Genomic DNA, 112,836 nt, shown 5'->3' on the forward strand with positions numbered 1-112,836 from the left:
AGCCAGATCAGCTCGCGCGGCGTACGGTATGAGCCGTAAATGATGCCACGGAACATATGCAGGTAAACCACGACAAAGAACATGGAAGCACCTGTGGAGTGCATATAACGGATAATGTTGCCGCCAAATACGTCCCGCATAATGTATTCCACCGAGGCAAATGCCAGCTCAGCATCCGGCTTGTAGTTCATGGTCAGGAAGATACCGGTGACGATTTGCAGCACCAGCACTAATAAAGCCAATGAACCGAAGAAATACCAGAAGTTGAAGTTTTTCGGTGCGTAATACTCGGTAAGGTGTCCCTTGATGGTACTGGTCAGCGGGAAACGGGCGTCTACCCAGTCCAGCACACCAGCGGCAATAGTTTTATTATTAGTTGCCATGATATTTAAGCCTCCGCCTTTTTGTCATCACCAATCAGGATGGTGGTTTCTGTCAGATATTGGTGTGGCGGCACGATAAGGTTAGTCGGGGCTGGTGAGCCTTTGAATACCCGGCCAGTCAGGTCGAATTTCGACCCGTGGCATGGACAGACAAAACCACCCGGCCAGTCAGATGTTTGCGCAAAGTTATCATTTGGCGAACAACCCAGGTGTGTGCAGGTGCCCAACATCACCGCAAACTCGGGTTTGATCGCGCGTGCCTTGTTCTTGCAATATTCAGGTTGCTGAGGCACTTCCATATTCGGGTCAGACAGATCGGCATCGTGCTTGTCCAGTATCGCCATCATTTCTGGCGAACGGCGCACTATCCACACTGGCTGACCACGCCATTCGGCCGTCAACTTCTCACCTGGCTTCAGCTTGCTGATATCCACTTCTACCGGTGCACCAGCGGCTTTGGCCCGCTCACTGGGTAACATGCTGCCGACAAATGGCACCGCTACTGCAGCCACTCCGACAGCACCGGTGGCAGCAGTTGCTTTCACCAAAAAATCACGCTTTTGCAAATCCACCTCAGATGGCGCGCAAAACGACAAACTAGGATTGTCGATTTTGTTTTCTGACATTGGCTTCCTTAATCTACCCTTTTAAGGTAACAGTTAGATCAAAACTTGAGTCGCGATTATACATTTTCCGCATGCACAATCCAAATATAATTCAATAAGTTATTGATATTTATCAATTAAATCGGGTTCTCCACTTCTATGTAAATATGCTCTATACCGCGATTTTCTGCCAACCACTGCCCCAGGGCCTGTACGCCATAACGTTCGGTCGCGTGATGACCAGCGGCGATATAGGCGGTTGCGGTTTCCTGCACCGTATGCCAGGTCTGCTCCGAGACTTCGCCACTGACAAATACATCCACCCCGGCCGTCACCGCTTGCTGGATATAAGACTGTGCCGCGCCTGTGCACCAGGCGACGGTGCGCACCTGCTGCTGCGGGTCACCCAGCAGTTGCACCTGGCGGCCCAATCGCAGGCTGATATGTTCGCCCAGTTGCGCCAACGACACCGCTTGCGGCAAGGCCGTCATAGGCAGCATATTTTTGTCATCCAGATAGCGCACCAGCGGCCAGCCCAGCACTTTTGCCAACTGCACGTTATTGCCGACTTCAGTATGCGCGTCTAAAGGCAGGTGATAAGCCAGCAGGCTGATATCGTGAGTGAGTAATTGCTTCAGGCGCTTGCGTTTGATACCGGTGATTTCTGCCGGCTCGCCGCGCCAGAAATAACCGTGATGCACCAGGATGGCATCGGCGTCTGCTTCAATGGCAGCGTCTATCAACGCCTGGCTGGCAGTGACGCCGCTGACTATGCGGCGCACCTCTGGCCTGCCCTCAACCTGCAATCCGTTAGGGCAATAGTCCTGAAATCTGACAACTTGCAAAAAATTAGCCAATTCGCTAACAAGACGATTCAATTCCATCTCTGACTCTCATATACTGATCAATTATTAAAACAATTATTAAACTGCCACCATGCGACAACTCTGGACTATATTCTCACAAGCGGTCACCGTCTGCCTCGGTATTCTGTTTGTGATGAAATTATTTTATCCCAACCTGCTGGTGCAATCTAACGCTCAACCGGTGACGGTCAAACCTTCTACCGTCAGCAACCAGGCCGCGGCTATCGCCAAAAGTGGCTATCGCAGCGCTGTCAGCAAGGCGACGCCTTCGGTGGTCAATATCTTCACCACTGCGCATATCAGCCAGGACCCGCACCGCGCGCTAAAAAATGACCCCTTATTTAGGCATTTTTTTGGCGAAGAGATGGAAGAGGAAGATGAGCAGCCGGAGAATAGCCTGGGCAGTGGCGTCATCGTCAGTGCCGATGGCCTGATACTGACCAATAACCATGTCATCAGCTCGGCAGACCAGATAGAAGTCGCATTGAGTGATGGCAGTAAATCATCAGCCACTGTGGTCGGCACCGACCCCGAAACCGATGTGGCAGTGCTTAAGATAGACCGTAAGGATCTCCCTGCCATCACTTTCAGCAACAGCGAGCAAATGAAGGTCGGCGATGTGGTGCTGGCGATAGGCAACCCGTTCGGTGTCGGCCAGACAGTCACACAAGGCATCATCAGTGCCTTGGGGCGCAACCATCTGGGCATCAATACTTTCGAGAACTTTATCCAGACCGATGCTTCTATCAACCCCGGCAATTCCGGCGGCGCGCTGATAGATACCAATGGCAACCTGATAGGCATCAACAGTGCCATTTATTCGCGCAATGGCGGTAGCATGGGCATAGGCTTTGCCATCCCGGTCAGCATCGCCCAGCAGGTCATGGAGCAGATCACTTCCAGCGGCTCTGTCACGCGCGGCTGGATAGGCATAGAAGCACAGGACATCACGCCAGAACTGGCAGAATCATTCAACTTGAAGAGCATCAACGGCTCGTTGATCGCAGGCGTGTTGCTGGATAGCCCGGCAGACCGCGCCGGTTTGCGCCCCGGCGATATCCTGACCGCCATCAATAAAAAGCCGGTGGTGGACAGCCAGTCCATGCTCAATATCATCGCCTTGCTGAAACCGCGCGAGAAAGCCACTTTGTCTATTTTGCGCACTGGCAAAAAAGTGGATATAGAACTTGTAGTAGGTAAGCGCCCACTACCGAATAAGATACCTAAATAATTGCTATCTTAATTATGCAGAAGTTGCGCTGGCATCGCGTTCCGGCAGCCAGCGCACTACCAGCAGCCCGGCTTCGTACAATATCCATAACGGGATAGCCAACATAAACTGCGACACGATGTCCGGCGGCGTAAAAATCGCCCCCAACACAAACGCACCGACGATCACATAAGCACGCGCTTCTTTCAGTTGCGCCAGCGTCACCCAGCCCATCAGTGCCATCAGCACGACTGCCACCGGCACCTCAAAGGCAAAACCGAACGCCAGGAACATGCCTATCACAAAATCCAGGTACTCAGCGATATCGGTCATCACGGCGACGCCTTGCGGTGCACTACCCACCAGAAAACCGAATACCACAGGAAACACGGCAAAATAAGCGAAGGTCATGCCGATAAAAAACAAGATCAGCGACGCCACCAGCAAGGGTAGCAGCATGCGCTTTTCGTGCGTATATAAACCCGGTGCCACGAATGCCCAGCACTGATAAAGTATCCAGGGCAACGCCAGCAGGAAGGCAGCCAGCATGGTGACTTTCATAGGCACAAAAAATGGCGTGGTCACGGCGGTGGCTATCATTTGTGCGCCTTGCGGCAACTTGGCCAGCAGCGGTGCTGCGAGCACGCTGTAGAGCTTGTCGGCAAACGGGAACAAGCCGACGAAGATGAGCAGCAAACCCGCTACCGCGCGTAGCAGGCGGTTGCGCAACTCAACCAGGTGGGTGATGAAATTTTCAGTAGGCGTCATACATTAAAGCGCATTCATTACGCACTTAAGAATGCGGTTCATCAACAAACATATCCGGCGTATCACTGCCCGGCTTGGGTTTAGGCTTGCGCGGCCGCTTGCTGGCGGGGGCTGCAGCCTCTGTCTCTGGCGTAGTTTGCGCTATGCCAGCTGCGCTAGTGTCTGGTTTGGCGGCCACTTTTTTTGCTGCCACCTTCGCGCGGCTTTTAGCTGTAGGAGCTGGGTTTTCTGCAGTATCTTGCTGCGTATCCGACTGCGCTTTTGCCTGGCGTGGCTTACGCGGCTTTTTAGCGGCGGTCTCAGGCGGCTGTTCCAGCACTTGTGAGTCAGTTATCTGAGCTTCAGTTATCTGCGCTTCTGTCACCTGCGAGTCGGCCGGCAGTATGCTACGCTCTATATCCACATAACTCTGTTGCAGGCTGGAATGCACTTCGTCCTGCAACTTCTGCAACTCGGCAAAGCGTGATTCACGGTTGACTTCATCCTTGACCTGGGCGACAAAGCGCTGCAAACGGCCAAAAAAAGCGCCCGCAGTGCGGGCGACTTTTGGCAATTTTTCCGGGCCGATCACTACCAATGCAACGATGGCGATGACCAGCAGTTCAGAAAAAGAGATATCAAACACAGTTCAGGCAGTGATTATTTTTTATCAGACAACTCGTCCGGCTTGGACTCGCCCTTGCCTTCATTGACGGCTTTTTTAAACTCATTGACCGCCCCGCCGACATCACTACCGATATTACGCAGTTTTTTGGTGCCGAACACCAGTACCACGATCAGTAACACTATCAACCAATGCCATACACTGAAGCTTCCCATCACGATCTCCTTAAACTTGGGTAGTGGTTGCGCTTATGCTGCAGCCCCGCCACCGTAGACATGCAAATGAATATGAAACACTTCTTGCCCGCCTTCGCGGCCCACATTCATCAACGTTTTATAGCCGACCAGGCCTTGCTCCGCCGCCAGTTTAGGCGCCAGCAACAGCATGCCACCAAGCAGATCCTGGTCTTCAGGCTTACAGTCTTTCAATGTCTCTATATGCTTTTTCGGCACGATCAGAAAGTGTACTTTTGCCATGGGGCGGATGTCGTGGAAAGCAATGACATTGTCGTCCTCATAAATGCTTTTAGAGGGGATGCTGCCAGCCGCGATCTTACAAAAAATGCAATCTGCGCTCATTCTGTTCTGCTCGCTTTCTCTGCAATGCCGGACAAACCTTCGCGGCGCGCCAGCTCATTGAGCACATCCTGTGCGCTCAAACCGGCATGGCTTAACAAAACCAAGGTATGGAACCACAGATCAGCGGTTTCATAAATGATCTCTTCGGCATTGCCGCCCTTGGCAGCGATCACAGTTTCTGTGGCTTCTTCGCCTATTTTCTTCAGAATACTGTCCAGGCCTTTGGCATACAGCTTGGCCACGTATGATGAAGCAGGATCAGCAGATTTGCGCTGTTCCATCAGCTCAGACAGTCGATTGAGGACATCACTCATGATAAATCGCTTTCGGGTCTTTGATCACAGGCTCGACAGTGACCCAGTCATCATTCTGCAATTGCTGGAAAAAGCAATTATGGCGCCCGGTATGACAGGCGATACCGCCCTGCTGTTCCACCGTCAGCAACACCACGTCGTTATCACAATCCAGGCGGATATCATGCACAATCTGGGTGTGCCCGGACTCTTCGCCCTTGTGCCATAGTTTGTTGCGTGAACGTGAGTAATACACGGCATGACCGGTCTCGCGCGTCAGCTGCAATGCTTCGCGATTCATCCAGGCAAACATCAGTATCTTGCCTGAGGAATGTTCCTGGGCGATGACCGGCACCAGGCCGTCATTGTTCCAGGCTACCTGATCCAGCCAGGTCATCGTATTTCCAAACCGTGTTGTCGCATATAGTCTTTTGCCTGCTGTACCGTAAATTCACCATAATGGAAGATACTGGCGGCCAGCACTGCATCCGCCCCGCCCAGGGTCACACCATCGACCAGGTGCTGCAGATTACCGACACCGCCGGAAGCGATCAGTGGTACTTCGACCGCATCGCTGATGGCTTTGTTCAGCGGATTATTAAAGCCTATCTTGGTGCCATCGCGGTCCATGCTGGTGACCAGCAGCTCGCCGGCACCCAGGCTGACCATTTTGCGCGCCCACTCGACAGCATCCAGGCCGGTCGCGTTGCGGCCACCATGGGTGAACACTTCCCACTCAAATGGCTGGTTGTCTACTTTTTTGGCATCGATGGCGACCACTATGCATTGTGAACCAAAACGGCTGGCGGCATCTGCCACCACCTGCGGATTCAGCACTGCCGTGGTATTGATGCTGACCTTGTCAGCACCGGCATTCAGCAAGCGCCGCACGTCTTCGACTTTACGCACGCCACCACCTACGGTCAGCGGGATGAATATCTGCTCGGCCACGCGCTCTATGATATGCAGTATCAGGTCTCTATCATCTGAGCTGGCGGTGATATCGAGAAAGGTCAGCTCATCGGCACCCTGATCGTTATAGCGCTGCGCGATCTCTACCGGGTCTCCGGCGTCGCGCAGTTCAAGAAAATTGACACCTTTGACCACGCGACCATTGGTCACATCCAGGCAGGGGATGATGCGTTTAGCACATCCCATTATGCGCTGAGCTCATCTGCCAATGTCTGGGCTGCCGAAAAATCCAGTGTACCTTCATAAATCGCACGCCCGGTGATGGTACCAATGATGCCTTCAGCCTGCACCGCACATAATTGACGCACATCATCCAGGTTGGTGACACCACCACTGGCGATCACCGGTATGGTCAAGGCTTGTGCCAGCGCCACAGTCGCTTCGATATTGACACCGGTCAGCATGCCGTCACGGCCGATATCGGTATAGACTATGCTTTCCACACCATAATCTTCAAATTTTTTCGCCAGGTCTATCACGTCGTGACCGGTCAGCTTGGACCAGCCATCAACCGCGACCTTGCCATCCTTGGCATCCAGACCAACCATGATCTGGCCAGGGAAGGCATAGCAGGCCTCATGCAGAAAGCCGGGGTTCTTTACCGCGGCAGTGCCTATGATGATGTAGCTGATGCCGTCATCAAGATAACGTTCTATGGTATCCAGGTCGCGGATACCGCCACCCAGCTGGATAGGGATATCGCCACCTATAGCCGCAACGATAGACTTGATGGCATTTTCATTGACCGGCTTGCCGGCAAACGCACCATTCAGATCGACCAGGTGCAGGCGTTTGCCACCCTGATCCACCCAGTGTCTGGCCATGGCCGCCGGGTCTTCAGAAAATACGGTGGATTCTTCCATCAGCCCCTGCTTCAAGCGTACACAGTGACCATCTTTTAAATCAATTGCCGGGATAATTAACATGCTGTTTAGTATTGAAATATAACGAGTTTTGACAAAGGTTAGGAAAACACAATCATGGTTTCCAGTTTACAAAATTACGCAAAAGTTGCAAGCCTGATTCTGCACTCTTTTCCGGGTGAAACTGCACGGCAAATACGTTGTCCTGCGCAATCGCACAGGTATAGTCAAACGGATAAGCCGTAGTCGCTGCGGTCAGCGCTGAATCTGTAGGCGCCACATAGTAGCTATGCACATAATAAAAACGGGCCAGGTCAGGGATATCCTGCCATAAAGCGTGTGCCCCGCTTTGCTGGACCTGGCTCCAGCCCATATGCGGCACTTTCAGTTTGCCACCGTGGGCATCCAGCATTTTTTCGGCTGGAAAGCGCTTTACTTCGCCAGGGTAAATTGCCAGGCCAGGCACATCCCCTTCTTCAGAATGCTCAAACAGCATTTGCAGACCGATACAGATACCGAGGAAAGGCTTGTCACGGGTGGCATCTATCACTGCCTGGCGTAAACCGCGTGTATCCAGCTCGCGTATGCAGTCCGGCATCGCCCCCTGGCCAGGAAACACTACGCGCTCAGCTGCGGCGATCTGTTGCGCATCACTGGTGATCTCTATGTGCAGGTCCGGCGCCACCGCTTTCAAGGCATTGGCGACAGATCTTAAATTACCCATGCCGTAATCAATGACGGCGACTTGCAAACGATTCATGTATGGCGATTCATGTATGGCTTATGGGCTTTATAGCGAACCCTTGGTCGATGGCATCATCCCGGCCATGCGCGGGTCTGGTGTAATGGCGACACGCAAGGCACGACCAAATGCCTTGAAGATCGTTTCCGCCTGGTGATGGGCGTTGTGGCCCTTCAGGTTATCGATATGCAGGGTCACCAGCGAGTGATTGATGAAGCCCTGGAAGAACTCATGAAACAAGTCTACATCAAACTCACCTATCATGGCACGTGTGAACTTGCAATCAAACTCCAGGCCTGGGCGGCCGGACAGATCCAGCACCACGCGGCTCAAAGCCTCATCCAGCGGCACATAGCTGTGGCCGTAACGGGTCAACCCTTTTTTGTCACCCAGTGCCTTGGCAAACGCCTGGCCCAGGGTGATGCCTATATCTTCCACCGTATGGTGCGCATCAATGTGCAAATCACCTTTGGCATGCACTTTCAGATCTATCATGCCGTGGCGGGCGATCTGATCCAGCATGTGGTCGAGAAAGCCAATGCCGCTGTGCAGATCAGACACACCGGTGCCATCCAGATTGATAGCAACTGTAATTTGGGTTTCGAGTGTATTGCGCGTGACTTCAGCTTGGCGTGACATAGTGGTAAGAACGGGTGTTCACAGAGATTTAGCAAATAATACAGGCATTTTACCGCAAGTCTTCCCGGCCAGGCAAAATCTGTCACTAAAAACAAAAAAGCAGTCCGTGAGGACTGCTTTTTTAGACTGCTGATTTTCTGCTGTTGACCAGCCCAGGGCGGCCAACAGATCGAATCTGGCAGAGATTAGTTAGCTGGGGCAGCTTCAGCAGCTGGTGCAGCTTCTTCAGTTGCTGCTGGAGCAGCTTCTTCAGTAGCAGCAGGAGCTTCAGCAGCCGGAGCAGCATCAGCAGGTGCAGCTTCTTCAACCACTGGCGCGTCAGAAGCTGGAGCAGCTTCTTCAGATTTTTTGCCCAGCAGTGAGAATACCAATACTGCAGCAACCGCAGCGATGATCCATGGCAGCAACTTGTTGCCACCTTTAGCAGAAGTACCAGCACCGTGAGCGATCTTGGTGATTTCTGAAGCAGCAGCAGCTGGGTCAGCAGCACCGTAGATAGCAGCACCAGCAACAACGATGTCAGCACCAGCGTCAACTACTTGTTTGGTTGTAGCAGCTTTAACACCACCAGCAACAGATACTTTAGCGCCTGTTTTCAAGCCAGATACCAGGCCCAGGTCAGCAAAAGGTGTGTGACCAGCAGCTTGTTGATCCAAGCCAGTGTGTACACCAATGATGTGCGCGCCCAATTTAACTACTTCTAATGTGCGTGCTTTTTTGTCTTTAACGTTGATCAGGTCAACTTGAGCTTCTTTACCGTATTTGTTAGCAGCATCGACCACACCTTTGATGGTGCCGACATCTGCAGTACCCAGCACAGTCACGATATCCGCACCGGCTTTGTAGAATGGCTCAGCTTCGTAGAAGCCTGCATCCATGGTTTTCAGGTCAACCAAAATCTTGTTGTTAGGGAATTTAGAACGCAATGCTTTCAACAGTTCGATACCGTTATGCTTGATACAAGGTGTACCAATTTCCAGGATATCAACGTGTGGCGCCACTTTGGCGGCCAAAGCGATTGTTGCGTCAAAATCCAATGAGTCTAATGCCATCTGGGTTTGTGCCATTTTTCTTCCTCCGAGTTTGCTCTATTTTAAATCCAATGAACTTTTGCGCAGCAATGATGCAAACGCAACCCTCACTGCACATTATGTACAATAGCGTGCATCATAACCGCATTTCAAACAAAATGACAATATTGCGTCATCTTTTTTTACGTCGCCAAAGAATCATTTCAGCGATGTTAGCCGTGCAATTGCTGCACATACTTTGCTTTTAGCGACATCAGGCCCGTAAAAGACCAGTCAGCGCCTGTATCAATGCCTGGTTTTGTGCGTCATTACCTATGGTGATACGCAAAAAGTCGGCGATCCTGACCGGTTTTTTGAAATGCCGGACTATGACTGCCTGTTCACGCAAACCTGCTGCCAGTTGTTCACCAGTGTAGCCAGCATGACGGGCAAAGATGAAATTGGCACCGGATGGCAACACTTCAAAGCCCAGTGCCTGCAAATCGCTGACTAACTGCTCGCGCGCGTTTATCACCTGCTGGCGGGTGTGCTGGAAATAAGCCTCATCCTGCAAGGCAGCGATGGCGCCGGCTTCTGCAAAGCGGTCTATGGGATAAGAGTTAAAACTGTCCTTGACGCGTATCAGCGCTTCGATCAGGCCGGCGTCGCCCACCGCGTAGCCTATACGCAGCCCGGCCAGCGAACGTGATTTGGAATAGGTGTGCGTCACCAGCAAGTTGGGGTAACGGTTAACCAGGGCGACGGCCGACTCGGTGCCAAAATCCACGTATGCTTCATCAATGACGACGACTGAATCTTTATTGGCCTGCAACAGGCGTTCTATCTCGGCTACAGGCAGCGGAATGCCGGTCGGTGCATTGGGGTTAGGAAAGATGATGCCGCCATTCGGGCGCAGATAATCGTCTATGGCGATCTCAAAGCGCGCATTCAGTGGCACCGTTTCATACTCTATACCGTACAAGCCGCAATACACCGGATAAAAACTATAAGTGATATCGGGGAACAACAATGGCAACTCTTGCTTGAGCAAGGCCTGAAAGATATGCGCGAGCACCTCGTCCGAGCCATTGCCTACAAACACCTGGTTGGTGTGCAGGCCGTGATATTCGGCGATGGCTGCTTTCATGCGGCTGGAATCCGGGTCAGGATACAGGCGCAGGCTATCGCCCGCTTCTGCCTGCAAAGCCGCAATCACCCTGGGGCTGGGCCCGTAAGGGTTTTCGTTGGTGTTCAATTTGATCAGGTTTTGGATCTTGGGCTGCTCGCCTGGCACATAAGGTGTCAGGGCATGCACGATCTCGCTCCAGAATTTGCTCATCTGCCTGGCCTATTTCAAACGATATTCGGCGCTGCGTGCGTGCGCCTGCAAGCCTTCGCCATAAGCGAGGGTAGCGGCGATCTTGCCCAGCGTTTGTGCACCGGCACTGGAGACCATGATCAGGCTGGACCGCTTCTGGAAATCATACACACCCAATGGCGAGCTGAAGCGCGCTGTGCGTGATGTCGGTAATACGTGATTTGGCCCGGCACAGTAATCACCCAGGGCTTCGCAGGTATCGCGGCCCATGAAGATGGCACCGGCGTGCTTGATCTTCTTGCTGAAATCCAAGGCGTCATCCATGGATAACTCCAGGTGTTCCGGCGCGATAAAGTTACAGATCTCGGCCGCTTCTTGCAGGTCTTTAACCTGTATCAGTGCGCCACGATTCTGCAAGGAGGTACGTATGATCTCCTGCCTGGGCATGTCGGTGACCTGGCGTTCTATGCTGGCTTGCACCTGGTCGAGAAACTCGGCACTCGGTGACAGCAAGATCGCCTGTGCCAGCTCATCGTGCTCTGCCTGGCTGAACAGGTCCATGGCGGTCCAGTCCGGGTTGCTGTGGCCATCACTGATGACCAGGATCTCGGACGGGCCTGCCACCATATCTATACCTACCACACCGAATACACGGCGTTTGGCAGCAGCGACATAAGCGTTGCCCGGGCCTACGATCTTATCTACCTGTGGCACAGTCTCGGTACCATATGCCAGCGCGCCTACTGCCTGCGCACCGCCGATACAGAATACGCGCGTCACACCGCACACCGCAGCCGCAGCCAGCACCAATGGGTTCTTCTCGCCATTGGGTGTAGGCACCACCATGATCAGCTCTTGCACCCCTGCCACTTTGGCCGGGATAGCATTCATCAGCACAGAGGAAGGATAAGCGGCTTTACCCCCTGGCACATACAACCCTACGCGGTCTAGCGAGGTGACCTGCTGCCCGAGCAAAGTGCCGTCGGCTTCGGTATATTGCCAGGATTGCATGACCTGCTTTTCGTGATAGCTGCGCACCCGGTCAGCCGCCGCCTGCAAGGCCTCGCGCTGGTCTGCCGGCAGGCTGTTTAACGCCGCCTGCAATTCAGCTTGCGGGATCTCCAGCTGTGCCAGGCTGGTGGCACTGGTTTTATCAAAGCGATTGGTATATTCCAGCACTGCAGCGTCACCACGGGCTTTGACGTCCTTGAGGATATTGGCGACCACCTGGTCTATGTTATCGTCCTGCGCGGTCTCAAACGCCAGCAAGGCTTTCAGTTCGCGCTCAAAATCTGCAGCTTGGGTGCTTAAACGTTTAATCTTCATATCTTTATACTGTGATTAGTCTTTCTGTATAGCTTCAGCAAAACTGTCTATGATGGGCTGCAAGGCGGGACGGTTGACCTTGAAGGAGGCCTGGTTCACCACCAGGCGCGAGCTGATGGCACCTATCTCTTCCACGGCCTTGAGCTTATTGGCGCGCAGGGTGCCACCGGTACTGACCAGGTCGACGATCGCATCGGCCAGTCCCACCAACGGGCCCAGCTCCATAGAGCCATATAATTTGATCAGGTCTACGTGCATGCCTTTGGCGGCAAAATGTTCACGCGCGGTTTTCACATATTTGGTGACGACTTTTAAACGTGCGCCCTGGCGTATGCTGGCTTCGTAATCAAAATCTTCGCGCACGGCGACCATCATCTTGCAGCGGGCGATATTCAGATCCAGCGGCTGGTACAGACCTTCGCCACCATGCTCATCCAGCACGTCCTTGCCGGCGATGCCTATATCTGCCGCGCCATACTGCACATAAGTAGGCACATCGGTGGCACGCACTATGATCAGACGCACATCATCACGGTTGGTGGGCAGTATCAGTTTGCGAGAAGATTCGGGGTCTTCCAGCGAGCGTATGCCTGCCGCTGCCAGCAGCGGTGTGGTTTCCTCGAAAATGCGCCCTTTGCTGAGTGCGATAGTAATCATTATTGGTTTAACCTAGGCTTTATTTTAATTTGGGTATTATGTTCATTTGCGTATCGTTCAATTGGACCTGCGTACTTTGGCACCCAATTGATTCAGTTTTTCTTCCAGCCGCTCATAGCCTCTATCCAGATGATAGATACGGTCTATCACGGTTTCGCCTTCGGCCACCAGCCCGGCCAACACCAGTCCGGCTGAAGCACGCAAATCTGTCGCCATGACATTGGCGCCTTCCAGTGCCGGCACACCTTTGACTATAGCGCTATTGCCCTGGATCTCGATATTGGCACCCATGCGCTGCAGTTCCTGCACATGCATAAAGCGGTTCTCAAAAATGGTTTCCACTACCGTAGACACCCCTTCGGCCATGGTATTCATCGCCATGAACTGCGCCTGCATATCAGTAGGAAAAGCCGGGTGCGGGGCGGTGCGGATATTGACCGCCTTTAACTGGCCATTGCTTTTCACCGTAATGCTGTTGCTGTTGCTGTCGGTGCTGATCTCGACACCCGCTTCACGCAGCTTTTCGATCACGGCTTCCAGCAGGTCGGCACGTGCGTTCTTCAACGTCACCTCGCCACCGGTCATGGCGGCAGCCACCATATAGGTACCCGCTTCAATACGGTCACAGACGATATGGTGGTTCGCGCCGCTCAGGCTTTCTACACCTTGAATGGTGATGGCATCAGTGCCGGCACCAGTGATCCTGGCACCCATTTTATTCAGGCATTCAGCCAGGTCTACCACTTCGGGTTCTTTGGCTGCATTCTCCAGCACGGTAGTGCCTTGCGCCAGCGCAGCAGCCATCATCAGGTTTTCAGTGCCGGTCACCGTCACCATATCCATATAATAGGTAGCGCCCTGCAAACGGCGATTCGGCAAATGTAAGGTACTGGCCTGGATATAACCATGCGTGATATGCATGGCAGCCCCCATGGCCTGCAAGCCCTTGATATGCAGATCTACCGGACGTGAACCTATGGCACAGCCACCGGGCAATGACACGCGTGCGGTACCAAAACGCGCCAGCAACGGGCCCAGCACCAGGATAGACGCACGCATGGTCTTCACCATTTCGTAGGTCGCCTCAAATGAAGCCACATCACTGGCGTCCAGGCTGACCTGGTCACCGGTTTTGCTGACTTTCACGCCCATGGTATCCAGCAGTTTAAGGGTGGAAGCCACATCGCGCAGCTCTGGCACCCCGGTCAATACTAGCGGCGTTTCCGCCAGCAGGCCTGCACACAGGATAGGCAAGGCGGCATTCTTGGCGCCGGATACTATCACTTCGCCGTGCAAGGGCACGCCGCCCTCAATAATCAGTTTGTCCAATTTATGCTTCCGACAACAGGGTTTGCAGCTCGCCGCTCTGGTACATGCTGCGCATGATGTCAGCACCACCGATAAACTCACCTTTGACATACAACTGCGGAATGGTCGGCCAGTTGGCGTACTGCTTGATGCCTTCACGGATATCCATATCCTGCAACACATCTACTGCGACAAATTCAGCGCCGCAGGCGTCCAGTATCTGTGTCGCTACATTTGAAAAGCCACATTGCGGAAACTTAGGGCTTCCTTTCATATACAGCACCACTTTGTTGCTGGTGACTGTCTCTTTGATCTTTGCTTGTGCGTCCATGTTTTCTCCAATCGATTCTATTGTCTTGCAGCGGGCAGTGTTTATGCCTGCTGCATCTGTTGCCATTGTGCCGGGGTGTAGGTTTGCATGGCCAGCGCGTGTATCTCGGAGCGCATGCGGTCACCCAGGGCGGCATATACCAGCTGATGCTGCTGCACCATACGTTTACCTTCAAACAAAGGGCTGACCACCACCGCATCAAAATGCGTGCCGTCATCGCCATTCACTTTAATATAGTCGCATTCCAGGCCACTGAGGATATACGACTGCAATTGAGCTGCTGTTAACACAAGACCTCACTTTTATTTCAATATCAGCGCAAAAAGGGCTAGCGGTTTTGCTAGGCCCTGGCCGCACTAACTACGTAATTTATAACCGGATTTTAACATCTTTAGGCATAGCCACGCTAATGCCAGTACAAACACGGCCACCACACTGACACTCAGCCACGGCGAGACATCACTCTGGCCGAAAAATCCATACCTGAAGCCGTCTATCATGTAGAAGAACGGGTTGAGTTGCGACACCGCCTGCCAGAATGGCGGCAGTGAGTGTATGGAGTAAAACACGCCGGATAAAAACGTCAGCGGCATGATGACAAAGTTCTGGAAAGCCGCCATCTGGTCAAACTTGTCGGCCCAGATACCGGCAATCACGCCAAACGTGCCCAGCAGTGCACTGCCCAGCAAGGCAAAGCTAATGATCCACAAGGGATGCACGGTGGGCACATCGACCAGACACAATGCCACCAGGTAGATGCTGAGCCCGACCACCAGGCCGCGTATCATGGATGCGGCCAGGAAAGCCACAAAAAACTCCAGGTAGGTCAGCGGTGTCAGCAGCAAAAAGATGATATTGCCCATCACCTTGGACTGGATCAGGCTGGAAGAACTATTGGCAAACGCATTCTGCAGCAAGGACATCATCATCAGGCCAGGCACCAGAAAAGCGGTATAACTGACCTGCTCGTAGACTTTGACATGCGACTCCAGCACATGCGAAAAAATCAATAAATATAGCAATGCGGTCAGTATAGGCGAGGCTATGGTCTGAAACGCCACCCGCCAGAACCTTAACAACTCCTTTTTAAACAGCGTATACATACCGCGGTAGCGCGGGCTGATATGGTTATCCAGCCAGTAAAAGGGATTCAGCCATTTGAGTAACGATTTCATGATATTTGCCCGCCGTGACTACCGACCAGATTAAGGAACACATCTTCCAGATCCACCTCTTGCAGGCGTATATCCAGCACTGTGACTTCAGCCTGGCGCAATGCTGACAGGATCACTTCAATGCGGCTGATATCAGGCAGGTTAAAAATCACTTCATCCCCCTGTTGCTGTTTGATCAGGGGTTGCAGCTGCGCCGGCACTGTACCTTCCAGGCGCAGGCATAACTGCTTAGCGGCATGGCTGTGCAAAAGCTGCTTGGTGCTATCCAGGGCCACGATACGCCCCTGCTTCATCATGGCGACCCGTTCGCACAGGGTTTCGGCCTCTTCCAGATAATGCGTGGTCAGGATAATGGTATGACCTTGCTGGTTGAGTTTCTGGATAAAGCCCCACAGCATCTGCCGCAACTCGACATCGACGCCGGCGGTAGGCTCATCAAGCACGATCACCGGCGGTTGATGTGCCAGCGCCTGCGCGATCAGCGCACGCCGTTTCATTCCGCCAGACAACTGGCGCATATTGGTATGCGCTTTGTCAGTCAGCCCCAGGCCCTCTATGACTTCATCCACCCAGTCGTCATTTTCCGCGCCACAGCCAAAATAGCCGGCCTGGAAACGCATCATTTCACGCACGTTAAAAAACGGGTCAAATACCAGCTCCTGCGGCACCACGCCTAAAGCCATGCGCGCCTGCTGATAGTCTGACTGCACATCATGCCCCATGATACGGATATGGCCGCTGGTCGGCTGTAACAGACCAGACAACAGATTGATCAATGTCGATTTACCGGCGCCATTGGGGCCTAGCAGGGCAAAGAATTCGCCTGCCTGTATCGTCAGGTCTATGCCCCGCAACGCCTCAAACGCACCAAAATGCTTGGTAATACCCTGAATTTCTACGGCTGCCACCACGGTGTTGCCTTTCACTATCCTAAAAAAACGAAACCCCACCTCTGTGCAGAGCTGGGGTTTTCTGACTTATGTGCCTGCTTAATTCAACAGGAAACTATCCACACCATATAACTGCATCAAACTACGCAGATTGTCAGGCACCCCCACCACCGAGATAGACCCGGCCTGGGCGTGATCATGATGAAATTGCCGCTGTATTTCAAACACCAGGCTCACTGCCACCGTATCCACTTCTTCCACTTTGCTGAAATCCAGTGTCAATGGCGGGTCCAGGCGCATGGTTTGCAACTGGTCCAACACGTTGCTGATATTGTTGAACAGCAGATCGCCACTAAAGCTCAATATATTGTCCTGGTGCGTGATAGTTGCCACGATAGCCCTTAGCGAAATGATTATTTACCGGTTGCGGCTTTGTTTTTTTCAGCCAGCTTTTTATTCAGGCTGTCCAAACCGCTCTGGCGTATCTCTTGTGCAAACTGGCTACGGTAGTTGGTCACCAGGCTGACACTTTCAATGACGATATCGAATACTTTCCAGTCTTCACCTTTTTTGCCCAGCGTGTAGTCAACCGAAATAGGCTCGCCACCTGGTTGTTGTATCGCTGTTTTCACTGTTGCGGTATCGGCACCAGCTTCAAGACGGAAAGGCTTGTACTCTATAGACTGGTTTTTATACTTGGACAAAGCAGTGGCATAAGTGCGCAACAGCAAAGTCTTGAACTCAGCCTGGAAAGCAGCTTGTTGCTCAGGCGTTGCTTTGGTCCAGTTTTTACCGAGGACTAAACGCGATACCTTGTCAAAATCAAAGTTTGGCAGGATCTTTTCTTCAGCCAGGGCAAAGATTTTTTGCTGGTTACCGGCCTGAATATCTTTATCAGACTTGATGACATCAATCACATCATCGGCAGTTTTCTTCACCAGCTGATCCGGTGCCAAACCTGCAAATGCCACATTACTTACCAGCCATATGGCACAAGCCATCCACCATTTTTTCATCGAATTCCCTTTATTAACCGTTTAATTACTTACCAATTTTGTCCAACGGACTGGCATCTAACGCATCAGCACCGGTTTCGGTTGATGCCGCAGCAGTTTTTGCCGGCTTATCATCGCCTTCAGTCGCTTTGCTATATAAAAACTGGCTGATCAATTTCTCGAGCACAACTGCATCTTGTGTCTGCATGATTTTGTCGCCATTTTTCAAACTGGTTTCGTCGCCACCAGCTTCCAGACCCAGATACTGCTCACCTAACAGACCCGCTGTATAGATATTAGCAAAGGTATCTTTAGGAAAGCTGTAACGTTTGTCGATATTCAGACTCACGACCGCCTCATAAGTTTTGGGATCGAATCTAATTGATTCCACCCGGCCTACGACTACGCCCGCGCTTTTAATTGGCGCACGTGGTTTAAGACCACCGATATTCTCAAAGTTCGCGGTGACGGTATAAGTTTCACCGATATTGGTGGTGGTCAGGTTGCCGACCTTCATGGCCAGGCCCAGTAATGCAGCAAAACCTAGCGCCACAAAAATACCTACCCATAAATCAATTGCTGTTCTTTCCATTGCTACTCCCTCGTATATTTTTTATTTAGCCGAGCATAAACGCGGTTAACATAAAATCCAGTGCCAATACTGCCAGTGACGACGTCACTACTGTGCGTGTGGTTGCCCGGCTGACGCCTTCTGCAGTCGGTGGTGCGTCGTAGCCTTCAAACAAGGCGATCATGGTACACGCGATACCGAACACCACACTTTTGAATACGCCATTCAGGATGTCGTATTCCCAATCTACATTGGCCTGCATCTGCGACCAGAACGCCCCGGCATCTACGCCTATCAGGGGCACGGCCACCATATAGCCACCCAGGATACCCATCATGGTGAACAGCGTCGCCAGCACCGGCATGGCGATCACACCGGCCCAGAACCTGGGCGCGATCACGCGCGAGATAGGGCTGACCGCCATCATCTCCATGGCAGAAAGCTGCTCGGTGGCCTTCATCAGGCCGATCTCGGCGGTGATGGCAGTGCCGGCGCGGCCGGCAAACAGCAAGGCAGTCACCACCGGGCCCAGTTCACGCACCAGCGCCAGTGCCACCAGCACGCCTATGGCCTCTGAAGAACCATAGCGCTGCAAGGTATGGTAACCCTGCAAGGCCAGTACCATGCCGACAAAGAATGCCGACACCAGGATAATGATCAGCGACAACACGCCGGTGAAATACACTTCGCGTACGGTCAGCCGAAAGCGGCGGAAACTCTCGCCAGAAGAGATTAGCGTCAGCCCGAACAAGCGGGCACCGGCGCCAAACCGCCACATTTTATTAATAAAACCAGCGCCAAGTTTACTGAGCAGGCGTTCTAGTTTGCGCATCAACGTGCCCCTCTTAACAAACTGGCGTGATACTCGGGCGCCGCATAATGGAAAGGCACCGGACCATCTTTTTCACCATGCACGAACTGGTGCACGAAAGGCAATTCAGAGTTGCGCAAATCATCAGGCGTACCTTCGGCAGCAACTACGCCATTGGCTACAAAATACACATAATCGGCAAACTGGAAGGTTTCTTCCACATCGTGCGTCACAATGATAGAAGTCGCCCCCAGCGCGTCATTCAGGCTGCGGATCAGGTCACAGATCACCGCCATAGAAATAGGGTCCAGCCCGGCAAACGGCTCGTCATACATGATGATGCTAGGGTCCAGCGCAATCGCCCTGGCCAGCGCCACCCGCCGTGCCATACCGCCTGAAAGCTCGGTCGGCTTTAAAGCATGTGCCCCGCGCAAACCAACGGCATTCAGCTTCATCAATACCAGGTCACGTATCATGCTTTCCGGCAGATCGGTATGCTCACGGATAGGGAAAGCGACGTTCTCAAACACGGATAAATCGGTGAACAGGGCGCCGTGTTGAAACAGCATGCCCATTTTTCTGCGCAGGCGGTAAATGCCTTCGCGGTCTTGTTTGTGCACCACTTCGCCACTGACCAGCACCTCACCTTTGGTAGGTTTGAGCTGGCCGCCTATCAGGCGTAACAAGGTGGTTTTACCACTACCGCTACCGCCCATGATCGCCACCACCTTGCCTTTTGGAAAGGTCATATTGATGCCGTGATGCAACAATTTACCTTTGTAGCCAAAGGAAAGCTCTTTAATTTCTACGATTGATTGGGCCATGTGGTTGGTTTCGTTTGCAAGCGGCTCTCATTCTAAATCAGAATGCGTTTAGAATTATGTATGTATAACGCATAAAAGAAAAAGCCCGTAAAACAGGCTTTTTGCGCTCTAGATGTGTTGTATTCTACACTAAAAACTCATGCAAACTAAGTACGGCGTAGCTGGGTCTGGCGTTGCCACGCCAGTCCCCGGTGTGCTGCTGAGCACTATGCGCATCGCGCCGCCATTGCCTGCGCCATCATCGAGCATGGTGTCCAGTTGAGTGGCATATCTGCCTATAATCCCGTCTGAGCACAGGGCATGCGCGCTATTAAAAGTACCGCTGGTCACTGCGCTTAATGCACCTACACTGGTGACCCCCAGCCGGCCACCTTCGCTGTTTCTTGGGGCATATTGCCCACTGTTTATATCGGTAGTGCCGCTGGCCAAACCGGCAGCCCGCAAATGCTGCCACAGCAGAAACGACTCATCGCTTGCACTTTCCGAATTCCAGGCCCCTTGTATCAAACCGTTTTGCTGCTGACCAGCGGTACTGGCAATGTTAGCGTTGCCTAAATGTGCCACAGCGGCGTGATCATCGCCAGGCAGCGCGCGAAAGCGGTCCTGGTAGGCGTAAAAATAAGTGGGGATATTCCTGAAATCGCTGGCCAGGCTTTTCACCTTGGCATTTGCGATCAATTCCTGGCCGCGCATCACGCCGGCCAGCAACAACCCTGCAATCACCAGCACAATCGCTAACTCGATCAAGCTAAACCCTTGTTGCCTGTTCATATCGCATCCTCCTTTATGTTTAAGAAGCACCCTGCCGACCCGAGTAAGATTGGGTCCGGCATCTGCGATATTAACATTTATTAACTAAAGTAAATATCCGTTGGCGATGAGTCTTTCAGCATAGGGAGAGATATAAGCAAATGGGCAGGCGCTATTCACGCCTGCCCATCACAAGATGACTGTATAAGTCAGTTAGCGGGTGTTACAAGGTGCCGTATGAATGCAATCCACTGAGGAACATATTCACACCCAGGAAGGCAAAGGTGGTGACCAGCAGGCCAACCAGCGCCCACCAGGCCAGTATGGTGCCACGCAAACCTTTCATCAGGCGCAGGTGCAACCAGGCGGCATAGTTCAACCAGACGATCAATGCCCAGGTCTCTTTTGGGTCCCATGACCAGTAACCGCCCCACGCCTCTGCCGCCCACATCGCACCCAGAATGGTGGCAATAGTAAAGAAGGCAAAACCGATGGCGATGGCCTTGTACATCAGGTCGTCCAGCACATGCAATGCCGGCAAGCGGCTTGCCAGCACGCCTTTCCTCACCAGCAGGTAAGCGCCGGCGACCATGGCCGCCAGTGAGAAGGCACCGTAGCCGATAAAGTTGGCTGGCACGTGTATCTTCATCCAGTAACTTTGCAATGCCGGCACCAGTGGCTGTATCTCATTGGCATGTCGCACATAGGTATACCAGAGGATAAAGCCTACGGCGGCGTTGATCACTATCAGCACAATGCCGCCTAACTGACGCGTCTTGAACAGTTGCTCGTAGTGCAGGTAAAGCAGCGCGGTGATCAGGCAAAATAAAATAAACACTTCGTACAAGTTGCTGATAGGGATATGGCCTATGTCCGGCGCGATCAGGTACGACTCATACCAGCGCACCATCAGCCCGACAAAGCCGAACAAGGTGGCTGACCAGGTCAGGGCTGAAGCCACTTTTGCCGTAAAGTCTGATTTCTGGAACAGCGCCAGCCAGTAAGTGAGCATGGCCAGTACGAACAGAACATTCATCCACATCACGGCCAACTGGCTGGAAAGGAAGAACTTCAGAAAGAAATTCTTATCGCCATTCGCAAGTTGCCCCTGGTAGAAATAAACGCCCAGCAGGCTCAGTACCGCCACACCGAGCACCAGCCTGGCGATCGCCGGCCAGCGCCAGCCCAGATAACTGAATACGCCCACCGCCCCGAACAGAAAGCTGACTTCGTAGATATCCATATACCCAGCATAACGCTGGTAGGAAAAAATGCCGCCCGCCAGCAGCAGCACTGCATACAACCAGTCATAGGCAGTCAGTGATTGCCAAAAGGACGTGGGTTTGGTCCATGTTGATGATGTACTCATTGAATTTCCCCTCTAGCTATTAACAGGCGCTGATGTCGCCTGTGTTTGCAACAGCCCGGTAAGCTGCTGTTGCATGCGGACAAAGTCCTGATCCAGATCCATGTTTTTGCGGTTAGACGACATCGCCAGCAAAACCTCCTGCTGTGTGGGTTTGAGTAATAACCACACCCGTCGTTCCCTGATATAAAACATGGAAAAAATACCTAATACCAGCATCACCGAACCGAGGTAGACCCAGTTTTGCCCGGGCGAGCGCGTCAGCTGGAAGCCGCTGGCTTGTTTAAGCGTGTAATCCTTCAACTGGAAATAATACGGTGTGCCATAGAAAAACAGGTCATTCATGGCATTCAGGCTATCCTGGATAAAGATGGCAGTCGCCTGGTCTGGCTCGGCTGGTGCCAGATTGCGTTGTGCCCGGCTGATCTGGTAAGCCTGCAACGCAGCGGTGTTCAACAGTTTGAGGTAGGTTTGCGCCGCCTGCTCGCGCTGGTCTTTAGGCACGGCATTTTCAATGATCTTGGAAAGCTCGCTATAGCCGCCACGCTTAAAGGTCAACAATAGCTGTTGCAAGCTTTGCTCAAACTGCGCTTTCAGTTGCGCATTGCCGCTAGGCATCTGCTTGGCTACCTGGCTGGCAATCTCACGCATAGCCGCATCGTCACGCATGGTCTGGCGCAAGGCCATAAAGCCGGTGATCTCCAGCTCGTCATCTGCTGGTATCCGCAAGTATTTGAATTCTTCCTGCACCGTCTCGCGCATGCCGGAGACAAAATAGGCACGGCCATCCAACTGCAATGGCTGCATGTAATTGACATATTCACGTGCCTGGCCGCTGGCATTGCGCAATTTCAGCGTGGTATTCGGCCCTACATTGTGCGGCTTGCCTTTGCCATCTTTGGACAGGTTGAGGATATTGAACTGGCGGAACTCGTTGAACTCCACGCTCAACTTTTGCGCCCCTTCGCCCAGCGCGCCCTTCTGCAGGATCACGCCATCCACATCAAAGCTGTCCAGCTTGGCCGCCGCCAGGTTCCACAACTTGAATTTGAGTTGTGAGCCGCCATCCTGGAAATCAGATTGATAGATGGCGATCCCTTTGTGGATATAGGGGTGATTGACGCGTATGGTAGTTTCTATCGGCTTGGGCAAGTCGGGATCGGTAATGATGATATCGCTCTCGAACGACTTGGGCATACCGGTCGGGTAATGTTCGATACGGAAATCCTTAAGCCCCACCGTGAACGGCAGGTCCTGCACCAGGTAACCATCGCGCACGCGTACAAAAGCCACATTGTCGCGCTCACCTTCCGGCAAGGTCATATTGGCGCGGAAGGAAAGATTATTCACGCCCAGGCGGCTTTCTTCAGGCACTTTGCGCGTGGCGATATCGCGGGTCTCTATCTTTTTCAGGCCCAGCAGCTCTTGCACTTTCAGCGGCAGATTGCCATCCAGCAAGCCGCCAAAGCAGATCACCACGATAGCCGCATGCGTGAAAATATAGCCCAGGCGCTGATGGGTGCCCAGGCGCGCGGCAAACAGCACATCGCCGTTGTCGTGCTGTTTGGTTTTAAAGCGATAGCGCTCTGCGGTTAAAAACTCGCTCAGGCGGGATTGCGTTTCAGCAACGCTTTGGCTAGTCGGCAGACTGGTCTGGTGGCTGAACAGGCGCAGCGATTTCTCGGTGGCGTTTTCCTTGTAGGCACGCCACTCTTTGAGCATCAGCGGCGTATTGCGCAACACACACAGCGTGGTTGAAATCACCAGGAACAACAGGATCAACAGGAACCAGGCCGCGTGATAGACATCGAGCAGACCCAGCATTTCAAACATCTCAAACCAGAACTGGCCAAACTTGATGATGTAATTCTGGTAAGGCTCGTTCTGCTTGAGCACAGTACCAATGATAGCGGCCACGCCGAGCAGGGTCAGCAGGCTCACGGCAAAGCGCATAGAACTCATGAGTTCGTAGACACGCTGGGATAAAGGAACGGGCGCTTTCAATATGTTCTCTTCAAATCTGGCTTAGGTGATGGAGGGCAGGAGTCCACGTCAAACGCAGTCAACGTTGCACGCACACTGATGGACGACATGGATAATAAAAGCTTGCATGGTTTAACCCCGGGCGGGCTGAGAAAGATCACTGAGTGTGTCTGCATGCCGCAAAAACCACACTTAGCAAAAAAGGTGGCCGTGGCCACCTTTCTCAGTGTTGCTCAGCTTAACGCAGACCCTGGATATAATCTGCAACCGCCTGCATTTCAGCATCGCTCATTTTGGCGGCTATGGTCGCCATCATAGGCGCATTGGCACGCTCACCGGTGCGGAAAGTACGCAACTGCTGTACCGTGTATTCAGTATGCTGGCCGGCCAGACGCGGGAACTGCTTGGGCAAACCGGCACCAGTCACGCCATGACAGGCCGCACAGGCTGGTGTTTTAGTCGCCGCGATACCGCCACGATAAATCTTCTCACCCAGAGAGCCCTTGCCGTTTTCTTTAGCTTTGGCCAATTTGATACTTTGGCTGGAGAAGTATTTGGCAACGCCTTCCATATCTTCCTGGCTCAGGGCACTGGCCATACCGCTCATCACCGCGTTAGCGCGTGTACCATCTTTAAAATTGGTCAATTGCTTGAGCAGGTACTCAGGATGCTGGCCAGCCAGTTTCGGGTTAGCCGTGATCACACTGTTACCATCCGCGCCATGACAGGCCGCACACACATTCTGCACCACTTTTTCTGGACTATTCACCGCAGGCGCTGCTTCGGTAGTAGCAGCCTCTTCGGCAAATGCAGGCTGAATGCCCGTTACCAGCAGTACCAACAACCCTGCTTTAAAACTCTTCAACATAATTCAATGCCCCAACATTTTATTTGGCGCCATTTTATCAAACAAACCCTGTTCGTGATAGCATTCACAGCTGAATAGTCCATAAAACCTTGAGGCAACTCAACCCCACCATGCCAGTTTTCCAAAACGCCCGCTTTCATATCTCGGCACATCATTTACGCGACCTGCCGCCTGCCAGCGGCATAGAAGTCGCCTTTGCCGGACGTTCCAATGCCGGCAAATCCAGCGCGCTCAACACCCTGGCCAACCATAACCGCCTGGCATTCGTCAGTAAACAGCCGGGCCGCACCCAGTTAATCAACTTTTTCACGCTGGGCGATGACAAGCATCTGGTCGACTTGCCCGGCTACGGCTACGCCAAAGTACCAGAAGCCATGCGCAACCACTGGCAAAATGTGTTATCGCGCTACTTAAGTGAACGCCGCAGCCTGGCTGGACTGGTGCTGGTGATGGATAGCCGCCATCCGCTCACACCGCTTGATAAACAGATGCTGGACTGGTTCTGCCCCACAGGCAAACCGGTGCATGTGCTGCTGACCAAGAGTGATAAATTATCGCGTGGTGAATCGACCATCACCCTGAACAAAGTGCGCAAAGAACTGAAAGAGACCTGGGGTGACGAGATCAGCGTGCAATTATTTTCCAGCCTGAAGAAACAGGGCGTGGATGAAGCTGAAAAAGTACTCGGCGAATGGTTTTTAACCGCTGACACCGACCCGGCAGCAGCGCAACCCTTACCTGACTAACAACGGCAGCCTGCTACATCTGCCATCGCTTTAAGCTTTACGCTTAAACACCAGATCCCACACGCCATGGCCCAGCTTGAGGCCACGATTCTCAAACTTGGTCAGTGGCCGGTAAGCTGGCTTCTCCGCATAATCCACTGCCGTATTCTGCAACTGCGGCTCAGCACGCAACACTTCCAGCACCCACTCGGCATACTCCTGCCAGTCAGTCGCCACATGAATGTAAGCGCCCGCTTTCAGCTTTGCGCAAAGCAACTGCACAAACTCGGCTTGTATCAGCCGGCGTTTGTGATGACGCTTTTTATGCCACGGGTCGGGGAAGAAAATATGTACGGCATCGAGGGAGCCGTCGGCCAGCATATTCTGTAAAACTTCAACCGCGTCGTGCTGCACGATACGGATATTAGAAATATCGCCTTCCTGCATCAGCTTGAGCAAACCGCCGACACCCGGGGTATGTACTTCAACCGCGAGGAAATCGCTTGCCGGCAAAGTCTGCGCGATCTTGGCAGTGGCATCGCCCATACCAAAACCGATCTCGAGGATTTTCGGGCTGTCGCCACGCCCAAAAGCCTGCGCCAGGTCTAAGGCCTGCGCGGCGTATTCAATCCCGAACTGCGGCCAGCCGGTTTGTAGGGCGCGCTCCTGCCCTTTGGTCAACCGCCCCTGGCGCAGGACGAAACTGCGGATGCGGCGTTGGTAAGGGGCTTCGGAGGATTCAGGTGTTTGATCGATTTCAGTCATGGGGCGCATTATACTTTAGAGCGTGAATTTCCTTAGCATTTGGCAGGGGGAAGATTTCTTTTTTGTAGAGGATTCGTCTTCATGGTGGTGGGTTTAAGTAGCGTTGCTTATCGCCTATAGGCGAGTTGATTTTTTTGGCTTGCAAACTCTGTGCGGACTGCGCTGGGGGAGTGATGCACTATCTGCCTGTGAATTTCTAATCGGTATTTCTTTGGATGGTTTAGTGCTCCGTTTGCGCTCTGTTTTAGCGTTTTATTTCGCCTCTAGGCGAGTTACTTTTCTTTGCTTGCCCAAAGAAAACGTAACCAAAAGAAATGCACCCTAGCTTCCGCTTGTTTCCTGCGTTGCTCATCAAAATAAGCGCTCGCGAAACTCGCCCTGACAAGCCACACACTTCGTGGCTTGTTGCGGAGCTCAGACAGTCGCTCCCTTCCTCCTTATTTTGACTCCGCTACTCGGCGCGTCAGATAGGGGCCCAAAGTCAACACCACCACGGTGACACAATGGTCAACATCCATGGGCAATGGTCGCTTAGTAAATTGCTTTTCTCAATGGTTAAGCGGGATGCGCTGTAAGCAGATTCACTGAAATAACCGCGTAGTGTCTTTCCGGGTCCCCTATCTGACGCGCCGAGTAGGGCAGGCAGCGTGGGAGGGGTCGGCCAGCGTCTGTTCGAGTTCCGCGGTGGCTTGCGTAGTGTGCAAGCCGCTAGGGCGAGTTTCGTTGGACGCCCACGTTGTCGAGCAACGCAGGGAAAAAGCGGATGCTAGGGTGCCCTTTCTTTTGGTGCCTTTTCTTTGGGCACACAAAGAAAAGACACTCGCCTAGAGGCGAAAAAGAACGGTGAAATAGAACACTGAACCATCCAAGGAAAAATAACTCGCCGAATGGCGAAATAAAATGCCGAATCTGAGCACAGAACCATTTAAAGAAATACCGATTAGAACTTCATAGAAAGTGCAACGACAGTTCTTTGTTGCAACCAAGCTATGAATGAATTTTGCCTAGATTCCGGCCTCCGCCGGAATGACGGGCTATTGAAGTAAGCAACCGCTTTCCATACAACTCAGCTACTGGCTAGTTCTGAAAACAACAATCACAACTGATGCCGCTTATCCCCCTGCAAAAACCCCAGCAACGGCAATTCCACCCTTTTGGTCAACGCCAACACCTTAAACAACTCCCCCATCTCCGCCGGAGAAAGCAACTTTTGCACTGCTGCCACCGCAGGTAAATAACGCCCGCTATCTTCAGGAGAGATGGTTTGCAACAGCTGCAAAATGCCGCAATTCATCAAAAACTGCGCCTGAGAGGTGTACCCGGCGCAACTGGCTCCGTGTGCGAGTGCCGTTTCTGCCATGGCGGTGAAATCGACATGGGCTGTGATGTCCTGCAAGCCGGGGTAGATGAACGGATCATCATGCGCATAATGCTGAAAGTGGCACATCAGCGTGCCCTGGCTACGTTGCGGGTGATAGTACTCACGCGCGGAAAAGCCGTAATCCAGCATCAGGATCAGGCCTTGCTGCAATATTGTTGTCAGGCTGGTGATCAGGCCTTGCCCGGCGGGGGAGATTTCGGTGAGATAGTTATCCGGCAGCTGGCTGTGATCTATATGTGCTGCCAGTGAGAACTCTTGCAGCGGCCTGTCCTGCCAGGCGAAACCCTGCTCATAGACCACGCCGCGTTCCTGCCATTGTCCGTTGTGCCAGTGGATCAACTGTACTGCGATCGCATCCAGCACTTCATTGCCCAGCACTACGCCGGTAAAAGTGTCGGGGAGCGTATCCAGCCAGTGCACGCGGGAGAATAGCGCTGGCGGCAATGTGGCTTGCAAGTGTTGCTGCTGCCGTTCGCGCAGGCTGGCACTGACATCGAGGATGTAATAGCGGCCAGGCAACTGCCCTGCCTCACTGAGTTGTAGCAGCACGCCACTGGCCAGTTTGCCGGTGCCGGCGCCCAGTTCCAGCACATCACCGCCGGTCTGGCTCAGCACCTGCTGTACCTGGTTGGCTAATGCGCGTGCAAACAGCGGCGAGATCTCCGGCGCGGTGACAAAATCACCGCTATCGCCGAACTTATTAGCGTCACCACTGTAATATCCCAGGTGCGGAGTATAGAGCGCGCTGTGCATATAATCTGCAAATGAGATCCAGCCGCCGTGATGTTGTATCTGCTGCCGCAGATGCGCGATCATAGCTGCGCTATGCTGTTGCGCCGTTGCATCCAGTGCAGGCAATCGTGAAGAAATGGTTTGCGCAGTCATACAGCTATTATAATGTGACCAGTCCAGAATAAAGAGTGCAACGTGAATTCCAATCCAGCAGCCCAGCAAGTCGCCATGCAAGCAACCAAGGTCGTTTTAATTACCGGGGGAGCCAAACGTGTGGGCGCTGCCATTGCGCGCGAACTGCACCGCCATGGTGCCAGTATCATGCTGCACTACCACACCAGCACGGCTCAGGCCCAGACGCTGCAGGACGAGCTGAATGCAATACGGCCCGGCAGTGTGGCTATCCGGCAGGCCAACCTGCTGGACACTGCCGAATTGCCATTATTGGTGGCGGCGACCGTGCAGCAGTTCGGGCGACTGGACGCGCTGGTGAATAATGCTTCCAGCTACTATCCGACCCAACTGGGGTCTATCAATGCTGAGCACTGGGAAGACCTGATGGGCAGCAACCTGAAAGCGCCTTTGTTCCTCAGCCAGGCGGCGGCCGATGCGCTGCAGGCTAGTGAGGGTTGCATAGTCAATATCACCGACATGCATATAGAGCGCCCGAAAAAACATTACATTGTTTATAGTGCGGCGAAAGCCGGGCTGGTCAGCCTGACCAAATCACTGGCGCAGGAACTCGGCCCCAGAGTGCGGGTCAACGCGGTGGCACCGGGGCCGGTGTTATGGCCGGACGACAATCAGGAGTTTGATGAAAGCTACCGCCAGCAGGTCATTAACCAGACCCTGCTCAAACGCACCGGTGAACCGGCGGATATCGCCAAAGCGGTGAAGTTCCTGATCGAGGACGCGCCGTTTGTGACCGGGCATGTGCTGGCGGTGGACGGTGGCCGCCACCTGAGCATTTAAGCCAGCTGGCACTGCAAGCGGCTACTACAAGCTGGCCTGTCATCAAGCTCAGGCGGCGCCAGGGCAGGCAGGCTTAAATCAACCATCATAATCAAAGACTTAGCGTGACTTTAGATCGCTTTCCGCTATAATGCGCGCCTATGAAGACCAAACACTACCCAGACGATGTCAGCCAAAACTTCCTGAAACTGCGCAATCAGTTGATCAGTGCGACCGGCAAAGCCATCGGCGACTACAATATGATAGAAGAAGGCGACACCGTGCTGGTGTGCATGAGCGGCGGTAAAGACAGCCATGCCATGCTGATGATCTTGCTGGCCTTGCAGGAGCGCGCGCCTATCAATTTTAAATTGATCGCGATGAACCTGGACCAGAAGCAGCCGGGCTTTCCTGAAGATGTGCTGCCACGCTACCTGGAGCAACTGGGCGTGGAATACCGCATAGTCGAGGCAGACACCTATTCCATCGTCAAAGAAAAGATTCCCGAAGGCAAGACCACTTGCAGCCTGTGTTCGCGCCTGCGTCGCGGCATCATCTACACCACGGCACAGCAGCTGGGCGCGACCAAGATCGCCCTTGGCCACCACCGCGACGACATCGTGCAGACCTTGTTCCTGAACATGTTTTATGGTGCCAAGATGAAAGCCATGCCACCCAAGCTCGCCACCAACCGCGGTGAGTTCATGGTCATACGCCCGCTGGCGTATTGTGCCGAGAAAGACATTGCGGCTTATGCCCGCGCCATGCAGTTCCCTATCATTCCGTGCGATCTATGTGGCGGCCAGGAAAACCTGCAACGGCAAAAAATCAAGGATATGCTCAACAACTGGGAACGCGAGCAACCCGGGCGTATCAACAATATATTCCGTGCCATAGGCAATGTAGAGCCTTCGCACCTGGCTGACTTTGACCTGTATGATTTCAAGCACCTGAGCCAGGCCAAAGAAGAAGATGAAGACCCTATGTTCGATCATGAAAAATTCTCACCTGGCGACATGGCGCTGACTATCGCCGCGCAGGATGACAAACGCATAGAGTTTGCGCGCAAACCTTTCCCGGTTTCAGTGGCGACGGAAGAATAAATAAGCTCTGATGCAGCAAAGACTTAAAAAATATGGACTTTCAGCACGGATAGGTTGTCTATTCGTCAGAACGCTTGCTATTATCTAGCCAACTCTTATATACGCCACCTAATGTCTAAACTGCTTATCGTTGAATCACCGTCAAAAGCCAAGACCCTGAAAAAGTATCTGGGTAGCGATTTTGAAGTCCTGGCTTCATACGGACACGTCCGCGATCTGATCCCCAAGAACGGTGCGGTGGACCCCACCCAGCAGTTTGCGATGAAGTACGACATTATCGATCGCAACAGCAAGCATGTGGATGCGATCGCCAAAGCAGTGAAACATGCAGACAGCATCTACCTGGCGACCGACCCGGACCGTGAAGGCGAAGCCATCTCTTGGCATATCGCCGAGATCCTGGCGGAAAAAAACCTGGTTAAAAACAAGCTGATCAAACGGGTGGAATTCAACGAGATCACGCAAACGGCAGTCAAACATGCCATAGATCATCCGCGTGATATCTCTATGGACCTGGTCAATGCGCAGCAGGCGCGCCGCGCACTCGATTATCTGGTCGGCTTTAATTTATCGCCGCTGTTGTGGAAAAAGATTCGTAGAGGCTTATCCGCAGGCCGGGTGCAGAGCCCGGCTTTGCGCCTGATCGTAGAACGCGAACTGCAGATAGAAGCCTTTACCAGCCAGGAATACTGGAGCATCCATATGAGTGCGCTCAAGCATGCGCACGGCTTTGATGCCAAGCTGGTACAGCTCAATGGGCAAAAGGTGGAACAGTTCACCGTCACCCAGCATGACCAGCAGGCAGATATCGTAGGCAAACTGTTGCTGGCCTCGGCCGGCAAGACCACGGTCACCCGCGTAGAGAAAAAACAACGCAGCCGCAGCCCGGCCGCGCCGTTCACCACCTCTACCCTGCAACAGGAAGCAGTGCGTAAACTGGGCTTTACCACCAGCCGCGCCATGCGCGTGGCGCAGCAATTGTACGAAGGTATGGACGTAGGCAGCGGCACCGTCGGCCTGATCACCTATATGCGTACCGACTCTTTCAGCCTGGCCGCAGAAGCAGTCATGCAGATACGTGATTACGTGAAAAAGCATTTTGATGCAGACTACCTGCCAAAATCGCCCATCATGTACAAAACCAAAGCCAAAAATGCGCAGGAAGCGCACGAGGCGATACGCCCTACCGACATCACCCGCACGCCCGCCAGTGTGCGCCAGTACCTCAACGACGAGCAGTTCAAACTGTATGAAATGATCTGGAAGCGTACCCTGGCCTGCCAGATGACCCAGGCCAAATACGATGCCGTCAGCGTAGACCTGGCAGTGGGCAGCGAGGCGACACTGTTCCGCGCCAGCGGCCAGACCCTGATCTTCCCCGGCTTTATTGCCGTGTATATGGAAGGCAAGGATGACGACAAGGAAGACGAAGATGCAGAGGCAAAACTGCCGCATCTGGAAACCGGTGAAGTGCTGACGGTAGAAAAGATCTTTGGCGAACAACACTTTACCGAACCACCGCCACGCTACTCAGAAGCCAGCCTGGTCAAAGCACTGGAAGAATACGGCATAGGTCGCCCTTCCACCTACGCCAGCATCATCTCCACCCTGCAAGACCGCGAATACGTCATCCTCGATAAAAAACGCTTTACGCCTACCGATGTAGGCCGCGTGGTGAACAAGTTCCTCACCGAACATTTTACCCAGTACGTGGATTACGACTTCACCGCCAAGCTGGAAAACGAACTGGATGAGATCGCCGAAGGTAACCTGGACTGGATACCGGTGATGGACAAGTTCTGGCAGGGTTTTAACCAGCAGATCATAGGCAAGGCCGATGTTGAACGCCCGGGTAATGAGCTTATAGACGAGCTATGCCCTAAATGTGGCCGCCAGCTGCAGAAACAGCTCAGCCGCTATGGCAGCTTTATTGGCTGTACCGGCTACAACGCCACGCCAAAATGTGATTACAAACGCAACCTGGATGGCGAAGCCAATGCCGCCAGCGAGCCGGTAGTCATAGGCCTGGATGCCGAAACCAGCAAAGAGATCTATCTTATGAATGGCCCGTATGGCCCTTATCTGCAAGTCGGCCTGCCGGTCGAAGGCGAGAAGAAAAAGCCCAAGCGCGTCAGCATCCCTAAAGAGATCCCGCTCAGCCAGGTGAATATCGATACCGCACACATGCTGTTGAGTTTGCCACGCGACCTCGGCAGCCATCCGGAAACCGGCAAGAAGATCATTGCCAACATCGGCCGTTTCGGCCCGTATGTGAATCATGACGGCAAATTCAAATCCATCCCCAAAAGCGAGAGTGTGTTTGGTATAGACCTGGCTGGCGCCGTGGCCCTGCTGGCAGCAGCCAGCGGCCCGGCGGTACTGGCCGATCTGGGCGCACACCCTTCTGGCGAAGGCCGGGTAGAAGTATTCTCCGGCCGCTTTGGCCCTTATGTGCAACATGCAGGCATACGTGCCACCCTGCCAAAAAGCGTGACGCCAGAAGAGCTGACACTGGAACAGGCGCTGGAATTACTGACCGAGAAAGCGGCCAAAGGCGGCGGCAAAGCCACCGGCAGAAAACCGGCAGCGAAAAAAGCACCCGCCAAAAAAGCTGCCGCTAAAAAAACACCGGCAAGCAAAGCCACCACTGCCGCCCCCAAGAAAGCAGCAGCGGCAAAACCGGCAGCGGCCAAGCGTACAAAAAAAGCAGCAGAGTAATGTCGCCCTTAGGGTGATGAGCAATAAAAAAGGAGCCTCAGGCTCCTTTTTTATTGGCATGTGCCTGTCAAACCATGTCAACCTGCGCTTATTGCGCAGCCCATAAATGTTCGATATTGCCTATGCCCCAGCTCATGGCAGATTCGTTGCTGACGATCTCATCGGCACCCTGCCGGGAGAGATCTATCTCCTCAACCGGTATATGCACCAGTGATTTGGTGGAGAAAAATGCTTTCACCACTGGCATTAACAGATTGTCCGGAGTTTGGCGCACCACCACTGCCAGACGGCCGGACTTGAGCATCACCACCGTGCCTATCGGGTAGATGCCCATGCTCTTCACAAAAGCTTCCAGCACTTTAGGGTCAAAATGGCCATTCCAGGAAGCCATGCGCTTGAGGGCGATACCTGGCTCCCAGCCCGGCTTGTAGGCACGGGTGGAAGTGAGGGCATCATAGACATCACAGATAGCACCCATGCGCGCATAAATGCTGATATTGTCGCCCGCCAGATGACCAGGATAGCCGCTACCATCTATTTTTTCATGATGATGCAAACATACATCCAGCGTCACCGGGTCGGTGATATTGGCTTTGAGCAGCATGTCATAGCCTTTCTGCGGGTGTAGTCGTATGACATCGAACTCATAGTCTGTGAGCGAACCAGGCTTATTGAGGATCTGCACCGGCACTTCGGCTTTGCCCATGTCATGCATCAGTCCGGCCAGGCCGGCCTGCATGACTTCGGCTTCGGATAATTTGAGTTCTCTGGCCAGGTTGGTCATTAATGCACTGACTGCGATCGAGTGCATATAGGTGTAATCATCCGCAGTTTTCAAACGTACCAGACTGATCAAGGCATGCGTGTTCCTGGTGACCGAGGCGGAGATCTCCTCCACCAGCGGCATCACATTTGCCGCCTCTATCACTTTGCCCATGCGCAGATCTTTAAACATGGACATGATCTCGCGCCGCGAGGACTGGATGATTTTTGCCGCTTTGCGATGCTCGGCATCCAGCGGCACCTGTTTCACTTCAGGTATCTGTTTCACCCCAGGCATCACTTCTTCAGCGACGCCATCCAGCTCCAAGAGCGCCAGCTCTTTGTCGGTCAGTGTCTCTGCCACCGGCTCAGGCTCTGGCAACACATCCAGCCCGCGTGTGTTGTCTATCACCACTTCCTTGAGCGCACTGCCCCTGAGCTTGAGCAGGTCCAACTCATCCTTGAGGATGAACTTGGTGCGCCAAAAGGGATGATCCATCCATGGGCCTTTCAGCTCGTGGATATACATCCCGATTCTTACCTGGTTGACGGCGATTGTTTTTAACATACTGCCAGCTAAAGTATTTTGCTCTTTTTAATTGATACACATCATCTTACGCTTGATATCGTCAACAAATCGAAAAAAAAGAGGGCTAAAAGCCCTCTTCAAAATTACTTTTGCAGCTATGTTTTATTGGCGATCACAAGCCGGCAGCAGCACGCAGTTCAGCCGCTTTATCGGTCGCTTCCCAGGTGAATTCCGGCTCGTCACGGCCAAAATGGCCATAGGCAGCGGTTTTAGTGTAGATCGGGCGCAGCAGGTCCAGCATTTTGACTATGCCTTTAGGGCGCAGGTCAAAATGCTCACGCACCAACTGTGTCAATTTATCATCAGATATTTTGCCTGTGCCGTAGGTTTCTACCATGATAGAGGTAGGCTGCGCCACGCCGATGGCGTAACTGACTTGCACCAGGCATTTGTCTGCCAGGCCAGCCGCCACGATATTCTTGGCCACATAGCGGCCAGCATAAGCCGCAGAACGGTCTACCTTGGAAGGGTCTTTACCGGAGAAAGCACCGCCGCCGTGCGGGGCTGCGCCACCGTAGGTGTCAACGATGATCTTGCGGCCGGTCAGGCCACAATCACCTTGCGGGCCACCGATCACAAAACGGCCAGTCGGGTTGACCAGGAATTTGATCTCGCCCTTGATCAGCTCGGCAGGCAGGGTAGGCTTGATGATCTCTTCGATCACTGCTTCACGTATCGCTTCCAGCGACATCTCAGGCGCGTGTTGGGTTGAGACCAGCACGGTATCTATCTTGTGCGGTTTGCCATCGATATATTGCACAGTGACTTGCGACTTGGCATCCGGGCGCAACCATGGCAAACGGCCATCTTTACGCAGTTGTGCCTGGCGCTCCATCACGCGGTGGCTCAACCAGATAGGCAACGGCATCAGTTGCGGGGTCTCGTTCACCGCATAGCCAAACATCAGGCCCTGGTCGCCTGCACCCTGGTCCAGCGGGTCATCATTGGCGTTATCTACGCCCTGGGCGATATCTGGCGATTGCTTGTCATAAGCCACCAATACCGCGCAGCCTTTGTAATCAATGCCGTAATCAGTATTGTCGTAGCCTATGCGTTTCACCGCATCGCGCGCCACTTTGATGTAATCGACATTGGCGGTGGTGGTGATTTCACCAGCCAGCACGATCAGGCCGGTATTGGCCAGTGTTTCGGCAGCAACGCGGGCAGTCGGGTCCTGGGCAAGAATTGCATCCAGTATGCTGTCAGACACCTGATCAGCCAGTTTATCGGGATGGCCTTCGGAAACCGATTCCGAAGTAAAAAGATATTCACTCATGTTTGACGCCTTGAAAAGTAAAAATGGTTGATCAATGACACCGACTAAAGGCTGAAGCCGGCACCTAAAAGGAAGCAAGATTCTACCCGAGTTTGCCTTTGTATCGGAATAAATGTTATGCGCAAGCTGCCATTGCCGGGCTGGTTAGAGTATCATTTCAAGCCATGAAACTCAGATTCACCAAAATGCAGGGCGCCGGCAATGACTTTGTGGTCATTGATGCGACGCAAGCGCCTGTACACTTATCTCACACGCAGATACAGCACATTGCCAACCGCTATTTCGGTGTCGGTTGCGACCAGTTGCTTATGGTAGAAAGCACAGACACGCCCGGCATAGATTTCCGCTACCGTATCTTCAATGCCGATGGCAGCGAAGTCGAGCAATGTGGCAACGGTGCCCGTTGCTTTGTGCGTTTTGTGGTCGACAAAGGCCTGACCAGCAAACGCGAGATCAAGGTAGAAACAGCCAGCGGCAACCTGACCCTGACCCTGCAGGATGACGGCCAGGTCACGGTGGATATGGGTGCACCAAGATTCGCCCCGGCACAGATCCCGTTTGAGGCCGCCGACCAGGCGACCGCTTACGAACTGCCACTGCAGGATGAGGTAGTGACTATCAGCGCCGTCTCTATGGGCAACCCGCATGCGGTGATGCTGGTAGACAATGTGCACACTGCCGAAGTAGCCAGCCTGGGGCCACAGATAGAGTCACACCCGCGCTTTCCGCAACGCGTGAATGCCGGCTTTATGCAGGTACTGAACGAACATGAGATCAACCTGCGCGTTTACGAACGCGGCAGTGGTGAAACCCTGGCCTGCGGCACCGGCGCCTGTGCCGCCGCAGTCAGCGGCATACAGCTGGGCACCTTGCAAAGCCCGGTCAAAGTACATACGCGTGGTGGCATATTGACCATCAGCTGGAACGGTAACGATAGCCCGGTGATGATGACAGGCCCCGCAGACATCGTCTTTGAAGGCGACATTGAAATTTAAGCAGATGATAGAAGCATGATGGAAGACAGCATTAACGAAAACGATATCAAGCATTACCTGAAAGCGCATCCGGACTTCTTTGAAAGCCATGCGCACTTGCTGGCCGAGTTGTTCCTGCCCAGTCCGCATGGCAAAGGCACCATCTCGCTGGCAGAACGCCAGCAGATCGCCCAGCGCGACAAGATACGCGTGCTGGAATCACGCTTCACCGAGCTGATATTGACGGCAGAAGAAAACGAAGCCACCGCCAACAAGGTGCATGAATTAACGCTGGGACTGCTGTTTGCCAAAGATGTGCCGGCATTACATGCACATCTGGTGGAGTTCCTGGCTACGCACTTTCAGTTGCCGAACGCCAGGCTCAGGCTGTGGACCAATGAGATCCATGCCGCCGACGACATTTTCCTAGACGCTGAAGAGTCACTCAAAAACTGGGCCAAGGATTTAAGCCAGCCTTACTGTGGCACCCTGCCTACCATGGATATCGCCGGCTGGTTCACCGAGTCACCGGCTTCGCTGGCAGTGATCCCCATGCGCTATCAGGAAGTGACCTTTGGCCTGCTGGCTATCCCCAGTGAACAGCGCAGCCGCTTTTATGCCGGCATGGGTACCTTGTTTTTAAACAGGATAGGCGAGCTGGTCAGCGCCTCGCTTGCCAGATACATCATATGAAAGCCCCCGCTGAGGTTTCCGCCAAGAGGCATATTCTTGCGGCAATTGTCAGCGTAGAACATCACCTGCGGGGTAAGCAGCATGCATGAGCTGCTGGATGATTACCTGGACTTTCTGCACTTTGAACGCGGCCTGAGTGAACATACCCGCAACAACTACCAGCGCGATATCAGCCTGCTGTTAAAACAGCACGCGCAAGAGCTGAGAACGCTGACCGCGCAACAGATACGGCGCAATATCGCCAGCCTGCACAGCCAGGGCCTGAGTGGCCGCAGCATCGCCCGCATACTCTCCAGCTGGCGCGGGTTTTTCCACTATCTGGTGCTGCATCATCAGTTCCCTGCTAACCCGGTGATAGGCTTGCGCGCACCCAAGTCACCCAAAACTCTGCCGCATGCGCTGTCTATAGAGCAAACCAACAAACTGGTAGAGCTGGAAGGTGATGACCCCATGGTGATGCGTGACCGCGCCATGCTGGAGTTGTTCTACTCATCCGGCCTGCGGCTCAGTGAAGTGGTCGGCCTGGACCTGGAGCGGCTGGACCTGCAGCAAGGCATAGTCACCGTGATCGGCAAGGGCAACAAGACCCGCATGGTGCCGCTGGGCAGCAAAGCCATTGCTGCCATGCAGGCGTGGTTGAGCGTGCGCCCGCTGTGGTTGAGCAAACGCCCGGCCGAAACCGCGGTGTTTATCAGCCAGCAAGGCCGGCGTATCAGTGGTCGCAGCATACAGATGCGCGTGAATGACTGGGCAGTCAAACAAGGCCTGCATAACCACGTGCACCCGCATATGTTACGTCACAGCTTTGCCAGCCATGTATTACAGAGCAGCGGTGACCTGCGTGCGGTGCAGGAGATGCTGGGCCACGCCAACATCAGCACCACGCAGGTGTATACCCACCTCGATTTTCAGCACCTGAGCAAGATCTACGATGCGGCGCACCCGCGTGCACGTAAGAAATAAGCTTTTGCCAGAAATAAGGCTTTGTTAGTGTAAGAATATGCCCAGGCCGCGTGTTACGGCATAGCAAAATATGGCAAAATAACCCATTAAACCGCTAAACCTTTTACCGGTCTAGCTGTTCTAAACAGCACACTGGATGTGACACCCATAAAAATAACTGCGTCTTAACAAGACTTTTTAACAAGATTTTTTCAATCGCATTTCAATCAACACACCATAAAAAAGGAAACACCATGGAACATACCTTACCCCCATTACCGTTTGCCAAAGATGCATTAGCACCACATATTTCAGCAGAAACGTTTGACTACCACTACAGCAAACACCACCAGACTTATGTGACCAACCTCAACAACCTGATCAAGGGCACCGAGTTTGAAAATGCCAGCCTGGAAGAGATCATCAAAAAATCTTCCGGCGGTATCTATAACAACTCAGCACAGGTGTGGAACCACACCTTCTTCTGGAACAGCCTGTCTCCTAACGGCGGCGGCGAACCTACAGGTGCATTGGCCGATGCCATCAAGGCCAAATGGGGTTCTTTTGAAGAATTCAAAAAAGCCTTCCAGGCTTCAGCCGTAGGTAACTTTGGTTCAGGCTGGACCTGGCTGGTGAAAAAAGCCGATGGCACAGTTGATATCCTCAACACAGGCGCAGCCGGCACGCCACTGACCACAGGTGAAACCGCCCTGCTGACTATAGACGTGTGGGAACATGCTTACTACATCGACTACCGCAATGCACGTCCAAAATTCGTAGAGACCTTCCTGGCCAGCCTGGCTAACTGGGAATTTGCGGCCAAGAATTTCGCAGCCTGATACTCAGCTTTTGAGTTAATTAACAGGTAATTTAAAAGGCCTCTAAATCACTATTTAGAGGCCTTTTTATTGATACTTTCTTTGAAATTGAGTAGCTAGATTTTGCACCAAAACTTTCAGCCCATCACTCAAGCTACAACTGATAATGTTTTGTGCTGAACTGCATCGATTTCTTTATGGGTTGTTTTATCAACCAGCACCAGATCTACAGGTGCACCGCTATCAACATCGACTAACACCATCTTAAGCCCATCTTCGGCATAGTATTTGTTACCCCATTGCATGATAGTCAATAACACCGGCCTGAAATCCAGGCCTTTTTGCGTGATCTTGTATTCATACCTGGGAGGCTTCTCGCAGTAGAGATGACGGACCAGCAACCCAGATTCAACCATACCGTTCAAGCGCCGGGTCAAGGTACTGGTGGCGATGCCCAGATTATTCTGGAAATCATCAAACTTTGATGTGCCCAGCATGGCATCTCGTAAAATCAAGATATTCCACCACTCGCCAACATGCTCAAGACTTCTTGCGATCGGGCAGTGCATTTTTTCCAAGCTCTTATTTTTCATAGCAAAATCACGTAACTTTCATTATAGAAGTAACTATAGTATAGTGACTTCAATTATAAAAGTTACATTGTAGATCGTTATGTCAAAGGAAGATATGGACAGAATAGTGATTACTGGGATGGGGATAGTTTCTCCACTTGGCTGTGGTGTAGAACATGTTTGGCAGCGCTTACTTTCGGGCCAATCTGGAATCAAAAAACTAGCCGCCAATATAGCCGATCACCTGAATAGCAAAGTTGCAGGCATAGTCCCGGATAAGTCCGAGGACTCAGTGGCTGGGTTTGATCCTGAGCAGGTGATTTCCAGCAAAGAGCTGAAGAAAATGGATAGATTCATTCAATTTGCGATTATTGCCGCTGAGGAGGCTATCAAACAGGCAGGTTGGCATCCTAAAACGGAGAGAGAGCAATCCAGGACTGCGACTGTCATCGCCTCTGGCATAGGCGGTTTTCCGGCGATCGCTAATGCGGTACGCACCACTGACGCCAGAGGTGTATCCAGGCTATCCCCTTTCACTATTCCCTCTTTTTTAGTCAATCTGGCAGCAGGTCATATTTCGATCAGATATGGTTTTAAAGGCCCGATAGGCGCGCCAGTGACTGCCTGCGCAGCAGGTGTGCAAGCGATTGGCGATGCTGCCCGCATGATACATTCCGGTGAAGTGGATGTGGCAGTCTGCGGTGGAGCTGAGGCCTGCATTGATCTGGTTAGTCTGGGCGGATTCGCCGCCGCCAGAGCATTGTCATCGGCTTTTAATGACACTCCAGAGCAAGCTTCGCGTCCATTCGACGCTCAACGTGATGGTTTTGTGATGGGCGAAGGCGCCGGCGTATTGGTGATAGAAAAACTCAGTCATGCCATTGCACGCGGCGCAACACCTATCGCGGAGATCGTCGGCTACGGCACTTCTGCTGACGCTTATCACATCACTTCAGGGCCTGAAGATGGAGATGGCGCAAAACGTGCGATGGAGACAGCGATCCGCATGGCGGATATCAACCCCGATCAGATACAACACCTCAATGCCCATGCCACTTCAACACCAGTAGGAGACGCTTGCGAGATTCAGGCGATTAAAACGGTATTTGGAGAACATAGCCCAGTTGCTATTTCGTCAACCAAATCTGCAACCGGCCATCTGTTAGGGGCTGCCGGTGGCATAGAAGCGATCTTTACTGCTCTTTCTCTCAGAGACCAGATTGCGCCACATACTCAAAACCTGACCCAAGCAGATGCGCAGGCAGAACATTTCAATTTCATAAAATCCCAGCCTATGAAAATGAAAATTGAATATGCCATCAGTAACGGCTTTGGTTTTGGTGGCGTCAATGCCAGCATCTTGTTAAAGCGATACGCCTGAGTATCACTCACCAGGACGGTTCATTCCTGGTGAGTGAGCATTAACTTAGTTCAGGAAATTCGCTACCTTGCTGACAAAATCAGCTGGGTATTGAAACAGTGATCCATGACCAGAGTCCGGGTATAACACCAATTGCGCATTAGTCAGGTTCTGGTACATGGCGATCGAGTTAGCGGTATCCAACATGGTGTCATTTGATCCTTGCACAACTAACACTGGCTGCTTAATGGATTTCAAGAGGCTGAATTCCGGGTCTGGTGTGTTTGCCCAGGTAATAAGTGCTTTGGCGTGCGAGTTCATATCCTCTTTAGAAATTTCCGGATCACGATCTTTACGCGTGCTTGATCGTGCAATGAATTCTTTAGCTGCGGCCTGGCTGTTAGCTGTTTGCGTAAAGAATAAATATTGTCTTGGATCGATATTCGCCTGGGCGAACGCCTCACCAAGCACTTTCAATAAATGATCACCGCCGCCTTTGTTAGACGTGCCCACCAGTACCAGCTTGCGGATCTTGTCCGGATGCGCTGCCGCCAGTTCTTGTGCAATAAAGCCACCCATAGAGAAACCAACCAAATCAACTTGCTTATAGCCCAAAGCGTTGATAAAGGCATTCGCATCCTTAGTCATTTGATCAATGCTATCAGCGACCTTACCAGTGGTATGGCCCATACCGGTGTTGTTAAACACGATCACCTGATGTGATTTGGCCAGGCCATCAATCACTGCCGGATCCCAATAATCCATAGTGCCGGTGAAGTGCTGCAAAAAAACGATGGGCGTCCCGGTTTTTTTACCAAAACTCCTGAATGAGAATTTAATGCCGTTTGCTTCTACGGTTTGATTGGCTACGGTTGCCAGACCTACATTCGCACCTGCGGCAGTCGCTTCGGTGATGCCCAACGCAAATAAAGAGTTGAATATAAGTGCCTGGCTGATGATGTTTTTAAGTTTGTACATTTGTATATCTCCTAGAAAAATTATTTATTTACCTATCGGTACAAAATAATTTATAGAAGCTTGTTGCGTATGTCAACATATTTATGTACCATTTGGTAAATAAATATTCGGAGTCAGTTTATGAGTACTGAGATCGCTAAGCGTCAACGTGGCAGACCAAGATCATTTGATAAAGAAAAAGCACTGACCATCGTGCTCGATCTTTTTCGCAAAAAGGGTTTTGATCACACTTCAGTTGAAGATATCGCTTCTGCCCTGGATTTGAAGAAACCCAGTTTATATGCTGCGTTTGGCAATAAAGAGCAACTATTTCTTGATGTATTGAATGCCTATGTGAGCGGACCGACCGCTTATTTTCAACAGGTATTCGATGAGACCACCACCAAGGCGCTGGTCAGCAAATTGCTTTTGCAGTCTATAGAAGTGCTTTTTTACTTTGCCAAGCCCAGTGGTTGCCTGGTGGTCATGAGTACTGCCAGCCACGAGCTGGAGCGGATCGGCATACAGCAAAAACTAATCGCCAGCTTGCAACAACATCAACATAAACTGGCTGAGCGCTTCGAAGCTGCCAGAAAAGCCGGTGAGCTTAAAAGTAGTATCAATGCAGATAGCTTGGCCTTGTACGTCGTGACCATACACAAGGGGCTATCGCTGCAAGCGATCAATGGCTCGACAAAAGCTGAGCTGACTGACCTGGTTCAACAGGTGATGGATTTTTGGCCGACGGCATCATGACTAATCCCGCGACGACTATGCTCAACGATCAGACAGCTCATTCAAGGCCGTGGTTGATATTCCATATTGCCAGCCTGGCGACCTTTCTGGTTTCAATTGATACCACGGTACTGTATGTAGCCTTTCACAGCATCTCGAAGAGTTTTCCTGATGCCAGTGCTACTAGTATTTCGTGGGTGATGAATGCGTACACGCTGGTATATGCCACCTGCCTGATTCCGGCCGGCGGCTTAGCTGACCGGTTTGGCCGCAAAAAAGTATTCATGTACGGTGTTGCCGCATTTATTTTTGCTTCGGTTTTATGCGGCTTGTCGCCAAATGTACACACACTGATCTTGGCCAGAATGCTGCAAGCGGTAGGGGCATCCTTGCTCGGGCCGGCGGCATTATCGTTGATCCTGGAAGCGTTTCCTAAACAAAAGCGCGCCATTGTAGTGGGCGCCTGGGGCGCAACAGGCGCACTGGCTGCGGCGCTGGGTCCCGCTTTTGGCTCATGGATCGTAGATAGTTTTGGCTGGGAATGGGCGTTCTACATCAATGTGCCGCTAGGCTTATATTGCCTGATCAGGGGGCGTAAGCATTTGCTAGAGTCCAGCAATCCGGTCACCAAGGTCAGGTTTGACCTGGTGGGCATGGTGCTGATCATTGCTGCTATTGCTTTAATCGTTAGTAGCTTGATCGAGTACAAGCTATATATTAACCAGCTGATGTTTCCACTCGCTTTACTCACTGCAGGGGTATTACTGTTGGCAGTGTTTATCTACTGGTGTAAGCGGGCTTTAAATCCATTGCTGGATATCAGTCTTTTTCACAGTAAAACCTATCAGGCCGTGAATACTGCTGCGTTCTTCTTTTCCATTGCCTTTGCCACCATGTTTTTCTCATTCTTTTTTCTGATGACCAAGATATGGGGCTACAGTTTGCCGCAAGCTGGTCTGGCGATGATGGCTGGTCCTGTGACCGTCGTTCCCACGGCATTGCTTGGTGGCAGGGTCGCCGCCAAGTATGGCCACAAAATCGTGCTGACCATAGGCTGCCTCATTTTTTCTTTGAGCTCCATCTGGTATTTGTTCGCCATTACTGCGACACCTGATTATTTATGGGCATGCCTGCCAGGCCAACTCATTTCAGGGGTTGGTGTGGGCTTAGTCATGCCGTCTTTATCCGGTGCCGCGGTGCATGATTTGCCGCAAAAAGACTACGCGATCGGGAGTGCCATTAATCAGGCTATCCGGCAGGTTGGTACTGTATTCGGTGTCGCGCTCACCGTAGCCTTTTTAGTAAAAGCTGACTTGGTGCTGGATGACTTCCATCACTTATATGAGATTCAATTTCTATTGGTCATAGTATCCGCAGGCCTGGTTACAAAAGTAGATACCTCGCGGAATGTCTGAATTTGGAGGAAAAATGAAAGCCGGACTGGCCACTAATGCAAAGCCAGCTTTTTATCCATGCAAAACTCAATAAACCGCCTGACTCTCACAGGTATCTTGATACGCTCGGCGTAATACATATAGATCCCCAGTCTGGGCACCCTGGCTTCCGGCAGCATAGACACCAGTGCCCCGCTCGCGAGCTCCTGTGTGATCAGGTATTCACTGAGCTGGCCTATACCTAACCCGCGTTTGACCGCCTCTATCTCTGCTTCGATATTATTGAACCTGGCCACCGAAGGCACATGGATATAATCGACCTCATCATTCACCAGTATCTCCCACGGCAACTCCTTACCAGTTTGCGGATGCAGAAAGGCGGTACAGCGGTGCATTTGCAGCTCAGGGATAGCGGTGGGCATGCCAAACTTTTCTATGTATGCGGGTGCCGCACAAACCACAGAAACGATCTCCCCCAACTTGCGCGAGATGACATTGCGCTCAGGGGAAAGGCCGGTCCTGAAACCGATATCTATCCTCAGGCTGACAATATCAACAAAGTCATCGCTGAGTAGCAGGTCAAAATGAATGTCCGGGTGTAGCGCCTGAAACTGTGCTAACAGCGGCATCAGCACGCGGTTACCAAAAGCCAGTGGCGCCGCCAGCCTGATCTTGCCATCCATGCCCTGCCTGCTTTGCTCCAGTCCCGCCAGTGCATCATTCAGCATGTGCATGCCAGGGTTCGCATGCTGAAAAAGATGCTCGCCTTCCTCTGTCAGGCTTAAATGTCGGGTAGAGCGGTGTAGTAACTTCAAGCCCAGATGCGTCTCGAGTTGCCTGACCGCCTTGCTGACGGCTTGCGGAGACACACCCTGGTCTATGGCTGCTTTTCTAAAGCTCATGTTCTGCGCTACCGCAACAAACATGGTCAATGATCTGATCATCTGCATATAAGCAACTTTTAGTTGATAATAAAACAATTATATTGTGTATTTTTTAAACAATATAGACTCACTATGATGACTGTACGTACTGCATTTCGCAGCATATGACAGATAGGAGATCAGCATGAGTACACAATCAAAAGTATGGTTTATTACTGGCGCATCACGTGGTTTCGGGGCATTGATCGCCAAAGATGCATTGGCACGCGGTGACCAAGTGGTTGCTACCGCCCGCAACCCGCAGACGGTGATAGCTGCTTTAGGCGACCACCCCAACCTGCTGGCGCTGCAGCTGGATGTCACCAATGAACAGGCGGCGATTGCAGCAGCCAAACAAACTATTCAGCGCTTTTCCCGCGTGGATATCCTGGTCAATAACGCCGGTTATGGTTTGCTGGGCGCAGTGGAGGAATCCGGCGACCAGGAAGTCAAAGACCTGTTCAATACCAATGTGTTCGGCCTGCTGAATGTGATACGCGCTGTAGTGCCTTATATGCGTCAGCAAGCCAGCGGCCACATTATCAATATCTCCTCTATAGGCGGCTACGCCTCCTATCCTGGCTGGGGGGTATATTGCGCCACCAAGTTTGCCGTAGAAGCGCTGACCGAATCACTGGACTACGAGCTCAAAGCGCTGGGCGTCAGGGCGACTACCGTAGAACCCGGATTCTTCAGGACTGATTTTCTGGATAGCACATCCCTGGTATCTACCAGGCTGAGCTTGCCTGAATACGCAGGCACTGTCGGTGCCATGCGTGAATTTGCAGCTTCGGCCAACCATGCACAACCGGGCGACCCGGCAAAGTTATCGCAAGCTATCCTCAAACTCGCAGATAGTGACAACCCACCGTTGCGCCTGCCTTTAGGTTCTGACACCGTGGATAAACTGATAGAGAAGAATCGCTTTGTCGAAAAAGAACTGAATGACTGGCGTCAGCTGGCGCTTTCCACTGATTTTGCTTGAACACAGATTTCATTTGAAGCATACGCCCCAACGTCATCAAGATGTTGGGGCCAGCCATGCAAACATGAGACAAAAACCTGATTGGTCTTTAAAATAGCAGCGACCTGCAACCGTGATTCAAACTGACCCGGCCCACTGGATAACTGCTTATGGACTTTCATATATTTTCTGCCTTTTATTTAGTGCCGTTAATTATCTCGGCCATAGGCTCACTGATAGAATTCCGAAACTGCGAGTTTGATACTTTCAAGCACGCACTCGGCAAAGCATTCTTCCTGGCTTTCAGGAGCATGGTGCCGGTGCTCAACATTTTTTCTGCCATTCTCTACCTGATCACTTGCAGCACCTATACCTGGAAAAGATCGGCTAGCTGGAAAAAATCAGCCTTTCCCAAAAAGTGATGCAAGCCGCGTAGACATCCTCCCCGCTGAGTTGGTGCGTGTGGCCACTTAATCCACCAGCTTTGCCCGGGAAAAACGGCCAGCTATCAGCAAGCTACCGTTTTTTTATAATACATGTGCTATCAGTTAAACCTTAATCTAGCTACGGCAAGCATGGGGCTCATATTTTCTCTCCCAATATTGCGAAAATGGGATAGTTGAGTTGAGGCGAAAATCGCATGATAAGACCACGATTTTTTTAACTTCGAGGGGGAACTGTCATGAGTACATCGTTAAAGCCAACGCTGAACGGCTGGCATTTGTGGGGACTTGCGGTCGGCTTGGTGATATCCGGGGAATATTTTGGCTGGAGCTATGGCTGGGATAAGGCAGGAACATTAGGCTTTTTGGTGACGACGATCTTTATCGCGTTGATGTACACCACTTTCATTTTCAGCTTTACCGAACTGACCACTTCGATCCCTCATGCTGGCGGGCCTTTCGCCTATGCCAGACGCGCTTTTGGCCATAAGATGGCTTATGTGGCAGGCTATGCGACTCTGATCGAGTTTTTGTTTGCGCCGCCGGCGATCGCAATGGCGATCGGGGCCTACCTGAATGTGCAATATCCCGGCATTGATCCCAAGATTTTTGCCGTCGCCGCTTACATTATCTTTGTCTGCCTGAATATCGCTGGCGTGCATATTGCCGCGACGTTTGAACTGCTGGTGACCTTGCTGGCGATCATTGAATTACTGGTGTTCATGGGGGTGGTTGCGCCTGGCTTTTCCATGTCAAACTTTGTTGCACATGGCTGGGCTGGCAATGACGCTTTCACCAGCGCAGCGATTCCGGGGATGATAGCGGCGATTCCGTTTGCGATCTGGTTCTTTCTGGCGATCGAGGGGGTCGCCATGGCTGCTGAAGAAGCCAAAGACCCGAGAGCAACGATACCAAAAGCATATATTGCCGGGATTCTGACACTGGTTTTTCTGGCCATGGGTGTCATGCTGTTTGCCGGAGGGGTGGGTGACTGGAGAACGCTGGCCAACGTCAATGATCCTATTCCAAAAGCGATGAAAGTGGTGGTGGGTGGCAACAGTGGCTGGCTGCATATGCTGGTATGGATAGGCTTGCTAGGGCTGATCGCGTCTTTCCATGGCATTTTGCTTGGCTGCTCACGCCAGATCTTTGCCCTGGCGCGCGCTGGATTCATGCCCGAATATTTTGCAGACACCCATCCACGTTTTAAAACACCGCATCGCGCATTGATCGCTAGTGCAGTGGTGGGCCTGGCGGCTATTTTAAGTGATGACTTGCAGTTTAATGGTATGACTCTGACGGCAAACCTGATCACGATGGCGGTATTTGGCGCTATCGTCATGTATATTGTGGCTATGTTGAGTTTGTTTGCGCTGAGAAAAAACGAGCCTGGCATGCAGCGGCCTTTCCGCAGTATTGGCTACCCGCTATTCCCGGCGCTGGCCTTGAGCCTTGCAGTGATCAGCCTGTTGACCATGATCTACTTTAATCAGGAGCTGGCGCTGGTATTTAGCATACTCATGGCATTGGGCTACGTTTATTTCAGCATGACAGCAGTTCAGCGCGAGACCGCGACTGACCATTAAACGACAGCATTTATCCGGGGTGTTGTTGAGAGTGAGTAAAAGATGGCTTACGGTTACAGCGTAGGAGTACATCAATACCAGTTCAGGGATTTAAAACAGGTGATGGCGAAAGCGTCGCCGCCCCGTTCTGGCGATTTTCTCGCGGGGGTGGCTGCCGACACCTATGTAGAGCGCATGGCCGCCAGGATGTGCCTGGCCGCAGTGCCACTCAAGCGCTTTTTGCAGGAATTGCTCACCCCTTATGAAACGGATGAGGTCACCCGCCTCATTGTAGATACGCACGACAGCGAGGCCTTCAGCGAAATCAGCCATTTAACCGTAGGTGATTTTAGGGACTGGTTGCTGCTCGATAGCACCGATACCGCCACGCTGACGCGTGTAGCTAAAGGCATCACGCCGGAAATGGCGGCCGCAGTCAGCAAGCTCATGCGTAATCAGGATTTGATCCTGGTGGCAAAAAAATGCCAGGTCGTCACCGCCTTTCGCAACACCATAGGCCTACCCGGCCGTTTATCTGTGCGTTTGCAACCCAACCACCCTACCGATGATGCACGCGGTATCGCGGCGTCTATGCTGGATGGCTTGCTGTATGGCTCAGGCGATGCCGTTATCGGTATCAATCCCGCCACAGACAGCCTGCCCGGACTGATGAATCTGTATCACCTGGTGGATGAGGTCATCAACCAATACCAGATACCCACCCAGTCCTGCATTTTGACCCACGTGACCAACCAGATCCAGCTGATCGAGAAAGGCGCCCCTGTAGACCTGGTATTCCAGTCTATCGCCGGTACTGAGCAAGCCAATAAAAGCTTTGGGATCAACCTGGCTATCCTGGCAGAGGCGCATTCCGCAGCCTTATCACTGCAACGCGGTAACGTGGGCCAGAATGTGATGTATTTTGAAAGCGGCCAAGGCTCTGCACTCTCGGCCAACGCCAATTTCGACATGGACCAGCAAACGTGTGAGGCTCGCGCCTATGCGGTCGCCAGGCACTTTTCACCATTATTGACCAATACCGTGGTCGGTTTTATCGGCCCGGAATATTTGTACGACGGCAAACAAATCATACGCGCAGGCCTGGAAGACCACTTTTGCGGAAAACTCCTGGGCCTGCCGCTGGGCTGCGATGTCTGTTATACCAATCATGCCGAGGCTGACCAAGACGATATGGACACCTTGTTGACCTTGCTGTCGGTCGCTGGCATTACATTCATCATGGGTATTCCAGGCGCGGACGACATCATGCTCAACTATCAAACCACCTCCTTCCATGACGCGCTTTATTTACGTAAAACGCTCAAGCTGAAACCGGCCCCGGAATTTGAGCAGTGGCTACAACGCATGAATATCATGGACCAAAGCGGTGTGGTACGCCCTATAGACAACAGCCATGTGCTGTTACAGAATAAACCCAGGCAACTGATGGGTCATTAATATGCAACAGCCCCCTGCACGTCCCATGTCCGAGATCGTCAGCGAAGACCCCTGGGCGCAGCTTAAAAGTTTCACCCAAGCCCGTATCGCGCTTGGCAGGGTTGGTAGTAGCCTGCCCACCCGTGAAGTGCTGGATTTCAGCCTGAGCCATGCATTGGCACGCGATGCCGTACATCTAGCGCTTGATACGCAGACACTGATCGCCCAGATCCAGGCAGCTTTGGCGGTAGAAGTGCTGCATATCCACAGCCAGGCGCAAGACCGTGCCGCTTATCTGTTAAGGCCAGATTGGGGCCGTCAACTCAGCGAAGCAAGCAGGCAACGGCTGTCGTTGCTGCCAAAAGAAACAGGCATAGACCTGTTGCTGGTGGTGGCGGATGGATTGTCCTCACTCGCTGTTCAAAACCATGCCCTGCCCTTGCTGGAGGAGATCAGGAAACAGGCCCCCGCCGAATGGTATCTGGGGCCCTTGGTGGTGGCCTCGCAAGCCCGCGTAGCGCTGGCAGATGAGATAGGCGAGCAGTTAGGGGCCAGAATGGTGGCCATCCTGATCGGGGAACGCCCGGGATTGAGCTCACCCGACAGCCTGGGTGTTTATTTAACCCACCAGCCCAAACGTGGACGTAGCGATGCCGACCGCAACTGTATTTCAAACATCAGGCCAGGTGGTCTGGAGTATGCCGCCGCAGCTAAAAAACTGTTATGGCTGGCCAAAGAGGCCAGGCGGCTGAACGTGTCAGGTGTCGCGCTCAAAGATGAAAGCGAAGTAGTCATCATCAATAAATAAGCTGCTGGTCAAATGCAGCAACTGCCGGCAGCTAACAGTGAAAACGCTTGAAAGTGGTAGAAGGCGATTCGCCAAACATCTTTTTATACTCCTGCGAAAAATGCCCAAAGTGCCAAAACCCCCACGACGTGGCGGCCTCGGTCACCGACCTGGTGGACTTGAGCATTTGACGCACCGCATTCAGCCGCTCGGTACGCAAATAAACCACCGGGCTTTTATCGATCGCACGTTGAAAATGATACTGCAAGGTGCGATGGGTCATGGCCAGACACTGACAAAGTTCTATCACACTGACGGGGTCATCCTGGCGCAGGCGCACGATCTTCCTGGTTTTGGCCACCACTTGCCAGCATTGATGCTGGTAGTGGGCTGTTGTCGTTACCGTATCGTTCTCGCCAAGTAAAGCGTCCACTACCATTTGCAACGCCATTATCTGTGTTTCCTGGACTAAGTTCGCATAGTGCAGCAATCCGGGCAGCGTTTGCAGGGTCACAAACACAGAACGTAGAAAACGTACCAGATTGAGATATTTTTGTGGGCTCAAGCGCAGTATCCTGGCTTCACGCCATTGGCTGTGCAAGCGTTCCTGATACTCCTCAGACAAGTGCTGCATGAGGAACTGCCTGGAGATGACGATCAGGCCTATGGTCAGGTTTGGCGGAGAAACAAATTCAAAACCGGCACGGCCAGAATAAATATGTAGCGCCTGCTGCTCACAGGGGCTGCCACAAAAAATGCCTTTTTGCATAGTGTGCATGGGCACACCTATGGAAATCGCCGTCTCCTGATCCAGATAGCCCTGCTGATATAACTGCTGGTTGGTAAACTCGAGAAACAGGGAGACTTCAGGCAGATGCACATTGCTGACAAAACCATTGAAAACACCGGCCGAGAGTTGCGAATAGTCCTGATTCCAGCCTTGTAACAACTGCGCCTGTTCATCAAAATCCTGACTTAGATGATGCACATAACGCGATTCATCCGTGCTGTGCAATAAGGACAAGGCGGCTGATTCGTCAGTTATATGTCTCACCTGCAGACCTTTCCAGACAATTATTAATTAGCATTAATCCAGATCACATCTCAACGGATCGATTTCCCCTATACCCACAGTGTTGTCAGGCAGTGATTCAACGTATCAATAACTCGCGTTTGAATCACTCGTTGAGAAGGTAATCAATAGCTTGATAGATCGGCTACGCAGAAATACTAAGATGTCCGTGCTATGAATAGCTGACAGTGACTGAAATGCGCAGCTGACTTTGCCGATTTGGGATAGCTGACCCAGGTGCAAGTCAGCAAAATGCCCCTACGTTAGTTAATCGAAAGGGCCATCGTTAATGCGTACATCCATCGTTCTTACTTTAGCTGCGGTCACTGCGACCGCGGTGCCTGCTGCCCAGGCTGAAGAAAAATCTGCCTGGTCTTTATCCAGAAATCTTTCGTTTGTATCGGATTATTACGCACGCGGCATTTCTCAATCCTGGCATAAACCAGCCGTGCAAGCCGGCTTAGATGTTACCCATGACAGTGGGTTTTATGCGGGCTTATGGGGTTCCAGCATCTCACCACAGACCTATGTAGACAGCACCACCGAAATTGACATTTATGCCGGTTACAACGGCAGTTTTTCCAACATAGAAAAACTTGGCTGGTCAGCGGGCCTGACAGGCTACCTGTATCCGGGCGGCAACTGGGACAAGTGCAAGGCTTGCACACGTAGTGACGGCGTATCCGCAGTCTCCAGCCAACGCTTTGACACTTATGAGGCCAATGCAGCACTCAGCTATGACTGGATAAGCGCAAAAGCATCGGTCACGCTGACAGACTGGTTTGGTGCCAACCGTAGCACCGGCTTTGACAGTGGCACCAACGGCACCACCTACCTGGAGGTCAATGCCAGCTACCCGTTGCCCTTTTATGACCTGATGCTGATCGCACACGTAGGCAGGCTGAACGTGGCCGGCAGAGTGACACCTGGGGCTTATGGTACCTACAATGCCGGCAGAGGCGACCCAGACAATACCGACTACAAGATAGGTTTGAGCAAAAAACTGGCGTTTGCCAATATAGAAGGCATGAATCTCGGCATTTACTATGTGGGTGCCGATGATACTGGCTACTGGAGTAGTCGTGGTTTCGGTGGCTCCAGCTTTAATGGCGGCTCTACTTCCAAAGACCTGACAGATAACCGCTGGGTGATCACTTTGAGCTCTGCGTTCTGATCAGACCCCCGGTCTGGCCTGAACGTTGTAGTGCGCTGCTCTGCCGCGATCAGCGCTGCCCGGCTACATTTGCGGGCAATTGTTGTCCTCCCTCTTTCTCCCGGCTTGCCGGGAGTTTTTTCATGGCTGCCTGCGTAAGCAGGCATGGCGTTCCAGCAAACAAAAACGGCAACCCGCGACAGGTTGCCGTTTTTTTCTACAGGCGCTTGCCGCTTACAGCATTTTTGCCAGCGCGCTGGCTGTTGCCGCTTTGCCGGCGTTGAGATCCACCCATTGCTCGAACAGCTCCAGCGCCAGTGGCCTGGTGAAATAGTAGCCCTGGAAAGCCTGGCAACCGAGCTCGGTCAATACACGCAATTGCGCATCGGTTTCCACCCCTTCCGCCAATACTTCCAATTGCAGGCTCTGCCCCAGGGAGATGATGGCATTGACTATGCTCTGGTGATCATGGCCATTGAGCATGTCGCGCACAAATGACTGGTCTATCTTCAGCTGATCAAATGGCAGGCGTTTCAGGTAAGACAGCGAAGAATAGCCGGTGCCGAAATCATCTAGTGAGAAACATACGCCGACTTCTCTGAGGGCGCTCATTTTGGCGATGATGTCTTCCACATTGTCCACCAGCATACTTTCGGTCAGCTCGAGCTTGAGCCTGCCCGGGTGGATCCCGGTCTGTGTCACCATGCGCTTCACTTCCTGCACGAAATCGGGTTGCAGATACTGTTTGGGGCTGACGTTCACCGACAGCACCAGTGAGCGCAGTTGCGGCCGGGCAGACCACTGCAGTAATATCTGGCAGGCTTGCTGCAATACCCAGTGGCCGATCTGCACGATCTGGCCTGTACTCTCGGCCATGGTGATGAACTGGCTAGGCATGATCAGGCCGCGCTCCGGGTGCTGCCAGCGGATCAAGGCCTCGGCGCCTACGATATCGTGTTGCTGGTTATATTGCGGCTGAAAATGCAACTGGAACTGCTGCGCTTCGATCGCGATATGCAGATCCGCCTCCAGCGCCACGCGCTGCAATAATTCGGTTTCCATCAGTGCATCAAAGAACTGGTAGCCGTTTCTACCCGCTTCTTTGGCTTTGTACATCGCCATGTCTGCGCGCCGTAACAGTTCTTCAGCCAGGCTGGGGGCGTCATAATCAAACAGGGCCACGCCTATGCTGGGCGAGGTGTAATGCTGGTAATGATTCAGGTTAAACGGTTGTTCAAAGGCGGCGACGATTTTTTCACAGACGATACGCGCCTGTTTTTCGGCTTGCGCCTGGTCGCGATTCAGGCCATCAAGCACCACCACGAACTCATCACCACCCAGGCGGCTGACCGTATCCAGGCGGCGTACCGATTGTTTGATGCGTTTTGCCACCTCGACCAGCAGCGCATCGCCGATATCGTGCCCATGCGTGTCATTCAGTGTTTTAAAGTTATCAATATCAATAAACAGCAATGCACCACTGGTTTTCTTGCGCACCGCTTTGCGCAGATGCGAGGCCAGTTTTTCTTGCAACAGCAAGCGGTTAGGCAAGCCGGTCATGGTGTCGTAATAGGCCAGCTGGCGGATCTGGGCATCGGCCTGCTTGCGCTCGGTGATATCACGCAACACCAGCACCCAGTGCGTATAGCGCCCGCCCCTGTCGTGCAGCGGCAACGCATCCATCTCCAGTGAGACGCCTGCGCCTTCGCGGTTGACTGCGATCACTTCGGCGGTGATGGGCAGCATGTGCTGAACAGCATGCTTGATACGCTCAAGTTCACGCCCCGGGGTCGCCACGTTAAACAGATCAAACGGCGAACTGCCGCTTAAATGCTCTAGCGAAAAGCCGGTGATCTTGGTGAATGCTTCATTGAGAAAAACGATTTTTTGCTGCATGGGCGCCTGCAGTGGTGCCTCGGTGATCATGACGATATCGTTGAGCCGCGAGATGCCGCTGCGTAACAGGTGTAGCTGTTCGTCCGACTGCTCGCGCTCAATGGCCAGACCCAGGATCTGCGCATAGCTGTCGACAAAATCGATCTCGGCCGCTGCCGGTGTGTGCCTGTGTTTTCTATACAGCACCAGCACGCCCAGTGCACGCCAGCTACGCGACATGATAGGCGCACTCCAGCAGGCCTGCAGGCCATAACTGGCGGCCAGCCCATGGTGCTGTTCAGCAAACGGGTAGCTGCTGATATCTTCGGCGATCTGCTGCCCCTGGGTCAGCATTGCGATCTGGCTGGCCTGCAATGTAATGCCATCCATGGCCTGCACATAGGGCTGCGGCAGGCTGGAAACCGCGGCATGGCGCAAATGCGTTCCTTCCTGGTCTAGCAGCAGAATGGCACAACTGGCGCCGGGCAATTGCAACTCTATCAGTTGCGCCACAGTATTGAGGATCTCGTGCAGCGACACATCTGCCAGCATCATGGCCTGTATCCTGGCCTGCCCCTGGCGTATGGCTTCCAGCTGTTTTTGCACGGTGATGTCCTGCAGAGAACCCTGCAGCTTGAAGATATTGCCTTGCGCATCACGCACCGGCTGGCCCATGGCACGCACCCAGAAGCGACGGCCAGTAGCGGTTATCTTCTCCAGTTCCAGATCATAGGGGATACCTTCTTCTATGCATTTTTTAAGCGCATTCTGCATCAGCGGCTGATACTCGGGCACAAACATTTGCACGCCTTCTGCCACTGTGGGGGTGTAGCCGGGCGGCATGTCATGCAGGGCCGCGACTTCGTCCGACCAGTGCAGGGTGTCGGTTTTAACATCTATCATCCAGCCGCCTATCTTGGCGACACTGCCTGCCACTTTGAGCAGGTATTCGGCCTGGGTGCGGCGGTCTATCTCGCTTTGCAATGCCTGCGTGCGGTGCACCACCTGGCGCCTGATCTGCAAGTTCCACAGAAAAGTGACGCCCAGTATCATCAACAGAATGGCGACGCCGCGCGACAGCCATACCATGTATGGCCGTTTGATGCGCATATCGTCCTGGCGCAGAAAACCTTGCAGATTAAAATCCGCGCGCACCAGGCCCAGATCGGCCAGGGTCTGCGCGATATTCTGCCAGCGCTCTTCATTCATATGGCCCCAGGGCACCAGCCCGGTCAGCACATAGGGCTCCATCAACCTGGCTTCGCGCAGCAGGGTTTCGGTAGTGATGCCGCGTTTGGCGACGCCAGGCATGCCAGCGATACTGGCGGCCATTTCTTGCGGATGGTTGAACGCATACAACCAGCCTTTTTTAGTTGCCCGTAACATCGCCTCTACCCGCTCAGGGTGTATGGCCAGTTCACGCTCGCTGGTAAACAGCACGTCGCCGTAAAAATCGACGCCAGAATGCTGGTTACTGATGATAGCTGGCGTATAGCCCATTTGCTGTAACTGCCCTGGTTCATCCATGGCATAGGCAGAGATCACATCGACCTTACCCTCTATCAGATCTTGCAGGCGCCAGGTATGCGGGACTATGGTCATCTGACGGATATCCAGATGATGTTTGAGCAACATGGCCTTGAACTGGAACACGCCCTGACCGTCAGTCGACATCATGATGCGTTTACCGATCAGGTCTTGCGGTTCGCGGATATTGCTCTCCTGCAGGCTGAGCAAGATACCGGGAGAGTGCTGCATTATGGCGGCCAGTGCCACCACAGGCTTGCCGGAGATGCGTGAGACCAGGATCTCGGCATCACCTATGCTGTAATCGGCTTGTCCGGACAACACCTGCTGCAAAGGCGAGCGGTCTTTGCTGCCTTCAATGATATGGACGTTCAAGCCCTCTTCTTTGTAATAGCCTTGCTGCTGGGCAGCATAATAGCCGGCAAACTGGAACTGGTGCCGCCACTTGAGCTGCAAGGTGATCTCTTCTGTCGCTGTCGCTGACGCGCTAACGGCGAGCATGGCAATTGCCAGCAGCCATCTGAATAAAGAGAGGGTTGAATCGCGCTTCATGGTTATTAGAACAACGGTTTCACTGCAATCAGGTTGGGCGTTTTTTGCCGGTAATTAAGTCCAGCCTGATTTATACCGTAAGCCATGGCCATCACATCGGCCAAATAGACGGGGATTTGTACGGGTATAGCGGCGATTGACCGCCGCTGACCTGGGGCAGTCCCTGCAACAGCTTATGCCCGCGGTGTTAAGCGGGTGGTTTGAGCCTGGTCGCTAACAGCAGCATCAGCGCCGAAACGCCCACCAGCATCTGGAAACCACCAGTAAAATGCCCACTGTGGTCATGCATCACGCCCATGATAAACGGCCCGCTGGCAGCGATCAGATAGCCTATGGTCAGCACAAAAGCATTCCAGCGGTTCGCTGCATCCGGCGTATGGGTATGATCCAGCGGCAAGGTCATGGCCAGCGTGAATGCGCCACCCAGGCCAAATGCGGTCAGTGGCACCCATAACCATGGCCACGCGCCTGCAGTCGCCATCCCGGCCAGGCCTATGGTAGAGACTATGCTGCAGCCAGCCAACCAGCCACGTCGGTCCAGGCGCTTGCTCAGCATGCCCACCACCGGGTTGGCCAGCATAAAACAAAAGGTGAAGCTGGCGAGCACGGCACCCGCTTCGGCGGCTGGCATGCCCTGCTCCTGGTACATGGCTGCCGTCCAGGTGAGTATGGAATAAAACAGAAAATTGACACAGGCAAAGTAGAGGGCGATCAGCCACGCCACTGGTGTGCGCAGCGGTAAACGGGCCACTGGTGTCGCCGCTGTATGCGGCACTGCTTGCGTGGTCACTGCCGTTGGCATCACCCGCCACCAGGCAAACAGGGCGATCACCCCTGCTATCGCCCATACACCTATGGCCAGCCGCCAGCCGGCAGATTGCAATATCCAGCCGGTGAGCCCGGCGGAGAGCGTGCTGCCCAGCGACAAGGCAGTGGCATAAATGCCTATCATCAAAGCCGCGCGATCGGCAAAGCTGGCTTTGACTATGCCGGCAAACATGGCGCCTGCGACAGCGATGCCGGCACCTACCCCCAGCGTAGCGCTGATCAACAGCCCCTGGCTGTCAGCATAAGCACGCATGCCTATCGCGAGACTCAGCAAGCCCAAGGCCAACATCAATACTTTATTGACACCAAACCTGCGCACCAGCCACGGCGTAGGCAAGGCCAGCGCGCCCATAAGCAGATCGGGTATGGCGGTCATCAACGAAGCCATGGCATGACTCAACTGAAATGCTTCTATCATGGCGGGCAAGGCCGGCCCCATGGAGACTATGCCCGGCCTTAACGCCATCGCCACCAGCACTATCGCCAGCACCAGCCCCCATTCAGCTTTAGAAAACCCGGTGCGTTTGTCTTTTGCGCGGTCAAGGTCACGCTTCATCCTGCTCTCCCAATCATCAATCAGCCAGTCGTCACTGTAGCGGCTGGCGGCTGATTAAAAAATACGCCATTTGTCTGATATGCAAAGCGCATAACGCGCCTGGCGCATACGCCGCACTGAGGGTAGAGGCGGGAAATGGCAAAAGAGTGGTGTAAAATGCTCTAGTGCCATGGTGAGCCCGGCTTGCCATCTACCCACCCCTGACTGGAGAACACCGTTGAAACTGGCCACCTGGAATGTTAACTCGCTGACGGTACGCCTGCCGCATGTACTGGACTGGCTGGTCGCCAACCAGCCAGACGCCTTGTGCCTGCAGGAAACCAAGCAGGAAGACAGCAAGTTCCCTTATGCTGCCTTAAAAGAAGCCGGTTTTAACGCCATCCACAACGGGCAGAGAACCTATAACGGCGTGGCTATCATCAGCCCGCATGCCATCAACGACGTGCAGCTGGACTTGCCAAATTTTGCTGACGAACAGAAGCGCATCATCGCGGCGACCATACAAGGGGTCAGGGTGATCTGTGCTTATGTGGTGAACGGCCAGGCGCTGGATTCGGACAAGTTCCAGTACAAACTCAACTGGCTCAACGCACTGCACCATTGGGTGGTGGATGAGTTAAAGCAGCATGAGAAACTGGCACTGCTGGGGGATTACAATATTGCGCCGGATGACCGCGATTGCCATGACCCGGTGGCCTGGGAAGGCCAGGTGCTGGTCAGCCCGCAAGAACGCGAGGCTTTCCAGAAATTGCTGGCGCTGGGTTTATCAGATAGTTTCCGTTTATTCAGTGATGAAGCCGGGCATTACAGCTGGTGGGATTACCGCATGGCGGCTTTCCGCCGTAACATGGGCTTGCGCATAGACCATATTTTGGTCAGTGACGCGCTGAAACCGTTGTGCCTGAGCTGCCAGATAGACAAACTGCCACGCAAACTGGAACGCCCCAGCGATCACACGCCGGTAGTGCTGACGCTGGCCAATAACTAGAAAGGCACTGAAAAGGGACCAAGCCCCTAGCCCCTAACCTCTAGCCTTTAAACACTAGGCATCACAAACTTGATGCCCTGCAACACTTCCAGAATGCTGGCTTTCAGGCGTTTGTTCAGCTCAGCTTCTATCACCTGCATCTGCGCGGTGACCATGCCCTGCACTTTGGTCTGCAGCTCGGCTTCTACGGTAGCCAGTTCGGTATTGAATTTCTGTTTGAACTCCAGCGTCTGCTGGCCGGTGAATTCGGCAAAAGCGGTTTGCAGGGTGAGCTTGTATTCTTCCACCAGCCTGGCTTCCATCGCCTCCTGACCGCTGGTCAGCGTCTCCTTGCTGCTTTCCTGCAGCTGCTGCATGTGATCGGCCATGGTCTTTTCCAGCTGCGCCTGCATCTCAAGCACCTTGCCGGCGATCTGCGCCTGCTGGTCGTCTATCAGTTGCGCCAGCTTTTCTTCCAGTTTTTGCCTGCCGGTGTTTTCTGCCACTTCCCGAATGGTTTGCTCAGTGGTCGCCAGCAGTTGCTGTTGCGTCGCTGTCAGCCTGGCCACATCTTCTTCCACGGTTTGCAGTTGCTGCTTACCGACGTTGCCCATGGCTTCGCGGAAGGCCTGTTCTATGGATTGCAGGCTCTCGCCGACCTGGGCCTGTGCATGGCGTGATAAATCCTGCTGTATAGACTCTGCATATTCGGACAACGCCTGCTGCTCGACCACAGAGCGCTCAAACGCGCGTTGGCCTAGCTGGCTGGCGACGATCTCGGCGATCTCCGGCAACAGCGCCTGCTTGACCTGGGCCACTACCTCATCCACGTCCACAGTGGCCGGGTTGGTTTTTTGCACGACTTTGGTTAATACCGGAATTTCTGAGATATCCACACAACCTCCCTTAACAGGCGCTTATTGCGTCTGCATCTTCATATGCTGAATTTCATAACCACGGTCGCGATAAAACGCGTAGCGCTGGCGACCAGCCGTTTTTTCGTCTTCGGCAGCGCCTATTAACTCAAACAGATGGCGGAACCGGCTGAAAAACTTGGGCAGCTCGGCCTGGCAGTTGAACAGCATATCATCCTGCCGGATATGCTCAGGCAGCCAGGCCAGCAGCACCGGCGTCAAGTCCGCCTGCGGCGCATCCGCCAGCACATTGGGGATAAATGCCGGTAGCTGCCACAACCGCTGACTCAGTTCTTCAGCCGCCTCGGCAGTAGCCAGATAAATAGTCACCTGCCGTTGCCGGGCGACAGCCTGTTCTACCAGATGCAGGATCAAACCGGCACGGTCAGGAATATCGGTATAAAAGCGCACCCGCGTCATTGCGTGTCACCTGCAGCCGGTCAGGCTTTTTCCTGCGCCTGCTGCACCAGGTAGGTCACCAGCAAGGGCACCGGACGGCCAGTAGCACCTTTTTCCTTGCCGGATTTCCAGGCGGTACCGGCGATATCCAGGTGCGCCCAGTCATATTTCTTGGCAAAGCGCGACAGGAAGCAGGCTGCGGTGATGCTACCGCCGGCACGGCCACCGATATTGCCCATATCGGCAAAGTTGCTATCCAGCTGGCCCTGGTATTCATCCCATAACGGCATTTGCCAGGCTCGATCGCTGGCTTTTTCACCGGCGTCCAGCAGTTTTCTGGCCAGGCTGTCGTTATTGGCGAACAGGCCGCTAGGGTGATGGCCCAGTGCGATCACACATGCGCCGGTCAGGGTGGCGATATCGATCACGGCAGATGGCTCAAACCGCTCGGCATAGGTCAGCGCATCACACAGGATCAGGCGCCCCTCGGCATCAGTGTTCAATACTTCTATGGTCAGGCCGGACATACTGGTCAGCACATCGCCCGGTTTGGTGGCACGGCCACTGGGCATATTCTCGCAAGTGGGGATCAGGCCGACCACATTGAGTGGCAGGTCCAGCTCGCCTATGGCTTTAAACACACCGAGTACGCTGGCGGCACCGCACATGTCATATTTCATTTCATCCATATCGGCACCTGGCTTCAGCGAGATGCCGCCGGTATCAAAGGTGATGCCTTTACCGACCAGTACTACCGGCTTTTGCGATTTTTTGCCCTTGAGGTGCTGCAATACGATAAAACGCGGCGGCTCATCGCTGCCACGTGTCACGCCGAGGAAAGAGCCCATTTTCAGCTTTTCAATCTCGGCCTCTTCCAGCACTTCTACTTTAAAACCATAGTCTTTGGCCAGTTTTTCAGCCTGTTTGCCCAGGTAGCTCGGGGTGCAGATATTTGGCGGCAGGTTGCCCAGGTCTTTAGCCAGCGTGACGCCATTGCCCACGCTCTGGCCCTGCAACAACCCGGCATTGACCGCATCGGCAGCGTCTTTATTCACCAGCAGGGTGATCTGTTGCAGTGGTTTGGGCTCTGCCTTCTTTTCTTTGACGGCATTGACCTGGTAGCCGGCATCCAGCGCGACTTCAGCCAGGGCTGCCGCTTTGGCATGACTATCAGTCTTTTTGAGCGGCAGGCCGGCAAAGTCGGTGGCCAGCGATACCACGCCTGGCGGCAGGGCTCTCAGCGCAGCACGAAAAGCGTTGCGTAAAGTCCTCAGGTTGCTGTCTTCAGCCTTGCCCAGGCCGACCAGCAACACTCTGCTCGCAGCAATGCCGCTTAACTGGCGCAACAGCAAAGTGCTGCCTGACTTGCCTTCCATATCACCGGATTTAAGTGCCAGCGTGATCGCCTTGCCACTGATCTCATCCACAGATTTGGCCAGATCGGTCAGCTTGCGGCCTTCATAAACGCCTACCAGCAAACAATCGCTACGCAATTTTTCCGGGGCAGTGCTTTTTATGCTAAATTCCATCTTTATCCTTTGGTGTTCTTGTGCCAGTTTCTTGAGCGATGATTGTATTATCTAGTGTTTTATGCTGATTTCAAAGCGGTGCATTTAAATTGAAAATATTCAAACGTGCATTGTCCGCAGAGTTGATGTCCTCATCTTCTGCCATTTTCCTGATTATTCTGGGTATCGTGGTCGCACAGCGCGCCGGCAACATCGTGCGCCAGGTTTCCAAAGGTATCCTGCCGAATGACGCCATAGGCACCATACTCACGTTCAGCCTGGTCAAGCTGATGCCCATGATGCTGTCACTGGCGATATTTCTTGCGGTATTGCTCACGCTGACCCGCTGGCACCGTGATTCGGAGATGGTGATCTGGATGAACGCAGGTTTAAGCCTGCGCCAGTGGGTGGTGCCTATCCTGCGCTTTATCTTCCCTATCGTGCTGATCATCAGCCTGCTGAGCCTGTTTGTCATGCCGTGGGCGACAGAAAAAGCCGAAGGTTACCGCGAGCAGTTGAAAAAGCGCGATGAACTCTCTTCTATCAGCCCCGGCGCGTTCAAGGAGTCAAGCAGCGGCGAGCGCATTTACTTTATCGAGAGCTTTGACAAGCTCGGTTATGAAGTCAAGAATATCTTCGTGCAGTCACGCCAGCATGGCAAAACCGGCATCATCACCGCCAATCGCGGCAGCCGCTATAAGGCCGAAAATGGTGACAATTTTCTGGTGCTGCATAATGGGCGGCGCTATGAGGTGATCCCCAACACACTGGATGTTTCCACCACCGAGTTCGAACGCTACGATATCCGCATAGAGACCAAGGAAAGCGCACCCGAACCCGGCACCGCGCAAGGCAAGACCACTTTGGGCCTGATGCAGGATGCCTCGCTGTCTGACCAGGCAGAACTGCATTGGCGCTTCGCCATCCCTATCTCCACCATCGTCATGGTGCTGCTGGCGATCCCGCTCAGCTTTGTCGACCCCAGGGCCGGGCGCTCACTGAATATCATGTTCGCCATCCTGATCTTTATCGTCTATAACAATATCCTGAGTATCTTCCAGGCCTGGATCACCCAGGGCAAGATCTCGTCATGGGTAGGCTTATGGCCGGTGCATCTGTGTTTTATCCTGCTGGGCTGGTATCTCTACCATAGGCGCAAACACCTGAAACCGCTGATCCCGGACCTGTTCAAGCGTAAGCCCAAGGCCGCGGCATAAAGATGAAGCTCTCCATACTCAACCGTTATTTCTGGCGCGAGATCAGCTTTAATATCATGCTGGTGCTGTTTGGCCTGCTCGCCATGTTTTCTTTCTTTGACCTGCTGCAAGAGCTGGATAGCCTGGGACGCGGGCACTACGGCGTCAACAGCATGCTGACCTTTGTCGCATTGAGCATCCCCGGCCACATCTATGAAGTGGCACCAGTGGCAGTGCTGCTGGGCATAGTCTATACGCTGGGGGCGATGGCCGGAAATTCCGAGCTTATCGTCATGCGCACCAGCGGCATCTCGCTGAAAGTCATCGCCAAAATATTGCTGAGCATAGGCCTGGTGTTTGCCATCGTCACCTTTATGATAGGCGAGATCATCGCCCCGCTCAGCGAAAAAATGGCGCAACGCATACGCATACAGGCGACCGACTCTGTGGTGGCGCAAGATTTCAAGTCCGGTTTGTGGATCAAGGATGGCAGCAGCTTTGTCAATGTGAACACCGTGCTGCCGGATAGCAGCCTGGTGAATATCGATATCTATGACTTTGACCCGCAATTCCGCCTGCGCAGCATCAGCCATGCCGAAAAAGGTCATTTTGCCGATGACCACTGGAAACTGCTCAACGTCACGCAAACCTCGTTCAATCACGAGCGTGATGTGCAAAAAAACTCGGTGACTTCAAAGTTTGTGAAACAGGCGCAGTGGGAGTCATTGATCAGGCCAGAGCTGCTCAACGTATTGCTGGTGTTACCAGAAAAAATGTCGGCCTGGAACCTGTACAGCTTTATCCAGCATCTGCATAGAAACGGCCAGAAAAGCACGCGCTACCAGGTGGCTTTATGGTCCAAGCTGATCTACCCGCTGGCCTGCCTGGTCATGGTGGTGCTGGCCATGCCGTTCGGCTTTTTGCAGCAGCGTGCTGGCGGCATCAGTGCCAAGATCTTTGCCGGTATATTGCTGGGCGTGGTCTACCAGATCATGAACCGCGTCTTTGTCCACCTCGGCGTACTCAACGACTGGTCACCGCTGTTCAGCGCCATAGGCCCGACTATCCTGTTCCTGTTTGCCGGCCTCGGCATGCTGCATTACGTTGAACGGCGTTAGCGACTTAATACACTAGACGCGGATGATGCGCGAACCTAGCAGGCGGTCATGCAAAAACTGCTGCTCGCGGTCCAGCATGGCCCACCACAAGGTCAGCCCGGCAGGCAACAGTAAAACGCCGGCCACCACATAACGCAGCGCCGCCTGCTGCCATCCCAGCAAGCGCCCTTGCTGATCCACCACTTTCAGTTTCCAGGTCTGGCTGGCCAGGGTCTGCCCGCTGGCGGTCCAGCAGCGCACAAAATAGGCGCCCATGCTGCCCCAGACCAGCAACTGTAATCCCAGCCTTTTCCAGCCATGGCTGGCATCACCCAGCAACAGGTAATACACCGCCGTCACTGTCAGTGCCAGCGCCAGCATCAGCAGCGATTCGTAAACCACCGCCAGATAGCGTTTCAGCAGGTACTTCATACTTACCCTTCCGCATAACAAAAACCCCGCGACTGCGGGGCTTAACAGCATATAGCTGGATTCATTTCTGTGCCAGCTTACTTCTGGTCCCAGCTGTCTTCCCACATGCAGTGTTTGATCTTGTGACGGTTAGCAATGATTTCGTCTATGCTAGGCTCGTCATTCAGAGCGCGCTTCAATGCCAGCTTGATCGCTTCGTAGTTGTTCTTGTACAAGTCAGCTTTGTCCAGGTTGGCTTCTTTAGCACAGCCCGGGTCTATCCACAGCAATGCCACTATGCACAGATCATTGACCAGCTCTTTAGGGATGATGCCTTCGATCACCGCATCGGTGATGCCATCAGCCACACCGGCTTGCACCACGCCACCGAACAACTCAATGTTCAATGAGTCTTTCAAAGTGACTTTAGGCACCATCATGGTCGCAGGGCGCACCATCTGGTTAATGTCACGCACAGCAAACATGGCAGTATGACCTTTGGTTTGCGCCATCATGTTGGCAAATGCAGTACCAACCGGGCCATCAACGGCGCCGATAACGATTTCCGGCATCGCCGCTGTCACATCTTTACCTTCGGAAAATACGGTGGCTTCACCGGCTTTTAATACGATCTTTGACATGAGAATTCCTTTTATTTCTGGAAGTGAGAGAAAAACTGAAACCGCAATTATACCAGTTCAAGCTGCATATCGACATGCATGATGTTCGCATCCAGGTAAGGCGCACTGCTCACGACAAAGCCTGCCCGCGCATAAAAAGCGATGGCATGGGTTTGCGCCGACAACCGTGCATGACTGACTTGCAGCTGACGGCAGATCTGCACCGCCTGCTGCAGCAATGCCTCGCCCACGCCTTTACCCCGCCATGGTGCCAGCACTGCCATACGCCCGATATGCCCATCACTTAATACCCGGGCACACGCAGCCGGCTGGCTATCCACGGTGGCCAGCAGATGAATGGCGGTCTTATCCGCCTCATCCCACTCTAGCTCGACCGGCACCTCCTGCTCATCAATAAACACGCGTTGCCGTATCATGCGGCATTCGGCGTACGCAGCGTGCAGGTGAGTCAGTTGTTGTATATGCAGATCCATATGGTTAGCTTTCATGTTTGCCAGGCAACAGGCTATATGCCAGCCTTAGCACAGCCTATTTCTGCCTGGCTAAAGCAGACCTGAACTCACTGTCATCAAACAGTTTGCCTATGAGTTTTTTGTAAAGCGCGGTGTATTGATTGATGGCTTCCGGAATCGCGATCGCGCCGACAAAAGACGACTCCCAGCTGGAATCGACCGTGAGTTGTTTGTCATACACTGTTTTTTCTGCGCGCTGAACCATAAAGCGGGCCGACAGTTTTGCCGTGCCTGTGCCTATGGCCGCATCTACCTGGCTGTCGACGAGCTCGCCTTTAATGACTGCATCTGCCGCCTCGTCATACAAGCCTGCCGCTTTTAATTCGGTCACCAATTCACTGCGCAGCTGTTGCGCAAAACTGCCATTGGCTGGCGTGACGGAAGAGCCTCTCAGGCCGCTGACGCCACGGTCCAGTGCGGCATTCTTGCCTGCTGCCAACACAAAGCTGCCGGCTTTCACAGTGGCCAGGTTCGCGCCGCGCAGTTTTTCCAGGTTAGCCATACTCGGCGTGGGTTCTGACATTTTGACTGACACACAGCCAGTCATGCTTTGCAGGGCGAACGCAATCAAGACCCAGCAGCATGTTTTGAGCAGTTTCATATTGTTTACTCCCGTTTATTTTTGTTTATTGGAAACTGCTATCGTGCGACAGATCATTCAATACATTGCTCACGATCTGGCGCGTCATCGCGTGGACGGCTTCATCGCCACTGGCGGCTTTTGTGGCATTTGCTGGTGCGCCTTTGGCCCCCATGGTGACATGGATCGCATGTCGCGCCTGCTTCACGATCGCCGCCTGTTCACTGCCACCCAGATAACGCGCGGTACAGATATAACCGTCAGAAGCAGTCGAGCCAGCCAGACCGAAGGTAAGGCCGGTGACAAAGCCTTTGGAGAAGGCGTCATCGGTCAAGGGCACATTATTGAGGGTGATACTCAGCACCCGGTTTTCAGGCACAGGCGTTAACGAGACCTCGCTGAAAATGCCACTGCCTTTCACCTGGTCCAGCACCCGCGTTTTCAGGTAATCAGTCGCTTTGGCATTGGCGACGCCTTTGGTCTGGAATTCGAACACCAGCATGACAGGATGCTTAGGATCAGGCACTTTGAACTGCGCCGGATTGATTTCTTTGGTAGCGTTATCTACATAGATGGAGGCACAACCCACCAGCATCATTGCAGCAAAAGCGATAAAGGATAATTTGAATAGGCGTAGAGATTGAATGATCATTTTGGTTATTTTTCTTTTTTACGATGAGGTTTATAGAGAACAGCTTTTTTACAGATCTTAGCAAGATAATTTCGCGGCGTCTAATACCTGCGATAAGGAAAACTTCCCGTTATTGAGCGCGCCCTGAACATAGATCGCCGCCCTTATATTGCAATTGCAGCCACGGGCAGGCATGATAAGCGCTTTATAAAAACAGGATTTGAGGAAAAGTGATGTGTCCTTTACAAACTGCTGCAGCCAGGATTCTTCTAGGGCTGGTATTCTTTGGCATTGTGATCTTGAAATTGATCGCCATTACCTCTGTGCCTGAGGGCTATCTGCAATATCAGGCCATGCTCGGCCAGTTAGGCTTGCCTGGTGTGTTTGCACCGCTGCTGATCCTGATCCAGCTGGTGTTTGGTTTGTCTTTACTGCTTGGTTTTAAAACCAGGATCAGTGCGCGCGTGCTGGCGGTGCTGGCGGCGTTTATGGCCATAGTGTTGAGCCAGGCTTCGCTAGATGCGTTCTTTGCCTATCTGGGCATTGCCGGTGGCATGTGGTTGCTCAGCATCTACCCGCAAACGGGGTATAGCCTGGATAACCGCAATAAATAATCTGCAATAAGTTATTTGATGCAATAAAAAAGCCGGGCTAAAACCCGGCTTTTTTACTGGCTGCAAAGGCTTAGCCTTTGATGCGTATGCCCAGTTGTTTGAGTTTACGATATAAGTGGGTACGTTCCAGGCCCGAAATATCAGACAGGCGGCTCATATTGTTTTTGACCAGCCGCATATGGTACTGAAAGTAGAACCGTTCAAACTCGTCCCTGGCTTCACGCAAGGGCTGGTCGAGGTTGAGCGGCATATGCTGTTCGGCTGATTCTGCCACCTGCCCCTGAAAATCCTTGAGCACGCGTTGTACATCTTCTTGCGTGATACTGTCACCCAGGCTGGTCATCAGCAGGTTCTGCACCACCGATTCCAGCTCATCAAGATCGCCTGGCCAATCGGCGTTGCGCAGCGCGTTCAGCGCCGCCACATCAAACGCTTTGTAATCTATCTTGCTGGCTTCTACCATCAGGGTGGCCATGGCATTGGCCAGGTCAGGGATATCTTCCTTGTGCTCGTCCAGACAAGGCACTTTCACTGCCGCACCCGCCAGCGTCTGCAACAGCGATTGCTCCAGCATGGCTTTTTCAATCAGGTGGGGCAAGCCGAACTCGCTGCCACAGATGACACGCACACCGTATTTTTCTGACTTGGCGATCAGCAGGCCCAGGCCTTTTTGCTCGGTTTTGCCGAGCCGGGTGACTTCATCGACAAACACCACGCCTTCGCGCGCCTGCTCCAGGATCTCCATAGGCGCCGAGACCAGCTTGTCATATTCGGTGAGCGACACCCATGGCGTATTTGGTGGACGCAGGAATTTGGCACACAAGGCGACACTGCCGCCTTTTTTGCCTATGAGGAACAAGGTGTTCTTGTGGCGGGCCAGTTGCTCCAGGCGTTGCTTGAGTTCTTGGATGACGGCACTTTTACCAAAACTGGAAAGGTTGATCTCGGTATGGGCCAGGTGTTCGGTATGCTTGATGGCGGCGCCCACTGTTTTAAGCAGTTTTTGCAGGGCGATGGGTTTTTCGAGAAAGTCGAATGCACCCAGGCGGGTCGCTTCGATGGCGGTGTCTATGGTGCCATGGCCAGACATCATGATCACAGGCATGGTCAGCAAGCCGGCATTCGCCCACTCTTTGAGCAGGCTGATGCCGTCACAATCCGGCATCCAGATATCGAGCAGCACCAGGTCCGGGCGTTGCTTAAGCCTTTCTTCACGCGCCAGCTGGGCGTTTTCTGCCAGGCGCACCTGATGCCCTTCGTCACGCAAGATGTCGCTCAACAACTCGCGTATGCCGACTTCGTCATCAACCACCAGTATATTACGTGATGCCATGTACCGTATTTCCTTACACGATGCGCTCTACGCGCCGACGCTGTTGTTGTTTATCTACGGGCAAGTGTATGGTAACGCTGGCCCCCCCTTGTGGCAGATTGTCTATACGAATCTGTCCGCGCTGCTCTTCTATCATTTTTTTCACAATGGCCAACCCTAAACCGGTGCCGTGTACCTTGGTGGTGATATACGGCTCAAACACTCTGGCCATGACCTCGGTGGGAAAACCACCGCCATTATCTGTCACCGACAATTTTACACGTTCGCCGTCGCTATCGGTCATGATGACCACCTGTGGCTGCTCGACCTGGCTCATGGCATCCTGCGCATTCTGCAGTAAATTATGCAGTATCTGCCGCATCATGGTGCTATCGGCCTGCACCTCGGGCAACTGTTGCTGCAATACCAGCTCTAACTTGAGCGCAGAGCCATTATACAAACGGCTGACATCCCTGATTAAAGCATTTAAATCCAGTTTGACCAACAGCGCAGCCGGGGTCCTGGCATATTCGCTGAATTCATTGACCATGTTCTTCATGGCCTGCACCTGGTTGACTATGGTGTCGGTCGATTTCAACAACATCTCGGCATCTTTGCTTTCCAGCTTGTCGTGCAACTTGAACTGCAAGCGCTCGGCAGAAAGCTGTATAGGCGTCAGCGGGTTCTTGATCTCGTGCGCCAGCCGTCTGGCCACTTCTGCCCAGGCCGCATCGCGTTGCGCCTGCGCCATCACGGTCACATCATCAAACACTACCACCAGCCCATGCCCTGCGCCTTCCGGCAGCCGTGTCACGCGCAACATCAGCACCTGCTTGCCATGCTCGCTCTCAATATCGATCTGGCTGGTCAGGTGCCGCTCATGGTGATCCAGCTGTAAGGTCTCATCATAATGGCGCATGACGATTTCTACAAATGGGCTCAGGTAGAGATTCTCGGCGACGATGTCGGTGAATATCTTGTTTTTAAAGCCGACCAGCGAAATGCCCAGGATATTGGTAGCCGCCAGGTTATACACCCGCAGTTCGGCGCGCTCATTGATCGTCATCACGCCCGAGCTCAGGTGCGACAGTATCGCTTCCAGGTAAGCGCGCGCCGATTCCACATGCTGGCGGCTTTGTTCCGAAGCCAGTTTGGCTTCCTGCAACTGGCGCGTCATGCTGTTGAACGACTTCACCAGCACACTGAGTTCATCTTTGCCGAATGAAGGTAATTGTTGCGAGTAATCGCCGCTGGCGATCAGGCGCGTGCCTTCTGCCAGCACTGTGAGCGGCTGCGCCATGCGCCGGCTCAGTGCAAAGGCGATGATCAGCGCCCCCAGCATGGAGAGCAACAGTATCATGGTCAGCGTCAGCATGAAAATGTCTTTCAGCGACTGCCGGCTGTATGACAGGGTCTGGTACTCGCGGTAAACATCCTGCACCGACTCGGCAGTATTCGACAGCGACTTGGGCACCGGCTGCATCAGTTGCAGGATACGCACCTCGCCGATAATGCCTAACGGTTCTACCGGCACCAGCACCCGCATGTACAAACCTTTGCCGACGATAGGTTCTATCTTGCCGTAGACACCGCTCCTGGCCTGGCGTAGTTGCGGCACTGACGGCAACTCGGGCAGAAAACTGCTGGGGTCTGCACTGCTCACCGCCAGGATAGCGCCTTGTGGTGTCAGCAAGGCCGCATCCTGGATACCGGCTTTTTCGCGCAGGTCATTCAGTTGCGCATAGTTGGATTTCGCGGTCTGCAGCGACAAAGATACGGTCATGCCCTGTGCTTTGTCTTTCAGCTCGGAAAGCATGATATCCAGCGCCCGCTGACCCAGGCTCAAGCCGCCATCCAGCGCCGATTCGACCTTGACGTTGAACCAGGATTCGATAGAGCGACTAAGAAAATTGACCGACACCAGGTAGACGATCATGCCGGGGATCAGCGCCATCAGGGCAAAGGTGACCAATAACCTGAAATTGAGTTTGCTGCCCACCTGCTTGGATTTGGTGGTGCGGTACAGATGGCGTAACTGGTAACCGATGACACCGAGCAACAGCACGGCCAGGCCGGCATTGATATAGAGCAGTATGATGTAATAGTCGCCACTGATGGCGGTATTGGCACTGGCCAGCGATAGCAGGTACAAGAGACCTGCGGCCAGTATGATAGACAGGATCAGGACATAACGCATAACTTAGCGCACGGTTTCTTTCACCCACCAGCTAAAAGTAGGCGTGACCAGTTCCCAGTCGCTTTCGCCTATCGCATCCACCTGCAGCGCTTTGGGTAACTTGCTGGTATCCAGGTGCATTTTCAATGCCGCGTGGTAAGACTGGTTTTTTTCCAGCACCGCATGCGGCGCCAGACGCCAGTCGTGGATGGTGGCCAGTTCCTGCTTGGCATCAGTCAGCGTATCGAATACTTTTTGCTGCTGCGGATAATGCAGTATGAATTGCTTGGTCAGCGCGTGGTAATTGAGGGTGACCTGGCGGCGTTCGGTGACCACTTCGTCATCAAACCAGTATTTGAGCGGCTTGACGATCTGAAACTCGTATAAAAAGGTCAGGGTCACGCCTTTGCTCAGCGCTTCTTCCAGCGCATGGCCGAGCTGGATGTCTATCTCTGCATCCAGCGTCCACAGGTCATCACGCAACACCAGTTCTGCGACTTTGATATGGGCGTGGTTACCGCCGGCCAGCACTGACCAGGCAGCCAAAAGCATGAAACCAAGCAACAACCAGGATTTAATGCTTTTGCAACAACGCATAGAATAATCCGTCATGGGCGGCGACTGGCAGCAATTGCCCGGGTGCCGCATGCGTGCACGGCAACAGGGCGGCATCGAACTGCACCGCTACCCGGGTCGCATCTGCATGGGAAGTTAAAAATTGCTGGATCTGCATTTCGTTTTCTTGTTGGAAGACCGAACATGTCACATAAAGCAATTTACCGCCTTTTGCCAGCATTTGCCACAAATTAGATAAAATTTGCGCTTGTGTGTGTGCAAAAGTGGCTAAATCCTCAGGTCTGCGCAACCATTTCATATCCACATGCCGCCGCACGATGCCGGAAGCGCTACACGGCACATCGGCCAGGATGCGGTCAAACGGCCGGCCGTCAAACCAGTCAGTCGTGGTCGCGTTACCGGCCACCACTTGCGCCTGTAAACCCAGGCGCTGCAGGTTTTCATGTACGCGCTGCAAGCGGTCCGCTTCCAGGTCCAGCGAGATCAGGTCCACATCGGCAGTTTCCAGCAGCTGGCAGGTCTTGCCGCCCGGGGCGCTGCAGGCATCCAGCACGCGCATGCCAGGTGCGACATCCAGCAAAGGGGCTGCCCATTGCGCACCTGCATCCTGCACGCTGACCCAGCCCAGATCAAAACCTGGCAGTTTATGCACCGGCATTGGCTGCTGCAGCTGTATGGCCGCGCTGCCCAGATGAGTGACTGCGATGCCTGCCTCTTGCAAGGCCTGCAGATAGGCAGGCACGCTGGTTTTGCGCAGATTGACGCGCAAAGTCATGGGTGGGTGTTCATTACCTACTGCCAGCATGGCTTGCCAGTGATCGGGATACTGCTGCCTGAGCAGCGCTATCCACCATTGCGGATAATTCCAGTGCACCTCTTCATGCTGGCTGACTTCTGCCTGCAAAGCCTCGCGCTGGCGCAGAAAATTGCGCAGCACGGCATTGACCAGGCCTTTGGCCCAGCGTTGGCCGGTGGTGCCGGCCGCTTCTACCGCCTGGTTCACTACGGTAAAGTCATCATCCTGGCCATGCAGCAACTGCGACAGCGCCACCAGCAATAATGCCTGCACCCGGCTGTCTGAAACCGGCTTGGGTGTCAGCGCTGCCAGATAGGCAGCCGATTCGGCGTAAAAGCGCAAGGTCAGGTAGCTGTAATCCTGGGCAGCCGCCTGCTGTTGCGGCGTCGCCGATCTGACTTTGCGCAAGGCCTTGGGCATGGAAACCGTCAGGTTATGGCCGGACAGGACTTCGGCGACGGCGTGTGCGGCGATTATCTGGGCTACTTGCACGGCTGGACTCTGGCAAAAAAATGCTATTTTACTTGATGCCACCTGTTTCACGGCAGAAACACTGCAATAAGCCCGGATTTAAAATAAAGCGCGGCACAGGCGCAATAAAAAAGGCTTTCCTGAGGAAAGCCTTTTTAAGATAGTGCAGCTGCTAAATCAGTACTGATTGGCCAGCGCCAGTAATCTACGCACGCGCTCTTCAGTTTTGGGGTGGGTGCTGAACAAGCCGGAGAAATCTGCACCCGACAATGGGTTGATGATCATCATCTGGCCAGTCTCAGGGTGTTGCTCGGCAGTCAGGTTGGGGATCTGGTGCGCGTAATTATGTATCTTCTCCAGCGCACTGGCCAACGCTTTAGGGTCACGGCTGATATCCGCACCCATACGGTCCGCTTCATATTCGCGTGAGCGGGAGATCGCCATCTGGATCAGGCTGGCTGCCAGCGGCGCCATTATTATCATCAGGATACCCAGCATGGGGTTAGGCCGGTTTTCGCCGTCTCGGTGACCGCCGCCGAACAGCATGCCGAATTGCGCAATGGCAGAGATCGCACCAGCAACGGTGGCCGACATGGTAGAGATCAGGGTGTCACGGTTTTTGACGTGCGCCAGTTCATGCGCCATCACACCGCGCAGTTCACGCTCACTCAGTATCTGCATGATACCGGTAGTGGCGGCCACCGCGGCGTTTTCCGGATTGCGGCCGGTGGCAAACGCATTCGGCTGGCTTTCGTTGATGACAAATACGCGCGGCATAGGCAGTTGTGCATGTTCTGCCAGCTCTTTCACCATATTGAAATAGTTTCTGAACTGGTTATTGCCATAGTTGTTGTCTGCGTTGATCTCCACCGCACCATACATCTTAAGCACGGCCTGGTCGCTGAACCAGTAGGCGTAGAAGTTCATGCCGCCGGCCAGCAGCAAGGCCATCAGCATGCCGCTCTGGCCGCCGAACGCACCACCAACAGCAACAAACAAGGCCGTGATGGCGGCCATCAACACAAAAGTCTTGGTCCAATTACCTAACATTCATATTCCTTCAGTTCTTTTTTACTCTACAACTAGATGGGGGAGGCAGCCGTATTTTTCAATGCTAGTGCTGGCAGATGAACACAGCATGACATGCGCGCGCCAGCGCCTGACTTACCAGCACCAGACTTAGAAGAATCTATCACCGACCTGCACATGCTGGCCGTGCACGAACTGTTGCGCCGTCTGCCGCTTGCCGCCTGGCATCTGCAACTCATCTATCTGCAACACACCCTCACCACAGGCGACCAGCAGCGGCTGGATCTGTACTATGTTACCGGCTATTTGGCTGCCTGCGACAGGGCTAGTGGCAGCAGGTGCACCAGCATCAGCTTGTGCGACCTGGGCGAACCACAGTTTGCACACCTGCTCTTTGAACCTGGCGGTGGCGACCGGGAAAGGATTAAACGCCCGCACCTGGCGCGAGAGCTGCACTGCAGATTGCGTCCAGTCTATGCCAGCTTCGGATTTTTCCAGTTTGTGCGCGTAGGTGACCAGTGACTCATCCTGTACTTGAGAAGGCAGCTGGCCGCTGGTTTGCAGGGTGTGCATGGCTTCCACCATCAGGCGCGCACCTTCGCGGCTGATGGCATCATGCAGGGTTTGTGTGGTGTCTGCTTCGGTGATCGGCGTGGCCCATTTACTGATCATATTGCCGGCATCCAGCTTGGGCACCACTTCCATAATGGTGACTCCGGTCTCGCTATCACCGGCCAGAATCGCTCTATGTATAGGCGCGGCACCGCGCCAGCGCGGCAACAATGAACCATGGATGTTATAACAGCCGCGCGTGGGGATATTCAGGACCGGAGTAGGAATGATCAGGCCATAGGCAGCGACGATCAGCACCTCGGCATCGGTCGCCGCTATCTGCGCCTGCACCTCGGCCGGTTTCAGACTTTCCGGCTGAAAGACCGGCAGGCCATGTGCCAGCGCCAGCTGCTTGACCGGGCTGGCCTTGAGCTGCATGCCACGGCCAGAAGGACGGTCTGGCTGCGTGAGCACCATGACGATCTCGTGTCCGGCTGCGATCAGCCCCTGCAAGGCAGGCACTGCAAATTCCGGTGTCCCGGCATAAATGATACGCATCTGACCGCCCTGTTAGTAACTGTTGCGTTCGATTTCGCGCGCGTGCTTGACCATTTTGCTGCGAATGCGGTTGCGTTTCAGGGGCGAAAGATATTCCACAAATACTTTACCTTTTAAATGGTCCATTTCATGCTGTATGCATACGCTGAGCAAACCATCGGCATCCAGTTTGTAGCTTTTGCCCGTGGCGTCCTGCGCTTCAACGGTGATAAATTCTGCGCGCGTCACGTTCTCGTAGATGCCGGGCACTGACAGGCAGCCCTCTTCGTAATCCTGGTGGCCGGATTCGGCGATGATCTTAGGGTTGATCAGCACCAGCAGATCGTTCTTTTCCTTGCTCAGATCGATCACGATCAACTGGATGTGCTGGTCCACCTGCGTTGCCGCCAAGCCTATGCCGGGCGCGTCATACATGGTTTCAGCCATATCGGCTACCAGTTGCTGCAAGCTCTGGTCAAACACCTTCACCGGCTTGGCGACCGTGTGCAAGCGAGGGTCCGGATACTGCAAAATCGGAAGGAGGGCCATGCTCTATAAATCTTTCCATGCTAAGTGTTTAACGAAAACAGGGCAAAACCCCTGTTTTTTCATCTTGATAATAACTTTAAACCCATGCTAGATTGGTCGACATTGCGCATACAACCGCGACATGCGTGCTGCCTTTACCTAAGTACTTCATTTTTTGCTGCAAAAAACTAAAAGTACTGCCTATAACAGAGACGTCACATGACCAAAATTGTTCAAATTATAACCTCGCTTGCCCTGGCTTGTAGCAGCTTGTGCGCTTTTGCAGATGAAATTAGCTTGCGTGCACAACATCCTGAGCGCCATGTGGTGGTCAAAGGTGATACTTTGTGGGATATCTCGGCCAAATTCCTCAAAAACCCCTGGCAGTGGCCACAGATATGGCAGATCAACCGCGACCATATCAAAAACCCGCACTGGATCTACCCCGGTGACGTGATTGTACTGGATACCAGCAGCGGTAAACCAGTGCTGAGATTGATACGCGAATCGATTACGCTGGAACCAGGGGTGATAGTGACGCCTATCAAGGCCGATGCCATACCGACCATACAGCCGAATGCCATCTTGCCGTTCTTGACCAAGCCGGTGCTGATTTCTGCTGATGAATTGAAAAATGCGCCCACTATCATCGCCGCCGAAGAAGAGCGACAGATATTGAGCACGAACACGCGTATTTATGTGCAGGGCTTACCAGGCAGCCCGCAGCCGGTCTGGGCCATCTACCGTGAAGGTGAGCCAGTCAAAAACCCTGAAAACGGAGAGATACTCGGCTTAGAGGCACACTATCTGGGCGAAGCAAAGCTATTGCGCGACGGTAAGCCGGCGACACTGAATATCACCCAGGTGAAAGAAGAGATCGCCGTCAAAGACAAACTGATAGAGATAGAAGATGACCTGACACAGACCTATGTGCCGCACGCACCAGACAACCAGCTGCAAGGCCAGATCGCCCGTATCAGCGATGGCATCAATGAAACCGGTTCTGGCCGCGTGGTGGTGCTCAATCGCGGTACTGATGATGGGCTGGAACGCGGGCATGTGCTGTCTATCCTGCGCCAGGGTGCCAGCATGACAGACCCGGCTTCAGACCCCGAACATCCGCAGACCCTGAAGCTGCCGGATGAACCGGTCGGCCTGCTCATGGTGTTTAAAACCTTCCCGCGCCTGTCTTACGCACTGGTCATGCAGGCGTCACAACCGGTGCATGTGGAAGATATCGTTCGCACCCCGTAACCGCCACTTATGGACAATGATGCTGCAGACTCTCCCGGCCTGACACCTACCGACCAGGCAAACGCCACCGAGCAATATGCGCCGTGGATAGCTCTCACCCTGGTAGAAGGGCTGGGCAGCACGATTTTATGCCAGCTGCTGCTGGCGTTTAAAACGCCAGAAGCCATACTGGATGCTGCATACACTGCGCTACGGGAGCTGGTCAGCAAAGAAGTAGCTGAAGGCATACAGCGCGCCATGCAACATGCAGATATTGCCAAAGCCCTGGACTGGCTGGCACAAGCTGATAACCACCTGATCACCTTAGCCGACCCGCACTACCCCCAACGCCTGCTGGAAACCGACCAGCCACCGCCGGTGCTGTATGCCAAAGGCAACCTGCAGATATTGAAACGGCCGTGCATGGCCATCGTCGGCAGCCGGCATGCCACCGCCCAGGGAGAAACCACGGCCGAGAATTTTGCCGAGAGCTTGTGCCGGGCCGGTTTTGCCGTTGCCAGCGGCCTGGCCCTCGGCATAGACGGCGCTGCTCATAGAGGCGCGCTGAAAGCCGATGGTGCCACCATTGCTGTGGTCGGCACCGGGCTGGACATCGTCTACCCGGCCAAACACAAGGCGCTGGCGCACCAGATCGCCCAGCATGGCCTGCTGCTGTCAGAATACGCCTTGGGCACGCCTTCCATCAATTACAATTTCCCGCGCCGCAACCGCATCATCAGCGGCTTGTCTGAAGGCTGCCTGGTGGTGGAAGCCAATATAGACAGCGGCTCGCTGATCACTGCCAAACTGGCGATAGAACAGGGCCGTGAAGTATTCGCCGTGCCCGGCTCCATCCACTCGCCGGTGGCCAAGGGCTGCCATGCATTGATCAAACAGGGAGCCAAGCTGGTAGAGTCCACCGAGGATATCCTCAGCGAGTTACGCCATATCCGCCTGCCCGATAGCAGCTGGCCGGTTAGCCCGAACGGGCTAATACCCAATTGGACTAATTTACCCTCAGAAGCAAGCCCGGTCTTGGCCTGCATGGGTTTTGACCCTATTTTTGCCGAACAGATCGCCGCCCGCTCAGGCTTGACGCCCGGAGAAGTTTCCACCATGCTTACACTACTTGAATTAGAAGGTGTAGTCAGCCATCTCGCGAATGGGCAATTCCAGAGACTGGCTTAACCTCACACTGTGGCGTTAGCGATTGAATAGCATGTTTGAGGAGATGTGCATGTTGGAAGTATTGATATTTATTTATCAAAACTATTGGGACAAACATGAAGCGTTCGAGTTGAAAGAAACCGACGAGGCGATCATGGCCTATGAGCTGTCCCAGGCAGGATTTAACCATCAGGACATCTTGCACGCGGTTGATTGGGTGAAAAACCTGCGCCGCTCTGTGGAGCAACCGCAATACCTGCAGGACCCATCTGCACTGCGTATCTTCTGCGAGATGGAAAGAGACAAGATCAATGACGAGAGCCTGAATTTTCTGTGCCTGCTGCAAAAGAGTGACATCATCACTGCTTATGAGCGTGACCTGATCATAGACCGGGGCATGGTGTTACCGCAGGAGACACTGAGCATGGAAGATATCCGCTGGATCACCATGATGGTGCTGTGGGATGAAAACCGCAAACAGGATTACCTGTTTGTGGAAGACGCTCTGTTCAACCCTAAAGGGCTGTCATTGCAATAAGTGGCAGCCAATAAAAAAAGCGCGATGCATATCGCGCTTTTTTGTTTTTGCAGTGGCAGTTTAAAGCTGGCGTATGATCTGGCCTATGATACCGGCCTGGTTCAAGGTGTAAAAATGCATTTTATCTACACCCGCCTGTGACAGTTTGCCGCAGATATCGGCCACCACATCTACCCCAAATGCACGCAACGAAGGCAGGTCATCACCGTAGGCTTCCAGGCGCATCCTCAACCAGCGCGGGATCTCGGCGCCACACACATTAGAAAAACGCGCCAGCTGCGTGTAATTGTAGATAGGCATGATGCCAGGAATGATAGGTGCGCTGATACCCAGTTTTTGCGCCGCTTCAACAAAGCGGAAATAAGCATCCACATTGTAAAAATACTGCGTGATCGCCGAATCGGCACCGGCATCTATCTTACGTTTGAAATTTTCCAGGTCTTTTTGCGCAGAGCCGGCTTCAGGGTGAAACTCCGGGTAGGCTGCCACTTCGAGGTGGAACCAGTCACCGGTTTCGGCACGGATAAACTCCACCAGTTCGCTAGCGTATTTAAAATCGCCTACGCTGACTTCACCAGATGGAATATCGCCGCGCAAAGTGACCAGTCGCTTGATACCTTTGGCCTGATAAGCCTGCAACAAGTCACGGATCTCCTGCTTGCTCGATGAGATACACGAAATATGCGGCGCAGCACCAAAACCCTCGTCCTGGATCTCGAGCACGGTATCCATGGTGCGGTCGCGCGTGGAGCCGCCGGCACCAAAGGTCACCGAGAAGAATTCGGGCGAGAATTTAGCCAGCTCGCTACGCACTTGCCGCAGGTTGGCCATGCCTTCCGCTGTTTTTGGCGGAAAGAACTCAAAACTGAAAGAAGTCTTATTATTCACTTGTTTAATCTTTAATCTATTGCAGGCTTGCGACTGACAGCCTGTTAGTCTTTGCCGTCCGGGACAATCGCGCTGAGTACGCCTGAAATAAGGCTGTAGACCAAAGCACCAATGATACCGACGACGATAGAGCTGACTGAAAAACCTTGCAGATAGTGGCCGACCAGCCAGAACAACACGCCGTTGATCACCAGGATAAATAAACCCAGGGTCAGCAAAGTAATCGGTAAGGTCAGCAATACCAGCAACGGTTTGATCAATATATTGACCAGGCCTATCACCAAGGCGGCGATCAGGGCAGCTGTAAAGTTAGCCACATGAATGCCAGGCACCAGGTAAGCCACCGCCATCAACGCCAATGCATTCAATACCCAAACAAATAGCAACTTAAGCATTACACCCTCCCGTCGTCATTAGATTGAAGAAGAGTGTACACCGAAACTTCCGCCAGGACACCTGACGGAAGTTTAGTGTTAAGCACACAAGCTTAGTATCTGTAGTGGTCTGGCTTGTAAGGGCCGCTCTTGCTCACGCCGATATAAGCCGCTTGCGCATCTGTCAGCACAGTCAGCTGGGCATTGAGTTTCTTCAGTTGCAACACTGCCACTTTTTCATCCAGGTGCTTAGGCAAGGTGTAAACGCCTACCGGGTAATTGCCGGTTTGCGTGAACAGCTCGATCTGGGCAATGGTCTGGTTGGCAAAGCTGGAGCTCATCACATAGCTTGGGTGGCCGGTACCGCAACCCAGGTTCACCAGGCGGCCTTTTGCCAGCAGGATGATGCGTTTGCCATCCGGGAAGATCACATGGTCTACTTGTGGCTTGATCTCATCCCACTGGTATTTCTCGATACCGGCAACGTCGATCTCGTTATCGAAGTGGCCGATGTTGCAGACGATGGCCTGGTCTTTCATTTTTGCCATATGGTCGTGCGTGATCACATGGTAGTTACCAGTGGCAGTCACGAAAATATCAGCATGCTCAGCCGCATAATCCATGGTCACCACGCGGTAGCCTTCCATGGCTGCCTGCAAGGCGCAGATAGGGTCGATTTCGGTGACCCACACTTGTGCAGACAAGGCACGCAGCGCTTGCGCAGAACCTTTACCCACGTCGCCGTAACCGGCCACCACGGCGATCTTGCCTGCGATCATCACATCGGTAGCGCGTTTGATACCATCAACCAGTGATTCTCTACAGCCATACAGGTTATCGAATTTGGATTTGGTCACCGAGTCATTGACGTTAATGGCGGGGAAAGCCAGCTTGCCGTCTTTGTGCATCTGGTACAAACGATGTACACCGGTAGTGGTTTCTTCGGTCACGCCCTTGATCTCTGCCAGGCGCACCGAGTACCAGCTCGGGTCGGTTTTCAGTTTGGTCTTGATCGCGTTAAACAGACACACTTCTTCTTCAGAAGTCGGGTTGCCTACCACAGCCAGATCTTTCTCTGCACGCGCACCCAGGTGCAACAGCAAAGTGGCATCGCCGCCATCATCCAGAATCATGTTTGAATAACCACCATCCGCCCACTCGAAGATACGGTGGGTGTAATCCCAATATTCTTCCAGTGTCTCGCCTTTCACGGCAAACACCGGCGTGCCGGTGGCAGCGATCGCCGCTGCGGCATGGTCCTGGGTAGAGAAGATATTGCAGGAAGCCCAGCGCACTTCAGCGCCCAGGTCCTTGAGTGTCTCGATCAACACCGCGGTCTGGATAGTCATATGCAATGAACCGGTGATGCGCGCACCACGCAGTGGCTGCACCGCGGCATATTCTTCACGGATAGCCATCAGGCCAGGCATCTCGGTTTCGGCAATCGCAATTTCCTTGCGGCCCCAGCCAGCCAGGTCCATGTCGGCGACTATGTAATCTTTGAAATCAGCTACAGTATTCATGTTTGAAGTCCTAAAAAAATGAAAACTGAGCAGGGAAAGTTCATGAAGAACCGGTGGAAACGTTTTGCTCACCTTTTTTCCGTGCTCGCACAGTGAAAAGTGAACGCAGTTGAGAAGCTTTGCAGCTATCACTCTGAGCCTGGGAGTATCAAACTCTCGCAGCGTTCCTCAGAAGGCAGAAATTATACGCCAACCGCACTATTTTACAAAAGCCTGCTTTTAACCATTGCCAAAACAAGCGCTGAAAGCACCGCTAAATAATGCATTTAGCACAGCATACAGCCCGGCGTGACTGAGATTTGCCACCGCATTTCTGCCCCCACAAAACATGATTTCAAATTGAGACCAATAGACCTCTTTTCTCCATAAAATCATTTCACTGACACCGTGGCATGATGTGTCAACTGCAGTATTTAATGTCACTTAATCATTACGGAAAGGCGGGAAATTATGTCAATGTATCAGGTCATGGACGAAGAGAATCATTGCATTGCGACCTTTTATCACTTTCAGGAAGCCGTAGTGACTGCGCAAGATTTCACAGTCTGGGATGATGAGCATTATTACCATGTAGAAGAACTGGATCTGCAAGTTGTCTGAATAAGCAGCTGGCAACAAAAAAGCGCCCATAAGGCGCTTTTTTATTTTGTTAAGCTTTTAATTTGCTTGATGTTGGTGACTGACAGTTCACTACCGCTAGCTGTTGCTTATGGCAGTGTTTTCATGGCGACTGTCAGCTCTACGGCTTTCTCTGCATCCAGCTGGTTAAGCGTATCCACACTGGCCAAGGCTTCGCTGTGCTTGCCATTGGCTTCGGCGATCAAACCGAGGTAGTAGAAAGCCTGGCTATGTTGCTCGTTCATGCTCACCACACGGTGCAGATGTTGTTCAGCCAGGGTCAGGTCATGTGTTTCATACTCGGCCGCTGCCAGGTAGAACCAGGCTTCGGTACTGGCAGGCTCTTGTTTCACCCATTGCGCAGCCACTGTTTTCAGGCCATTCCAGTCTTTATGCAGGTAGGGGAACACCACTTTCATAAAGTTAGGCCATTGCGCAGCTGGTTTACCCCAGAACGGCAATTCGCTTTTTACCACCACCGGGCCAGCCGGCTTGTTCAGTAAAGCCTGCACCCAGTCTATGGACATATAGTAATAATACGCATCCTTGCCCGGGCTTTTCAGCGTGATCAAACCTACCAGCGTGCCGGACTCATCAAACAGGCCACCACCGCTGGCACCTTGCCTGAAAGTAGGCGTGGCGCGCACGATGACTGAATCATCCAAGCTGAACAGACCCTTGACCACGCCCTGGGTGGTCACTGGCGCTGGCACAAAGCTGGGATAGCCTATGGTGAATACCGGTTGTTCGTATTTCAGTTCGCTGCTGGATTTCATTTTGACAGGTGCCAGCGGCAGATCTTCCATTTGCAGCATGCATACGTCGTGTTTCCAGTCAGGCTTGACGCCTACCGCATGGTAAACCGCGCCGCCACTCAGCACACTGATGCTGCTGGCATTGGCGACCACGTGGCAGTTAGTCACCACCTGGTTTTCAGCCACCACGACACCGGAACCCAAACCGAACTGACCGTTGGTGAGACCGACCTGGATGCGCAACACACGACTGTTCAATGATTCCAGCAACTCGCCAGAAGGTTCTGCCATCAATGGTGCAGTCAAGCACCCTACCAGTAAACCGATCAATAACTTTGTCATGTCGTGCTCCAATCCGTTACAGCATATTTGGTGTTTCGTTGGAAAGCCTGTACTTGCATTTCAGCAAGATGCATTCCAACCTGTGATGCACACAAATAAAGCAGCACGGTGTTTGCGCCAACAACTGATTGATTGAAAAATAATTAATTAATAATCAACGAGTTAAAAACAAAATCAGCACGGAGCATGCGTTTAAATCAGTTTAAAAAACCCAGAATTTTTGATTTACAACGTTGCCAAGCAAAATCGAAAACAGATAGAAGCGCACCATTAAAGTGCACAGAAATAGCGGCTTGCACAATCAATGCACATCAACGATTCAGAGCGGATTTTTTGCGGCTATCAGGGTCATGGCGACATAAAAAAAGCCGCATCTGCAATGCGGCCTGGGGGACTACAACGGGATTTAGAATCTACCTGCGCTCAATTGCCAGGCCAGCGTTAATGGTTGGCAATAAACACGCGGTTGCGGCCTTGCTGTTTGGCGGAGTAAAGGGCGTTATCGGCCATGCGCATCATATGCGCCAGGCCTTGCTGCTCGGTCAGCTGCGAGGTAGAAACCAGCCCGAACGAGGCGGTGTAGTGGATCTTTTCACCATTTTCCACCAGCACACTATGGTCGATCTCGGAGCGCAGGCGCTCTATGACGCGGGCAGCTTCGTGCAGATCGGTCATAGGCATCAGGATACCGAACTCTTCTCCACCCAGCCTGCCGACCATATCACTGGTGCGCAACGCATTCACGCACCTGAGACAGAAGTTCTGCAAGATCAGGTCGCCGGCGTGGTGACCATGCTGATCGTTGATCTTTTTGAAATGATCGATATCGACCATGGCGAACGAAAATGGTGCTGCGTAGCGCTGGCTGCGCCTGATCTCGGATTCCAGCTCGTGCATGAAGTGCCGGCGGTTGGCGATGCCAGTTAAAAAGTCGGTGAAGGCGAATTTGTCGGCCTCTATATGCAGTTGGTAGATGCGCCACACCACAAACACGCTGACCAGCAAAAACAATGACAGTAGCAAAGACGCATAGATCAAACCCGCCCTGGTATGCCGTTGCAGCCGCTGCTGGCTTTCTTCCACATACTGGTTGGCGCGCTGGTTGGCATAGGCGAGTATAGATTCATTGAGCCTGGCCACTTCTGCAAAGCGGCTGGTCCAGTCGGTCTCTATCAGGCGGTTGGCTTCGCGAAACCTGGCATCTTCCAGCTTTTGCAAGATCATGTCGCGCACCTGGTTGAGTGCCTGCCACTTTTGTTGCAGGTTGATGATCTGCTGCGGGTCACCGGTGTAGCTGTGCTGCATGACTGCGATGTTTTCTTCTGCCAGCCGCTCGCGTGCCTCAATAAAAGCGATGGTTTCGCCCATGGCATTGGCATCGGCCTGGATCAGTGTGGCGTAAAGCAGGCTGCTGCGTATCTGGTAGAGGTCGGCTTTTAATTGCTGAGCGGCATTTGAAACCGCAAACGGCTGCTCGTAAAGATTGCGCGTGGTCTGGTGCATCTCGCGCATGCTGGAAAAGTAGATCCACAGGAATAATAGCGCGCCGATAAAAGCGATCAGAAATCCCGCTACCAGGATATACAACACCGCTTTTTTGCGCTGTCTCTTCATGCTTTAACCCATCGCCATAGCAACATGTGGCATGCCTGTGGCACGACTTTACGCACCCAGCAACCTGGTGATAAACGCCCACTCTTTGGGGTCGACCGGCGTGATAGACAATCGGTTGCCTTTTTGCAAGGTGCGCATATTGGCCAGCTCGGGGATCTCGCGCATTTCTTTCAGGCTGAGCACGCGCGTTTTACGCACCAGTTTGACATCCACATTCACCCAGCGCGGATTCTCAGGGGTGGATTTAGCATCAAAATATTTATGCCCAGGCACAAACTGAAACTTGTCCGGATAAGCCGGCGTGCTCACCTCACAGATGCCGACTATGCCTGGCACCTCGCAGTTGGAATGGTAAAACAACACACCATCGCCCACCTTCATCTGGTCGCGCATAAAGTTGCGCGCCTGATAATTGCGCACGCCATACCAATCTATGCTTTGATTAGGCAAGCCCGCCAGATCATCAATCGAAACATCCGACGGTTCGGACTTCATCAGCCAATAACGTGCCATCTGTTAAAACCTTCTTCCCTCATGCAAATGTCCAGTATCATAAATGCCTGTACCACCAGCACCGTTAAACCGGAAACCCAAAATCATAAACCCCAGTATCATAAACCAAAGTCACCCCACATTACATATGGCTAAAAACGTCCTCGGCACCCTGCTCATCCCTTGCAGCACTTATCCTGTCACCGGTTTTATGCGTGATGGCTGTTGCGGCTTTCATCCTGAAGACAGCGGCAGGCATACCATATGTGCAGAAATGACAGATGAGTTTCTGGCGTTTTCTACCGCGCAGGGCAATGACCTGTCTACCCCTATCCCGGACTATGGTTTCCCCGGACTGCATGCCGGCGACCGCTGGTGCGTATGTGCACGGCGCTGGCTGGAAGCCAGTGAAGCCGGCTATGCACCACCTGTGGTACTGGAATCTTGCGATGAGAGCTGTCTGGAAGTCGTCAGCCTGGCTGACCTGATGTACCACGCCCTGAGATAGGCTGGCAGAAAGAAAATGTGCTTTTGAGAAGGTGTATTAAGGGGTTACCTGAGCCATAATCCTGAACCAAAAAGTTCAGGTGGTAACAGCCTAAGGTACATTAGGTTCACACGCCAAGGGAGTCTTAAAAGATATCCCAACTTAGTGCGATCGCACAGCACCTGATGAGCCGAAACCTATAACAAAGACTAGTTCAAGGAATTTAGACCCAGGCAACGCCTTAATACACCTTCTTAAAAGCACACCGTATAAAAAATGATACGCCAATTACTGCTATTGACGGTGAATATTTTATGAAGTTAAGAGGATTACAACAATTTATGTTGACTGGATAACACTTCATCCATTTGCTGTTGCATGGTGGTGATGCGTTTTTTCACATCGCCCACATCCACGCCATCACTGCGGGTATTCAATAATTCATGCGTGATATTCAGTGCCGCCATGATGGCAATGCGTTCTACACTGACCATTTTGCCCGCATCGCGGATCTCGCGCATTTTACCATCCAGGTAGCCTACCGCCTGCACGATCACATCGCGCTCTTCGTCAGTACAAGTCACACTGAAGGCACGGCCCATGATTTCAATATCGATCGGTTGTTTAGCCATTGCTTATTGTCCTTCCTGTGGCAGTGCAGACAATAATTTTTCTAACTGCACGCTGGCTTGAGTCATATTCAGCTTGAGCGATTGCGACTCCTGGTGCAGTTTCGTCACCTCCTGACGCAACTGGCCATTGTCCTCACGCAAGTGATGACACAGCGCAATTAACTTCGCCACACGCTCTTCCAAACTTTTCAGATCAGCATCCATCGAACCATTATCAATGAAAAAAATGATTGTGGTCAATAGCTAAGCGTAGTTTTTCAAAGTAAATTAAAGATTTCAACTTGAATCCGCGCTCAATGTTTGCTCGCAAAAGCAGGCACTTTCAACTAAAATGAGCGCCAGTTGTCAGGTGCTTCGCGCTGTGTTCTTGCAGACGGAGTGAAACTGGGAAACAGGTGCGTGAATTCACATTCGCAATGCCTGTGCTGCCCCCGCAACGGTAAGCAAGTGCGGGTCTATCAATAAGCCACTGAGTACACACTCGGGAAGGCGATAGATCAAAACTTGCAAGCCCGGAGACCGGCCTCACAACTAACCATTTGCAATACCGCGGGGTGACGGTGTCTGATAGTGTATTTCTAATCTTGCTAGCCATAGCAACGCTAAATCCATTGTCCCTTACCCCTGGTATCGCCCAATAACCCATATGCGGGGTCGCATATGCACCAGGGATAAGATAATGAAAAAGAAACTTCCATTCAGTGTAGTCACTACAGTATTCAAATCTTCACACGCAGCAGAAGATTCTATGAAAAAAATTACGTTACTGGGGCTGATGGCAGCTTTGCCTATCAACACCTTAGCCGCAGAAACGCTGGCGACACCAAACCTGGACGAAGTCGTGGTCACCGCCAGCAGGACCTCGCAATCCACCAAAACCGTCACCGGTGATATCACCGTCATCGATAGCGAAGAAATCAACCGGCTACAAGGTGGCTCTCTGGCCGACCTACTCAGGCTGCAACCTGGCGTACAAAGTTACAGCAATGGTGGCATGGGCACTAGCAGCAATATCACCTTACGTGGCACCAACGATAATCAGCTGATTGTACTGGTCGACGGCGTGCGTATTAACTCCGGCACTACTGGCACTACAGCTTTTGAGAATATTCCCCTTGCATTGATTGACCGCATTGAAATCTTGCGCAGCCCAGCATCTAGCCTGTATGGCTCCGATGCGATTGGTGGCGTGATCCAGATCTTCACGAAACGTGGCAGCGGTAATAAAACACATATTTACGGTACAGTTGGTGCTGGCAGCTATGATACTTACACAGGCAATGCCGGGATCGATACCACTTACAAAGCATTGAAATTAGGCGCACAAATCAGCAGCTATGACACCCGTGGCATCAGCGCAAAAAAACACCCGCCATTAAATGTGGACAAAGACCGTGACGGCTACCAAAATTTCAGTGGATCAGCTTATGCCAATCTGGAGTTTGCTCCAGGACATACTCTGGGACTGAACTACCTGGAGAGCGATGGCCGTAGCGAATATGACAATGGTTATGTTGGCAACCATCAAAACCGCTACCAGCAAGGTTATGGGGTCACGCTGAAGAACGCACTGACCGAACGCTGGAAGAGTACCTTGCAATATAACAATGGTCGCGATCAGTCATATACCGTCAGCGCAGCAACTGGCGCAACAGCCAATAGTAATATTGAAACCGAGCAGCACCAGATTTCCTGGCAACATGATTACCAACTCTCGAATGGCACCATCATGTTTGCTTATGACCGGCTTGAACAGGATGTACTGACAAAGACTATCGGCAGGCAAACACTGGACAGAGGCAGAAGCAATGATGCTTTCGTCCTGGGTTATACCGGCAACTTTGACAACCATAGTGCCCAGTTATCTTTGAGAGAAGACCATAACAGCCAGTTTGGCAATTACACCACTGGTGGCCTAGGCTATGGTTATGCACTCACGCCAGCCTGGCGGGTAACGGCACAATACGGATCATCCTTCCGTGCACCTACATTCAATCAATTGTATGCGGTGAACTTCGGCAATCCGAACTTGGCTGCCGAGAAAGCAGACAATCTGGAAGCCAGCCTTCGTTACCAGGGTGAAGCTTTACAGGCCAAAGTCACCCTGTTTGATAACCATATCCGCAACTTCATTCAAACCTTAACCTCAGGTTGCCCGGTGGGCTTTCCAAACTGTGCAGTGAATGCAGGAAAAATTGAAATTCAAGGGGTGACTTTTGAAAGTAGCCTGGTTTTAAATGAAAGCTGGTTATTGTCCGGCAACCTGACGGTGCAATCCCCTAGAGTCGATGGCACAGACAATTTACTGGTTAGACGCGCCCAACGTTATGGCAATCTGGTATTGCAATACAAAACTGGTGATTGGAATTGGACTACAGAATTGACTGCGTCCTCACAACGCTACAACGATGCCGCTAACCGCCTTGCATTAGGTGGCTACGCCCTGCTCAACTCAACACTTGGATATCAGTTGAATCAAAACTGGCGACTGCAAGCCCGCGCCAATAATATTCTGGACAAAGATTATGTGCTGGCAGCAGTCAACTCCACGGTTGATTACAACACCATGGGTGCGAATGTGTTTTTCAGCCTGAACTATGACATGCACTAGGCACTGAATAAGCGGTGGATTTTGACCAAGCCAGATGGAATTGGGCTAAAATTCACCCCTGGCTAATTTAATAAAATTTGGGAGTCGTTGGCATGCCACGTAAAATTTCAACTCAATCTCTGGCAATCGCATTTGTCATTGCACTGATGGTCATCGTCACGCGCGGTCATCATTTCGCTTCTATCGATTTCCTGCCTAGCGCTTCATACGCGGCTTTCTTTATTGCCGGTTACTACCTGCGTTCCACCATTATGTTTGTCGCCCTGCTGGCTTTGTGTGCCGGGCTCGATCTGGCAGCGGTGACCTGGGGTGGCGTCAGCAATTTCTGCGTGACACCGGCTTACGGCTTTTTACTGCCAGCCTATGGCACCATGTGGCTGGCTGGCCGCTGGACGGCAGACAATACCAGCTGGGAGTTCAGCAGCCTGTTCAAGCTGGCTGGGGTGGTGGTCGTTGCTTCGGCCATTGCCGAGCTGTTCTCCAGCGGTGGTTTCTATTTCTTTGGCGGCCGTTATGCCAACCCTACCCTGGTTGAGTTTGGCGCGCGTGTGGTGAAATACTATCCAAAACAACTGGAAGCGATCGCGTTCTGGGTAGTAGTCGCACTGATCGCACACGTGGCATTTGGCCTGGCCAAACGCTCTGTTCACGAAAAAGCATAATTCTTAGGCACCATGATGGAAACCAATGACCGCGACAGCCGCCACAAGGCGCGCATGATAAGAAAAAAGGCGGTCATTGATGAAAAGATAGAACAGGCCAAAATAGAAAAAGGCCTGCTACTCATACTCACCGGCAACGGCAAAGGCAAAAGTTCTTCTGCTTTTGGCATGGTGGCCCGCTCACTTGGTCACGGCATGCGGGTAGGCGTCGCCCAGTTTATCAAGGGCAGGTCTGATACCGGCGAAGAAGCCTTTTTCCGCCAGCATCCGGCAGTCAGCTGGCATGTACTCGGCGAAGGCTTTACCTGGAACACCCAGGACAGACAGCGTGATACCGAAACCGCCATGCGCGGCTGGCAGATCGTCGCCGGCATGCTGCAAGACCCGGCTATCCAGCTCGTCGTGCTCGACGAACTCACCTACACTTTCAAATATGGCTACCTCGATGAGCAAATGGTGCTGGATGCCATTGTCAACCGCCCGCCCATGCAGCATGTGGTCATCACCGGCCGTGGCGCTTCCGAAGCGTTGCGTAACGCTGCCGACACCGTGAGTGAGCTGATGGACGTCAAGCATGCCTGGCGTGCCGGTATCAAGGCACAGGCTGGAATAGATCTGTGACGCAAGCGGCTGTAGCAAGCTGTCATGCCATGCTGATGGCAGCACCGGCATCCGGCCAGGGCAAAACCATGACCACCGCCGCTCTGGCGCGCGCTTACCGCAAGCGTGGTTTGCGCGTGCAGGCATTCAAATGTGGGCCGGATTTTATCGACGGCATGATACTGGAAGTCGCCAGCGGCAAGCCGGTCTACAACCTTGATTTAGGCATGTGTGGCGAAGACGATGCGCGTCGTTTACTTTACAAGGCCGCGCAGGAAAATGATGTGCTGCTGCTGGAAGGCGTGATGGGGCTCTATGACGGCAACCCTTCCTGCGCCGATATCGCCGAGCGGTTCGGCATTCCGGTCGCGCTGGTAGTCAACGCCAAAGCCATGGCGCAAACGTTTGCAGCGCTGGCGTATGGCTTATACGCTTTCCGCCCTAGCCTGCAACGCGCAGGCGTGATTGCCAACCAGGTAGGTAGTGAAGGCCATGCGCGCATGATCAAAGAAGCATTGCCGGCCGATATTCCGTGGCTAGGTGCTATGCCACATAACGCTCAATTAAGCCTGCCTGAACGCCATCTGGGTTTACATCTGGCACAGGAGATCAACGATATCGATCAGCGCATAGAAGCCGCTGCGCAATTATTAGGGCAAGAAATCCCGCTACCGCCCACGGTAAGTTTTGATCCCCCAAAAAACGATTCTTCCGAGCGACTCCTGCAAGGCAAAACAATTGCCGTCGCTAAAGATGCTGCCTTCTGTTTTATCTACCAGGCTAACCTGGACCTGCTGCAAACCTTGGGTGCAAGCATTACCTTCTTCTCGCCATTAACAGATGCACAATTACCTGTGGCCGATGCCTACTGGCTGCCCGGCGGTTACCCGGAATTGCATCTGGAAAAAATCGGAAACAATACCGGCATGTGCGACAGCATGCAGGCGGCAGCGGCAGCTGGCATACCCATGCTGGCAGAGTGTGGTGGCATGCTGGCATCAGGTGAAAGTCTGGATGGCCGGCCGGTCTTTGGCTTATTAAAAGGTCACGGCAACATTGAGAGCAAACGGCAAGGCCTGGGCACGCAACAGGCGACTTTGCCTACTGAAAATGGCACTGGCACCATAGGCGCACATACTTTTCATTATGGGCGTTTTGAGACTGATCTGCCGGTGATCGCCCATGGCAAAGGCCGATATGGCACGGGCGAAGCGATCTACCGCCAGCACAACATCACCGCCAGTTTTCTGCATTTTTATTTCCCGTCTAACCCGGCCCTGGCCGCCAGTTTCTTCCTGCCATGAGTTTTGCTTATTCTGATCAAGACAAGGCGGCCATTTACAAGGTGATCGCCGAGCGACGCGATATGCGGCATTTTCTGCCTACGCCTATCGCGCCGGAGTTATTGCAAAAACTGTTGCAGGCCGCACACCAGGCGCCCAGCGTAGGCCTGATGCAACCTTGGCGCTTTATCCGTATCTCAGATGCCGGCCTGCGCAAACGCATGCATGCCTTGGTGGATGAAGAACGCAAGAAGACCGCCCAGGCGATAGGCGAGTTTGAAAACACGGCGCGTATGGCCGATTTCATGCGGCTCAAGGTAGAGGGCATACTCGATTGCGGCGAGCTGCTGGTGGCGACTTTGTGCGACCAGCGCGAAAAATATATCTTTGGCCGCCGCACCCTGCCAGAAATGGACCTGGCCTCGGTCAGCTGTGCTATCCAGAACCTGTGGCTGGCGGCGCGGGCAGAAGGCATAGGCATGGGCTGGGTCAGCCTGTTTGATCCGCAGGCACTGGCCGATCTGCTGGGCATGCCCGCCGATGCGAAACCGGTCGCCATTCTATGCCTGGGTTATGTGAATACTTTTTACAAATCGCCCATGCTGGTGGAACAAGGCTGGGCCACGGAAAAACCGTTGTCCGACATGCTGATGGAAAACGGCTGGCAGCATAAGCCGCAGCCATGAAACAGTGGCCGCAACGCATAGTCTGCCTGACCACGGAAACAGTAGAGGTATTGTATTTACTCGGTGAGCAGGAGCGCATCGTAGGTATTTCCGGATTCACCACCCGGCCACCGATAGCCAGAAAAGAAAAACCCAAGATCAGTGGCTTTACCAGTGCCAATATAGACAAGATCCTGGCGTTGGACCCTGACCTGGTCCTGTGTTTTTCCAACCTGCAGGCCGACATTGCGGCTGCGCTGATCAAAGCCGGTTGCCAGGTGCATGTGTTCAACCAGCGCAGCCTGGCAGAAACCTTGCAGATGATATTGACAGTGGGCGACCTGACCGGCGCGCGTGATAAGGCGCAAGCATTGGTTGCGCAGTATCAGTCGCTGCTGGATGCAGCGCGTGCGCAGTCCGCAGCATGGTCGCGCAAACCCATAGTCTATTTTGAAGAGTGGGATGAGCCCATGCTGTGCAGCATACGCTGGGCAGCGGAGCTGATAGAGGCAGCCGGTGGCCAGGATTGCTTTCCGGCACTCAGCCGGTTTCACAACGCGCGCGACCGGCAGGTGAGCGCAGAGCAGGTGCTGGCAGCGCAACCGGATATCATCATAGGCTCGTGGTGCGGCAAGAAATTCCAGCCGGAAAAAGTCATGGCGCGTGCCGGCTGGCAAGCAATACCGGCAGTGCAGCACGGCCATGTCTATGAAATTAAATCAGTGGACATTCTGCAACCGGGGCCGGCCCTGTTCACCGAGGGCCTGGCGCAATTGCAAACTATCATCCAACGCTGGCAACAGCAAAGCGGGAGACTGACATGACTACACATTTGATTCTGGGCGGTGCACGTAGCGGCAAAAGTGCCTATGCCGAGCGCCTGGCTTCTGCGCTTGAGCTACCGGTGACTTATATCGCCACGGCACAAGTTTACGATGATGAATTTGCCAACCGCGTGGCGCAACATAAATCGCGCCGCCCGCCTTACTGGCAACTGGTCGAGGCACCGTTCAACCTGGGCCAGACATTGCTGGATAACGACGCAGCGGAAACCTGCCTGATCGTCGATTGCCTGACCTTATGGCTGGCACAATGCATATGCCCGGATTGCGATAAACCGGAACGGCTGGACTGGCAGGCAGAAAAGCAGGCTTTGCTGGAAGCCTTGCCACAACTGAAAGCGCAGGTATTTTTAGTCAGCAACGAAGTCGGCATGGGCATAGTGCCACTGGGTGAGATCAACCGCCAGTTTCAGGATGAACAGGGCCGCTTGAACCAGCACGTGGCAGCCATAGTCAACAAAGTCAGTTTTATCGCTGCCGGACTGCCGCTCACGCTTAAATAAATCTTTCATTCAATCGCAGGAACCATCATGAACAAGCTTTCCCTTATTGCCACCGCACTGCTCACACTGGCTGCCTCGCTGGCGGCGCAGGCGCACGTGCCGTTTTTAAAACCCAACCAGTTCAATGTCACGCATCACCGCCTGACCATAGAATCAGCGTTTACCGAGTTCCCCTTCCAGGCTGACTTTGCCATGGATTCACCGAACTTCAGCATCACCGATCCTAACGGGGTTTCGACGGCGATCAAGCCCATCGCAAAAACCAAGGCTGCGGTATACCTGGAGCCAGAATTAAAAGACGAAGGCACTTACCGTATCAGCACTGGCCAGCGCGTGGGACCTATCTATAAAGCGGTAGAAACGGCGGATAAAAAACTGTATTTTGCTGCCGATATGAAGCGCGTGACCGGCAAGCCGACCACCATGAATTACTACAGCTATGCTGATACCTACATTTTCAAAGGCCAGCAGAAATATGTGGCCAGGCCATTTAACAAAGGCCTGGAAATCATTCCACTGAGCTCGCCCAATGCACTGCAGCCAGGCACTGAAGGTACATTCCGCGTGCTGGAGAATGGCAAGCCGGTCGCCAATGCGCGCATCATAGTCGTGACCGACAACGAGCACTTTATCAAGCACCGCGTGGAAGACCTGTATGACCTGGACAACGTCAGGGAATCGAATATCCATGCTAACCAGCAAGGTGAATTCAGTTTCAAGCCGAGAAAGGCCGGGCTGAATTACCTGTTTGTCACCGTGCATCACCAGCTCAACGAAAACCTGTGGGAAAGCCAGAATGCGTCGCTGACGCTGGAAGTGAATCTGCCGGCAGAGACTGCAAAAAAGCCTTAATCACATTTTTAAATATCACTTATCCGGGAAGACAACCTCATGCCAACCACGACTTTTCAACTCAAAGGTGAATACATTGCGCTCTGTGATCTGCTGAAACTGGAAGGCGTGGCCGATAGCGGCGGCCAGGGCAAGTCTATGGTGGCTGAAGGGCTGATCTCGGTCGATGGTCAGATAGAGCGCAGGAAAACCGCCAAGATACGTGCCGGGCAGGTGGTGCAGGCGTTTGAGCAGACCATCAACGTGGTGGCGGCTTAATTCGCTGCAAAGCCGGCCGGGAGATAGGCGGCCAGCGCTGGCCAGTTGAGGTGCTTGCGCAAGCTATCTGCCAGCTGTTCCAGGCTTTGTTCGCGTAATTGCGGGTAGTCATAAGCTACCTGATCCGATAATCCCGCCCATTGCAACCAGGCAGCACAAGCTTGCGGATGGTCAAACAGGCCATGGATATAACTGCCGGCCACCTGGCCATCTGCAGAGATCGCGCCTTCAGATTGATCCGCCTGGTCGTTAATCAGATGAACCGGGCGCGCTAAAGCTGGCCCGCTACTGACTCCCATATGGATCTCATAACCTTGAAACTGCGCATCGGCCAGGGTCAGTTTTCCTGCCACCTGTTTGAGCTGTTTGTGCGCCGCCAGCGTGGTTTGCATCTCCAGCCAGCCTAGACCATCGCTGCTGCCGGCCTCGCCTTCCAGCGCCAACGGGTCGTGCAACTGCCGGCCCAGCATCTGAAAGCCGCCACAAATGCCCAGCAGTTTGCCGCCATAGCGCAGATGCCTGGCGATGACAGGCTCCCAGCCATGTTCTCGCAAGGCGGCTAAGTCGCCACGTACATTTTTGCTACCCGGCAGTATGATCAGATCAGCGGCTGGCATCGGCTCATGCAAACGCAGAAATTTCAAATCTACCTGCGGATGCAGGCGTAAGGCATCAAAGTCGGTATGGTTGGCGATATGCGGCAATACCGGCACCACGATGGTGAGTTGAATATCAGTTTTTTTAGTACGCGTAGTGGCGACCGCATCTTCCGCTTCCAGGTGCAAATCGTGCATATACGGCAACACACCCAGCACCGGTTTGCCGGTACGTTGTTCCAGCCAGTCCAGCCCTGGTTGTAGCAGGGCGATATCTCCCCTGAACTTGTTGATCACAAAACCCGCCACCCGCGCCTGCTCACTCTCAGAGAGCAAGGCCAGGGTGCCGACCAGGTGGGCGAACACGCCGCCTTTATCGATATCGGCCACCAGTATCACCGGGCAGTCCACCGCTTCGGCAAAGCCCATATTGGCAATATCATTGGCGCGCAGATTGATCTCAGCCGGGCTGCCCGCGCCTTCCACCACCACATACTCATATTGCTGCTGCAAGCGACTATAGGATTGCAACACCGCCTGCATGGCGACTTTTTTATACTCGTGGTAAGTGCTTGCTTCCTGGTTGCCCCGCACCTGGCCGTGTATGATCACCTGGCAGCCGGTGTCAGAATTAGGTTTTAACAGCACCGGGTTCATATCGGTATGCGGCTGCAGGCCACTCGCCATCGCTTGCACCGCCTGTGCACGGCCTATCTCGCCACCATCTGCAGTCACCGCCGCGTTCAGCGCCATGTTTTGCGGCTTGAAAGGGGCAACAGCGACCCCGCTGCGGTACAATACCCGGCACAATCCGGCCACCAGCGTACTTTTACCGGCATCCGATGTGGTGCCCTGAACCATTAATGTTTTTACTGCCTGTTTATCCATACGCCGATTATCTCATACTCGCCCTGCTTGCCTGCGGCGCGGTTGCACTTGATCACTGCCTGGGCGAACCCAGGCGCTGGCATCCGCTGGTCGGCTTTGGCCGTATTGCCAGCGCGTTAAGCCGCTGGCTCAACCCGGCCAACGCCCAACTCAAACCTGCGCAACGCCTGACCGGTGTGCTGGCCTGGTTAGTGGCGGTATTGCCGCTGACTTATGCGGCATGGCTGCTGGCGCAAATGCGCTTTGGCTGGTTGCTGCATGCTTACCTGCTGTACTTTGCGCTGGGTCATAAAAGCCTGCGCCTGCATGCGCTGGCAGTGCATGCTGCACTGCAGAACAACAATATTGCGCAAGCGCGACTGGCGGCTTCGTATATCGTCAGCCGTGACCCGGATGCGATAGAGCCGGTGTCTGCCACGCTGGAATCAGTACTGGAGAATGGCAATGACGGTGTGTTCGCCGCGCTGTTCTGGTTTCTGGTCGCCGGTGGCCCGGGCGCCTTGTTATACCGGCTGGCTAACACGCTGGATGCCATGTGGGGCTACCGCACCAGCCAGTACTATTATTTTGGCTGGGCCGCCGCGCGGCTGGATGACGTTTTAAACTATATTCCTGCCCGTTTGACCGCCCTCACTTATGCCCTACTCGGCAACACCCGCAAAGCGCTGCATGCCTGGCGCACCCAAGCAAACCTATGGGATAGCCCGAATGCCGGACCGGTGATGTCTGCAGGCGCGGGCGCACTGGATGTGGCATTAGGCGGGCGGGCGCGCTACCACGGCGTGTGGCATGAGCGGCCGCCACTGGGCAGTGATATTGCGCCTACCATAGAGGATATTCCCAGGGCATTACGGCTGGTCAGCGCCGGCTTATATGCCTGGCTGGTGATCGCCATGTTGATTGGAGTCGTCGCTTATGCTTGAACACGGCGGCAACCTGCAACAGGCAGCCACGCAGTATGGCATCCCGCTGGCAGACTGGCGGGACCTGTCTACCGGCATTAATCCGCAAAATTACCCTATTCCACCGCTGCCGCCGGCCTTGTTCCAGCGCCTACCGCCTATCGATGATGGTTTGCTTGCCGCCGCTCAAACTTATTATGGTGCTAAGCACCTTTTGGCCTGTGCCGGCTCGCAAGCAGCGTTACAGGTGCTGCCGGCCTTGCGCAAGACTAGCCGCGTCGCCATGCCGCGCACCATGTACCAGGAACACGCGCATGCCTGGCAACGTGCCGGTCACCAGGTGCAGTTTTTTGACCAACAGCCGGATGAACAGACGCTGGACCATAGCGATGTGCTGCTGCTATGCAACCCTAACAACCCCACCGGGCACCGCTATGCGGTGGATACCCTGCTAGGCTGGCATGCACGCCTGGCAGCGCATGGTGGCTGGCTGGTGGTGGATGAAGCATTTATGGATAGCACGCCGCAGCACAGCCTTGCCAGCCATAGCGGGCAGCCTGGCTTGTGGGTGTTGCGCTCGCTGGGCAAGTTTTTCGGGCTGGCCGGGCTCAGGGTGGGTTTTTTGCTGGGTGAAGCAACAGCGCTGGCACAAGTAGAATCATTGCTGGGGCCATGGACAGTCAGCGGACCCAGCCGCTATATCGCCGAAAAAGCGCTACAAGATATCAGCTGGCAGCAACAGATGCGTGAGCAATTGCCCGCCCAGTCACTGCAATTAGCACAATTGCTAGCGCGCTATGGCTTAAGCGCCGCTGGCGGCACAGATCTGTTTCAATATGTGCCGCACGCCGCCAGCCTGCAATTACAGGCAGCGCTGGCCAAACAAGGCGTTTGGACGCGCTATTTCGCATCACCGCACGCCTTGCGCCTGGGCTTGCCGCCGGCCACGCAATGGGCGCGCCTGGAGCAGGCACTGAGCAAGGCTACTACCGTTATAAACGGCCTTAGCGGTTAACGAATTCTACTTTGGGGATAGCGCCCGAAAAATCCAGCCGGGTCAGGCTGGCATAATCCACATGAAAGCGGAACAGGCCTTTGAGCTGCATATTCAGCGCATGCGCGATCAGGGCGCGTATCATGCCGCCATGGGTGACGACCAGCAAGTGCTGGCTAGCGTGGTTCTTTGCACATTCATCTATAAATGCGATTCCGCGCTGTTGCAGGGCAGCGAAAGTTTCACCGTTGGGCGGGGCCAGATCGGCATAATTCTGCGCCCACACATCAAACAGTTCACGCGGGATATCATTCCAGGCCTGCATCTCCCAGTCGCCAAAATGCAATTCTTTCAAGCGCTCGTCATGCGTGATCTGCTCATCAAAACCAAGTGCATACGCGAGTTTGCTGCAGCGCTGTAAGGGACTGGCGTACACAGCGTCAAACTGCTCGTCAGATAGTTTGGACTGCAACACAGCCAGCTCATCATGGAAAGTCGCTGCCACATCAATATCTGTTTGCCCGTAGCAAACGCCTGCAGCGACTTGCAGGCTGGTGTGGCGTACTAACGTCAGTTTCATAGCAATATCAGTTTCATAGCAGCCGGCTCCACGCCAGCAGGCCCAGGTAAAAAGCCAGTTCTGTGAGTTGTTGCATGGCGCCCAGCGTGTCGCCGGTATAACCTTGCAGATGACGGCCCAGCAGGTTGCGCCACCACCACCAGGCCAGCAGCACCGGCAGGCCGGTCAGCAATAAAAACTGTAAAGCCGCCAACGCAGTATGGTTAAGCCATAACAACCCTGCAAAGCCTATCCAGCTCCATAAACCAAAGGCACTGGCGCACCAGAGATCGTGCCGCGTGGGTGTGGTGGCCAGCGGTTTGGATTTACCCGCAGCCCTGACATAGGGCAGCGCTGCCATCACATGGACTGCCGCCAGGCGGCTCATGGCATGGGCGGCGATCAGTGCGAACGGCAACACCGCTGCCGGCAGGGCCAGCAATGCCTGAAACTTGAATAACAGCACACCGATGACGGCGATAGCACCATAACTGCCCAGGCGCGAGTCCTGCATGATGGCCAGTTTGGCGGCTTTATCCATGCCGCCGCCAAGACCGTCGGCGCTGTCGGCCAGGCCGTCTTCGTGAAAAGCACCGGTCAGATAAATGCTGGCCGCCATGCTGGCTAACACGGCGATGGCAGGCGGGAACAGCAAGCTGGCCAGCCACCAGACTATGGCTGCGATCAGGCCTATCAGCAAGCCTACCAGCGGGAAATAGCGCGCAGCGTGATTGAGTTCAGCTTCGTCGAAATCTGCCAGCGCCGGCACCGGCAGGCGGGTAAAAAAAACCACCGCGAGCAGGAAATAGCGCCATTGCAGTTTCAGGTTCATGGCGTTTTTTCGCTGACGCCGGCACTTTCAAAGCTGGCCATCTCGTTGAGGAAAGCCACCGCCGATTGCAGCAATGGGAAGGCCAGCACCGCGCCTGTGCCTTCGCCCAGCCGCAATGACAGATGCAGCAACGGCTGCGCTTTTAAATGCTCCAGCATTTTGCTGTGCCCGCTTTCATCAGAGCAGTGCGCGAACACGCAGTAATCCAGCACCTGCGGATACAGTTTTGCCGCCACCAGCAGCGCAGCAGTGGCAATAAAGCCATCGATCAGCAGAGTGGCCCTGGCTTCTGCGCCTGCCAGCAAGGCCCCCACCATCATGGCGATCTCAAAACCGCCAAACACAGCCAGCGCTTGCAGAGGGTTGCTGGCATCGACATGATGGGTCTGCAAGGCGTTGGTGAGTACAGCCAGTTTATGATCCAGACCCTTATCGCTGAGCCCGGTGCCGCGGCCTACGCACTGGTGCAGCGGCAGGTTGCACAATACGCTCATCAGGCAGCTGGCGCTGGAGGTATTGCCTATGCCCATCTCGCCCAGAGCCAGCACATTACTGCCCTGTGCGATCGCATCGCGGGCGATTTCGGCACCGCGGCTGATGGCTAGCGTACAGTCTTCGGCTGTCATCGCCGGCTGCCGTAGAAAACTCGCGGTGCCCATGCCCAGCTTGGCATCTATCAGTAGCGGGTGCGGCTCAAACACCGCATTCACACCGCTGTCTATCACATGCAATTTAAAATCATGCTGCCGCGCAAACACATTGATCGCCGCGCCACCATTGAGAAAATTCAACACCATCTGCGCCGTGACCGCCTGCGGATAAGGGCTGACGCCTGCGGCGACTATGCCATGGTCTGCGGCGAACACCAGCATGGTCTGCTGTTGCAGGCTGGGCTGCTCGCAGTTCTGGATCAGGCCCAGTTGCAATGCCAGCGCTTCCAGCCGGCCCAAAGCCCCCAGCGGTTTGGTTTTCTGGTTGATACGCTGCAGCAGCGCACTTTGCAAGGCGTCGTTGCGGGTGGAGGCTATCTGGAATGTTTGCATAGCCGTATTCTACCCGAGTAAATATCGCCTTGTCAGAATGCCAGCAGGCAAGCGCTCTAAATTCTAGCGCTGTAAATATAGTGACCAGATACTGTGAAAAAAAAGCCCCGCGATCGCGGGGCTGGCACAGGGGATTTAAAACAGCTTTAACTTAGCTGATCTTGATAGGCACATAAATCTTGTTATCGCCACGCATCACCAGCAGAGCGATGTTTTTAGCGTTGGGAGATAACTTGTCGTGCAACTGCGTGACGCTGCTGACCTGGTCACCATTCACCGCCAGGATCACATCGCCAGGCTGGATACCGGCATTGGCCGCCGGTCCTTTGCCCACTTCTTCGACCAGCAAACCCTGCTTGAGCTGTATCTGTGCCTGCTCCTGCGAGGTGAGCGGGCGCACACTCACGCCCAGCTTAGCCTGTTTGCTTTCAGGTACGGCCACAGGCGCGAGCTTCGCGGTCTGCATTTCATCCACGCGTACGCTCAGGGTCTTCAGTGATTTCTTGCGCCAGACCTCCATCTTGACCGTGCTGCCGGGGGCCAGGTTGGCAACCATGGGCGGCAAGTCACTCGAGCTATCGATGACCTGGTTATTGAATTTCAGGATCACATCGCCAGCTTCCAGGCCGGCTTTGTCGGCCGGGCCGTTCTTCTCTACATTGCTCACCAGCGCACCACTATTGCTTTTCAGGCCGAACGAGCTGGCCAGGTCCTGGTTGATAGACTGCACACCGACACCCAGGCGGCCACGGCTGACTTTGCCTTTAGCCAGCAATTGCTGCTCTATGCCCATGGCGACATCGATAGGGATAGCGAAAGACAAGCCCTGATAACCGCCGCTGCGGCTATAGATCTGCGAGTTGATGCCGACCACTTCGCCATTCAGGTTAAACAGCGGGCCGCCGGAGTTGCCGGGGTTGATGGCGACATCGGTCTGCAGAAACGGCACATAGCCTTCATCCGGCAGTGCGCGCGATTTGGCCGAGATGATGCCTGCCGTCACCGTGTTATCAAAGCCGAATGGCGAGCCTATGGCCACTACCCAGTCACCGACATTGCTGTTCTTGGTGCTGCCTATCTTGACCGTAGGCAGGTCCTTGCCATCGATTTTCAGCACGGCGACATCGGTCAGTTTATCCACGCCTATCACTTTGGCTTTGAACTCGCGCTTATCGGTCAGCCTGACGATGACTTCATCGGCCTTATCCACCACATGCGCATTAGTCAGTATCACCCCCTCAGGCTTGACGATAAAGCCTGAGCCCATGCCGCTCATAGGCATTTCGGTCTGTGGCTGCTTGGGCTGAAAACGGCGGAAAAACTCATACATGGGGTCATTCGGGTCCATGCCCGGAATGCCGCTGGTTTTGACGGTGCCGGTGACACTGATATTGACCACGGCCGCGCCCTGGCTGGCGGCGATGCTGGCAAAGTTAGGCAGCGTGATATAGGCACTGGGGCCGGTGATGGTTTGCGCCGCCACCGGTGCGGTGGCCTGGGCGTCATTGACCAGTGTGTTGCCTTTTACCCAGTAGCCAGCGCCAAATAAGGCGGCGATTGCCAATGGCACACTGACCCAGTGCGCGAGCTTAGATTGCATGAATGCCTGCATAACTTCTTTCCTTTCCTGGAGACTTGTTTTGAGCGAGTGTTCATATGCGCATTACAAAAAACACTTTCTGCGCTTATGAGCCAAAAAGTCAGGCTGAAGTTTCAGCAAGTTTGTATCCTGATGTATCACGCCGTGCAGTTTCAAGCACTGCCTTGCCAGCTAAATCAGCTGGTGTGTCGTGATACACTGCCAACTTTCATAGTGCACTCGTAGTTCGTATCAGCTCATGCCTGCTATCCCCGCGTTTTTAAAAACTTACTGGCCACGCCCGGTCACCGGTTCACTGCGTGACCATGCCCGCGCTGCACTGGGTGCCGGGCTGGGTATTTTAGCCACCGGCCTGCTGGCCCATGCTGCCTTGCCAGATGATCTGCTAGCCGCCATTTTCCTGATCGCACCTATGGGTGCCTCGGCCGTGATCCTGTTCTGCCTGCCTTCCAGCCCGCTGGCGCAGCCGTGGTCTATCCTGGCCGGCAACACTGTCGCCGCATTGTGTGGCGTTTTCTTTGCCCATCTGCTGCCGGGGGAGCTGGCTTATGCCGCCGCGCTGGCCATGCTGTCAGCCATCAGCCTGATGTTCGCCCTGCGTTGCCTGCATCCGCCCAGTGGTGCGGTGGCGCTGACGGCGGTGCTGGGCGGCGAAAGCATATTCCAGCTGGGTTATGGTTTTATCTGGTGGCCGGTGCTGGCCAATAGTGTGTTGCTGGTGTTGTCGGCCTGGCTGTACCACACGCTGACCGGCTACCGTTACCCCGCAGTGCAGATAGACAGCAAGCCCAGCTCTCCCGGGCATATGAATTACCAGTTCGGTTTCCGCCAGGAAGACTTGCAGGCGGCTTTGGGCCAGTTTCATGAAGTGCTGGATATCAGTCCGGATAGTCTGCAGGCGCTGTTGCAACAGACCGAACTGATCGCCTATCACCGCAAACTGGAAGAGATAGAGTGCCGGCATGTGATGCGGCCGGTGACTGACACCCTGCAATTTGGCGATACGCTGGAAGATGCCTGGAAAACCCTGTCGCAGCAATCCGAACCGGCCATCACTGTCATCAATAAAGCCGGCCTGGTGATAGGCCTGCTGAGCGTGGCAGACTTTATGCGGCATGCCAAACCGGAAAAATTCAACCTGGTGGCGCCTGCGCTTAAAAAGCTGATACGCTGGTCACCCACCACCCATAGCAACAAACCGGAAGTCGTCGGCCAGATCATGTCTACGCCGGTGATCACCATACTGCAAGACATGCACCTCATGCATACCATCCCGCTGATGACCAGCCATCATCTGCAACTGGTGCCTGTGGTCGACCAGCACAATAAACTGGTGGGCATACTGACGCAGACCGATATCATACGCGCGCTGTATCGCTAGGCAGCCGGTCAACTGCGCTAGCTATCATAAGCAACATGCGCCCTTTCTGTAGTGATCGCCTGCCTGTCTGCAAGCGGTTCTGCTGCCCGGGCAAACCGCTGCACCCCCACCCTGCACTAGCTGTTTTAACGCCAATTCTTCTGCACCAATACAGGGAATCACCGCCCTATCAATGTGCGTCTGACCCTGAATCCGGCGCTTATCCGGTAAATTCCAGCCTGGCTACAGCCGCAAGCAGGCCAGAAATAAGCGTTTGCAGGCCGCAAAGCAAAAGGAAACGGCCTTTTTCGCCGCTTATTCGCGGCATGACGATCACTGTTCAGGAACCGTTCTTGCTGTACAAGGCGAGGATATCCGACGTTTTTGAAAGTGTTTCATGCTCAAGCAACCCCTTACCGATGAACTTACCAGCCATTTCAGACAAGTTAATGACTTTCGCTCCCGCATCTATCAACTGCAAAACGCCTGGGATAGCCTGGCGTTAATGGCCCAGCTTTCGGGCACCGGTTCCGAAATGGAGCATACGCGCAGTGCCTTTAACACTATCTCCAATGACGTGCTGCAGCACCTTTCGCAGGAGACTTTGCGCAAAACGGCGGCGCAGTTATCTTCCAAGGCATTTGAGATCATCAACCTGCTGGTGCGCAACCTGTTTGAGCGCACCGCCGATATCGGCTTTTTTGCCACCGATGACGATGTGCGCGATTATCTGGCGCAATACATGCAGGGCGGGCTGACCGATGAACAGCACGATGCGTTGTGTTCGCGTTTTGAGGAATACCAGAAAAAATATACCGTCTACGAGAACATAGTGCTGTTTGACAGCCAGGGCCAGCTACTGCATCAACTGGACCCCAGCCAGACCATGCTCGATCATTTCCACCCTATCGTGGCGCTGGCGCAACAATCCAGCGAGCCGTATATAGAGCGTTTTTACGAAACCGAAATCAATGGCCGCACTTATAAATCACTGGTCTACGCGCATGAAGTGCGCAGCCAGGATGGCCGTAAACCCTTGGGCGTGCTGTGCCTTTGCTTTAAGTTCGTCAATGAGCTGGATACCATATTCCACAACCTGATCGCCGACAACGACTGGACAGTGGGCGTACTGCTGGACGAACAATGCAATGTGATCGCCTCCAGCGATGCCTACCAGATCCCGCTGGGGGCCAAACTGTGCACCGCCCCCGACCAGGATTGGTTTATCTGCCGCTTTGCCGGGCGCGAATATTTATGCGTCACCAAACATTCGCAGGGCTACCAGGGTTACCTGGGGCCGGGCTGGCTGGGCCAGGCCATGATCCCGCTGCAATATGCGTTTCACCACACCATGCACGACATGGTGGCACGCATAGATGGCGAGACCCTGCGCAAGGTCATGCGCAGCCCCATGATATTCTCAGACACGCTGCTCAATATCCCCAAGCAGGCGGCCAGCATACAGAGCAAGCTGAACCAGTCGGTGTGGAACGGCAATATCTGGCAAAGCAATTATGTGGATACCCAGCAAAAGAATTTCTCTAAGACCCTGTTGTGCGAGATCAGCAATACCGGCCATAAAACGCAGCAGATCATTGAACAGATGGTGTCTGAGCTGTACCAGACCGTGGTTTCGGTGATGCTGGAAAACTCCAGTTTTTGCGCACAGATGGCGGTGGATATTCTGGACCGCAACCTGTATGAGCGCGCCAATGACGTGCGCTGGTGGGCGCTTACTCACAGTTTCAGGGAGTTGCTGGGCCAGAGCCAGGTCAGCAAGGATGACCAGCGCAAGATGAGCGAGACCTTACGCTATATCAATGGCCTGTATACCGTCTATGACAACCTGATGCTGTTTGACCGCCAGGGGGCAGTGATGGCGGTGTCCAACCACAAATATGAACACCTGGTAGGCACCCAGTTGCAAGATGACTGGGTAGGCCGCACGCGCAGTTGCCTTTCGACCCAGGATTATGTGGTGTCGCCGTTTGAAAAAACACCGTTATACGGCGACCAATGCACCTATATTTACTCCGCGCCTATCCGCCATCTGGAGCTCAACAGCATAGTCGGCGGCATCGCCATTGTGTTTGACAGCAAGCCGCAGTTTCAGGCCATGCTGCAGGATGTAGTACCACGTGATGGCGATGATGCGCCGGTGGCAGGCAGCTTTACCGTGTTCGTCAATGACCAGTTCAGCGTGATCTCCAGCACCCACCCCGAGATCACCATCGGCGAGAATTTTGAGCTGATCCCGGCCATAGGCAAGTTGAAAGAAGGCGAGCAACTGTTTGATATCGCCGTTTACCACAACACCTATTACGCGGTGGGCGCGCATGCTTCTTATGGCTACCGCGAATACAAAGGCGCGCAAGACAGCTACCGCAATAAGGTGGTAGCGCTGATCTTTACCCCGTTGGGCAAGGTGGATGAGATCAATCAGCGCATCAGCGCCGAAGCGCAGGTCATACATAACAAATTCAACCCCAACCTGTTCCTGCAATACGGTAAAGATACGCAAGAGTACGCGACTTTCTATGTGGCCGACACCTGGATGGGCATAGAGACGCAGTATGTGCGCGAAGCGATAGACGAAGTGCAATTACGCACCCTGCCAGAACCGGCGCCATTTATCGCCGGCATGCATGCCTACCAGGATGAGGTGATCCCCATCATAGACCTGGCACGCATGCTGGGCCACGCCCATTACTCCACCGATTACCGCCAGATCATTGTCATAGAAGATAAATCCAGCGCGCTCAGATTCGGCGTATTTGTCTCTGCACTCGGTGAGATCCCCTACCTGACGCCAGGCCAGATCCAGCCGATGACCGCATTGTTCAGGGGTGTCAGCCATAACCCGGGTATCGCCATTGCCAACATCGCGCAGCACAGCATGCTGACCCTGGTCACCGCGCAAAGCATGTGGAACAAGGCACTCACCGTGCGCACACTCAGGCAGGAAGAACAGGTACTGGCCTGATGAACAGCCAAACCATACTCGGCATCATGCAAAACGACATCATGGAATCCTTACTCACTGCGCAACAGCAACGCCTGATGGATACCCTGCTGGACAACCTGGATGGCATGGTTTACCGCTGCCTGTATGACGACAGCTGGACCATGATCTATGTCAGCAAAGGCTGCCAGTCACTCACCGGCTACACCCCGCCTGAGCTGCTGCTGAATAAAGATATTTCCTATGAGCGCCTCACCCACCCCGATGACAGGGAAAAAGCCCGCGCCATCATAGCCCGGGCACTGGCAAAAAGTGAGCGTTTCCAGCTCGAGTACCGCATAGTGCGCGCCAATGGCGATGTGGTATGGGTGGCCGAACGCGGCAGCGGCGTGTTCGATGACGATGGCCAGCCAGTAGCGCTGGAAGGCATCATCCAGGACATCAGCGACCGCAAACGCATAGAGCAGGCATTATTCAGCACCGAGCAAAAATACCGCTCCATGTTTGATAACTCCAACCTGGGCATGTTCCAGACCACAGAGTCCGGCACCTACCTGAATGCCAACCAGGCCCTGGCCGATCTATACGGCTATGCCTCTGCCGGCGAACTGATCAGCGACCTCAACAATATCAGCACCCAGCTCTATGTCGCCGAAAGCCGGCGTGGCGATTTCACGGCCGCCATCAGCGCCTACGGCCGGGTGCAGAACTTTGAATCCGAAGTCTACCGCCACAACGGCGACATCATCTGGATATCCGAGAATGCGCATGCGGTCTATGACACTCTGGGCAATATCCTGTATTACGAAGGCACGGTAGAAGACATCACCAGCCGCCGTAATCATGAGCAGCAGATCCACCAGCTGGCCGTCACCGACAAGCTGACAGGCCTGCTCAACCGCCATGCCTTCAGCGGCAAACTGGCCAGCCTGATCGCCGAAGCCGACAAGATGCAGCGCAAGATCGCCATCGCGTTTATAGACCTGGACCATTTCAAGCTGATCAACGACACCCTGGGCCATAGAGCCGGCGATAAAATGCTGGAGAATGTGGCACAACGCCTGATACAGAGCACCCGCCCTACCGACGCCATCGTGCGCTTTGGCGGTGATGAATTCGTCATGCTCTACCCCGGCCTGCGCGCGGGCGAAGACGCAGAACCGCTGCTGGAACGCGTGATGGAAGCCATCTCGCTGCCGATAGAGATAGGCGACTATGTGTTCAACATGACCTGCAGCGTGGGCGTGAGTATCTACCCTGACCATGCCCAAGAGATAGACGCCCTGCTCAGCTGCGCGGACTCGGCCCTCTACAGCGCCAAAAACGCCGGCAAGAATAAAGTACAGATGTTCAGCGGCACGCTGGCGCAGCAACTGGGCGAACGCAACGAGATCGAATATGGCCTGGGCCACGCCCTGCAACGGCAGGAGCTGATGCTGTACTACCAGCCGCAGATCAATATGCAGCATGGCAACATCAACGCACTCGAAGCGCTGATACGCTGGCAGCACCCCGAAAAAGGCCTGATCCCGCCAGACGAATTCATCCCGGTGGCAGAAGAAACCGGGCATATTTTCGCCATCGGCGAATGGGTGCTGCAAACCGCCTGCCAGAAAATCAAATCCATGCAGACCGAATGGGGCTACCTGGTGCCTATCGCGGTCAATGTGTCGCCTATCCAGTTCTTGCGCGGCAACCTGGTCGAAACCGTGCAACGGGTACTGCGCCAGGAGCGCGTGCCCCCACACCTACTGACACTGGAAGTCACCGAAAACGCCAGATTCAAAGACGAAGCCATGTTCACGCGCACGCTGGAACAGCTGAAACGGCTGGGCGTATGCATCGCCATTGATGACTTCGGCATAGGCTACTCCAACATGGCCTACCTGAAAAACTACCCTATCGATGAACTCAAGATAGACAAAGCCTTTGTGCAAGACCTGGAACAAAGCGTGACCAACGGCAATATCCTGCTCGCGCTGATCAACCTTGGTAAAAGCCTGCATAAATCGGTGACCGCAGAAGGCATAGAAACGGAATACCAGCATCGATTCCTGCTACATAGCGGCTGCGATGTAGGGCAAGGTTATTATTACAGCCGACCGTTGTCGGAACAGGCGTTGGCTGAGTTTATGCGGGAGCAACAGCCTAAGTTTGATCATATGCAGAGAGTGGCCAGGTAAGACTGGCCATTATTGTGTTATTTGTGTGGTAGGTTGCGTCGGGCAGCGCATGCTGGGTGGCATCTGGGTACTTTGTTGCAACTGCTTGAAGTGCTAATCGGTATTTCTTTTGTAAGTTCTGCGCTCTGTTTTAGCGTTTTATTTCGCCTCTCGGCGAGTACTTTTCTTTGGATAGTTTAGTGCTCTGTTGCGGCATTTCATTTCGCCTCTAGGCGAGTTACTTTTCTTTGCTTGCCCAAAGAAAACGTAACCAAAAGAAATGCACCCTAGCATCCGCTTGTTTCCTGCGTTGCTCAACTTAGGACTTTCGTCCGTTGCTTTGCCGGACTTAGGCATAAGCGGTCGCGAAACTCGCCCTAGCGGCCTGCACAGGACGCAGGCCACCGCGGAGCTCAGACAGTCGCTCCCTTCCTCCTTATTTTGATTCCGCTACTCGGCGCGTCAGATAGGGGCCCGAAGTCAACGCCACCACGATGACACAATGGTTAACATCCATGGGCAATGGGCGCTTAGCAATTGCTTTTCTCATGGTTGAGCGGGCCCCGCTGTAAAGAAATTCACTGAAATAACCGCGTAGTGTCTTTCAGGGTCCCCTATCTGACGCGCCGAGTAGCGCAGTCAGCGTGGGAGGGGTCGGCCAGCGTCTGTTCGAGTTCCGCAACAAGCCACGTTCTGTGTGGCTTGTCAGGGCGAGTTTCGTTGGACGCCCACGTTGACGAGCAACGCAGGAAACAAGCGGATGCTAGGGTGCCCTTTCTTTTGGTGCCTTTTCTTTGGGCACGCAAAGAAAAGGCACTCGCCGAGGGGCGAAATAAAAGGCTGAAACAGTGCGCAGAACCATCCAAAGAACTACCAATTACAGCCAGCTTAGCAACTGTGTATTTGCTTGTGATTTGTTTTATTCGCTGGTCGAGCGGGATACGATGTGAGAACGACCCACCTAAATTACCGCGTAGTGTCTTTCCGGGTCCCCTATCTGACGCGCCGAGTAGCGCAGTCAGCGTGGGAGGGGTCGGCCAGCGTCTGTTCGAGTTCCGCGGTGGCTTGCGCTTTGTGCAAGCCGCTAGGGCGAGTTTCGTTGGACGCCCACGCTGACGAGCAACGCAGGGAACAAGCGGATGCTAGGGTGCCCTTTCTTTTGGTGCCTTTTCTTTGGGCACGCAAAGAAAAGACACTCGCCTACAGGCGAAATAAAATGGTGAAACAGAGCACAAAAGGAGCACTGAACCACCCAAAGAAATACCTAAACTACAACTTCCAGCCGACGCAACATACAACGCAGCTATTGCCGATTAAACAGCAAACTAAAACCCCACCATTAAAGAGTAATATCTATACTCTGCAGCTGTGACCACAGCTTTTCAATATTGAAAAATCATTATGAGCAACGAATTCTATTTCAACCTGATCCTGTTGTTTCTGGTCGCTATCATCGGCCTCGAACTGGCGGCCAAAAAACTGCGCTTACCACCTGCGGTGGCACAACTGGTAGGCGGTGCGGCGATCGCTTTTCTGCCTGGCCTGCCTGCATTCGAGATAGACCCCGCGCTGGTACTGGTGGTGTTTTTACCGCCATTGCTCATGGATGGTGCCTATTTCACCGTCTGGCATGAGTTCCGCCGCCACCTGTCCGGCATCTTGTTGCTGGCGATAGGCGCAGTGCTGTTCACCACCCTGGTGGTCGGCCTGGCTTTGCATGCATGGAACCCTGACTTGCCATGGGCGGTGTGTTTTGCGCTGGGAGCTATCGTTTCGCCACCGGATGCGATCGCGGCCAAGGCGGTGTTGCAGCGGGTGGCGTTGCCGCGCAAATTGCTGGTGTTGCTTGAGGGCGAAAGCCTGCTCAATGACGCTACCGGACTGGTGTTGTACAAGTTCTCGATAGCGGTGGTGCTGACCGGCGTGTTTTCCATGCAATCGGCAGTGGGCGAGTTCGTGCTGCTCAGTGTGGGTGGCGTGTTGCTGGGGGCGGCGTTTGCCTATCTGGTTTATAAAGTGCTGGCTTATCTGGAAGATACAGCGCTGGTGATACTGGCCTCGGCATTGCCTGGCTGGCTCTGTTATGTGGTGGGCGAGCACCTGGGTGTTTCCGGCGTGATCGCTACCGTGACCTACGGCATGATACTGGGCTGGTTTCAGCACGAGATCATGACAGCTACCGCGCGCAGGCGTGGCAGTGCCTTCTGGGAGATCATGATCTTTATCCTTGAATCGCTGGTGTTTATCCTGATCGGTTTATCGCTGCGCGGTGTGTGGGAGAGGATAGAGCATGCCGAAAAATCATGGGGCGCTTACAGTATGGAGGTGCTGCTGGTGCTGGTGGCGGTCATCGTTTCGCGCTTTATCTGGATATTTGCGGTAGACGCCATCGCCAGGCTGTTCAGGCAGACGCAGAAAACGCAGTTACAGACCAACTGGCGTGAATCGTTTGTAAAAAGCTGGGCCGGCATGCGCGGGGTGGTGACGCTGGCGGCGGCACTGGCGGTGCCGGCGCAGGTGCCGGGGCGCGACCTGATGCTGCTATGCGCGTTTGCCGTGATCCTGGTGACCGTGCTGGTGCAGGGTACCAGCATAGGCTGGCTGATACGCGTACTCAATATCAGGCATGCTGCGCCTGAGCAGGTCTATCTCAACGAGCCGCAAATCTGGGCCAGGCTGGAAGCGGTGCAGTTCGAGGTGGTCAAGCAGCTGGCGCATGACGAAGCGGGGGCAGTGATACACCCGCGCTTGCTGGAACAGTATGGCTACCGTGCCGATCTATCCCACAGCCTGAAAGACGCGCATGCGCTGCCTGCCGATATACGCAAAGCGCATTTTGATGTGGTGCTGGCAGCAGTGGCCGCCGGGCGTGAGGAATTGCTGCGCTTGCACCGCTCCGGCCAGATCCATGACGAGCTGCTGCATACCATGGAACGCGACCTGGATATCCAGGAGATCGCCGCTTTGCACACGCGTGGCTAAGGCATGCGCTGAATCCACATTTTTTGTGGATAACTTTTGGGATGGCCTGTGGGTGGATTGTGTAAGTCATTGATTTTGTATGGTAATTCAGGGGTGATTAAAATAAGGGCGTTATTTAAAACATGCGATTAGACGTGACAAAAACAATTTTTTGTGTGTTGTCTGCAAGCAGAAGCCGGCGTAGGATAGAGTGACCATAAGCAATGTTGGGGGAAAGATGATGAAAAAGATTTTTTATATCGACTATCCACAAGAGCATTTCGAGGGGCATGCGCATCGCTACCGTTGTGCGTTCTGCAAGCAGGAGACCACCAAGATCAATGGTCGTCTCGAAGGGCATCTGCCCAGTTGCGAATATCGCATCGCACTGGAAAAAGTGGGGTTTGAATGCAACCAGAACGTGCCGCGCTCCAACCTGGATACCACAGACGAAGAGGATTGATCCCTCACACACGCAGGCCGGCAAACATCAATCTGTCTTCATCTGAAAGCATAGGCTATGACCCACTTCACTCCCTGGCAATCGCTGATCGGTGGCTTGCTGATCGGTTTTTCTACCCTGTTGTTGATACGCTGGCTCGGTAAAGTGGCTGGCATCAGCGGTATCGTCGGGCAGTTGTGGGCTGGCACTGCCACCGATAAAGCATGGCGGCTGGCGTTCGTCATCGGCCTGTTGCTCTCGCCATTTATTTATCAATTATTCGCAGTCTTGCCGGCAATACAGATCGAAGCAGGCTTGCCGGTACTGGTGCTGGCAGGGTTGTTAGTCGGCTTTGGCACGCGCCTGGGTTCCGGTTGTACCAGTGGCCACGGTGTGTGCGGCTTGTCGCGGTTGTCACTGCGTTCACTGGTGGCCACGCTCACTTTTATGCTGGTGGCCATGGCGGTGGTCTGGGTCATGCGTCATTTACTCAACAATTAAAAAAACCCTGGTTAAGGAAGCGCACATGGTGAACTTGATTGCATTGCTGGCGGGACTGATCTTTGGCCTAGGCCTGATCATAGGCGGCATGACCAACCCGGCCAAAGTACTGGCGTTTCTGGATATTGCCGGTGACTGGGATCCGTCACTGGCTTTTGTCATGCTAGGCGCGATCGCCGTCGGCTGGTTTGCCTTTCGTGAGGCCAGGCAACGCACCTGGAGCGTGCTGGGTTTATCTATCGATTTGCCAGAAACAACCCGCATAGACCGGCCACTGATCATAGGTGCGGTGCTGTTTGGCACAGGCTGGGGCCTGGCCGGGTTTTGCCCGGGCCCGGCAGTCGTTTCGCTACTGGTCGGCGGTAGTGCGGTGTGGATATTCGTCGCCAGCATGCTGGCCGGCATGGCATTATTTACCCTGGCTGAACGGCGGGGCTGGCTTTAATCTGCGTCTGGATTTTAGCCGCAGCTGTACTGGATTTTATGGCTGTGGCAGATGAAAACTGGCGCAATAAAACGACCAGCATTGCGCTATCACTACCCGCTGCAGGATTAAATTTTCCGTTTTTTTCGGCATAATCTGTTCATACATACAACTATGTATGTTAGGATATTTTCATAAAGATAAAGCCCCGTCAGCAGGGTTTTGCACACCGACATAAGGACTGCAATCACGTCCGCACCAAGGAACCCTTACCGATGAAACTCAATATCAATGGCAAAGAAACAGAATTAAACGTCAGCGATGATATGCCCATTTTATGGGCGATCCGCGATATCGCCGGCCTGACCGGCACTAAATTCGGCTGTGGC

The 112,836-nt window shown here is 53.6% G+C and carries 114 protein-coding genes, 1 pseudogene and 2 riboswitches (2 of these 117 running past the window's edge); of the genes and pseudogenes, 46 read left to right on the forward strand and 69 right to left on the reverse strand.

From position 1 onward, the window contains the following. The 3 genes from ACFQ1Z_RS08850 to ACFQ1Z_RS08860 all read right to left on the reverse strand — a co-directional run. Positions 1–383 carry the beginning of a cytochrome b gene (locus ACFQ1Z_RS08850; RefSeq protein WP_379057027.1) on the reverse strand. It extends 904 nt beyond the left edge of the window, so the window shows 383 of its 1,287 coding nt (coding positions 1–383); the start codon lies at positions 381–383; its stop codon lies beyond the left edge, outside the window. A 5-nt stretch (positions 384–388) separates the two neighbouring features. Beyond that, complete coding sequence (gene petA / locus ACFQ1Z_RS08855) at positions 389–1,009, reverse strand: ubiquinol-cytochrome c reductase iron-sulfur subunit (RefSeq protein WP_379057028.1); 621 nt, start codon at positions 1,007–1,009, stop codon at positions 389–391. Positions 1,010–1,125: 116 nt separating this feature from the next. Further along, the gene (locus tag ACFQ1Z_RS08860; RefSeq protein WP_379057029.1) at positions 1,126–1,872 is read right to left on the reverse strand and encodes a Nif3-like dinuclear metal center hexameric protein; all 747 of its coding nucleotides are present in this window, start codon (positions 1,870–1,872) and stop codon (positions 1,126–1,128) included. Positions 1,873–1,924: 52 nt separating this feature from the next. Between ACFQ1Z_RS08860 and ACFQ1Z_RS08865 the strand changes: the two genes are divergently transcribed. Beyond that, positions 1,925–3,085 (forward strand): S1C family serine protease, encoded by a 1,161-nt coding sequence (locus tag ACFQ1Z_RS08865; RefSeq protein ID WP_379057030.1) that lies wholly within the window; start codon positions 1,925–1,927, stop codon positions 3,083–3,085. Positions 3,086–3,097: 12 nt separating this feature from the next. Here the strand turns inward: ACFQ1Z_RS08865 and tatC are convergent, their stop codons facing one another. The 28 genes and pseudogenes from tatC to ACFQ1Z_RS09005 all read right to left on the reverse strand — a co-directional run bounded on the left by tatC (position 3,098) and on the right by ACFQ1Z_RS09005 (position 24,706). Further along, the gene (gene tatC, locus ACFQ1Z_RS08870; protein ID WP_379057031.1) at positions 3,098–3,832 is read right to left on the reverse strand and encodes a twin-arginine translocase subunit TatC; all 735 of its coding nucleotides are present in this window, start codon (positions 3,830–3,832) and stop codon (positions 3,098–3,100) included. A 429-nt stretch (positions 3,833–4,261) separates the two neighbouring features. Continuing rightward, positions 4,262–4,457 (reverse strand): annotated as a pseudogene (gene tatB / locus ACFQ1Z_RS08875) (Sec-independent protein translocase protein TatB); the annotation flags it as partial. A 14-nt stretch (positions 4,458–4,471) separates the two neighbouring features. Then, positions 4,472–4,651, reverse strand: coding sequence for a Sec-independent protein translocase subunit TatA (tatA, locus tag ACFQ1Z_RS08880; RefSeq protein ID WP_379057032.1), 180 nt, complete (start codon positions 4,649–4,651; stop codon positions 4,472–4,474). A 33-nt stretch (positions 4,652–4,684) separates the two neighbouring features. After that, positions 4,685–5,014 (reverse strand): histidine triad nucleotide-binding protein, encoded by a 330-nt coding sequence (locus ACFQ1Z_RS08885; protein WP_379057033.1) that lies wholly within the window; start codon positions 5,012–5,014, stop codon positions 4,685–4,687. Beyond that, on the reverse strand, positions 5,011–5,328 hold the full coding sequence (locus ACFQ1Z_RS08890; RefSeq protein WP_379057034.1) for a phosphoribosyl-ATP diphosphatase: 318 nt from the start codon (positions 5,326–5,328) through the stop codon (positions 5,011–5,013). The genes ACFQ1Z_RS08885 and ACFQ1Z_RS08890 overlap by 4 nt, the downstream gene beginning before the upstream one ends. Next, the gene (gene hisI, locus ACFQ1Z_RS08895; protein ID WP_379057035.1) at positions 5,321–5,704 is read right to left on the reverse strand and encodes a phosphoribosyl-AMP cyclohydrolase; all 384 of its coding nucleotides are present in this window, start codon (positions 5,702–5,704) and stop codon (positions 5,321–5,323) included. The genes ACFQ1Z_RS08890 and hisI overlap by 8 nt, the downstream gene beginning before the upstream one ends. Further along, positions 5,701–6,465, reverse strand: coding sequence for an imidazole glycerol phosphate synthase subunit HisF (gene hisF / locus ACFQ1Z_RS08900; RefSeq protein ID WP_379057036.1), 765 nt, complete (start codon positions 6,463–6,465; stop codon positions 5,701–5,703). The genes hisI and hisF overlap by 4 nt, the downstream gene beginning before the upstream one ends. Next, a complete protein-coding gene (hisA, locus tag ACFQ1Z_RS08905; RefSeq protein ID WP_379057037.1) occupies positions 6,465–7,205 on the reverse strand; it encodes a 1-(5-phosphoribosyl)-5-[(5-phosphoribosylamino)methylideneamino]imidazole-4-carboxamide isomerase in 741 nt (246 codons plus the stop codon). Before hisA ends, hisF begins: the two co-directional genes overlap by 1 nt. A gap of 52 nt (positions 7,206–7,257) precedes the next feature. Beyond that, the gene (gene hisH, locus ACFQ1Z_RS08910; RefSeq protein WP_379057038.1) at positions 7,258–7,902 is read right to left on the reverse strand and encodes an imidazole glycerol phosphate synthase subunit HisH; all 645 of its coding nucleotides are present in this window, start codon (positions 7,900–7,902) and stop codon (positions 7,258–7,260) included. 30 nt (positions 7,903–7,932) lie between these two features. Continuing rightward, positions 7,933–8,523 carry an imidazoleglycerol-phosphate dehydratase HisB gene (hisB, locus tag ACFQ1Z_RS08915; RefSeq protein WP_379057039.1) on the reverse strand — a complete coding sequence of 197 codons (591 nt, stop codon included), beginning with the start codon at positions 8,521–8,523 and terminating at the stop codon, positions 7,933–7,935. 185 nt (positions 8,524–8,708) lie between these two features. Beyond that, positions 8,709–9,590, reverse strand: coding sequence for a 3-hexulose-6-phosphate synthase (hxlA, locus tag ACFQ1Z_RS08920; RefSeq protein WP_379057040.1), 882 nt, complete (start codon positions 9,588–9,590; stop codon positions 8,709–8,711). A gap of 217 nt (positions 9,591–9,807) precedes the next feature. Then, a complete protein-coding gene (hisC, locus tag ACFQ1Z_RS08925) occupies positions 9,808–10,872 on the reverse strand; it encodes a histidinol-phosphate transaminase (protein ID WP_379057041.1) in 1,065 nt (354 codons plus the stop codon). A 9-nt stretch (positions 10,873–10,881) separates the two neighbouring features. After that, on the reverse strand, positions 10,882–12,177 hold the full coding sequence (gene hisD / locus ACFQ1Z_RS08930; RefSeq protein WP_379057042.1) for a histidinol dehydrogenase: 1,296 nt from the start codon (positions 12,175–12,177) through the stop codon (positions 10,882–10,884). 15 nt (positions 12,178–12,192) lie between these two features. Further along, on the reverse strand, positions 12,193–12,834 hold the full coding sequence (gene hisG, locus ACFQ1Z_RS08935; RefSeq protein ID WP_379057043.1) for an ATP phosphoribosyltransferase: 642 nt from the start codon (positions 12,832–12,834) through the stop codon (positions 12,193–12,195). 57 nt (positions 12,835–12,891) lie between these two features. Then, positions 12,892–14,163 (reverse strand): UDP-N-acetylglucosamine 1-carboxyvinyltransferase, encoded by a 1,272-nt coding sequence (gene murA / locus ACFQ1Z_RS08940; protein WP_379057044.1) that lies wholly within the window; start codon positions 14,161–14,163, stop codon positions 12,892–12,894. A 1-nt stretch (position 14,164) separates the two neighbouring features. Next, entirely contained in the window at positions 14,165–14,473 is a 309-nt protein-coding gene (grxD, locus tag ACFQ1Z_RS08945; protein WP_379057045.1) for a Grx4 family monothiol glutaredoxin, read from the reverse strand. 41 nt (positions 14,474–14,514) lie between these two features. Beyond that, entirely contained in the window at positions 14,515–14,763 is a 249-nt protein-coding gene (locus ACFQ1Z_RS08950; RefSeq protein WP_379057046.1) for a BolA family protein, read from the reverse strand. Between the two features lie 66 nt (positions 14,764–14,829). Next, positions 14,830–15,576, reverse strand: coding sequence for an ABC transporter permease (locus ACFQ1Z_RS08955; RefSeq protein ID WP_379057204.1), 747 nt, complete (start codon positions 15,574–15,576; stop codon positions 14,830–14,832). Between the two features lie 68 nt (positions 15,577–15,644). Then, positions 15,645–16,559, reverse strand: coding sequence for an ABC transporter ATP-binding protein (locus ACFQ1Z_RS08960; protein WP_379057047.1), 915 nt, complete (start codon positions 16,557–16,559; stop codon positions 15,645–15,647). Between the two features lie 78 nt (positions 16,560–16,637). Then, a complete protein-coding gene (locus ACFQ1Z_RS08965) occupies positions 16,638–16,931 on the reverse strand; it encodes an STAS domain-containing protein (RefSeq protein ID WP_379057048.1) in 294 nt (97 codons plus the stop codon). Between the two features lie 20 nt (positions 16,932–16,951). Continuing rightward, positions 16,952–17,554: an MlaC/ttg2D family ABC transporter substrate-binding protein gene (locus tag ACFQ1Z_RS08970; protein ID WP_379057049.1), complete on the reverse strand. Its 603-nt coding sequence runs from the start codon at positions 17,552–17,554 to the stop codon at positions 16,952–16,954. A 25-nt stretch (positions 17,555–17,579) separates the two neighbouring features. Then, entirely contained in the window at positions 17,580–18,125 is a 546-nt protein-coding gene (mlaD, locus tag ACFQ1Z_RS08975; protein ID WP_379057050.1) for an outer membrane lipid asymmetry maintenance protein MlaD, read from the reverse strand. A gap of 25 nt (positions 18,126–18,150) precedes the next feature. Further along, entirely contained in the window at positions 18,151–18,936 is a 786-nt protein-coding gene (gene mlaE / locus ACFQ1Z_RS08980) for a lipid asymmetry maintenance ABC transporter permease subunit MlaE (protein WP_379057051.1), read from the reverse strand. Further along, positions 18,936–19,739 carry an ABC transporter ATP-binding protein gene (locus tag ACFQ1Z_RS08985; RefSeq protein ID WP_379057052.1) on the reverse strand — a complete coding sequence of 268 codons (804 nt, stop codon included), beginning with the start codon at positions 19,737–19,739 and terminating at the stop codon, positions 18,936–18,938. Before ACFQ1Z_RS08985 ends, mlaE begins: the two co-directional genes overlap by 1 nt. A gap of 129 nt (positions 19,740–19,868) precedes the next feature. After that, the gene (locus tag ACFQ1Z_RS08990; RefSeq protein ID WP_379057053.1) at positions 19,869–20,510 is read right to left on the reverse strand and encodes a type II secretion system protein; all 642 of its coding nucleotides are present in this window, start codon (positions 20,508–20,510) and stop codon (positions 19,869–19,871) included. A gap of 202 nt (positions 20,511–20,712) precedes the next feature. Further along, positions 20,713–21,858 (reverse strand): c-type cytochrome biogenesis protein CcsB, encoded by a 1,146-nt coding sequence (ccsB, locus tag ACFQ1Z_RS08995; RefSeq protein WP_379057054.1) that lies wholly within the window; start codon positions 21,856–21,858, stop codon positions 20,713–20,715. 12 nt (positions 21,859–21,870) lie between these two features. After that, positions 21,871–23,808 (reverse strand): cytochrome c biogenesis protein ResB, encoded by a 1,938-nt coding sequence (locus ACFQ1Z_RS09000; protein WP_379057205.1) that lies wholly within the window; start codon positions 23,806–23,808, stop codon positions 21,871–21,873. A gap of 268 nt (positions 23,809–24,076) precedes the next feature. Continuing rightward, positions 24,077–24,706, reverse strand: a complete 630-nt coding sequence (locus tag ACFQ1Z_RS09005; protein WP_379057055.1) for a c-type cytochrome — start codon at positions 24,704–24,706, stop codon at positions 24,077–24,079. A gap of 110 nt (positions 24,707–24,816) precedes the next feature. On the opposite strand from ACFQ1Z_RS09005, the gene yihA reads away from it, so the two are divergent. Next, positions 24,817–25,452, forward strand: a complete 636-nt coding sequence (gene yihA / locus ACFQ1Z_RS09010) for a ribosome biogenesis GTP-binding protein YihA/YsxC (protein ID WP_379057056.1) — start codon at positions 24,817–24,819, stop codon at positions 25,450–25,452. A 30-nt stretch (positions 25,453–25,482) separates the two neighbouring features. Here the strand turns inward: yihA and trmB are convergent, their stop codons facing one another. Then, positions 25,483–26,196, reverse strand: coding sequence for a tRNA (guanosine(46)-N7)-methyltransferase TrmB (gene trmB / locus ACFQ1Z_RS09015; RefSeq protein WP_379057057.1), 714 nt, complete (start codon positions 26,194–26,196; stop codon positions 25,483–25,485). A 1,096-nt stretch (positions 26,197–27,292) separates the two neighbouring features. Next, positions 27,293–28,462, reverse strand: coding sequence for a class I SAM-dependent methyltransferase (locus ACFQ1Z_RS09020; RefSeq protein WP_379057058.1), 1,170 nt, complete (start codon positions 28,460–28,462; stop codon positions 27,293–27,295). A 75-nt stretch (positions 28,463–28,537) separates the two neighbouring features. On the opposite strand from ACFQ1Z_RS09020, the gene ACFQ1Z_RS09025 reads away from it, so the two are divergent. From ACFQ1Z_RS09025 to topA, 3 genes are all read left to right on the forward strand, one after another. After that, entirely contained in the window at positions 28,538–29,281 is a 744-nt protein-coding gene (locus ACFQ1Z_RS09025) for a pteridine reductase (protein WP_379057206.1), read from the forward strand. Between the two features lie 140 nt (positions 29,282–29,421). Next, positions 29,422–30,363 carry a tRNA 2-thiocytidine(32) synthetase TtcA gene (gene ttcA, locus ACFQ1Z_RS09030; protein WP_379057059.1) on the forward strand — a complete coding sequence of 314 codons (942 nt, stop codon included), beginning with the start codon at positions 29,422–29,424 and terminating at the stop codon, positions 30,361–30,363. Positions 30,364–30,474: 111 nt separating this feature from the next. Next, entirely contained in the window at positions 30,475–33,081 is a 2,607-nt protein-coding gene (gene topA, locus ACFQ1Z_RS09035; RefSeq protein WP_379057060.1) for a type I DNA topoisomerase, read from the forward strand. Between the two features lie 88 nt (positions 33,082–33,169). Here topA and ACFQ1Z_RS09040 read toward each other — a convergent pair whose 3' ends face one another. Together ACFQ1Z_RS09040 and metK are read right to left on the reverse strand one after the other, a co-directional pair. Then, positions 33,170–34,411, reverse strand: coding sequence for an HD-GYP domain-containing protein (locus ACFQ1Z_RS09040; RefSeq protein ID WP_379057061.1), 1,242 nt, complete (start codon positions 34,409–34,411; stop codon positions 33,170–33,172). 133 nt (positions 34,412–34,544) lie between these two features. Continuing rightward, a complete protein-coding gene (gene metK, locus ACFQ1Z_RS09045) occupies positions 34,545–35,708 on the reverse strand; it encodes a methionine adenosyltransferase (protein ID WP_379057062.1) in 1,164 nt (387 codons plus the stop codon). Positions 35,709–35,872: 164 nt separating this feature from the next. Here metK and dapF point away from each other — a divergent pair, with 164 nt between their 5' ends. The 4 genes from dapF to ACFQ1Z_RS09065 all read left to right on the forward strand — a co-directional run bounded on the left by dapF (position 35,873) and on the right by ACFQ1Z_RS09065 (position 39,156). Beyond that, complete coding sequence (gene dapF / locus ACFQ1Z_RS09050) at positions 35,873–36,703, forward strand: diaminopimelate epimerase (protein WP_379057063.1); 831 nt, start codon at positions 35,873–35,875, stop codon at positions 36,701–36,703. 15 nt (positions 36,704–36,718) lie between these two features. Then, positions 36,719–37,375, forward strand: a complete 657-nt coding sequence (locus tag ACFQ1Z_RS09055; RefSeq protein WP_379057064.1) for a DUF484 family protein — start codon at positions 36,719–36,721, stop codon at positions 37,373–37,375. 81 nt (positions 37,376–37,456) lie between these two features. Beyond that, complete coding sequence (xerC, locus tag ACFQ1Z_RS09060; RefSeq protein WP_379057065.1) at positions 37,457–38,338, forward strand: tyrosine recombinase XerC; 882 nt, start codon at positions 37,457–37,459, stop codon at positions 38,336–38,338. Between the two features lie 233 nt (positions 38,339–38,571). Further along, a complete protein-coding gene (locus tag ACFQ1Z_RS09065) occupies positions 38,572–39,156 on the forward strand; it encodes a superoxide dismutase (RefSeq protein WP_379057066.1) in 585 nt (194 codons plus the stop codon). Positions 39,157–39,284: 128 nt separating this feature from the next. Here the strand turns inward: ACFQ1Z_RS09065 and ACFQ1Z_RS09070 are convergent, their stop codons facing one another. Continuing rightward, entirely contained in the window at positions 39,285–39,728 is a 444-nt protein-coding gene (locus tag ACFQ1Z_RS09070; RefSeq protein WP_379057067.1) for a winged helix-turn-helix transcriptional regulator, read from the reverse strand. Between the two features lie 94 nt (positions 39,729–39,822). On the opposite strand from ACFQ1Z_RS09070, the gene fabF reads away from it, so the two are divergent. Next, positions 39,823–41,088, forward strand: coding sequence for a beta-ketoacyl-ACP synthase II (fabF, locus tag ACFQ1Z_RS09075; RefSeq protein WP_379057068.1), 1,266 nt, complete (start codon positions 39,823–39,825; stop codon positions 41,086–41,088). Positions 41,089–41,133: 45 nt separating this feature from the next. Here fabF and ACFQ1Z_RS09080 read toward each other — a convergent pair whose 3' ends face one another. Further along, complete coding sequence (locus tag ACFQ1Z_RS09080) at positions 41,134–42,045, reverse strand: alpha/beta fold hydrolase (protein WP_379057069.1); 912 nt, start codon at positions 42,043–42,045, stop codon at positions 41,134–41,136. 120 nt (positions 42,046–42,165) lie between these two features. Here ACFQ1Z_RS09080 and ACFQ1Z_RS09085 point away from each other — a divergent pair, with 120 nt between their 5' ends. Together ACFQ1Z_RS09085 and ACFQ1Z_RS09090 are read left to right on the forward strand one after the other, a co-directional pair. Continuing rightward, positions 42,166–42,780: a TetR/AcrR family transcriptional regulator gene (locus ACFQ1Z_RS09085; RefSeq protein WP_379057070.1), complete on the forward strand. Its 615-nt coding sequence runs from the start codon at positions 42,166–42,168 to the stop codon at positions 42,778–42,780. Continuing rightward, a complete protein-coding gene (locus tag ACFQ1Z_RS09090; RefSeq protein WP_379057071.1) occupies positions 42,762–44,174 on the forward strand; it encodes an MFS transporter in 1,413 nt (470 codons plus the stop codon). The genes ACFQ1Z_RS09085 and ACFQ1Z_RS09090 overlap by 19 nt, the downstream gene beginning before the upstream one ends. Positions 44,175–44,206: 32 nt before the next feature. On the opposite strand, the gene ACFQ1Z_RS09095 is transcribed toward ACFQ1Z_RS09090, so the two are convergent. Next, positions 44,207–45,103 carry a LysR family transcriptional regulator gene (locus ACFQ1Z_RS09095; RefSeq protein WP_379057072.1) on the reverse strand — a complete coding sequence of 299 codons (897 nt, stop codon included), beginning with the start codon at positions 45,101–45,103 and terminating at the stop codon, positions 44,207–44,209. A 118-nt stretch (positions 45,104–45,221) separates the two neighbouring features. Between ACFQ1Z_RS09095 and ACFQ1Z_RS09100 the strand changes: the two genes are divergently transcribed. The 5 genes from ACFQ1Z_RS09100 to eutC all read left to right on the forward strand — a co-directional run bounded on the left by ACFQ1Z_RS09100 (position 45,222) and on the right by eutC (position 50,293). After that, positions 45,222–46,061, forward strand: a complete 840-nt coding sequence (locus tag ACFQ1Z_RS09100; protein ID WP_379057073.1) for an oxidoreductase — start codon at positions 45,222–45,224, stop codon at positions 46,059–46,061. A gap of 149 nt (positions 46,062–46,210) precedes the next feature. After that, positions 46,211–46,462, forward strand: coding sequence for a hypothetical protein (locus tag ACFQ1Z_RS09105; protein WP_379057074.1), 252 nt, complete (start codon positions 46,211–46,213; stop codon positions 46,460–46,462). A gap of 260 nt (positions 46,463–46,722) precedes the next feature. Next, entirely contained in the window at positions 46,723–48,069 is a 1,347-nt protein-coding gene (gene eat / locus ACFQ1Z_RS09110; protein ID WP_379057075.1) for an ethanolamine permease, read from the forward strand. A 42-nt stretch (positions 48,070–48,111) separates the two neighbouring features. Continuing rightward, positions 48,112–49,506, forward strand: coding sequence for an ethanolamine ammonia-lyase subunit EutB (locus ACFQ1Z_RS09115; protein WP_379057076.1), 1,395 nt, complete (start codon positions 48,112–48,114; stop codon positions 49,504–49,506). 1 nt (position 49,507) lies between these two features. Next, complete coding sequence (gene eutC / locus ACFQ1Z_RS09120; protein ID WP_379057077.1) at positions 49,508–50,293, forward strand: ethanolamine ammonia-lyase subunit EutC; 786 nt, start codon at positions 49,508–49,510, stop codon at positions 50,291–50,293. 31 nt (positions 50,294–50,324) lie between these two features. On the opposite strand, the gene ACFQ1Z_RS09125 is transcribed toward eutC, so the two are convergent. After that, positions 50,325–51,326, reverse strand: a complete 1,002-nt coding sequence (locus ACFQ1Z_RS09125; RefSeq protein ID WP_379057078.1) for a helix-turn-helix domain-containing protein — start codon at positions 51,324–51,326, stop codon at positions 50,325–50,327. Positions 51,327–51,633: 307 nt separating this feature from the next. Between ACFQ1Z_RS09125 and ACFQ1Z_RS09130 the strand changes: the two genes are divergently transcribed. After that, positions 51,634–52,518 carry a TorF family putative porin gene (locus tag ACFQ1Z_RS09130; RefSeq protein WP_379057079.1) on the forward strand — a complete coding sequence of 295 codons (885 nt, stop codon included), beginning with the start codon at positions 51,634–51,636 and terminating at the stop codon, positions 52,516–52,518. A gap of 213 nt (positions 52,519–52,731) precedes the next feature. Here ACFQ1Z_RS09130 and ACFQ1Z_RS09135 read toward each other — a convergent pair whose 3' ends face one another. Both ACFQ1Z_RS09135 and ACFQ1Z_RS09140 read right to left on the reverse strand, forming a co-directional pair. Then, a complete protein-coding gene (locus ACFQ1Z_RS09135) occupies positions 52,732–56,400 on the reverse strand; it encodes an EAL domain-containing protein (protein WP_379057080.1) in 3,669 nt (1,222 codons plus the stop codon). A 238-nt stretch (positions 56,401–56,638) separates the two neighbouring features. Further along, complete coding sequence (locus ACFQ1Z_RS09140; RefSeq protein WP_379057081.1) at positions 56,639–57,835, reverse strand: MFS transporter; 1,197 nt, start codon at positions 57,833–57,835, stop codon at positions 56,639–56,641. 217 nt (positions 57,836–58,052) lie between these two features. On the opposite strand from ACFQ1Z_RS09140, the gene xth reads away from it, so the two are divergent. Continuing rightward, entirely contained in the window at positions 58,053–58,823 is a 771-nt protein-coding gene (gene xth, locus ACFQ1Z_RS09145) for an exodeoxyribonuclease III (protein ID WP_379057208.1), read from the forward strand. Between the two features lie 47 nt (positions 58,824–58,870). Here xth and ACFQ1Z_RS09150 read toward each other — a convergent pair whose 3' ends face one another. From ACFQ1Z_RS09150 to ACFQ1Z_RS09160, 3 genes are read right to left on the reverse strand one after another with little or no spacing between them, the layout of a single operon-like run. Continuing rightward, complete coding sequence (locus ACFQ1Z_RS09150; protein ID WP_379057082.1) at positions 58,871–59,698, reverse strand: hypothetical protein; 828 nt, start codon at positions 59,696–59,698, stop codon at positions 58,871–58,873. Positions 59,699–59,719: 21 nt separating this feature from the next. Then, on the reverse strand, positions 59,720–60,136 hold the full coding sequence (locus ACFQ1Z_RS09155) for a DNA polymerase III subunit chi (RefSeq protein ID WP_379057083.1): 417 nt from the start codon (positions 60,134–60,136) through the stop codon (positions 59,720–59,722). A gap of 20 nt (positions 60,137–60,156) precedes the next feature. After that, on the reverse strand, positions 60,157–61,644 hold the full coding sequence (locus ACFQ1Z_RS09160) for a leucyl aminopeptidase (protein ID WP_379057084.1): 1,488 nt from the start codon (positions 61,642–61,644) through the stop codon (positions 60,157–60,159). An 89-nt stretch (positions 61,645–61,733) separates the two neighbouring features. Here ACFQ1Z_RS09160 and lptF point away from each other — a divergent pair, with 89 nt between their 5' ends. Then, positions 61,734–62,840, forward strand: a complete 1,107-nt coding sequence (gene lptF / locus ACFQ1Z_RS09165; RefSeq protein ID WP_379057085.1) for an LPS export ABC transporter permease LptF — start codon at positions 61,734–61,736, stop codon at positions 62,838–62,840. 2 nt (positions 62,841–62,842) lie between these two features. Next, complete coding sequence (lptG, locus tag ACFQ1Z_RS09170; RefSeq protein WP_379057086.1) at positions 62,843–63,937, forward strand: LPS export ABC transporter permease LptG; 1,095 nt, start codon at positions 62,843–62,845, stop codon at positions 63,935–63,937. A gap of 12 nt (positions 63,938–63,949) precedes the next feature. On the opposite strand, the gene ACFQ1Z_RS09175 is transcribed toward lptG, so the two are convergent. The 5 genes from ACFQ1Z_RS09175 to ACFQ1Z_RS09195 form a co-directional block, all read right to left on the reverse strand. Further along, on the reverse strand, positions 63,950–64,348 hold the full coding sequence (locus ACFQ1Z_RS09175) for an RDD family protein (protein WP_379057087.1): 399 nt from the start codon (positions 64,346–64,348) through the stop codon (positions 63,950–63,952). Positions 64,349–64,425: 77 nt separating this feature from the next. Beyond that, complete coding sequence (gene fae, locus ACFQ1Z_RS09180) at positions 64,426–64,968, reverse strand: formaldehyde-activating enzyme (RefSeq protein ID WP_055830150.1); 543 nt, start codon at positions 64,966–64,968, stop codon at positions 64,426–64,428. A 47-nt stretch (positions 64,969–65,015) separates the two neighbouring features. After that, the gene (locus ACFQ1Z_RS09185; RefSeq protein ID WP_379057088.1) at positions 65,016–65,456 is read right to left on the reverse strand and encodes a GNAT family N-acetyltransferase; all 441 of its coding nucleotides are present in this window, start codon (positions 65,454–65,456) and stop codon (positions 65,016–65,018) included. Positions 65,457–65,496: 40 nt separating this feature from the next. Beyond that, on the reverse strand, positions 65,497–66,003 hold the full coding sequence (locus tag ACFQ1Z_RS09190; RefSeq protein WP_379057089.1) for a hypothetical protein: 507 nt from the start codon (positions 66,001–66,003) through the stop codon (positions 65,497–65,499). A 103-nt stretch (positions 66,004–66,106) separates the two neighbouring features. Beyond that, complete coding sequence (locus ACFQ1Z_RS09195; RefSeq protein ID WP_379057090.1) at positions 66,107–66,712, reverse strand: hypothetical protein; 606 nt, start codon at positions 66,710–66,712, stop codon at positions 66,107–66,109. Between the two features lie 212 nt (positions 66,713–66,924). Between ACFQ1Z_RS09195 and ACFQ1Z_RS09200 the strand changes: the two genes are divergently transcribed. Then, positions 66,925–67,305 (forward strand): DoxX family protein, encoded by a 381-nt coding sequence (locus ACFQ1Z_RS09200; RefSeq protein WP_379057091.1) that lies wholly within the window; start codon positions 66,925–66,927, stop codon positions 67,303–67,305. A 70-nt stretch (positions 67,306–67,375) separates the two neighbouring features. On the opposite strand, the gene ACFQ1Z_RS09205 is transcribed toward ACFQ1Z_RS09200, so the two are convergent. The 7 genes from ACFQ1Z_RS09205 to def all read right to left on the reverse strand — a co-directional run bounded on the left by ACFQ1Z_RS09205 (position 67,376) and on the right by def (position 75,303). Continuing rightward, positions 67,376–68,638, reverse strand: coding sequence for a sigma-54-dependent transcriptional regulator (locus tag ACFQ1Z_RS09205; protein ID WP_379057092.1), 1,263 nt, complete (start codon positions 68,636–68,638; stop codon positions 67,376–67,378). 13 nt (positions 68,639–68,651) lie between these two features. Beyond that, entirely contained in the window at positions 68,652–70,814 is a 2,163-nt protein-coding gene (locus ACFQ1Z_RS09210; protein WP_379057093.1) for a sensor histidine kinase, read from the reverse strand. A 3-nt stretch (positions 70,815–70,817) separates the two neighbouring features. Continuing rightward, entirely contained in the window at positions 70,818–71,345 is a 528-nt protein-coding gene (locus tag ACFQ1Z_RS09215) for a DUF4390 domain-containing protein (protein ID WP_379057094.1), read from the reverse strand. Between the two features lie 22 nt (positions 71,346–71,367). After that, positions 71,368–72,657, reverse strand: coding sequence for a 16S rRNA (cytosine(967)-C(5))-methyltransferase RsmB (rsmB, locus tag ACFQ1Z_RS09220; protein ID WP_379057095.1), 1,290 nt, complete (start codon positions 72,655–72,657; stop codon positions 71,368–71,370). A 156-nt stretch (positions 72,658–72,813) separates the two neighbouring features. Beyond that, entirely contained in the window at positions 72,814–73,686 is an 873-nt protein-coding gene (gene htpX, locus ACFQ1Z_RS09225) for a zinc metalloprotease HtpX (protein WP_379057096.1), read from the reverse strand. Between the two features lie 129 nt (positions 73,687–73,815). Then, positions 73,816–74,775, reverse strand: coding sequence for a methionyl-tRNA formyltransferase (gene fmt / locus ACFQ1Z_RS09230; RefSeq protein ID WP_379057097.1), 960 nt, complete (start codon positions 74,773–74,775; stop codon positions 73,816–73,818). Positions 74,776–74,787: 12 nt separating this feature from the next. Beyond that, positions 74,788–75,303: a peptide deformylase gene (def, locus tag ACFQ1Z_RS09235; protein WP_379057098.1), complete on the reverse strand. Its 516-nt coding sequence runs from the start codon at positions 75,301–75,303 to the stop codon at positions 74,788–74,790. 198 nt (positions 75,304–75,501) lie between these two features. On the opposite strand from def, the gene ACFQ1Z_RS09240 reads away from it, so the two are divergent. The 3 genes from ACFQ1Z_RS09240 to ACFQ1Z_RS09250 are packed head-to-tail and all read left to right on the forward strand — an operon-like array spanning position 75,502 to position 78,220. After that, complete coding sequence (locus tag ACFQ1Z_RS09240; protein ID WP_449288886.1) at positions 75,502–76,536, forward strand: LysM peptidoglycan-binding domain-containing protein; 1,035 nt, start codon at positions 75,502–75,504, stop codon at positions 76,534–76,536. Positions 76,537–76,545: 9 nt separating this feature from the next. Continuing rightward, complete coding sequence (dprA, locus tag ACFQ1Z_RS09245; protein ID WP_379057100.1) at positions 76,546–77,703, forward strand: DNA-processing protein DprA; 1,158 nt, start codon at positions 76,546–76,548, stop codon at positions 77,701–77,703. A 49-nt stretch (positions 77,704–77,752) separates the two neighbouring features. Continuing rightward, the gene (locus ACFQ1Z_RS09250) at positions 77,753–78,220 is read left to right on the forward strand and encodes a DUF494 family protein (protein ID WP_379057101.1); all 468 of its coding nucleotides are present in this window, start codon (positions 77,753–77,755) and stop codon (positions 78,218–78,220) included. 60 nt (positions 78,221–78,280) lie between these two features. On the opposite strand, the gene metF is transcribed toward ACFQ1Z_RS09250, so the two are convergent. The 3 genes from metF to ahcY all read right to left on the reverse strand — a co-directional run bounded on the left by metF (position 78,281) and on the right by ahcY (position 81,005). Next, entirely contained in the window at positions 78,281–79,108 is an 828-nt protein-coding gene (gene metF, locus ACFQ1Z_RS09255; protein WP_379057102.1) for a methylenetetrahydrofolate reductase [NAD(P)H], read from the reverse strand. A 44-nt stretch (positions 79,109–79,152) separates the two neighbouring features. Further along, entirely contained in the window at positions 79,153–79,503 is a 351-nt protein-coding gene (locus tag ACFQ1Z_RS09260; protein WP_379057103.1) for a phage holin family protein, read from the reverse strand. A 92-nt stretch (positions 79,504–79,595) separates the two neighbouring features. Continuing rightward, positions 79,596–81,005: an adenosylhomocysteinase gene (ahcY, locus tag ACFQ1Z_RS09265; protein WP_379057104.1), complete on the reverse strand. Its 1,410-nt coding sequence runs from the start codon at positions 81,003–81,005 to the stop codon at positions 79,596–79,598. A gap of 94 nt (positions 81,006–81,099) precedes the next feature. After that, positions 81,100–81,181: riboswitch (S-adenosyl-L-homocysteine riboswitch) on the reverse strand. Positions 81,182–81,455: 274 nt separating this feature from the next. Here ahcY and ACFQ1Z_RS09270 point away from each other — a divergent pair. Further along, positions 81,456–81,605 (forward strand): hypothetical protein, encoded by a 150-nt coding sequence (locus ACFQ1Z_RS09270; protein WP_156376475.1) that lies wholly within the window; start codon positions 81,456–81,458, stop codon positions 81,603–81,605. A gap of 107 nt (positions 81,606–81,712) precedes the next feature. On the opposite strand, the gene ACFQ1Z_RS09275 is transcribed toward ACFQ1Z_RS09270, so the two are convergent. The 3 genes from ACFQ1Z_RS09275 to ACFQ1Z_RS09285 form a co-directional block, all read right to left on the reverse strand. Then, complete coding sequence (locus ACFQ1Z_RS09275; RefSeq protein ID WP_379057105.1) at positions 81,713–82,720, reverse strand: trypsin-like peptidase domain-containing protein; 1,008 nt, start codon at positions 82,718–82,720, stop codon at positions 81,713–81,715. A 441-nt stretch (positions 82,721–83,161) separates the two neighbouring features. After that, positions 83,162–84,334, reverse strand: a complete 1,173-nt coding sequence (locus ACFQ1Z_RS09280) for a GGDEF domain-containing protein (protein ID WP_379057106.1) — start codon at positions 84,332–84,334, stop codon at positions 83,162–83,164. A 48-nt stretch (positions 84,335–84,382) separates the two neighbouring features. Next, on the reverse strand, positions 84,383–84,847 hold the full coding sequence (locus tag ACFQ1Z_RS09285; RefSeq protein ID WP_379057107.1) for an EVE domain-containing protein: 465 nt from the start codon (positions 84,845–84,847) through the stop codon (positions 84,383–84,385). A 127-nt stretch (positions 84,848–84,974) separates the two neighbouring features. Between ACFQ1Z_RS09285 and ACFQ1Z_RS09290 the strand changes: the two genes are divergently transcribed. Then, on the forward strand, positions 84,975–85,334 hold the full coding sequence (locus tag ACFQ1Z_RS09290) for a DUF2237 family protein (RefSeq protein ID WP_379057108.1): 360 nt from the start codon (positions 84,975–84,977) through the stop codon (positions 85,332–85,334). Between the two features lie 308 nt (positions 85,335–85,642). Here the strand turns inward: ACFQ1Z_RS09290 and ACFQ1Z_RS09295 are convergent, their stop codons facing one another. Together ACFQ1Z_RS09295 and ACFQ1Z_RS09300 are read right to left on the reverse strand one after the other, a co-directional pair. Then, entirely contained in the window at positions 85,643–85,945 is a 303-nt protein-coding gene (locus tag ACFQ1Z_RS09295; RefSeq protein WP_379032706.1) for a cell division protein ZapA, read from the reverse strand. 3 nt (positions 85,946–85,948) lie between these two features. Continuing rightward, on the reverse strand, positions 85,949–86,185 hold the full coding sequence (locus ACFQ1Z_RS09300; protein WP_379057109.1) for a hypothetical protein: 237 nt from the start codon (positions 86,183–86,185) through the stop codon (positions 85,949–85,951). A gap of 90 nt (positions 86,186–86,275) precedes the next feature. Next, positions 86,276–86,487: riboswitch (cobalamin riboswitch) on the forward strand. A 206-nt stretch (positions 86,488–86,693) separates the two neighbouring features. Between ACFQ1Z_RS09300 and ACFQ1Z_RS09305 the strand changes: the two genes are divergently transcribed. The 9 genes from ACFQ1Z_RS09305 to ACFQ1Z_RS09345 all read left to right on the forward strand — a co-directional run bounded on the left by ACFQ1Z_RS09305 (position 86,694) and on the right by ACFQ1Z_RS09345 (position 94,221). Further along, positions 86,694–88,556 (forward strand): TonB-dependent receptor domain-containing protein, encoded by a 1,863-nt coding sequence (locus tag ACFQ1Z_RS09305; protein ID WP_379057110.1) that lies wholly within the window; start codon positions 86,694–86,696, stop codon positions 88,554–88,556. Between the two features lie 92 nt (positions 88,557–88,648). Beyond that, on the forward strand, positions 88,649–89,218 hold the full coding sequence (locus tag ACFQ1Z_RS09310) for a hypothetical protein (protein WP_379057111.1): 570 nt from the start codon (positions 88,649–88,651) through the stop codon (positions 89,216–89,218). A 15-nt stretch (positions 89,219–89,233) separates the two neighbouring features. Next, complete coding sequence (gene cobO / locus ACFQ1Z_RS09315) at positions 89,234–89,839, forward strand: cob(I)yrinic acid a,c-diamide adenosyltransferase (RefSeq protein ID WP_379057209.1); 606 nt, start codon at positions 89,234–89,236, stop codon at positions 89,837–89,839. A gap of 29 nt (positions 89,840–89,868) precedes the next feature. Further along, on the forward strand, positions 89,869–91,122 hold the full coding sequence (locus ACFQ1Z_RS09320; protein WP_379057210.1) for a cobyrinate a,c-diamide synthase: 1,254 nt from the start codon (positions 89,869–89,871) through the stop codon (positions 91,120–91,122). Next, entirely contained in the window at positions 91,119–91,787 is a 669-nt protein-coding gene (gene bluB / locus ACFQ1Z_RS09325; RefSeq protein ID WP_379057112.1) for a 5,6-dimethylbenzimidazole synthase, read from the forward strand. The genes ACFQ1Z_RS09320 and bluB overlap by 4 nt, the downstream gene beginning before the upstream one ends. After that, positions 91,784–92,590 carry a cobalamin-binding protein gene (locus ACFQ1Z_RS09330; RefSeq protein ID WP_379057113.1) on the forward strand — a complete coding sequence of 269 codons (807 nt, stop codon included), beginning with the start codon at positions 91,784–91,786 and terminating at the stop codon, positions 92,588–92,590. The genes bluB and ACFQ1Z_RS09330 overlap by 4 nt, the downstream gene beginning before the upstream one ends. Beyond that, entirely contained in the window at positions 92,587–93,111 is a 525-nt protein-coding gene (cobU, locus tag ACFQ1Z_RS09335) for a bifunctional adenosylcobinamide kinase/adenosylcobinamide-phosphate guanylyltransferase (RefSeq protein ID WP_379057114.1), read from the forward strand. The genes ACFQ1Z_RS09330 and cobU overlap by 4 nt, the downstream gene beginning before the upstream one ends. A gap of 27 nt (positions 93,112–93,138) precedes the next feature. Continuing rightward, on the forward strand, positions 93,139–93,963 hold the full coding sequence (locus tag ACFQ1Z_RS09340) for a DUF4198 domain-containing protein (RefSeq protein WP_379057115.1): 825 nt from the start codon (positions 93,139–93,141) through the stop codon (positions 93,961–93,963). 39 nt (positions 93,964–94,002) lie between these two features. Beyond that, positions 94,003–94,221, forward strand: coding sequence for an RNA-binding S4 domain-containing protein (locus ACFQ1Z_RS09345; RefSeq protein ID WP_379057116.1), 219 nt, complete (start codon positions 94,003–94,005; stop codon positions 94,219–94,221). Here ACFQ1Z_RS09345 and ACFQ1Z_RS09350 read toward each other — a convergent pair. Next, complete coding sequence (locus ACFQ1Z_RS09350) at positions 94,218–95,678, reverse strand: cobyric acid synthase (RefSeq protein WP_379057211.1); 1,461 nt, start codon at positions 95,676–95,678, stop codon at positions 94,218–94,220. The genes ACFQ1Z_RS09345 and ACFQ1Z_RS09350 overlap by 4 nt on opposite strands. Positions 95,679–95,680: 2 nt before the next feature. Here ACFQ1Z_RS09350 and cbiB point away from each other — a divergent pair, with 2 nt between their 5' ends. Then, positions 95,681–96,628 carry an adenosylcobinamide-phosphate synthase CbiB gene (gene cbiB / locus ACFQ1Z_RS09355; protein ID WP_379057117.1) on the forward strand — a complete coding sequence of 316 codons (948 nt, stop codon included), beginning with the start codon at positions 95,681–95,683 and terminating at the stop codon, positions 96,626–96,628. Next, positions 96,621–97,622: a threonine-phosphate decarboxylase CobD gene (gene cobD / locus ACFQ1Z_RS09360; RefSeq protein WP_379057118.1), complete on the forward strand. Its 1,002-nt coding sequence runs from the start codon at positions 96,621–96,623 to the stop codon at positions 97,620–97,622. The genes cbiB and cobD overlap by 8 nt, the downstream gene beginning before the upstream one ends. Here cobD and cobC read toward each other — a convergent pair. The 4 genes from cobC to ACFQ1Z_RS09380 form a co-directional block, all read right to left on the reverse strand. Beyond that, positions 97,612–98,181 (reverse strand): alpha-ribazole phosphatase, encoded by a 570-nt coding sequence (gene cobC, locus ACFQ1Z_RS09365; protein WP_379057119.1) that lies wholly within the window; start codon positions 98,179–98,181, stop codon positions 97,612–97,614. The two genes, cobD and cobC, sit on opposite strands and share 11 nt — an antisense overlap. Before the next feature lie 13 nt (positions 98,182–98,194). Beyond that, positions 98,195–98,986 (reverse strand): adenosylcobinamide-GDP ribazoletransferase, encoded by a 792-nt coding sequence (locus ACFQ1Z_RS09370; protein WP_379057213.1) that lies wholly within the window; start codon positions 98,984–98,986, stop codon positions 98,195–98,197. A 2-nt stretch (positions 98,987–98,988) separates the two neighbouring features. Further along, entirely contained in the window at positions 98,989–100,035 is a 1,047-nt protein-coding gene (gene cobT, locus ACFQ1Z_RS09375; RefSeq protein ID WP_379057120.1) for a nicotinate-nucleotide--dimethylbenzimidazole phosphoribosyltransferase, read from the reverse strand. A gap of 151 nt (positions 100,036–100,186) precedes the next feature. Next, positions 100,187–101,647, reverse strand: a complete 1,461-nt coding sequence (locus tag ACFQ1Z_RS09380; RefSeq protein WP_379057121.1) for a DegQ family serine endoprotease — start codon at positions 101,645–101,647, stop codon at positions 100,187–100,189. A 226-nt stretch (positions 101,648–101,873) separates the two neighbouring features. Between ACFQ1Z_RS09380 and ACFQ1Z_RS09385 the strand changes: the two genes are divergently transcribed. From ACFQ1Z_RS09385 to ACFQ1Z_RS09420, 8 genes are all read left to right on the forward strand, one after another. Then, positions 101,874–103,016: an HPP family protein gene (locus tag ACFQ1Z_RS09385; protein WP_379057122.1), complete on the forward strand. Its 1,143-nt coding sequence runs from the start codon at positions 101,874–101,876 to the stop codon at positions 103,014–103,016. Positions 103,017–103,392: 376 nt separating this feature from the next. Then, positions 103,393–105,978 (forward strand): chemotaxis protein CheW, encoded by a 2,586-nt coding sequence (locus ACFQ1Z_RS09390; RefSeq protein ID WP_379057123.1) that lies wholly within the window; start codon positions 103,393–103,395, stop codon positions 105,976–105,978. Further along, on the forward strand, positions 105,978–108,140 hold the full coding sequence (locus tag ACFQ1Z_RS09395) for a bifunctional diguanylate cyclase/phosphodiesterase (RefSeq protein ID WP_379057124.1): 2,163 nt from the start codon (positions 105,978–105,980) through the stop codon (positions 108,138–108,140). Before ACFQ1Z_RS09390 ends, ACFQ1Z_RS09395 begins: the two co-directional genes overlap by 1 nt. Before the next feature lie 1,380 nt (positions 108,141–109,520). Next, entirely contained in the window at positions 109,521–111,101 is a 1,581-nt protein-coding gene (locus tag ACFQ1Z_RS09400; protein ID WP_379057125.1) for a Na+/H+ antiporter, read from the forward strand. A gap of 220 nt (positions 111,102–111,321) precedes the next feature. After that, positions 111,322–111,543, forward strand: a complete 222-nt coding sequence (locus ACFQ1Z_RS09405; protein WP_379057126.1) for a hypothetical protein — start codon at positions 111,322–111,324, stop codon at positions 111,541–111,543. A gap of 57 nt (positions 111,544–111,600) precedes the next feature. Then, positions 111,601–112,023: a YeeE/YedE family protein gene (locus ACFQ1Z_RS09410; protein ID WP_379057127.1), complete on the forward strand. Its 423-nt coding sequence runs from the start codon at positions 111,601–111,603 to the stop codon at positions 112,021–112,023. A 25-nt stretch (positions 112,024–112,048) separates the two neighbouring features. Beyond that, positions 112,049–112,468, forward strand: coding sequence for a DUF6691 family protein (locus tag ACFQ1Z_RS09415; protein WP_379057128.1), 420 nt, complete (start codon positions 112,049–112,051; stop codon positions 112,466–112,468). Positions 112,469–112,722: 254 nt separating this feature from the next. Then, positions 112,723–112,836, forward strand: partial view of a (2Fe-2S)-binding protein gene (locus ACFQ1Z_RS09420; protein ID WP_379057129.1) — the 5' portion only. The gene runs 342 nt beyond the window's last position; only the first 114 of its 456 coding nucleotides appear in the window; its start codon is at positions 112,723–112,725; the stop codon falls past the right edge of the window.

The sequence above is a fragment of the Methylophilus luteus genome, from assembly GCF_042676265.1.
In the GTDB taxonomy this organism is placed as follows: Bacteria; Pseudomonadota; Gammaproteobacteria; order Burkholderiales; family Methylophilaceae; genus Methylophilus; species Methylophilus luteus.

Bases quoted from the DNA above. Each gene is read 5' to 3' on its own strand.
- fabF (WP_379057068.1), top strand. From the start codon at position 39,823: ATGGACAGAATAGTGATTACTGGGATGGGGATAGTTTCTCCACTTGGC.
- htpX (WP_379057096.1), bottom strand. From the start codon at position 73,686: ATGTTAGGTAATTGGACCAAGACTTTTGTGTTGATGGCCGCCATCACG.
- ACFQ1Z_RS09190 (WP_379057089.1), bottom strand. From the start codon at position 66,003: ATGTCAGAACCCACGCCGAGTATGGCTAACCTGGAAAAACTGCGCGGC.
- ACFQ1Z_RS09250 (WP_379057101.1), top strand. From the start codon at position 77,753: ATGTTGGAAGTATTGATATTTATTTATCAAAACTATTGGGACAAACAT.
- ACFQ1Z_RS08955 (WP_379057204.1), bottom strand. From the start codon at position 15,576: ATGTATACGCTGTTTAAAAAGGAGTTGTTAAGGTTCTGGCGGGTGGCG.
- hisH (WP_379057038.1), bottom strand. From the start codon at position 7,902: ATGAATCGTTTGCAAGTCGCCGTCATTGATTACGGCATGGGTAATTTA.
- ACFQ1Z_RS09385 (WP_379057122.1), top strand. From the start codon at position 101,874: ATGCCTGCTATCCCCGCGTTTTTAAAAACTTACTGGCCACGCCCGGTC.
- ACFQ1Z_RS09390 (WP_379057123.1), top strand. From the start codon at position 103,393: ATGCTCAAGCAACCCCTTACCGATGAACTTACCAGCCATTTCAGACAA.
- fmt (WP_379057097.1), bottom strand. From the start codon at position 74,775: ATGCGTATCATTTATGCCGGGACACCGGAATTTGCAGTGCCTGCCTTG.
- ACFQ1Z_RS09215 (WP_379057094.1), bottom strand. From the start codon at position 71,345: ATGCTTTTGGCTGCCTGGTCAGTGCTGGCCGGCGGTAACCACGCCCAT.
- ACFQ1Z_RS08860 (WP_379057029.1), bottom strand. From the start codon at position 1,872: ATGGAATTGAATCGTCTTGTTAGCGAATTGGCTAATTTTTTGCAAGTT.
- bluB (WP_379057112.1), top strand. From the start codon at position 91,119: ATGAGTTTTGCTTATTCTGATCAAGACAAGGCGGCCATTTACAAGGTG.
- ACFQ1Z_RS09320 (WP_379057210.1), top strand. From the start codon at position 89,869: ATGCTGATGGCAGCACCGGCATCCGGCCAGGGCAAAACCATGACCACC.
- ACFQ1Z_RS09175 (WP_379057087.1), bottom strand. From the start codon at position 64,348: ATGAAGTACCTGCTGAAACGCTATCTGGCGGTGGTTTACGAATCGCTG.
- cbiB (WP_379057117.1), top strand. From the start codon at position 95,681: ATGTTTTTACTGCCTGTTTATCCATACGCCGATTATCTCATACTCGCC.
- grxD (WP_379057045.1), bottom strand. From the start codon at position 14,473: ATGGACGCACAAGCAAAGATCAAAGAGACAGTCACCAGCAACAAAGTG.
- hisD (WP_379057042.1), bottom strand. From the start codon at position 12,177: ATGAAGATTAAACGTTTAAGCACCCAAGCTGCAGATTTTGAGCGCGAA.
- ACFQ1Z_RS08890 (WP_379057034.1), bottom strand. From the start codon at position 5,328: ATGAGTGATGTCCTCAATCGACTGTCTGAGCTGATGGAACAGCGCAAA.
- tatC (WP_379057031.1), bottom strand. From the start codon at position 3,832: ATGACGCCTACTGAAAATTTCATCACCCACCTGGTTGAGTTGCGCAAC.
- ACFQ1Z_RS09350 (WP_379057211.1), bottom strand. From the start codon at position 95,678: ATGGTTCAGGGCACCACATCGGATGCCGGTAAAAGTACGCTGGTGGCC.
- yihA (WP_379057056.1), top strand. From the start codon at position 24,817: ATGCCAGTTTTCCAAAACGCCCGCTTTCATATCTCGGCACATCATTTA.
- ACFQ1Z_RS09135 (WP_379057080.1), bottom strand. From the start codon at position 56,400: ATGCTCGCCGTTAGCGCGTCAGCGACAGCGACAGAAGAGATCACCTTG.
- ACFQ1Z_RS08970 (WP_379057049.1), bottom strand. From the start codon at position 17,554: ATGAAAAAATGGTGGATGGCTTGTGCCATATGGCTGGTAAGTAATGTG.
- ACFQ1Z_RS09330 (WP_379057113.1), top strand. From the start codon at position 91,784: ATGAAACAGTGGCCGCAACGCATAGTCTGCCTGACCACGGAAACAGTA.
- ACFQ1Z_RS09140 (WP_379057081.1), bottom strand. From the start codon at position 57,835: ATGAAGCGTGACCTTGACCGCGCAAAAGACAAACGCACCGGGTTTTCT.
- fae (WP_055830150.1), bottom strand. From the start codon at position 64,968: ATGTCAAAGATCGTATTAAAAGCCGGTGAAGCCACCGTATTTTCCGAA.
- ccsB (WP_379057054.1), bottom strand. From the start codon at position 21,858: ATGAGTACATCATCAACATGGACCAAACCCACGTCCTTTTGGCAATCA.
- hxlA (WP_379057040.1), bottom strand. From the start codon at position 9,590: ATGGCACAAACCCAGATGGCATTAGACTCATTGGATTTTGACGCAACA.
- ACFQ1Z_RS09080 (WP_379057069.1), bottom strand. From the start codon at position 42,045: ATGTACAAACTTAAAAACATCATCAGCCAGGCACTTATATTCAACTCT.
- ACFQ1Z_RS09340 (WP_379057115.1), top strand. From the start codon at position 93,139: ATGAACAAGCTTTCCCTTATTGCCACCGCACTGCTCACACTGGCTGCC.
- tatA (WP_379057032.1), bottom strand. From the start codon at position 4,651: ATGGGAAGCTTCAGTGTATGGCATTGGTTGATAGTGTTACTGATCGTG.
- ACFQ1Z_RS09000 (WP_379057205.1), bottom strand. From the start codon at position 23,808: ATGCGCTTTGCCGTGAGCCTGCTGACCCTGCTCGGCGTGGCCGCTATC.
- def (WP_379057098.1), bottom strand. From the start codon at position 75,303: ATGGCCCTCCTTCCGATTTTGCAGTATCCGGACCCTCGCTTGCACACG.
- xerC (WP_379057065.1), top strand. From the start codon at position 37,457: ATGCATGAGCTGCTGGATGATTACCTGGACTTTCTGCACTTTGAACGC.
- ACFQ1Z_RS09020 (WP_379057058.1), bottom strand. From the start codon at position 28,462: ATGACTGCGCAAACCATTTCTTCACGATTGCCTGCACTGGATGCAACG.
- topA (WP_379057060.1), top strand. From the start codon at position 30,475: ATGTCTAAACTGCTTATCGTTGAATCACCGTCAAAAGCCAAGACCCTG.
- ACFQ1Z_RS09400 (WP_379057125.1), top strand. From the start codon at position 109,521: ATGAGCAACGAATTCTATTTCAACCTGATCCTGTTGTTTCTGGTCGCT.
- cobU (WP_379057114.1), top strand. From the start codon at position 92,587: ATGACTACACATTTGATTCTGGGCGGTGCACGTAGCGGCAAAAGTGCC.
- ACFQ1Z_RS08865 (WP_379057030.1), top strand. From the start codon at position 1,925: ATGCGACAACTCTGGACTATATTCTCACAAGCGGTCACCGTCTGCCTC.
- eat (WP_379057075.1), top strand. From the start codon at position 46,723: ATGAGTACATCGTTAAAGCCAACGCTGAACGGCTGGCATTTGTGGGGA.
- ACFQ1Z_RS09115 (WP_379057076.1), top strand. From the start codon at position 48,112: ATGGCTTACGGTTACAGCGTAGGAGTACATCAATACCAGTTCAGGGAT.
- ACFQ1Z_RS09310 (WP_379057111.1), top strand. From the start codon at position 88,649: ATGCCACGTAAAATTTCAACTCAATCTCTGGCAATCGCATTTGTCATT.
- petA (WP_379057028.1), bottom strand. From the start codon at position 1,009: ATGTCAGAAAACAAAATCGACAATCCTAGTTTGTCGTTTTGCGCGCCA.
- ACFQ1Z_RS09395 (WP_379057124.1), top strand. From the start codon at position 105,978: ATGAACAGCCAAACCATACTCGGCATCATGCAAAACGACATCATGGAA.
- ACFQ1Z_RS09160 (WP_379057084.1), bottom strand. From the start codon at position 61,644: ATGGAATTTAGCATAAAAAGCACTGCCCCGGAAAAATTGCGTAGCGAT.
- ACFQ1Z_RS09025 (WP_379057206.1), top strand. From the start codon at position 28,538: ATGCAAGCAACCAAGGTCGTTTTAATTACCGGGGGAGCCAAACGTGTG.
- ACFQ1Z_RS09095 (WP_379057072.1), bottom strand. From the start codon at position 45,103: ATGCAGATGATCAGATCATTGACCATGTTTGTTGCGGTAGCGCAGAAC.
- cobD (WP_379057118.1), top strand. From the start codon at position 96,621: ATGCTTGAACACGGCGGCAACCTGCAACAGGCAGCCACGCAGTATGGC.
- ahcY (WP_379057104.1), bottom strand. From the start codon at position 81,005: ATGAATACTGTAGCTGATTTCAAAGATTACATAGTCGCCGACATGGAC.
- ACFQ1Z_RS08990 (WP_379057053.1), bottom strand. From the start codon at position 20,510: ATGAACAGGCAACAAGGGTTTAGCTTGATCGAGTTAGCGATTGTGCTG.
- ACFQ1Z_RS09210 (WP_379057093.1), bottom strand. From the start codon at position 70,814: ATGCGTTATGTCCTGATCCTGTCTATCATACTGGCCGCAGGTCTCTTG.
- ACFQ1Z_RS09275 (WP_379057105.1), bottom strand. From the start codon at position 82,720: ATGACAAAGTTATTGATCGGTTTACTGGTAGGGTGCTTGACTGCACCA.
- mlaD (WP_379057050.1), bottom strand. From the start codon at position 18,125: ATGGAAAGAACAGCAATTGATTTATGGGTAGGTATTTTTGTGGCGCTA.
- ACFQ1Z_RS09405 (WP_379057126.1), top strand. From the start codon at position 111,322: ATGAAAAAGATTTTTTATATCGACTATCCACAAGAGCATTTCGAGGGG.
- ACFQ1Z_RS09100 (WP_379057073.1), top strand. From the start codon at position 45,222: ATGAGTACACAATCAAAAGTATGGTTTATTACTGGCGCATCACGTGGT.
- hisC (WP_379057041.1), bottom strand. From the start codon at position 10,872: ATGAGCAAATTCTGGAGCGAGATCGTGCATGCCCTGACACCTTATGTG.
- ACFQ1Z_RS09415 (WP_379057128.1), top strand. From the start codon at position 112,049: ATGGTGAACTTGATTGCATTGCTGGCGGGACTGATCTTTGGCCTAGGC.
- cobO (WP_379057209.1), top strand. From the start codon at position 89,234: ATGGAAACCAATGACCGCGACAGCCGCCACAAGGCGCGCATGATAAGA.
- ACFQ1Z_RS09305 (WP_379057110.1), top strand. From the start codon at position 86,694: ATGAAAAAAATTACGTTACTGGGGCTGATGGCAGCTTTGCCTATCAAC.
- ACFQ1Z_RS08985 (WP_379057052.1), bottom strand. From the start codon at position 19,739: ATGGCCCAATCAATCGTAGAAATTAAAGAGCTTTCCTTTGGCTACAAA.
- ACFQ1Z_RS09040 (WP_379057061.1), bottom strand. From the start codon at position 34,411: ATGTTAAAAACAATCGCCGTCAACCAGGTAAGAATCGGGATGTATATC.
- ACFQ1Z_RS09240 (WP_449288886.1), top strand. From the start codon at position 75,502: ATGACCAAAATTGTTCAAATTATAACCTCGCTTGCCCTGGCTTGTAGC.
- ACFQ1Z_RS09130 (WP_379057079.1), top strand. From the start codon at position 51,634: ATGCGTACATCCATCGTTCTTACTTTAGCTGCGGTCACTGCGACCGCG.
- dapF (WP_379057063.1), top strand. From the start codon at position 35,873: ATGAAACTCAGATTCACCAAAATGCAGGGCGCCGGCAATGACTTTGTG.
- hisB (WP_379057039.1), bottom strand. From the start codon at position 8,523: ATGTCACGCCAAGCTGAAGTCACGCGCAATACACTCGAAACCCAAATT.
- ACFQ1Z_RS09290 (WP_379057108.1), top strand. From the start codon at position 84,975: ATGGCTAAAAACGTCCTCGGCACCCTGCTCATCCCTTGCAGCACTTAT.
- ACFQ1Z_RS09005 (WP_379057055.1), bottom strand. From the start codon at position 24,706: ATGTTGAAGAGTTTTAAAGCAGGGTTGTTGGTACTGCTGGTAACGGGC.
- ttcA (WP_379057059.1), top strand. From the start codon at position 29,422: ATGAAGACCAAACACTACCCAGACGATGTCAGCCAAAACTTCCTGAAA.
- ACFQ1Z_RS09055 (WP_379057064.1), top strand. From the start codon at position 36,719: ATGATGGAAGACAGCATTAACGAAAACGATATCAAGCATTACCTGAAA.
- dprA (WP_379057100.1), top strand. From the start codon at position 76,546: ATGGACAATGATGCTGCAGACTCTCCCGGCCTGACACCTACCGACCAG.
- ACFQ1Z_RS09410 (WP_379057127.1), top strand. From the start codon at position 111,601: ATGACCCACTTCACTCCCTGGCAATCGCTGATCGGTGGCTTGCTGATC.
- ACFQ1Z_RS09070 (WP_379057067.1), bottom strand. From the start codon at position 39,728: ATGAAAAATAAGAGCTTGGAAAAAATGCACTGCCCGATCGCAAGAAGT.
- trmB (WP_379057057.1), bottom strand. From the start codon at position 26,196: ATGACTGAAATCGATCAAACACCTGAATCCTCCGAAGCCCCTTACCAA.
- ACFQ1Z_RS09270 (WP_156376475.1), top strand. From the start codon at position 81,456: ATGTCAATGTATCAGGTCATGGACGAAGAGAATCATTGCATTGCGACC.
- ACFQ1Z_RS09295 (WP_379032706.1), bottom strand. From the start codon at position 85,945: ATGGCTAAACAACCGATCGATATTGAAATCATGGGCCGTGCCTTCAGT.
- hisF (WP_379057036.1), bottom strand. From the start codon at position 6,465: ATGGGATGTGCTAAACGCATCATCCCCTGCCTGGATGTGACCAATGGT.
- hisI (WP_379057035.1), bottom strand. From the start codon at position 5,704: ATGACCTGGCTGGATCAGGTAGCCTGGAACAATGACGGCCTGGTGCCG.
- ACFQ1Z_RS08885 (WP_379057033.1), bottom strand. From the start codon at position 5,014: ATGAGCGCAGATTGCATTTTTTGTAAGATCGCGGCTGGCAGCATCCCC.
- metK (WP_379057062.1), bottom strand. From the start codon at position 35,708: ATGAGTGAATATCTTTTTACTTCGGAATCGGTTTCCGAAGGCCATCCC.
- ACFQ1Z_RS09085 (WP_379057070.1), top strand. From the start codon at position 42,166: ATGAGTACTGAGATCGCTAAGCGTCAACGTGGCAGACCAAGATCATTT.
- ACFQ1Z_RS09200 (WP_379057091.1), top strand. From the start codon at position 66,925: ATGTGTCCTTTACAAACTGCTGCAGCCAGGATTCTTCTAGGGCTGGTA.
- cobT (WP_379057120.1), bottom strand. From the start codon at position 100,035: ATGCAAACATTCCAGATAGCCTCCACCCGCAACGACGCCTTGCAAAGT.
- lptG (WP_379057086.1), top strand. From the start codon at position 62,843: ATGAAGCTCTCCATACTCAACCGTTATTTCTGGCGCGAGATCAGCTTT.
- mlaE (WP_379057051.1), bottom strand. From the start codon at position 18,936: ATGCGCAAACTAGAACGCCTGCTCAGTAAACTTGGCGCTGGTTTTATT.
- ACFQ1Z_RS09345 (WP_379057116.1), top strand. From the start codon at position 94,003: ATGCCAACCACGACTTTTCAACTCAAAGGTGAATACATTGCGCTCTGT.
- ACFQ1Z_RS09195 (WP_379057090.1), bottom strand. From the start codon at position 66,712: ATGATCATTCAATCTCTACGCCTATTCAAATTATCCTTTATCGCTTTT.
- hisG (WP_379057043.1), bottom strand. From the start codon at position 12,834: ATGATTACTATCGCACTCAGCAAAGGGCGCATTTTCGAGGAAACCACA.
- ACFQ1Z_RS09205 (WP_379057092.1), bottom strand. From the start codon at position 68,638: ATGGCATCACGTAATATACTGGTGGTTGATGACGAAGTCGGCATACGC.
- ACFQ1Z_RS09380 (WP_379057121.1), bottom strand. From the start codon at position 101,647: ATGCAGGCATTCATGCAATCTAAGCTCGCGCACTGGGTCAGTGTGCCA.
- eutC (WP_379057077.1), top strand. From the start codon at position 49,508: ATGCAACAGCCCCCTGCACGTCCCATGTCCGAGATCGTCAGCGAAGAC.
- ACFQ1Z_RS09260 (WP_379057103.1), bottom strand. From the start codon at position 79,503: ATGCTTAAGTTGCTATTTGTTTGGGTATTGAATGCATTGGCGTTGATG.
- ACFQ1Z_RS09280 (WP_379057106.1), bottom strand. From the start codon at position 84,334: ATGAAGAGACAGCGCAAAAAAGCGGTGTTGTATATCCTGGTAGCGGGA.
- ACFQ1Z_RS09105 (WP_379057074.1), top strand. From the start codon at position 46,211: ATGGACTTTCATATATTTTCTGCCTTTTATTTAGTGCCGTTAATTATC.
- ACFQ1Z_RS09285 (WP_379057107.1), bottom strand. From the start codon at position 84,847: ATGGCACGTTATTGGCTGATGAAGTCCGAACCGTCGGATGTTTCGATT.
- ACFQ1Z_RS09155 (WP_379057083.1), bottom strand. From the start codon at position 60,136: ATGACGCGGGTGCGCTTTTATACCGATATTCCTGACCGTGCCGGTTTG.
- ACFQ1Z_RS09185 (WP_379057088.1), bottom strand. From the start codon at position 65,456: ATGAAAGCTAACCATATGGATCTGCATATACAACAACTGACTCACCTG.
- cobC (WP_379057119.1), bottom strand. From the start codon at position 98,181: ATGAAACTGACGTTAGTACGCCACACCAGCCTGCAAGTCGCTGCAGGC.
- ACFQ1Z_RS09065 (WP_379057066.1), top strand. From the start codon at position 38,572: ATGGAACATACCTTACCCCCATTACCGTTTGCCAAAGATGCATTAGCA.
- hisA (WP_379057037.1), bottom strand. From the start codon at position 7,205: ATGTTAATTATCCCGGCAATTGATTTAAAAGATGGTCACTGTGTACGC.